This is a genomic window from Arthrobacter sp. MA-N2, from assembly GCF_000517125.1.
GTDB lineage: Bacteria > Actinomycetota > Actinomycetes > Actinomycetales > Micrococcaceae > Arthrobacter > Arthrobacter methylotrophus.
The window spans coordinates 1173895-1285410 of sequence record NZ_KI912155.1 but is presented as its reverse complement, the minus strand read 5'-3'; the positions used below and the strand labels follow the sequence as shown (position 1 = coordinate 1285410).

The window sequence follows — 111516 nt, the reverse complement described above, 5'->3', positions numbered from 1 at the left end:
ATTGCGGTCGACAAGGCCGTGGCGAATCCGCACCAGAGCGCGTAAGGGGCCAGAGACACGCCGGCACTGCGGTTCAGATTGTAAGTTCGCCGCACCAAGTCGGCGCTGCTCGCTGTCAGCACGGCACACTCCGCCGCAGCCAGCCAAGGCCGGCGGGCACGCCAGAAGAGCCAACTCCAGGAGGCATTGAGAACGAGGTTCACCGCCAAGGCACCGCGGTAGGCGGCTGCTTCCTTTTGCCGGGCTTTGCTGCCGAGGGAACCGGGCGCAAAACCACTGTTCAACGCTACGGCGGAACTCGCTGCGAGATCGGCGTAGAGTGCCGTCCACACGAGGGGAAAAGCGATGGGGGGCGGCTGCCAGCTTGGTTTGTGCAGCCGTCGGTACCAGTAACCATCCGGATCGGCCGCCAGAGACCCGGCCGCGGCCGTGACTATAGTCGATCCCGCCGTCCACACCAGTGTGGTCAGTTTCATCACGGCTCCTTTGGCTCTGCCGCAGTCCTACCCGGAGGCGGGCTGTCACCTGTATCCCTGATTGTACGGCGAAGCGCTAAGACACCCGCTGGCCGAAGTTGTGGCGCCGAATCCAAGCGTGCATCGCTATTGCCGCAGCCGACGCCGCGTTCATGGACCGCGTGGAACCATACTGCTCGATCGACAGGGTGGCGACGGCGGCGTCGTGCACCTCGGGAGTCAGCCCGGGGCCTTCCTGCCCGAACACCAGCACGCAGTTGCGCGGCAGCTCGTAGGTTTCCAAGGGCACGGAATCGGGGAAGATATCGATGCCGATGATCGCGAGGCCCTCCCCTTGCGCCCACGTCACGAAGTCTTCCACGGTGGGGTGGTGGCGGACGTGCTGGTAGCGGTCGGTGACCATGGCTCCGCGACGGTTCCACCGGCGTCGTCCGATGATGTGGACTTCCTTGGCCAGGAACGCGTTGGCGGTGCGCACCACAGTGCCGATGTTGAGGTCGTGCTGCCAGTTCTCTATGGCGATGTGGAAATCGTGCCGGTGGGCATCCAGGTCAGCCACGATCGCGTCGTGCTTCCAGTATCGGTACTTGTCGACCACGTTGCGGCGGTCGCCGTCGGCTAGCAGGTCCGGGTCCCAATGCTCGCCTTCCGGCCACTCGCCTTCCCAGGGCCCGACGCCGACCTCAGGTTTCGCTTCGAACCCACCCTCAGTGGAGGAGACAGGAGACGAGACGGTAGCGGAGTACGGGGCGGAGTCGGCAGGGGCTGGGTTCTGGGGCCGGTCAGTCACCACTCAACCCTAGCCCGGGGCGCCGTAACGTAGGGCACGCGAGTGTCGCGGGAAGCGAAAGATGAAAGACTTGGAACCAGAACAAAACAATACGCGGAGGAAAAGTATGGAGAACGCAACCGAGGCCCCCAAGAGCTCACCCCTTTACCGCAACGGACACGAAATCGAATGCTGGCTCACGGACATGGACGGTGTCCTGGTCCACGAGAACCAGGCGGTTCCCGGAGCGGCTGAACTGATCCAGCGCTGGGTGGATACCTCCAAGCGATTCCTCGTACTCACCAACAACTCCATCTTCACGCCGCGGGACTTGGCAGCGAGGCTGAGCTCCTCGGGCCTGGAAATTCCGGAGGAAAACATCTGGACCTCGGCCCTGGCCACGGCACAGTTCCTCAAGGACCAAGTAGGCGGCTCGGACTCCGGCAACCGCGCCTACACCATCGGTGAGGCAGGGCTCACGACGGCGCTGCACGAGGCTGGCTTCATCCTCACCGACCAGAACCCGGACTTCGTCGTGCTGGGCGAAACCCGCACGTACTCTTTCGAAGCGATCACCATGGCTATTCGGCTGATCCTCGCCGGGGCGCGTTTCATCGCCACCAACCCGGATGCCACCGGCCCGTCGAAGGATGGCCCCATGCCAGCCACGGGCGCCATCGCCGCACTGATTTCCAAGGCGACCGGCCGCGAGCCATACATTGTGGGCAAGCCGAACCCCATGATGTTCCGTTCCGCGATGAACCAGATCGACGCACATTCAGAAACCACGGCGATGATCGGTGACCGCATGGACACCGACATCATCGCGGGCATGGAAGCCGGACTGCACACCGTCCTGGTGCTCAGCGGAATCACCCAGCGCGAGGACATCGCGGCCTTCCCGTTCCGTCCGAACCAGGTCCTGAACTCTGTCGCGGATCTCAAGAACCAGATCTGAGAAGAAGGGGCCGTGCCATGGCTGTTCTGAACCTGCGATCCTTGCCCGGTGGGCGCATTCTCAGGGGTAGTCAGCCGTTTGGCATGGACACTGTGGCGACGGCTGCGTTCCTTGAACTGCATGGCATCCAGACGGTGGTGGATCTGCGCAGCGGGTACGAACGCACCATCGTGCCCTGGCAACTGACCAACGGCGCAGTGGAGCTTGTGGAGAACCCCCTCGACCCGCGGATCGCCTCGGCCGGTCTGGAATCGATCCACACAGCCGAAGATCTCGGGGAGCTTTACGTGGGCTGGGTACGCGCCCGTCCCGACTGGGTGACGGAGTCGCTGCGTCCCGCGGCCCAAGGCAAGCGGACGCTCATCCACTGCTCGCTCGGTAAGGACCGCACCGGCGTCGTATCCGCTTTGGCACTCCTCGCCACGGGCACCGATCCTGCGGCGGTTGTGGCCGACTACTCCGCAAGCACTGCCGCCCTTCCCGCGATGCTTGAGACCATGGCAGCGGCGTGGCGGTTAGCCGTCCCGGAGATTCCGGAGGACGCGTTCAGTCCCTCGCTCATGCTTCTGCAATCCCCCGAAGCAGCAATGGAATACTTCCTGGGCGTGTTCAGCCACGAGTTCGGCAGCGCAGCGGACTACCTCCACGACGCCGGCCTCACGGGTGCCGAGCTGGATGGGCTGCGGCGCAGCTAGCTGTACTGAGTCAGGACGTTGGTTACATCGTGAATAGGTGAAGACCTCTTAGGTTGGTGGTTACCACACACAGCCAACGACTAAGAGGTCTTCATGTCCCACCGTAATGCCCGCCTGACTCCCAACGGTAGGCGGATCATCATCGAGCGCGTCCTCGCCGGCCGTCCAGTGGCCCATGTGGCCAAGGAAATGGGCATCTCGAGGACCTGCGCGCACCGTTGGATCAGCAGGTACCGGACCCACGGCTGGGACGGACTCGAGGACCGCAGCTCTCGTCCCAGGTCGTGCCCCCACGCCACCTCAGCGAAAGTCGTTGCCGATGTCCTTATCCAGCGCGTGGAACGCCGTGAAGGGCCAACGGGCCTGGCCTTGCGCTGCGGCACGAGCGCCAGGACGGTCTCCCGGATTTTGGCCAGGGCGGCCATGCCCAGGTTGTGGGACCTGGACCCGGTGACCGGGGAACGGATTCGGGCTTCCCGGGCCACCGACCGCCGCTACGAACGAGACGCTCCCGGCGACATGATCCACATCGACGTCAAGAAACTAGGCAGGATCCCGGACGGCGGGGGCTGGCGGGCCGACCCGTCCCAAAGCCCGGCCAACCACCGCTCCTCAGACCAGAAGCTTGGTTTTGACTACGTCCATGTCGCCGTGGATGACTACACCCGCTTCGCCTACGCCGAGGTCCTGCCGGATGAGAAAGGCCCTACCTGCGCCGGATTCCTCACCCGGGCCGCGACGGCCATGGCAGCCCAGGGAGCACCGGTGAAACGGGTCATGACTGACAACGCATTTGCCTACCGGCTCTCCCGCGACTTCCAGGAGGCGCTGGCCGCACTGGGGGCGAAGCACATCCTGATCAAACCCCGCCACCCCTGGCAAAACGGCAAAGCCGAACGCTTCAACCGAACCCTGCAGGAAGGCTGGGCCTACCGGCAACCCTTCACGTCCAACCAAGCGCGCACGGATGCTCTGCAGCCATGGCTAAACTTCTACAACAACCACCGGCCACACGGCAGCCTCGGAGGCAAACCACCCATCAGCAGGTGCAACCAACCTACTGGCTGAGTACAGCTAGCGGCGTTCTTTTGGGGAGCGGCGGTCAGTAGAACACCACGCGCGGGCCGGCCCGGGGTGGTGGAAATAGCTCGTTCTCAAGGTCCTCGATAATCGGGTTGTAGATGAAGGGATTCCACTGGGGACTCGCATGGGTAGGGCGGGCGCCATCGGTCCTAAGGCCCGTGGAAGCTACGTTGAGCGGGAAAGTTTTGGCCCACGCAGCCCGGGCAGTCTCGTAGTTCACCGTGTCATCGAGGGGGTTTCCGATAAAAGCAATGCGGGTATCCCCCAGCCTGTCGGTAAACCGCGTGCCGTCGAAGTGGTAAATGTAGTCCGATTCGCTCTGGATCAGGACGCTCGAAGGTGCGATCGGCGAAAGTTGCTCGAGGGTCTGGTCCCAGATCTGCCCCCACGTGCGTTCGTGCTTGTTCACCACGCGCTCGCCCAGTTCGTAGCCGCCCCGCAGGACCGACGGAACCTGGAAGCCGCTCTCGTACAAGAACACAACGCCGTCGAACCAGCTTTGGTCGAGGATGTCGTACTTGCTGAACGGCGACGAATCCAACAAGATCAGCTTCACGCCGATCCCGTTCCGTTCACGCAGGAGCGCCGCCACTTCAGTGGCCAGCATCCCACCGAAACTGTGGCCGTAGAAATAGAGCGTGTTCAGCTTCCGCTCATTGATGTAGTCGGCGACGGTGTCGACTACATCGGACACGTCCAACCCCAGGTTGGAATACCCGACGGCGGCCAACTGACCCCGCTGATGGAGCGAACCCCGAAGTGAGTTGAGGATCCATTGGGCCTCTTCCCAGCTGGTCTTGTAACCGGGGAAGAGAATCCAGCTCGAATTGGGGTAGGAGGAATCAGCGAAGTCGTCATCTACCGGAAGAATCTTGGTGACGCGACGCTCTGCCTGGACCTGGCGGGTAAACAGCATGTCCGCCGCGAGGGCCGTGGAAGCACCCGCACCAATCAGGAAGGAGCGGCGGGAAAGACTCTTGAGCTCGGCAGCATGCCGGAGGACCTGGGCAAGGGAGCCCGGGTCCTGCGTACGCCGCTGCTTCCGAGGGAATTTCCCGGCCCGAAGGTTCACGCAGCCAGCTTAAGCTTTTCAGTCAACGGGCACACGGTCCCGTTCGAAGCGGCCTTGGCTGGGAGTTTGGGGTCAGTCGAGTCCCAGCTCGTCCTTGCCGAAAGCGAAGAGGTACGGCACGCCGGTTTCGGCTTCGATCTTTTCCTTGGCACCGGTGTTGCGGTCCACGATGACTGCCACGGCCACCACGTTGCCACTGGCCTTGCGCACGCCTTCGACGGCGGTCAACGCCGAGCCACCGGTGGTGGAGGTGTCTTCGAGAACGACGACGTTGCGGCCTTCCACCGAAGGACCTTCTACCTGCCGTCCCATGCCGTAAGACTTCTGTGCCTTGCGTACGACGAAGGCGTCAACGGCACGGCCGGCGTCGGCGGCGGCATGCATCACGGCGGTACCGACCGGGTCCGCACCCATGGTCAGGCCACCGGCGCACTCAACGTCGATTCCGGCGTCGTCGATCATGGAGAGCATGACCTGGCCAACCAGCTTCGAGGCCTCGTGGTGGAGGGTGATGCGCCGCAAGTCAATGTAGTAGTCCGCCTCTGCCCCGCTGGACAGGATCACCTTGCCGCGGACAACCGCCAGTTCTTTGATTAATTCAAGGAGGCGGGCACGGGCAGCGGAGGTGGCGGTGGCAGCATCAGAGGCGACAGTCATGGTGTCTATTCTACGTAAAGCCGTTGGGCGCAAGGGAAAGGCCCATGTCATGAAAAGTCCGGCGACGCGCAGAGTGCCCTTTGACACAATTAGAGCCTCACGACACCGGAATTCGGGTGTCGTGAGGCTCTTTCTGTGGCGCAAAGGAAATTCCGCGTCGCCAGCCCGCGTCGCCAGCCCAGGTCGCTCACCGTAACCTGGGAAATATCTGCGCGGGAGGCGGTGTTCCCGCACATATGACAACAATCGGAATCATCGGTGCAGGACACATTGGCAGCCAAGTCGCTCGCAAAGCGGTCGAGCTCGGCTATGACGTAGTGATCAGCAACTCGCGGGGGCCGGAAACCCTGGCGGAACTGGTGACGGAACTGGGCCCACATGCCCAGGCCGCAACACCGGCCGAGGCAGCAGCGGCCGGCGATTTCGCCGTCGTCACCGTCCCTCTCAAGAGCTACCAAGACATCCCGGTGGAGCCCCTCGCGGACAAGATCGTGATCGACACGAACAATTACTACTTCGAGCGGGACGGCCACATTCCGGAACTGGACAAGGGTGAAGCCACCACGTCCGGTCTGCTGCAAGAGCATCTGCCCACCTCAAAGGTAGCCAAGGGATTCAACCACATCTATGCGGCGCAGATCACGAGCGACGGCACCCCACCGGGAACCGAAAACCGCCGCGCACTGGCCACTTCGAGCGACTTCCCGGAGGCCGCCGAACTCGTGACGAAGCTCTACGACGAGTTCGGTTTCGACACCGTCAACATCGGACCGCTCAATGAGAGTTGGCGCGTGGAGCGTGACCGCCCGGCCTACGCGGTACGGCAGAACGCGGCCGAGCTCAAGGACAACCTCGCCAAGGCCCCGCGCACCATCTAGCCCTCAGCGCGCCTTAGCAGGATCGACGACGCCGAGCCCCGGGAACTCAGGGGTGGACACCGCAAAGATTCGAAAACTTCATGCGGAAACCTCTTTGCGGTCGGCCCCGGGCTGGGAGGGGGCGTTGCCGGTATGGACCTCCACGTCGTTGTAGTTGCCGGCCACGACGTCAGCGATCAGCACAGGATGGCCCAAGGTGGCCGAGACATACAAGGCACGCACGGTGGCCAAAGCGTTCAGGGCATCCTGAACCGTGACGCCCGCGGGACGTCCTGCCCGGATCGCCGCGATGATGTCGCGGTACTGCCGGACATGTCCGGCCGGGTACACCGTGGGATCCAGCGCTTCGACAGTATGGCCGGGGTACTTGGCGAGTTCGACGGCGGCCTGGTTCCCGCCGCCGAGAATGCCCATGGCGCTGCTTTGCGAGGGGTCGGCCGCATCGGACGCGTGGAAGTACGCGAGGTCGTCGTTGTCGATCACCGCCGAGCCCTTGCTGCCCATGACCTGGAGGCGCACCGTCAAACCGGGGTACGCCGCCGTCGTCGCATGCAGCACGGCAAGGGCGCCGGACTCGAAGGTGACGGTGGCTACGGCAGTGTCCTCCACCTCAACGCCTTCATGGGCGAGCAGGGCAGTTTTGGCGCTGATCTCAACCGGCCGGCCGAGGAACCACAGGAGAAGATCGACGGTGTGGACGCCTTGGTTCATAATGGCTCCGCCGCCGTCCATGGCCCACGTTCCGCGCCAGGCACCCGAATCGTAGTAACCCTGGCTCCGCCACCAGCTGACAGAGGCGACGGCGGAGGTCAGCGTGCCGAAGCGTCCGGCCCGGCGGGCCTCGTCCACCACCCGGCTGGCCGGATCGAAGCGGTGCTGGCTGATCACGGTGGCCACCAAGCCCTTGGCCTCGGCAGCCTTGGCGGCAGCCAGGATTTCCTCCGCCCGGCTCAAGTCGACGTCAAGGGGCTTTTCGATCACGACGTGCTTGCCGGCGTCGAGCGCTTCCAGCGCTTGCTGGATATGGAGCCCGCTGGGCGTCGCGATGATGACCAGGTCCACGGGGGCGGCGGCGAGCGCCTCGGCGAGTGTCAGGAAGACTGCTGGCTTCGGGTCGCCTTGGGCTTCGATTTTGGCGGCAAGCGCCTCGGCGGCCTCGACAATCTCATCCACAAGCGCGGTGATGACGACTTCCGGAAACTCACGGATCGCGGCCGAGTGGGTCCGGCCGATGACGCCACACCCGACGATGGCGGCGTTGATCGGCACTGTGCCATGGGGGTCCACGTTCGCCTGGCTCATTTGGTTGCCACCCCTGCTTCATTGAGAACTTTCGCGAACGCCCTCGCGGCGATGCCGAACGCCGTCGGGCCGGAGAAACCGCCCAGCCCATGGGCACCGGCCAGGTGCGGCTCGAGGCTCGCGAATCCGGCGTACCCGTCGGCCTTCAGGGCCTCGACCGTCCGGAGTAGGTCGCCGTCGCCTTCGCCCGCGGGGACCACCGTGGCGTCCGAGAACAGGGCGTCCTTTACTTGCAGGTATTCAAGGTGCGGGCGGAGCTTGGCGTAGGCGTCGTCAAAAGGCTTGACGCCCACCTGGACGAAGTTGGCGGCATCCCAAGCCACTTTGAGCGCAGGAGAGGAGACGGTTTCGATGATGTCCAGCACCCGTTCGGGGATGTCGCCGTAGATGTCCTTCTCGTTTTCGTGCAGAAGTACGACGCCGGACTGTTCCGCCACGTGAGCGAGGGCCCGCATGCGTTCGATCACCGCATCCCGGATGCTCTCTACCGCGACGTCCTCGCCATAGTAAAAGGAAAAGATCCGGATGTAGCGGGATTCCAGGAGCTGCGCGGCGTTGACTGCGCGGCGCAACCGTTCCACCTCGTGCTCCACTGGGAGGGAAACATCCACTTTCCCGATCGGCGAGGCAATCGCGGAAACTTTCATCTCCGCGGCATCCAACAAGGATTTCAACTCACTAAGCTGCGCGTCATCCAGATCCACGATGTTGGTTCCCCAGGCGCTGCGGACTTCGATGTGCTTGGCTCCCAACGCCTGCATCACGGCAATCTGGATCTTGGGGTCGTCGTCGATCTCGTCGCCGAAGCCCGAGAGTTCCCATTCAACAGCTGGCGTGCCCATAAGCTACTTAACTCCTCCGGCGGTCAGTCCGCCCACTAGGTAACGCTGGAAAATCAGGTACAGGATGACCACCGGGGCAGCACACACGAGGGAAGTCGCCATCATCTGGCCGTAGAAGGGAATCGCGCCGCCTTCTTGCGCGGCACCGAAGACCTGGAGCGCGACGGCGGCCGTTTGGCTTTCGGGCCGCGTCATGACTGAGGCGAACAGGACGTCGTTCCAGCCGAGCAGGAAGGCGAAAATGCCGGAAACGACGACGCCGGGCCAGCTCAGCGGGAGGATGATCCGCACCAGGACGCCCAGGTTGCTGGCGCCGTCGATCCTTGCTGCTTCCTCGAGTTCGCGCGGGAGGCCGCGCAGGTAGGTGACCATCACCCAGGTGGAGAACGGCATCGCGAAGGTCAGGTAGGTCACGAACAGGCCCCACTGTGTCCCGATGACCTGGATGCCCAGGTAGCTGGCCGCCGAAGAGAACAGCACGAATACCGGCAGGACCATGAGGGTGCCTGGCACCGATTGCAGTGCCAGCAGCCCGCGAAGGATCGTGAGGCGGCCGCGGAACTGGTAGCGGACCAGGACGTAGGCAGTGGCAATGGACATCAGTGCGGAGACCACGGCAGTGGAACCGGCAACGAGCACGCTATTGGCCAGGCCCGTGGCCAAGCCGACGCTCGACCAGATCGTGGAGTAATTCTCAAAGGAGAAGCTGGAGGGGAAGAACTCGCCCCGGGCCACCCCGATGTCCGAATTCACCGACGCCAGGAAGATGTAGAGCACCGGGACAAGTACCAAGGCACACAACACCGTCAAGATGATGGCGAGCATGGGACCTGGCAAGAGCTTGGTGACTTCGTGCTGGCGTTTGGAGCCCGGGCGGAAGTTTTCGCTCGATCGGCGCCCGACGGCGGTAGTTGCGGTGCTCACTTTTTGCCTCCGGGGGTTTCGGCATCGTCGAGTTTGACGGCCCGCAGATAGACGAACAGGGGAATCGCGATCAGGATCAGTGAAATGAACGCCATGGCCGCGCTGAGCCCGAACCGGAAGCTCTGGAAGCTGGTGACGTAGGTGAGGATCGGGAGGAGCTCCACGTCGGAGGGAGCCGGCACCCCGAACAGGACGAACGGCAAGGTGAAGTTGTTGATGTGGTGCAGCATGCCGATCAGGAACGCCAAGGCGAGCGGACCCTTGAGGTAAGGGAAGACCACGTAGCGGAGCTTGTTCCACCACAGCGCCCCGTCCAGGGCCGAAGCCTCGTGGACCTCATGGTCCACGGACTGCAGGCCGGACAATGCCAGCAGGTAAACGAACGGCCATGATGCCCAGATCTGGACCAGGATCAGCGTCCAGTAGGACTGGGGCCCGTTGAGCCAAAGCCCGGGGTCAATACCCACCGAATGCAGCGCAGAGTCGATCACGCTGCCCGGCTGGAACATGGTCCGCCACACCGTGGCCACCACGAAAGACGGAAGCACGTAAGGGATGAGGAAGATGGAACGGATTACCGCGCGGCCCTTGAACGCGTTCTGGGTCGCAATGGCACCGGCAATGCCTAGCGGGATAGTGACCACCATGGCGAGCAGCGAGTAGCTGACGCTGAGCCAGATGGCGTGCAGCAAAGGCGACGCGGTCAGTGCTTCGACGAAGTTCTGTACCCCGATGAACGGAGCGCTGACCCACTGGCGCAGCGAATACTGGTCCAGGTCCAGTCCCGACATGAAGATGCCGAGAAGCAGCGGCACCACGATGATGATCACCATCAGCAGGCCGCCTGGAATCAGCATCCACAAGGGACGGTTGCGCTCGCTCAGCCCCTTGCGGCGCCGAGGCGTTTCATTCGGCGACTGCGGGCCCGGCTTGGCAGCATGGGACGATTTGCGGCGCGTGGGCTTGCCCGCAGTCAATGAATCGGTGGACATGTCCGTTTCCTACTTACTTCGAAGCCCGGTCAAGTGAGGCCTGGCCTTTGGTTTGGGCGTCCTTGAGGCGGGCCTGCAAGGTCGAGTCGTCCACGGAACCCCTGGAGAGATCAGGGATCGATTGGACCACTACGTTGACGAGGGCCAGCTGAATGTCGCCCCACGCGCCGGTGAAGGGAGTGGCCTTGGACTTGGCAGCAGTATCGGCAACCGGTTGGAGTATAGGGTTGTTCAGGGACTTCAGTGCCTCCGCGTTGGCCGGCAGGTCTCCGAAGATCTTCTGGTAGTTCAACTGCTCGTCCTTGGACGTGATGAGGTTGACGTAGGCGAAGGCCAGGTCCTTTTGCTTCGAGTAATCGGCAACAACCACGTTGTCACCGGACAGGATGCTGGCTGCATTCGCGGAATCGCCCTGGGGAGAGGTCTGGCCCGGGGCCGTCGTCGGCATGGTTGCATAGGCATACTTGCCGGCAACGGCCGACTTCTCGAGCGTGGGGACGGAACTCGACGTCGTCATCATCAGGTAGCCGGCCTTGCCGGAGGCAAAGGCCGCCAGGGCATTGCTGTTGCTCCACCCGACCGAGGCCGGATCGACAACCTTGTCCTTGGTGAGCCATCCGAAGTAGGTTTCGTAGGCAGTCTTGACTGTCGGATCGTCGAGCTTGAGTGTCTTGCCGTCCACCAGCGGGTTGCCTGCCTGGACCGACATGGCCCAGATGAATTTCCACGGATCAAAGTTGTCCTTGTACCCCGTGGCCAGGCCAAAGGTTCCGGTGGCAGGATTGGTCATCTTCTTGGCCTGGGCTTCGAGTTCGTCCCAGCTGGTGGCGGGCTTGTCGATCCCGGCTGCCTTCAGCAGGTCCTTGTTGTAGGCCATGACGAAGGGTCGGCTGACAAAGGGAATGCCCGCTTGGTGCTGGGCGTCCGGGCCGGAGATGCCCAAGGCCGCTGGGTTGAAACGGTCCTTTCCACCCACCTTCTTCCAATCGTCATCGGACAGGGTCACAAAGGCCTTCGTTGCATAGGCCGTGGGCGTGAAGGTGGTACCGAGGCTGTAGACATCAGGACCCTGGCCCGACACCACAGAGGTCTGGATCCGCGTGAGTTCGTCATTTCCCGACGCGAAAGTTTCGAATTGGACGTCGGCGCCGGTCTGCGCCTTGAACTTGGCCGCAATGTCGGTGAACCACTGCTTTTGCTGGGCGGGATAAGCGGCGCTGGAGTTAACCAGGACGCTCAGCGTCTTGCCCTTTCCGTCAACGGGTCCGGCACTCCCCCCGGAACTGCTGTTCCCGCCTCCGCAGGCGGTCAAAGCAAGAGCCGCTGTTACTGCTACAGCGGCAAATTTGGCGGACGATGCAAACTTCATTGTTTCCTCCCTGGAAACCCGATGACCTCAATGGAGTGGTGCGCGTCACATCGGGCGATTGCTCCGAGTCTAGGCACGCCCAAGTGCGATGACAAGCGATTGCCAAAAATTGTCATCGGTGCTGCAATTGTGGAACAGGTCACTCATTGTTGAGCGACTGCGGCAGATGAGGAATACCCAGATCATGGCAGAACTCCAGCTCCAGTCACCGGGCAGGCAGCCTACCATCCGCGACGTCGCGGAGCTTGCGGGAGTGGCCACATCCACTGTCTCGCGCGCTCTGTCCAATCCACTGCGGGTGAACCATGTGACACGCGAGCGGATCGAAGAAGCAGCCGCGCAATTGAACTACGTGCCAAGTTCCCAGGCCCGCGGACTCAGCTCGGGACGCACGCAGACGGTCGCAGTCCTCGTCCCGGACATCACCAACCCGTTCTACTTCGACATCATCCGTGGAGCCCAGCACCAACTGAAGGCCGCGGGCTACACCCAATTGCTGGTGGACACCGAGGAATCGGCCGAAATGGAGGCCGATGCCCTGCAGAAGATGCGCCGCTCGGCCGACGGTTTCATCCTTGCCGCGTCCCGGCTGACGGACGCCCAACTTACCGAAGCAGCGGCACAACAACCCTTGGTCACGATCAATAGGGCCCCGGCCATTGCACCCACCGTGGTGATCGACACGCCGTCGGCCATCATCCAGGCACTTGAGCACCTGGTCTCTCTTGGCCACTCCCGGATCTGTTTCGTTGGAGGCCCGTCCACGTCTTGGTCCAACGCCAAGCGGTGGAAGGCGTTCCAGGACGAGACCGAGGAACGGAAATTGACCACTTTCAGCGTGGGGCCATTCGCACCCAAGACGACGTCAGGCGCAGCTGCTGCCGACGCAGCCGCGCACACGGGAGCCACGGCATGCATTGTCTTCAATGACCTGTTGGCGATCGGCATGCTCCAACGGCTGCGCGAACGTGGAATCCGGGTGCCCGAAGACATGAGCATTGTTGGTTGCGACGATATTTTCGGAGCGGATTTCTGCAACCCGCCACTGACCACCATGGCATCGCCCATTGAGCAGGCCGGGCGAGTGGCCGTCTCCATGCTCCTTTCCCGGCTGAATCCCCAGTACGGCGGAACCAGCCGGAGCCTGGCCGTCATGCCCACGCACCTCACGGTCCGGGCGTCGACGGGAGTCGCCCCCGCCCATTAAGAGGCCTGCCCCCAACTAACTCGCAATAGTTGTCGCTATTCGCCCCGAAAACGACAACGAATGCGAGCTAGTTGGGTGGGGAGGACGCGCGCGGCGAGGCATGACACCCTGAGTGATGAAATTGCGTGTTCCAAGCACCAATTTTTACTAGTGTTGGGGACATGCGCACACTCCAGGCCACGATCATTGCGGAAATGGGCGTCCAGCCCCGGATCGATCCTGCCGGGGAGGTCCGCAAACGCGTCACGTTCCTCAAGGAATATCTCAAGGCCACGCATACCAAGGGCTTCGTCCTCGGCATTTCCGGCGGACTGGATTCCTCGCTCGCCGGGCGCCTTGCCCAGTTGGCCGTCCAGGAGCTTGAGGCAGAGGGCATCGACGCAAACTTCGTCGCCGTTCGCCTGCCGTACGGCACCCAGCACGATGAGGACGACGCCCAGGCTGCCCTGGATTTCATTCAGGCCAAGACCGAATGGACGTTCAACATCTCGCGCGCGGTGGATGGCTTCGAGGACGAGTTCGAAAAGACCACCGGCGCACGGATCTCGGATTTCCATAAGGGCAACACAAAGGCCCGGGCCCGCATGACCGCCCAGTACGCCCTGGCCGGCGAGTACAACTACCTGGTGATCGGCACGGACCACGGAGCCGAATCCGTGACCGGGTTCTTCACAAAGTTCGGCGACGGCGGCGCCGACATCCTGCCGCTCTTCGGCCTAAACAAGCGGCAGAACCGTGCACTCCTCGCGGAACTGGGCGCTCCGGCGCGGGTTTGGGAGAAGATTCCGACGGCGGACCTCTTGGACGGTAAGCCCGGGCGCACCGACGAGGACGAACTTGGTGTCAGCTACGAGCAAATCGACGATTACCTTGAAGGCCGGGAGGTCTCCGACGAGGTGGCAGAGGCCATCGAGCAGAAGTACCTGCGTACCAAGCACAAGCGCACTGTTCCAGTCACGATTTTCGACACGTGGTGGAAGTAGCAGTCGCCTGAACCGGGGCGCCGTCACGCTGAGCGACTTTTTGGAGCGTACGACGGCGGTCTGCCGCGCCGTGGCGGGGGCTCCGCCGTCGTGATCCCGCAAAAGTGTGCCCGGCGTGACGCGAGGCTACAGACGCCCCTACCCTCTTCCAAACCCTTGGATGTCCTAGTATATTGCAGGTGAAGCGGATCACACGGCCAGTCTGTTTTGGTCCGCACTGATCTGATCCACGCAGGGCGAAAGGCAGACAATGACAGTCACCGACGACTTCCGCGCAGCCCGCGACCGGCTCCTGGAGTTACGCACCGACTACTCCCAGGCGCACAGGGAGTTCCAATGGCCCCGCTTCACCGAGTTCAACTTTGCCATCGACTGGTTCGACCAGACCGCAGCCAACCCCGCCACGGCCGATAACCCCGCGTTGGTCATCGTCGAGCAGGATGGCAGTTCCACCCGCCGCAGCTTCGCCGAACTCTCCGCACGGTCCTCGCAGATTGCCAACTGGCTCCGCACGAAAGGCGTCCACCGCGGCGACCGCATGATCATCATGCTTGGCAACCAGGTGGAGTTGTGGGAACTCATGCTCGCCGGGATCAAACTGGGTCTGGTCCTGATCCCCACCACCACACTCATGGGCCCGCGCGACATCGCGGATCGCGTGGAGCGCGGCGGCGCCCGCTGGGCCGCCGTCGGGAGCGCCAACATCGCCAAATTCGCCGAGGTGCCGGGCGACTATACGCTCATTGAAGTGCGCGACGGCGGCCCGGCGGCCGGCCACGAAACCACCGGCGGAGGGCGCCCGGCTGCCCTCCAATACACCGAAGCAGATTCCGCCGGGACCGAATTCGCCCCGGATGCACCCACGCTCGCGGATGAAACGATGCTCCTCTACTTCACCTCGGGCACCACGTCGCGTGCGAAGCTAGTGGAGCACACCCACACCTCGTACCCGGTGGGACACCTATCCACCATGTATTGGATCGGCCTGGAACCCGGGGATGTCCACCTCAATGTGGCCTCGCCCGGCTGGGCCAAGCACGCGTGGTCCAACGTTTTCACTCCGTGGATCGCCGAGGCCTGCGTGTTCGTCTACAACTACGAGCGCTTCGACGCGAAGGCCCTCATGGAACAGATGGAGCGCGAAAAGGTCACCAGTTTCTGCGCCCCGCCCACCGTATGGCGCATGCTGATCCAAGCGGATCTCACCTTGCTGAAGACCCCGCCCACCAAGGTGGTTTCGGCCGGGGAACCGCTCAACGCCGAGGTCATCGGGCAGGTAGAGAGGGCCTGGGGCCAGACCATCCGCGACGGTTTCGGGCAGACGGAATCAACCGTCCAGGTTGCGAATACTCCGGGGCAACCGGTCAAGACCGGCTCCATGGGACGGCCGCTGCCCGGTTACGACGTCGTCCTTGTTGACCCTGCCACTGGCGAAGAGGCCGACGACGGCGAGCTGTGCTTGCGCTTGGATCCTCGCCCCGTGGGACTCATGAAGTCCTATTTCGGCGATCCGGATAAGACGGCCGAAGCCTTCCGCGACGGTTATTACCACACGGGCGACATGGCCAGCCGCGACCAGAACGGGATCATCACCTATGTGGGCCGCGGGGACGATGTCTTCAAGTCCTCCGACTACAGATTGTCCCCTTTCGAACTCGAAAGCGTCCTGATCGAACACCCCGCTGTGGCCGAAGCCGCCGTCGTACCCTCTCCGGACCCGGTCAAGCTTTCGGTGCCTAAGGCATTCGTGGTGCTGGCCAGTGGACATGTCCCCTCGCCCGAGCTCGCCGAGGACATCCTGCGCTATTGCCGGAACAATCTGGCCCCGTTCAAGCGCATCCGCCGGATCGAATTTCGCGAGCTGCCCAAGACCATCTCGGGCAAGATCCGCCGCGTGGAGCTTCGGGCGAGCGAGGAGATCCGGCATGGCGGAGGCGTGGTCCCGGAAGGGACCGGGATCGAGTACTCCGAATCGGACTTCCCGAGTCTGAAAGAATAGGCAGCCACCAACCAATGTCAGGAGGCACCGTGGGCAGCCCGCTCCCCCGCGACCCCATCGCCGATGCCCAGCGAAACTGGGAACGTCACGGCTGGGGCGAAGTCGCCGCTCCCATGGCGGCCATCACCGCGATCATGCGCACGCAGCAGATCCTGCTCGCCCGGATCGAGAGCGTGCTGAAGCCGTTCGGCCTGACCTTTGCCCGCTATGAGCTCCTGGCGCTGCTCAGCTTCGCCCGTAGCGGGGCGCTGCCCATGAACAAAGCCAGCGCGCTGCTCCAGGTGCATCCGACGTCGGTGACCAACGCCGTCGACCGCCTCGAAAAGGCTGCCCTGGTGGTGCGGTCCCCGCACCCCACCGACGGGCGCACCACGTTGATCGAGCTCACTTCGGAGGGGCGCACCCTCGCGAAGCGCGCGACGACGGCGCTCAACACCGAAGTGTTCGGCCAGTCCGGATTCGGTGACGAAGACGTCGAGCACCTCATCCGCGTCCTGGGAGACTTCCGCAAGGCGGCCGGAGACTTCACCGACTGATCCCCCGCCTCACGGTTTGTCCATATTTCGAGATCTACATATCAAATAATGAGACCATGCGTAGCATTGGGGCCATGCAGAGTTCAGCGATAGGCCCCTTTGTCGATCTCGAATGGTGGTCCCAAAACCGCCACCGCGTGGTGCTCGCCGATGTGCGCTGGTACCTCGACGGGCGCTCCGGGCGGGAGGCGTACGACGGAGGGCACATCCCCGGGGCGGTCTTTGTTGACCTGGATCGATGGCTCTCGGCTGAGGGATCGCCACTCGAAGGAAGAAACCCGCTCCCCGCTCCGCATGACTTTGCCCTTGGGATGCGGGAAGTGGGAATCAGCGACGACGGCATCGTGGTGGCGTACGACGACGCCGGCGGGGTCATCGCCGCACGCCTGGTCTGGATGCTGCGCGCCACAGGCCACAGTTCAGCCATTCTGGATGGCGGGCTCGCCAGCTACGAAGGTCCCTTGGAAACCGAACCTCCTTCGAGGGCCGCCGGTGATTTCACCGCACAACCGTGGCCCGGAAACCGTCTGGCGGAGATCCACGAACTCTCAATCGAAGCAAATCTCGCGGTGGACGCACGCAACCGCGACCGCTTCGAAGGCAAGCAGGACCCCATCGATCCAAGGCCCGGGCATGTGCCCGGCGCGAGGAACGTCCCGTGCAGGGAGAACCTGGACCCCTCCGGGAAACTGCGCAGCAAGGCCGAGTTGCTGAGCATCTTCGCCGCGGCAGGCATCTCGTCTGCAGAGAACGTGATCAGCTATTGCGGCTCCGGAGTAACGGCTTGCCACAATCTCCTGGCCTTGGAATATGCCGGCCTTGGGCACGGCCGGCTCTTCACGGGCGGGTGGTCCCAATACGGCCACGCCCTCGAATTCCCGGTGGAACTCGGACCCGCGTAGCAGGCCCGGGACTCAGCGGTTCTTGAACTCCGGCTGGCGCTTCTCGGTGAACGCGGACATGCCTTCCTTCTGGTCCTCGGTGGCAAACAATGAGTGGAAGATTCGACGCTCAAACAACACGCCCTGGGACAGCCCGGTTTCAAACGCGGCGTTGACGGCCTCCTTGGCCACCATGGCAACCGGCTTGGACTTGGAGGCGATGACCTCAGCGGCCCCGAGGGCTTCTTCCACGACGGCATCTGCCGGCACTACGCGGGAAACGAGTCCTGCGCGCTCGGCCTCATCGGCATCCATGAACCGCCCAGTGAGGACCATGTCCATTGCTTTGGCCTTGCCCACGGCGCGGGTCAGCCGCTGCGAGCCACCCATGCCGGGAATGACACCGAGGTTGATCTCCGGCTGGCCGAACTTGGCGTTGTCCCCGGCAATGATGAGATCGCACATCATAGCCAGTTCGCAGCCACCGCCCAGGGCGAAACCCGACACCGCGGCAATCACCGGAATTCGCAAGCGCGTGAAGTCTTCCCAGCCGCGGAACCAGTCGTCGGCGTACATGTCCATGTACCCCTTGGATGCCATCTCCTTGATGTCGGCGCCGGCCGCGAAGGCCTTCCCGGAGCCAGTGATCACCACAGCGCCCACCCCTGGATCCGTATCCATGGCGGTTACGGCGGCGACGAGCTCCTCCATGGTCGCCTTGTTCAATGCATTGAGTGCCTTGGGCCGGTTCAGGGTCACCAAGCCCACCCGTCCACGGAGTTCCACCAGGATGTTTTCGTACTGCTGCGCCAAGCCGTGCCCCTTTTGTCAGTTGTTCAGGATAGTCGCTTGTTCAAGGTTGCATCGGAAAGTCCGCAAAGGCTACTTGGCGGACTTGTCCCGAATGTCCGTGATGATGCCGGAGAAGTCGCGCCCGGCGCCACCCTCGGCTGCGAAAGCGTCAAAAATCTGCGATGCCAAGTGCCCCATCTGTCCGTCTACTCCGGTGCTCTCGAGCGCGTTGACCGCGAGCCGGAGGTCCTTCGCCATGAGGGCTCCGGCGAATCCCGGTTGGTAGTCGCGATTGGCCGGGCTGGTGGGGACCGGTCCTGGAACGGGGCAGTTGGTGGTCAGCGCCCAGCATTGTCCCGAGGCGTTGGAGGCGACGTCGAACAGGGCCTGGTGCGTGAGACCCAGCTTCTCGCCGAGCACGAATGCCTCGCTGACGGCGATCATGGAAATGCCCAGGATCATGTTGTTGCAGACCTTGGCGGCCTGCCCGGCACCGTGGTCCCCGCAGTGCACAATCCTCCGGCCCATGAGCTCCAGGATCGGTTTCACGGTGTCGAAGTCCTCGGGCAAGGCCCCCACCATGAAGGTCAGGGTTCCGGCCTCGGCACCCACCACACCGCCGGACACGGGCGCGTCCACGGAACGGTGGCCGGCTTCCAAAGCAATGGCCGCGGCCTCCCGGGCTTCGTCGACATTGATGGTGGAGCAGTCCAGGAACAGCGTGTCCGGCGCCGCAAGCGAGAGCAGGCCCGGCGCTCCGTCCACTCCCCGGTAAGCGTCCAACACGTGCTTGCCGCTTGGCAGCATGGTCAGGACCACAGAGGCGCCGGCAACGGCTTCTCCGGCAGATTCCACCGTGGCAATGCCGTGTTCACGAGCCGCCTCCAGCGCTGCCGGAACCGGATCGTATGCAACCACTTGATGACCCGCTTTGACAAGGTTCACAGCCATGGGGCCGCCCATGTGGCCGAGGCCGAGGAAAGCGATGGTGCCGGAAGCTGCGTTTTCAGACATGGTCGGACTCCTTTGAATGAAGTTTGAGTTCACGGTCGCCGAGCGGCGCGAAGAAGCCCTCGACGGCGGCCGGCGACACCTCGGCCAGGGAAGCAGGCTTCCATTGCGGGTTGCGGTCCTTGTCCACCACTTGGGCGCGGATCCCCTCCCGGAAGTCAGCCCCGGTCAGGCACCGCAGGCCAACACGGTACTCCTGTTCCAAGGCCTCCTCGAGGGAGAGTCCCCGGACACGCCGCAACGATTCCAGCGTGACTTTCACGGCCGTGGGCGACTTTGCCACGATGGTTTCCGCGGCTGCGGCGGCTTCTCCACCGGCGGCGCGCAACCTGCCGACGATTTCCTCGGCGTCGTCGGCAGCATAGGCGTCATCGATCCACTCGCGCTGGGCTTCCAAACCCGAGGCCCGCGGTTCCTGCACAAAGCGCTCGACGGCGGCCTCCGCCGTCGAACTTTCCAGCGCTTCCGCCAGCGCGGGGAGGCTTTCGGACGGTACGAAGTGGTCCGCGAGCCCCAGGAACAAGGCATCGGCCCCGCTCAGATGGGCTCCGGTGAGCGCCGCGTGGGTTCCCGACTCGCCCGGTGAGCGGGAGAGCAGCAGCGTCCCGCCGACGTCGGGCACAAAGCCAATAGTGGTTTCCGGCATGCCGGTACGGGTCCGCTCGGTGACCACGCGGACGGAGCCGTGGGCGGAGATCCCGACGCCGCCGCCGAGGACCAGCCCGTCCATGAAAGCCACGTAGGGCTTCGGGTACCGGGAAATGAGCGAGTTCAATCGGTACTCCGCGGCCCAGAAGTGGGCGGTCTGGTCCCCGTGGCGCAGCATGTCGTCGTAGATCGCCACGATGTCTCCACCTGCGCACAGTCCGCGGTCTCCGGCGCCGCGCACCAAAACGGTCTTGACGGCGTCGTCGTCCGCCCAGGCGGTGAGTTGCTCCAGCATGGCGTGCACCATGCCGGAGGTGAGGGCGTTGACGGCCTGGGGCCGGTTCAGGGTGACGACGCCGAGGTGGCCGCGTTTCTCGAAAAGGACCTCGGCCATTAGCTGCCGGCCGGCATCACGAAGCTGGCGCCCTGGCGAATGCCCGAGGGCCAACGGGTGGTGACGGTCTTGGTCTTGGTGTAGAAGCGGAAGGCGTCCGCGCCGTGCTGGTTGAGGTCGCCAAAGCCCGAGGCCTTCCAGCCGCCGAAGGTGTAATAGGCGATGGGCACGGGGATGGGGACGTTGATGCCCACCATGCCTACTTCGACGCGGCTCGCGAAGTCGCGGGCGGCGTCACCGTCACGGGTGAAGATCGCGACGCCGTTGCCGAATTCGTGCTCGGAGCAGAGGCGCAGCGCTTCTTCGTAGTCGGAGGCGCGGAGGACGCTCAGGACCGGGCCGAAGATCTCCTCCTTGTAGATGGACATGTCCTTCGTGACGTTGTCGAACAGCGTCGGGCCAACCCAGAAACCGCCCTCGTAGCCGTCAACCTTGAGTCCGCGCCCGTCGGTGACAAGCGTGGCGCCTTGGTCAACGCCCGCCTGGATGTAACCCTCGATCCGATGTTTCGCGGAGGCTGCCACCACAGGGCCGAAGTCCGAGTCGCTGGCAAGGCTCGGCCCCACCTTCAGGTCCTTGATGCGGTCGTGCAGCTTGGCGACGAGCTGGTCGGCCGTCTCCTGGCCAACCGGCACGGCCACCGAGATGGCCATGCAACGTTCGCCGGCGGAACCGAAGCCGGCGCCGATGAGCGCGTCCGCGGCCATGTCGAGATCGGCGTCGGGCATGATCACCATGTGGTTCTTGGCGCCGCCGAAGCACTGGGCGCGCTTGCCGTGAGCCGCAGCCGTGGCGTAAATGTACTGGGCGATCGGTGTAGATCCGACAAAGCCGATGGCCTTCACGCGCGGGTCCTCGAGGAGGGTGTCCACGGCTTCCTTGTCGCCGTTGATGACGTTGAAGACGCCGTTCGGCAATCCCGCCTCGGTGAAGAGCTCGGCCAGGCGCAGTGGCACCGAAGGGTCGCGCTCCGAAGGCTTGAGGATGAAGGCGTTCCCGGCAGCGAGCGCGGGTCCGGACTTCCAGAGGGGAATCATGGCCGGGAAGTTGAAAGGCGTGATGCCCGCGACGACGCCGAGCGGCTGGCGCAGCGAGTGAACGTCGATTCCGGTTCCCGCGCTGTCCGAGAATTCGCCCTTCAGGAGGTGCGGTGCACCGGCGGCGAACTCCACCACTTCAATGCCTCGTTGGATATCGCCCTTGGCATCGGGGAAGGTCTTGCCGTGCTCCGAGGAGAGGAGCGTGGCGAGTTCGTCCATGTGCTCGTTGACCAGGTCCACGAACTTCAGCAGGATCCGGCCGCGGCGTTGCGGGTTCATGGCGGCCCATTCGAGCTGGCCTTTTTCCGCGTTGGCAATGGCGGTCCGCACCTCATCAGCGCTGGCCAAAGGAAGCCTGGCCTGCACCTCGCCCGTGCAGGGATTGTAGACATCGCTGAATCGTGGAGAGGTCCCGTCGACCCTTTGGCCGTCAATGTAGTGGGAAAGTTCGCGCACCATGGAATGCTCCTTTGCATAGGGGGAATACCCGCCATCAGCCTCGAAGGCACATGTCCAACTGCGCCCCGGGGTCTTTGCACCGAATATACTCGGACTTCCTACTAATTTCTAGGGGTCTGGCGTGACCTCCACAACCGACCACATACGGGAACGCCCGACGCCGGAACCCGCGTTCTGTGCGGACGTTCCGGTCTGTGCCGGCGGCAAAGGTGGTAGATCCTGGTGGTTGGTTTCAGTGCGCCAGGGTGCTGTATGCGTCCAGAGCCTCCCGGCGCGAGGCCTTGAGGTCCACCACCGGCTCGGGATAGTCCGGAGTGCCCAGTTCCGTTATCCACTGGCCAACATAGCTGCCGTGGGGATCGAATTTCGCCGCCTGGGTCTCCGGGTTGAAGATCCTGAAGAACGGCGAGGCGTCCGCACCGGAACCGGCTACCCACTGCCAGTTCGCAGGATTCGAGGCAGGATCGGCGTCAACCAGCGTGTCCCAGAACCATTGCTCGCCCAGTTGCCAGTGGATGCCGAGGTTCTTCACCAGAAGGCTCGCGGATACCATCCGGACCCGGTTGTGCATCCATCCCGTGTGCCACAATTGCCGCTGGCCGGCGTCCACCAGGGGGAACCCGGTGCGGCCTTCCTGCCATGCGTGCAGGAGCGTGGTGGCAGCTTCGTGCGCGCCTGCGCCCTGACCACCCGGCGAGGCCCAAGGATAGTGGTCGAACCCAGGCCGCAAATTGGCCGTCGCCAGATCGGGGTGATGAAAATATTGGTGCCAGCAGAATTCACGCCAACCCAGTTCCGCGGCGAAAACGGCGGAGCCCGGTTCCCGGGGCCGCGCCCGCCGTGCGTGCCACACCTCGAAGGGGCTGAGTTGCCCCCAGCGCAAGAAGGGTGACAAACGGCTGCTGCCGGGCAGGTCCGGACGGTCCCGGTTCACCGAATAGTCCGCCAATCCGTGCTCCACGAAGTCGCCGAGGAACTCGTGAGCCTGCGCCGAACCCGGTCGCCAGCTTTCCGCAAGTCCGGCAGACCAATCGGGGTTCCGCGGCAACAATCCCCAAGTGTCCAACTCCTCGGAATCAGGGAGCCGCGCGGAGAAGCCCTGGCCCGGTTCCGGAGAATCCAACGGCTCCCGGAAATCCAGTCCGGACACGGTTCGCCAGAAGGGCGTGAAGACCTTGAAAGGTCCGCCTTGCTTCGTTGTGACGGCCCACGGTTCGTGCAGCAACGAGGCTTGAAAACTCTCCGAATGCATCCCGGACCCGCGAGCCGAAGTCTTGATGCCGGCGTCGAGCATTCGCTCTGCCTCGCCGTACCGCCGGTTCCAATACAACGCGCCCGCAGCGAGCGCCGTCGCGGTTTCCTGCACGACGACGGCGGCCGGCCCGCGGCGCAGCAAGAGGGGCACGCCCAGCGTGGCGAGTTCTTCGCGAAGGGAAAGGAGGGAATGGTGCAGCCACCAGCGGGCGGCGCCGCCAAGTGGCCTGATGCCCGGGGATTCCTCGTCAAGGACATAGAGTGCGACGGCGGCTCCGTCGTCCACCGCTGCCCGCAGCGCTGGGTTGTCGGTGACGCGTAAGTCGTCCCGAAACCACACGATTGACGGCTTCACATCTTTCCCTTCAAGATTTTGCGCACGGCTCTTGCCCCTTACGACGAATCCTAAGGGGCAAGAGCCGTGCACAAAGGCCGGAGATTTACTTGGGCATCAGGACGCTGTCAACCAAGTACACCGTCGCGTTGGCAGTGTGGACGCCACCGCAGATCACGGCGGACCCTCCGTCAACCTTGAGCGCGTCTTTGGTTCCGGTGACCGTCACCGAGTCTCCCTCAACCGTCTTGTGGGTACCGACGATCTGGTCCGGGGTCAGCTGGCCGGGAATGACGTGGTAGGTGAGGATCTTGCTGAGGAGCGCGTCGTCGGTCTTGAGGCTGTCGATGGTCGCGGCGGGGATCTTGGCGAACGCGCTGTCCACTGGGGCAAAGACAGTGAACTGGCTGCCGTTGAGCGTGTCCACGAGGTTCACCTTCGGGTTCAACTTGCCGGACACGGCGGCGGTGAGAGTCTTGAGTAGCGGGTTGTTGGACGCGGCGACGGCCACCGGGTCGGCGGCCATTCCGGTAACCGAACCCGCACCGCTGGGAACCTGGGCGGCGTAGCCTGCGCAACCAGGTCCCACCAGGTCGCGGGCCGGGTCCATTGCCGCACTGGCCGACGGCGTCGCAGCCATGGTGGTGGCAGCGGGAGCCGAGGACTGCGAGGAGCTGGCCGAACCGCCACAAGCAGTGAGGCCCAGCAGGGCGGAAGCGGCGAGGCCGGCGATCGCAAAAGACGTGCGCTTTGTAGAAAGCATGACATTTCTCCTTCAAACGGACTGACATTCGGTGCCGGTCGTTTCCGGCGTGAAAGCACTTCGCCCTTGTGGGGTAAGTCCTTATGCCAGCTATTCGGAGGTGCGGGCTACAGGGATGGGTCCATTCCAAAAATTAATTTGGGAAGCCCTCAAGAAGCGACCACTTTTGGAAGCCCCCGACGCCGGATGACGGCATGGGTGCCAAGGTTGCGGCTCAAAGGTGGTCGGTTCTTGCGGAGCTCATCCGGTGGGCTTCTTCCATCAGCAGCTTGCCGAGGAATTCCTGGCGCTCGGGACGGAATCGCGGTTCGATGCCGGTGAGGGACAACGCGCCGATGGGCCTTCCCAGTGGGTCGAAAACGGCGGCCCCCATCCCCCAACTGCCTTCAAGAACCAAGCCGGGATTCACCGAGTACCCGGCCAAGCGGGTCTGCTCAAGGTTCCGGCGAACCACACTCTCGGTGTGGCCGTTAGCGAAATCGCCGGCATGCCGTTCCCAAATCGACAGGATCGTTTCCTGCTCATCTTCCGGAAGGAACGCCATGATCGCCGTGCCGGCCGACGCCACTCCGAGGGGGAACCTGACACCTTCATGCAACACGAAAGAGCGCACCGGAAAGCTGCCTTCTTCCCGGAGCACGCAGACAGTTTCGTGGCCCCGCCGGATGGAATAGAACGCGCTTTCCCCGCTTTCCTCGGCCAAGCGACGCAGGCTGGGCCGGGCCAAGTCTTCCAACGGGAACCGGGCCGCAGCCACGGACCCCAGCAGGAAGATCTCCGGTCCCAGGATCCAGTTGCCGGTCCGCTGATCGTGGTCCAGCAGGCCTTCGGCCGCGAGGGATGCGAGCAAGCGGTGCACCGTGGGGCGCGTCAGTCCTGACTCGCGGACCAGGCCAGCAATGGACATGCCCTCCGTTTTACGCCCCACGAGCCGCAGCAGCGCGGCAACCCGGCCCACCACCTGGGCACCCTGGACGGGCGTGCGTTGTGGCTGCTGAATCGGTGACATGATTCCCCCTTCGAAGAATTCCTCCACAATGTGGACACTTCAAAGACTACCGTCCACACTGTGCAATGGCAGCCCCTGCTGCCCCAACAGTCCGTTGACCGACCGGACTGGACCGCCATAAGCTCCATTCTCAGACGACTTACCAGACGATGCACCCGGCAGCCTGTCCACAAAGTGGATTGCTCCGCATCCCCAAACCACTCAAAGACGAGGACAAGCCATGGCCAAAATCCAACCCGGCGCAGCCGAGGCCCTGCGGGACGTGCTGCGTGACGGCCAGACGATCGCCGTCGGAGGTTTCGGGCTCAGCGGTATCCCCGCGGACCTGATCGACGCCGTCCGCGATGCGGGCGTGAAAGACCTGACGGTGGTCTCCAACAACATGGGCATCGACGGCAAGGGCCTGGGCGTCCTCATCGAAGCCGGCCAGGTCCGCAAGGTCATCGCCTCGTACGTGGGCGAAAACAAGCTCTTCGCCGAGCAGTACCTTTCCGGCCGGCTCGAGGTCGAGTTCGCACCCCAGGGCACCCTCGCCGAGCGGCTCCGCGCCGGCGGTGCCGGCATCCCGGCGTTCTACACCCGGACCGGCGTCGGGACCCTGGTTGCCGAAGGCAAGCCGTTGGAAGAGTTCGACGGCGTCACGTACGTCCAGGAGCGCGGGATCGTGGCCGACGTCGCACTGGTCCACGCGCACACCGCGGACACGGACGGGAACCTGATCTACCGCTACACGGCCAGGAACTTCAACCCGGTGGTGGCAACGGCAGGAATCGTGACCATCGCCGAAGCCGAAGTGATCGTGCAGCCCGGCGAACTGGACCCCAACCACATCATCACCCCGGGCGTCTACGTCCAGCGGCTCCTCCAGGCGAGCAAGCGCACCAAGGACATCGAGCAGCGCACCGTTAGGCCCCGCCCGGAAGCCCTGGCCGTCTAAGCACCCACCAGCAAAGGAGCAACACCATGGCATGGACCCGCGACGAAATGGCCGCCATCGCAGCCGAAGAACTCCACGATGGCGACTACGTCAACCTCGGCATCGGCATCCCGACCCTCGTGGCCAACAACCTGCCCGAGGGCGTGCGGGTTGTCCTCCAAAGCGAGAACGGCCTGCTGGGCATGGGCCCGTTCCCCTATGAAGGCGAGGAAGACGCCGACCTCATCAATGCCGGCAAGCAGACCGTCACGGTCCTGCCCGGCGGCAGCATCTTCGACTCCGCCACGTCTTTCGGCATGATCCGCGGCGGACACGTCAAGGTCGCGATCCTGGGCGCCATGCAGGTCGCCGGCAACGGCGACCTTGCCAACTGGACCATCCCCGGCAAGATGGTCAAGGGCATGGGCGGAGCCATGGATCTGGTCGCCGGGACACCGCGCGTGGTGGTCCTCACCGAACACAACGCCAAGGACGGGACACCGAAAATCGTCACCGAATGCACCCTGCCGCTGACCGGCCTGGGCGTGGTGGACCGGATCATCAGCGACCTCGCGGTGTTCGATCTGGTTCGGAACGATCAACGAACAGACGGCGGGCGGCAGCTCAACCTCACCCGCCTCGCCCCCGGCGTCACCGTCGAGGAAGTCCGGGAAAAAACCGCGGCAGCATTCGAGCTCGCGTTGGAAACCACCCCGGCTTTGGAAGAAACTGCTTTGGAAGGAACCCTGGCATGAGCCTGCGAGACCAGTTCGGCAAAGATGTCCTCCTCACCGGATGGGGACACAGCAAGTTCGGCAAACTCACGGACGAGACATTGGAATCCCTGATCGTCCAGGTATCCGCCGAAGCCATCCGGAACTCCGGCCTTGAGCCGCGGGACATCGACGAGATCTACCTCGGCCAGTTCAACTCCGGCATGCAAGCCCTCGGCTTCCCGTCCTCCCTGGCCCTGCAGTTGTCCGGGGAACTGGCCAACGTGCCGGCAACGAGAACCGAAAACGCCTGTGCCTCGGGCTCGGCCGCGTTCCAGCAGGGCGTGAAAGCCGTGCTCGCCGGGACCGCTCGCAACGTGTTGGTGATCGGCGCCGAAAAGATGACCGACGCCGGCGCCGACGTCGTCGGGGCAGCACTGCTCGGTGCCTCCTACGAAATGGCCGGCAAGGCCTCCACCACCGGCTTCACCGGGCTGTTCGCCGAGGTAGCCAAGCACTACCACAAGCGCTACGGCGCCAGCATCGAAGCCACAGGCTATGCCGGAGGCCTGGGCGACGTCTTGGGTTCCATCGCCGCCAAGAACCACCACAACGGCATGGACAACCCTTACGCCCAGATGCACCGGGACTTCGGCGAGGAGTTCTGCCGGACCGTTTCCGAGAAAAATCCCATGGTCGCCGAACCGCTCCGCCGCACCGACTGCTCCCCCGTGTCCGACGGCGCCGCCGCCCTCGTGCTTACTACAGGCCCGGCGTCGGGCGCTGCCACTGAACCCGTGCGTCTGGCGGGATTCGGGCACGCGAACGACTTCTTCCCGGTCGAGCGCCGCGACCCCACGGAGTTCGCCGCCACGCGGGTCTCCTGGGAACGCGCGCTGGGGATGGCCGGCGTCGGGATCGACGGACTGGACTTCGCCGAAGTGCACGACTGCTTCACCATCGCCGAACTCATCATGTACGAAGCCATGGGACTGACGCCGCGCGGCGAAGGCTCCCGGGCCGTGCACGAAGGCTGGGTCTACAAGGACGGGAAGCTGCCCATCAACGTCTCCGGCGGCCTCAAAGCCAAAGGCCACCCCGTCGGCGCCACCGGCGTCTCCCAACACGTCATCGCCGCCATGCAGCTCACGGGCACCGCCGGCGCCATGCAACTGCCCAACGCCCGCCGCGGCGCCGTGCAGAACATGGGCGGCGTGGGCATCGCCAACTACGTCTCCGTTTTGGAATCTGTCTAGCGGGTGCCCGCTGAAACTCCCCGCTTTTGAAGCCCGACGGCGGGACCGCCCGCTAAGTGCCGCGGTCCGCCGTCGGGGTCCAAGTCCAAAGGTGGGGAGTTTCAGCGGCCACTTCTCCAGCCACGGGCACGGGTCTACACTGACCCTATGTCCGACACTGCAGGACGCAAGTTGTTTCAGCATTCCGGAACGGCCCTCATCTTCCGGGGAGCCTTGGCCTTGCTCTTGAGCTTCCTGGTTGCTTCTTTGCCGGTCGCCACGGTCTTTGCCCTTGTCTACGTGTTCGGCGTCTACGTCATCACCGACGGGCTCACCAACATGGCCCACTATTTCTACGATCCTGCGCGTCATTCCCGCTGGAGCATGATCGGCGGCGTCATTTCCGTAGCGGTTGGCCTCGTGGCAGTTTCGTGGCCGGGCATCACGGCCGCGGCGCTCGGGGTCCTCATCGGAGCATGGGCCTTGATTCTGGGCGTATCGCAAATCATCCTTGCGATGGACGTCAGGACCACTGTCAGGGCCTGGTTGGTCTGGTTGTTGACCGGGCTGATCACCACCGTGTTTGGGCTTTTTGTGCTGGTCAATCCAGGCGCCGGGTTCCTGGGCGTGGTGGCGCTTCTCGCGACATACGCTGCGGTCAGCGGGGTGCTCTTGATCGCCTCTGGCATCAAGCTGCGCAGGCTGGGCACGTCGTCCATGGTTCCTGCCCACTAGCCCTTCCGGGAGCAATCCACTGCGAGGGGATGCGCTGGGTCCCAAGTTCGGTAAGTTAGTGGCTGTGAAGATAGCTACTTGGAATGTGAACTCGCTCCGCGCACGTGCCGATCGCGTAGAGGCTTGGCTGCAGCGCAGTGATTGCGACGTCCTCGCCATGCAGGAAACCAAGTGCAAGGACCAAAACTTCCCTTGGGAGCTCTTCGAGCGCATGGGCTACGAGGTTGCCCACTTCGGCCTAAGCCAATGGAACGGCGTGGCGATCGCTTCCCGTGTAGGGCTCGACGACGTCGAACGCACCTTTGTCGACCAGCCCGCCTTCGGAAAAGCCGGCAAGGATCCTATCCAGGAAGCCCGCGCAATCGGCGCGACGTGCGGCGGCCTCAGAGTATGGAGCCTGTACGTTCCCAACGGCCGCGCCCTGGACGACGAGCACATGCCGTACAAGCTGAAATGGCTCGACACCCTGAAGGGCCATGCCGCCAGCTGGGTCATCGAGAATCCCGATGCGCAGGTGGCCCTCATGGGCGACTGGAATATCGCGCCGTTGGATGACGATGTCTGGGACATGGACTTCTTCCGGGCGAACGCGCTCACGCACGTCAGCGAACCCGAGCGCGAAGCATTCCGCGCTTTCGAAGCGGCCGGTTTCACCGACGTCGTCCGCCCTTATACTCCGGGCCCAGGTGTCTACACCTATTGGGACTACACGCAGCTGCGCTTCCCCAAGAAGGAGGGCATGCGGATCGACTTCGTCATGGCCTCCCCCGCACTGGCCGCCCGCGTCACTGGCGCCTCGATTGACCGCGAGGAGCGCAAGGGCAAAGGTGCTTCGGACCACGCTCCCGTGATCGTGGAGCTTTCGGACTGAGCAATAGCAATCAATGGAGGAGGCGGCCGCAATGAGTGGAAAGCTGTATGGGAGTCAGGCTGGGCTGCCCTTCTCTTCAGCCCTGCGCGTCTACGAACCGCTCGAAGCCTTCCCGGAGGACCAACGGAAGCAACTCGTGGCGAGCGGTACCCGCAGCGGTTCGCGTGCCGCCGTCGAAAACGCCGAGCTGCTCGCATCGCTTGGACGTGTCACCCGCAAGGGCGGGGATCCCTTCCCTACCGGCAGCACCGATCTGGTCCGCATCACGCGGGTTCCTTCCGGAGACCCGAACGATCCCGACGCCGGGCGGCTGCTTTACTGCCCCAGCCAACTGGTCATCCGGGCGGGCTTAGCGGCCAACGCCCTCATGGAGGGTATCCACGGACCGCTCGCGAACCTGCTCATCCCCGTGGACCAGCGCGACCGACATCAGGCTCGAATCGACCGCATCAACGCCAGTCACGACGCGAAACGCGTGCACACAAGGGCCTCCACGTGGGGCATTCCCTTCAGCTGGTTCTCGCTCTTCCAGGAGTCAGACCGCAAGGACGTCGTGGAATCCGGTGGCCGTATCCTCACGGTCAGGGTCTGGGCCTCACTCACGGATGCCTTGGACCGGGCACGCTTCGCAGTAGCCAACCTCGCCCTCGCCGCCCCGGACCTGGACATGTTGGACGACCTCACCCAGCTCACTGAATGGCTCGAATCGTTCCATGTCCAGTCAATGGTCGAGCTGGATTACGGCGCCGTGGCGGACAAGGTTTACCCGGATGAGTCGCCCATGGATGTCCGGCTCGGCATCGAATGCTTGGCCGAGGGGGACATGACGGGAGCGGCCGCGGCTTACCGCAGGCTGGCTTCCCGTTGGATCCCCATCAGGCAGCTGGCCAGGGCATCCTAGCTTTTGGCCTCGGCCGCCGCTCCGCACTCCTCGCACGGAGCGCGGGGCGGCGCCGTGGATTCGCGGATGATCAGCCGGTGGGGGGCTTTCATGGACCGTACGGAGCCTGTGGCGCCGGCCAATTCGTCAAGCAACATACGGGTGCCCAGCTGGGCTTGTTCCACAGGGTCCTGGGCCACTGTGGTGAGGCCCATGGCTTCGGAGAATTCATGGTTGTCGATGCCGATGATGGACAACTCCTCCGGTACGCGGACACCGCGGCGCCGGGCCTGCAACATGGCCCCCATGGCCATTTCATCAGAAGCGCAGAAGATTGCCGTCGGCTTGCGTCCGGGTTTGGCCCAGAGCTCCTCGAAGGCTTCCTGGCCGCTACCCACCGTGAAGTTTCCGAAAATGTCCCATTCGGGCGGCATGGAGCAGCCTGCGCTCGTCATCGCGTCGGTGAAGCCGTCAATGCGCAACCGCGGCACGGTGAAGTTCAAGTCCGAGTCGTCTTGGCCGTGGAGCAACGCGATCTCCCGGTGACCGAGGTTCAGCAGATGCATCGTGGCCTCTACGGAGGCGGCGTAGTCGTCGATGCCGATGCTTGGGCAGTCCTCCACCGGGCCACCGACGATCACCAAAGGGATGTCGATCCTTTGAAGATCGGCGATTTCCTCGGGTGTCAGCGACATGCAGAGGACCAGGAGCGCATCGATCTGCTTGTAGACCATCGTCTTGCTGAAGAGCCGTTCCCGTGCTCCCCGCTGCCCACCCAAGTTGAAAAGGGAGAGGTTGTAGCCGCGGGCGTGAAGCTCGCGGTCTACTCCCTCGATGGCCTTGAAGAAGAACCAACGGTCCACGTAAGGGGCCAAGACGCCGATGGTCTTGGTGCGGCCGGTGGCCAATCCCGAAGCGGACAGCGACGCCACATACCCAAGTTCCTCGGCGACCCGCAGGATCTTTTCCCGCGTAGCAGGTGATACGCGGGGAAGGCCCCGCACTGCCCGCGAAACCGTCGCCGTGGAAACGCCCGCGGCCTGCGCGACGTCCTCAATGCTGACTCCTGTGTGGCCGCCACGCTGGGACCGCTCACTCGTTTTTGCCACTCGAGCCCCCTCAAAGAATCCGTGCGGAAGCCGGGGATTGCTTCCCAGACGGCAGATAGCCAGCGTATTCCGCTGAGGGGTCCCCCGCCGATTCCGCACTATTTATTTCGGATCGCAGCTCAGTCGATGCGTCTTGTGGTCCTCGCGGGGAGCCGCCGGCGGAGCCGAAGCATCCCCCACAGCGCAAGCAATATTGCCAGCAGGCCCAGGGCCCATCCCAGTGCGGGCTGGGCCGTGAGTTCGGCGGCCACGGTGATGACCAGGAGGACCAAGGCCCAAAAGCCGAGGAAACCGATCACGAGGTCGAAATCCTCCGCAGATTTCACTCGGGTCTGCTGCTCCTTGGCCGGGCCGTGGAGGGACGGCCCGGCCGAGTCCGGAGTCTGCGTCATTTGACCGCGCCCGCTGTCAGGCCTGCCACGATCTTGCGCTGGAAGATCAGCACGAGGATCACGAGTGGAATTGTCACGACGGTTCCAGCTGCCATGACGGCGGTGTACGGCTCTTGGTGGGCCTGGGCGCCGGCGAAATAGGCGATGGCCACCGTGACGGTCTTGGTTTGGTCATTGGACAGCTGGCTCGCAATAAGGAACTCGTTCCAGGAAGCGATAAACGCCAGGATTGCTGTGGTGAACACGGCCGGTGCGGCAAGCGGCATGATGACCTTGCGGAATGCTTGCCCCTGGGTGCAACCATCAATTCGGGCTGATTCCTCCAGTTCCCACGGCATTTCCCGGAAGAAGGACGTCAGGGTGTAGACAGTCAACGGCAGCACAAAGGAGATGTTGGGAATGATCAGTGCCTGGTACGTGCCGTACCAGCCGATGTTGGTGAACAGCTGGAACAACGGCGTCACCAAGGCCACACCCGGAAACATCGAAGCCCCGAGGACGAAACCGAGGACGAGGAACTTGAAGCGGAATTCGAGCCTGGACAGCGCATATGCCGCGAACACCCCGAAGAGCAGGGCAATGACGGTGGTCACCCCGGCCACGAAGAGCGAGTTAAGGAGGTTCCGGCCGAAGTGGTTCCCCAGGTTCTCGGAAAAGACCGTGGTGAAGTTGTCCCACGTGACATGGGTGAAGAAAGGCGTCGAATCGAAGGTGTATCCCACGTCTCGGAACGCGGTCACGATCATCCAGTAGAACGGAATCAAGCACCAGATGAAGATCAAGATGGCGCTGATGTAGGTGCGTCCGTTCGCCCAGCGTTCCCGCCGTCGGGCAGCTGTCTTGGGCGCGGTGTCAAAGCTCACGGCGGTCATTTGTCTTGCCCCTTGGTCTTGGGTGTTGCTGAGGCGACTGCGTTAGCTCCCAGGAAACGAACGAAGATGAACGCCACAAGGAAGATGATCAAGAAGGTGATGGTGGACAAGGCCGCCGCCGAGTTGAATCCCTGACGGATCTGATCAACCACCAGAATCGACAACGTCGTTGTGCCATTCGAGCCCTGGGTCATGATGGCCGGAAGGTCGTACATGCGCAGTGCATCAAGAACCCGGAACAGCACGGCCACCATGAGCGCCGGCTTCACCAGCGGCAAGGTGATCTGGGTGAAGCGCTGCCATGCCGAGGCTCCATCGACCTTCGCGGCTTCATACACCTCGGCCGGGATGATCTGGAGGCCCGCCAAAATCAGCAGGGCCATGAAGGGCGTCGTCTTCCATACGTCGGAAATGATGATCGCCCAACGCGCTGGCCATTCGCTGCCCGTCCAGAGGATTGCCGTTCCGAACAGTTTGTTTGCGATTCCGTCGAAAGCGAAGATGAAGAACCACAGCTTCGCGGTCACGGCCGTAGGAATGGCCCACGGCACCAAGACCGCTGCGCGAAGGGCGCTGCGTCCGCGGAAGCTCCGCGCCATGATGACGGCCATCCAGAACCCGAGGACGGTCTCAAGCACCACGGTGACAACAGTGAAGAAGAATGTTGTACCAACGGCGCTCCAGAATTGGGAGCCAAGGGTGCCGGGGGCACAGGCTGCGGAGCCACATTGCTGGGCCAGCCAGTGGACGAAGTTATCAAGACCGGCGGGCCCGCCCTGGACGAAAACCTTGGTCACCGGGTCCAGGCCCTGGTCCTTCTGGAACGCCATGATGATCGCGTTGACCACGGGGTACACGATGACGACGGCGAGCAACACCAAGGCGGGGGAAATCAACCAGAACGCCCACCGGCCTTGAGACGTGGCCGCCCGGTCCTGTCCTACTTCTTTTTGAACTTTCTTGGTTTTGGGGCTTGGTGTCTCTGGCGCCTTCTTGGGCTGCGCAAGGGTGGACATTTCCCCTCCTTCCGGAATAAATAGCGTGTGCCTCGGGCGGCCGGTCGCGAAAAGCGCCGGCCGCCCGGGGTGCACTGGGGGTGTCGCTACTGACTGGCCGAGTTGATGGCCGTGTCCATATCCGTCATTGCCTGATCGACGGATTTGTCACCCTTGATGGCAGCGTAGGCATTGTCCTGGATAGCCTTGGTGACTGCTGGGTAGAACGGCGTGACCGGACGGGGCACGGCATTCTGAATCGAGGTCTTCAGCACCGGAAGGTACGGCAGCTGCTGGACCAGGGTGGGATCGTCGTACAGGGAACCCAGCACCGGGGCAAGCGAACCCTGCGTGGCGTAGAATTTTTCAGTTTCTTCGCTGGTCATGAAGGTCAGGAAGTCCTTCGCCGTTGCTTTGTGCTGCGAGTAGACGCTGACTGCGAGGTTGTGTCCACCGAGGGACGAGGCGCCGGGGCCGTCCTTGCCCGGGAGCGGAGCCATACCGAAGGTGTCCTTCACCTTGGACGAGCCGTCCGTCTTGGCGAGGTTATAGACGTAAGGCCAGTTGCGCAGGAAGAGGAGCTTGCCGTCCTCGAAGGATTGCCGGCCCTGTTCTTCCTGGTAGGTAACGCCCTGCGTGGGGATGTTTCCGTTCTTGTAGGCCGTGACCAGGTTGTTAAGGCCCGCCTTGGCTGCAGCAGAGGTCACCGTCGATTTGCCGTCGTCTCCAACGATCGTTCCGCCGGCAGAGTTGATGGCTTCAGCCGCATTCACGGTGAGGCCTTCATACTTGGCGAACTGCCCCGCGTAGCAGTCGATGTTGTTCTGCTTGGCGATAGAGCACATGTTCATCATCTCGTCCCAGGTCTTGGGCGGGGTTGGCACCAAATCCTTGCGGTAATAGAGGATGCCGCCGTCCGAGGTCTGGGGTGCCGCGAAGAGCGTGTTGTTGTAGGTTGCCGTCTTGACCGTGGCGGGCAGCATCTTGGACGTATCGATGCTCATCTTGTCGGTGAGCGGCTGCAGCCAGCCCTTCGCTGCAAACTCGGCGGTCCAGATGACATCCACATCTACGACGTCGTAATTTGCGTTCTTGGCCTGGAAGTTCTGCACCAAATCGTCGTGCTGCTGGTCAGCCTGGTCGGACTGTTCCTTGAAGGTGACCTTCTGGTCCGGGTGCGCGGCATTCCATTTATCGACGAGCGGGCGGACGACGTTGCTGTTGTCCTTGCCTTGGACGTAGGTGATGGGACCCCGTCCGTCGAGGTTTGCTGCGGCATCTCCGCCGCTTGAGGCTGTGCTGCCACCCCCGCCGCCACCACAGGCGGACAAGGAAAGGGCGAGCACGCCGGCGACAGCAGCCGGCAAAAGGTACTTGCGTGTGTTCATGCTGGGAACTCCTCAATGAGTGGACCAGGTATTTCCGCAGTGCGGTTGATGTGGTGAGCCTCACATTAGTAAGCTTCCTGCTAGTTATGCAAGCGTTTACATAAAAAATGTCTCCGAGAGGAATCCAGTGCCGCACTCGCCAGTCCCAACCCCCGGTTCCAGCAACTCAGCATGGTGGGCCAGCGCCGTCGTTTACCAGATTTATCCCCGTTCTTTCGCCGATGCCAACGGCGACGGAATGGGCGATCTTGCTGGAATCACGGCGAAATTGCCATATTTGCAAGGGCTCGGGATCGATGCGGTGTGGCTTTCTCCTTTCTACAAGTCACCCCAAGCCGATGCCGGGTACGACGTGGCGGACTACCGGGCCGTGGATCCCCTCTTCGGCACTTTGGATGACTTTGACTCCATGTTGGAGAAGGCGCACAGCCTGGGAATCAAGGTGATCGTCGACCTCGTCCCCAACCACACCTCGGACGAGCACGCCTGGTTCCGCGAAGCCCTCGACGCCGCTCCCGGCTCCCCTGAACGTGAGCGCTATATGTTCCACCCGGGCAAGGACTCAGCGCCCGGCTCCGGCGACGGCGCCCTGCCGCCCAACAATTGGAAGTCGATCTTCGGCGGCCCGGCCTGGACTCGCCTGAGGAACGACGACGGGACCCCCGGCCAGTGGTACCTGCACCTGTTCGATACGAAACAACCGGACCTCAATTGGGAGAACCCGGAGGTTCACGAAGAGATGCGATCGGTACTCCGCTTCTGGCTCGACCGCGGCGTCGACGGCTTCCGGGTGGATGTTGCTCACGGCCTGGTTAAAGAAGCCGGCCTGCCCGACTGGGAGGGCGCTACCGCCATGGTCGAGGGTGGTGTGGCCACCCCCGGCGCCCACAGCGAAGCCGTCGAACCGCACACGGCCCACCCGCATTTCGCCACTGGGGCAGAGCCCGCTACGGGAGCTGTCGCCACCGCCGTCGAACACCACGTCAAGCCGCCCCTGGACCCGCCGTCGCCCTTCTTCGACCAGGAAGGCGTCCACGAGATCTACCGGGAGTGGCACCGGGTCCTCGCCGAGTACGACGGCGACCGCATGCTGGTTGCCGAAGCCTGGGTTGAGCCCGCTGAGCGGTTGGCCCGGTACGTCCGCAAGGACGAAATGCACCAGGCTTTCAACTTCGATTTCCTGCTGGCCGGCTGGGACGCCACGCGCATGGCTGAGGCAATCGAGTCTTCGCTGGATGCCGCGGGCTCCGTCGAGGCGCCCTCCACCTGGGTCCTGAGCAACCATGACACCGTCCGGCACCCCAGCCGGTTCGGGCTGGCCGATCCCACCACCTTCCCCAAGGGCATCGCGGCAGAAGACGAGCAGCCCGACGCTTCCCTTGGGCTGGCTCGGGCTCGCGCCGCTTCCATGGTGTCTTTCGCCCTGCCAGGCTCGGCCTACTTGTACCAAGGTGAGGAACTTGGACTGCCGGAGCACACATCCTTGCCGGCCGAGGCGCGCCAAGACCCCGCGTTCTTCCGGACCAAGGGCGTGGAGAGAGGCCGCGATGGATGCAGGGTCCCGCTGCCTTGGAAATCCGCTGAGCCTGGCTTCGGGTTTTCGGAGACGGCCGGGACCGAAACGCCCGCGGCACCTTGGCTCCCCCAGCCTGAAGCGTTCGGCGAGGTGGCCGCGGACCTCCAGACCGGCGTCGAGGGCTCCACCCTGGAGCTCTACCGCTCGGTCCTTGCATTTCGCCGGGCCCACCGGCTGGGCTCAGGCACCTTTCAATGGGCTGAAGAGCACGATCCCGCCCACGGAGTTCTGGCCTTCCACAACCGGGACGTATTGGTGCTGGTCAATATGGGTACGGCGCCTATCGCCATACCGGCTGGTCTTCGCGTCGAACTCTCCAGCGACGGCGGCTCAGGCGGGGCTTCGCTTCCCCCGAATGGCGCGGCATACCTCGTCGCGCAGTAAAGACCGCCCTTCGGTTGCGTGTCAGTTCAACGGACACGCTCGGCTCTGCTGAACCGGGCCCGCGCGCCAGCCGCGATATGAATCAACACCGGGATCTTGCGTCCCACCACCACATCCAGCGCCTCCACCAAACGGGAGATGTCCACGGCCAATGCATGCGGTGAGGCGCCGAGACGGGGTTGGACCCTGATCCTGAGTCCCGGACGGCCCCTGACTTCATAGGTGGCCACGGTTGCGCCTGCGAGATCCGGGCGTTCCGCGAGAGCCGCCTTGAGCGCCTGCTCAGCAAGGCTCCCGCCGATGTGGACGTCGCCTGGGGTTCTGGCGTCGTCATACTCGGACACAATCAGGTTGGCGCGCCCTTTGCCCTGCTGGGACACCCAAGCCACCATCAGCACAATCAGCACCACAAGCGCCGCTGCCGCCGCCACCCAAAGCCAGCTTTCCGCACGGCCGGGAATCCGGGTTTGCTCCGCGATGAACTTGAGGTGCTCCCAGAGGCCGGCGGACCAGTTGCGCCACCAATTTCCCACCGCGGGAACGGTTGCCAGCAGCACCAGGAGAATGCCGATGGCCAGCAACTTGAGCCCAAGGATTCCGATCAGGATCCGGTTAAGGATGTGCGGGGTCCCGTTCATGCGCCGATCACCCCGGACGTGGCCACGTTTACTCGGACCGCCGGCATGGGCGAAGGCCGCATCTCCTGAAGTTCGTTCTCGACGGCGGCCAGGATCCGTCCCTCGCTCAAGGGCACGCCCGAGGTGGGCCGGACGTTCACCACCACTTGGCGCTGCGAAACCACCACCATGACTTGCTCCTGGGTGACGTTCCCGGCCGTCCGGGCTGCCCGGGCAAGGGCCGAAGCAATGACCTCATCGTCCACCACCACTCCGGCCCGGGGATCGGGGAGCAAATGCCGGGACTTCCTCCCGGGGAGGACCGCGTTCAGGAAGAAGATCAGCCCCACCATGGCTATCACGCCACCAAGGGCGCCGAGCAGCAGCGGCGAGGTACCTTCCGGCAGGACGGTTAGGCGTTCAGCAGCAGCTTGCGGGTCAATGAGCCATGGTGGTTGGCCAAGAGCGCGCAGGGCGGATTCGAGGAGCGCGTAAACGCAGGCCACGATCACCAGGGCCGCGGCTAGTCCGGCCATTCCCGCACGGGAGGACCTGGTCTCGCGCTTGAGGATGCGTTGGAGTTCGGCATCGATCGGCGCGTCGCCGTCGGTGTTCCCCTGCATCTGCGTGGCGCTTGCGTGCCCGTCGCTTACGTGCGCGTGGTTGCTTCGTGCGTGCGGGGCCTGGGCGTGGCTCATTGGACCCGAACTCCTTCACTGATGTGTGCGCCGCTGATCCGGATATCCACGCGACTCAGGGTAGAACCACTGAGTTGGGTGACACGTTCAAGGATGACCGTTTTGGCAGCTACGGCGCGGTCCCATACCGTTCCACCGAATGCCGCTACCCGGAGGGGATCCCTGTGGACTTCCATCAGCGAGGGCACACGGATCGGGGCGGCAATCGAGAGTGCCAGGAGTCCGCCGTCGTCCGACCACTCGGCTCGCACATCGTGCGGCGGGACACCGAGCGCCTCGGCAGCGGCCGCCTGCGCCAAAGTGGTGAGTGCCTGAGTGCTGATCCGATTGTGGCCAGCCATCGTCACGGCGGGCTGCACCGCCTCAGCCGCGGAGCTCATGACGACGAGCGGCGGCCGGTGAGGGCGTCCAGCACGCTTCGCAGATCAAGCTTTCCGTCTGCAGCACGCCCCAGGAGGGCGCCGATTCCCATGAAGAGAAGGGCAATAACAAAGCCCCATAGTCCGAATTGGAAGGCCATGAACGCCACGAAGGCGCCGATCCCGATTCCGACAACGGTCATGTTCACTGGAGTGGCTCCCTTTCCGATAGTGCGCCCTTTGTTCCGGCTTTGACGGGTGGGGCAACGTAGACATCGTTGATCTCGACATTGACCTCGATGACCTCCAGGCCAACCAACGATTCAACCGCATGGTAGACCGCCGCGCGGACCTGGTTGGCGACATCATGCAGAGGGTATCCATAGACGGCCACAAGGTTGATGTCCACGGCCACCTGGGTTTCGCCAACCTCGGCGCGGACGCCCGCAGCATGGTCTTGGCTGCCGACAGCGTCGCGGATGGCTCCGAGCGCGCGTGAAGGGGCCGAGCCGAGCGAGTAGACGCCCGGGACTGCGCGCGCGGCGATACCGGCAACCTTGGCGACAGCAGAATCCGAGATCACTGTGCGGCCGCTACCTGCCACTGTTTGCCTGTCTTCGGACACCGGAGCCCCAACGGCTTCCGGTTCAGGTGCGGTATGGCTTTCCTGCTGTTCCATGTAGCCCTCCCCTTCTTGTGAGTACCACCCTAGCGCTTGCTTGTGAGAAGGCGGAGACAAAGGGGAATACAAAGAGGAAGACCGCAATTCGGGCGGGATTTCTGGTTGCCGTGGGTCAGCCGATATTCCCAAATCCGCGCAGGCACGGATTGTTCGGGATTGTTGCGTCATTCGTATCGCGGTCCTGGCTATTAAGTAGTGGAAACTTCTGGCCGAAAGACGGCCGAAAGACGAATGTGGAGAATCTATGCCGACTACACCCCCGGCCCTGGACTGGTCTGGCGATCGGGCAGCCCTCGTCGCGCCCCCCATGGCGGCCTCGCCCATCCCGACCTTCCGCCGGAAGTGGCCGGTAGCCGTAGCCGTCCTGATCCTGGGCATCGTTTTCGCGAATCTATATATGCTCAATGTAGGTGTCTTTCCCCCCGTGGACTTCCTGGTCTATCGCTATGGTTCGGCTTCCTTCTGGTCCGGGGACGACGTCTATGCCGGCAACGTCTTCGGGGAGTACTTACCTGACGGGCTACCCTTCGTCTATACGCCGTTCGCGGCAGCACTCCTCACGTTCACGAGCGCTTTTCCCACCCATATTGCTTTCACAGTGTGGACGATCGCTTGTGTGGCAACCGTGCCCTGGATCATCGGACTTTGCCTGCCACGATCCCTGTCTAAGCGGCTTGGGATATGGATTGGCCTCGTTGTCCTTAGTTGCTGCACCTCGATCATTTCCCAACACCTGGTGTGGGGCCAGATCAACCTGTTCTTGGCGGTTCTCTGTCTTGCAGATTTCTTCCGTCACGCCAATAGTCGTTGGACCCGCTTCGTCCCTCAAGGAATGCTGATCGGGGTTGCTGCCGGCATCAAGCTAACCCCGGGGATCTTCATTCCCTACCTTTTGATTACCCGGCAATGGCGAATGGCCTTCTCCGCTGTTGCAGGTTTTGCCGGAACGGTCGCGATAGGGGCGATCTTGTTTCCGGCTATGTCCGGGACCTACTGGCTCTCCTGCGTCTGGCACCTTAGCTCAAAGGTGGACCTGGGCACCCAATTTGCCAGTGCCGGAAATAGTTCCATCCAAGGGGCTGCCGCAGCGCTCGGGGAGTGGGCGATACCAGCATCAAAGGTGCTCGTGGTAATAGTGGCCATTCTCTGCCTGATGTCCGCCGCAGCGGTCTTCCGCTCCGGACAGCCGATGGCAGCCGTTCTGACTGTCGGCCTCACCGCTACCCTTATCTCGCCTGTGAGCTGGGTGCACCACTGGGTTTATCTGATTCCGGCCCTCATCGTGCTTTGGTTCCGCGGAAAGACGAAGACCCGCATCTTCGTGGCTGTCGCCGTTCTAGTACTGGTTCTGCAAGGAACATTCTTGGGCGAATACATCCTGCGATCCGGTTCGGTCTGGCTTGCTCCCTTGGGGATTCTCCTCCGCGAGTCCCTCATTCTCACATCGGTTGCAGCGATCGGAATGTTCTTCGCGCAACGCCGGGCAGACCCCCGCCTACTTTTGTTCCCCGCAGAAGAAGCGTTGGAATCCGGTTACTCGCCCCCATCAATCCGTGGAGGATATGCCTGAATTGACCGCGTCATAATTTAAGGTTCTGCAGATAATGCGCGTAGGACCATGTCTTCGGAATCCTGAACATCGCCCCAAATCATTGCGGGGGTTCAGGGATTTCAAAATCATCAGCAAAGGAAGGTCCGCTTTGGACGAATCTTCACTGACCATCAGTGTTGTAATACCCGTGTACAACGAAGCTCGACACATTAATGCCTGCCTCTCCGCAATTCAAAACCAGACGCATCCAGTGGACGAAATCATCGTCGTGGATAACAACTGCACTGATGACACGATCCGCCGAGCGAAGCAGCACACGGGCGTCTCAATCGTCGCCGAATCACGGCAGGGCATCACATTCGCCCGAACTGCAGGTTTTGATTCAGCAAAAAGTGAAATTATTGCAAGAATCGACGCTGACACTATCGTCTCGCCCGATTGGGCTGAAATAATCCGGCGTGAATTCTCCGTGCGTACCGGGAATCCGGTAGCAGCAATCGCGGGGGGAGCATCGATTCAGGAAATATCTCCGAAGGAAAAGTTCTGGATGTCCTGCTACTACCGTGCTTTCCGGTTCTGGCACGAACGAAGTATCGGAGTTTCGCCCATGCTTTACGGGTTCAATTCCGCACTGAAACGCGAAGCCTGGCAGGAAATCCGGGAACAGGTCCACCTTGGTGACAACAGATTCAGCGAAGACGTAGATCTGACGATTGCCCTACTCAAGACAGGGGCCCGGATCCGCCGAAGCGAAAAATTGATGGTCAAATGCCACCTGTTTCGCTCGTTCGATTCCAAGAAACTGAAACAGTACTACCAAACGGACGGCCACACACTAAACGCCCACAGGTACGGCAACACCAAGAGATGGGCAACCCTGGATTGAAATCCTTCCGGACTTGGATGCTGGTCTTTACGCTGGTCATGGTCGTCATCCTGGTCGTTTCCGCCTGGCACGAAGTGCAGGGCGTCGCCGAGTACCTGGCCCACGCGAACTATTGGATCCTGGCCCTATTGATCCCGGTTCAATGCATCAGCTACCTGTCCACTGGAGAATCAATGTTCTCCTACCTTCGAAGCCGCGGGCAGCTCAAAGGCGTCCGAACAACCAGCGCCATGCGGATGTCCCTGGAATTCAACTTCCTGAATCACATCGTTCCAAGCGGTGGCGCCGCAGGGCTTTCATTCCTCAGTTGGAAGCTTGGGTTTTTCAAAGTCAGCCCAGGCGATTCAATCTTGGCTCAATTGGTAAGATTCGTGGCCAGTTTTTCTTCATATATCCTTTTGCTGCTCGTCGTCATTACCTGGAAGGTATTCAGCGACACGCTCGCTCCGTCCGAGCTGACCATATCAGTGGCTCTCACGCTTATCTCCGGTGCAGCGATTACCCTGATCACTCTCACGATCCGAAATGAAAAACTGGTCCTAGCTGTGACGGACAGAGCTGTGCGCGGTATAAACGCACTGTTTCGACGAATTCCTCGCGTACGGAAGAATGTTCTGAAAGTCGATCAAGCTCACCGATTCGCCCGCGATATGGGAGGTGCATATGTCGAGTTGCGGGCAAACCCCAAAGCCCTGATACTCCCCTTTGCATGGTCCTTAATTTTCAACCTCGCGGACGTTGCCCTTTTCTACATCACGTTCTGCTCTATCGGTGCAGAAGTGAATTTTGGAACCCTGCTCATCGCCTACGGCATCTCCACGATCTGCAGCATTATCGTGATCACCCCGGGAGGCACGGGCCTCTACGAATTACTAATGGTTGCAATCCTCACGCTCGGAGGGGTAACCGCAGCTGAAGCCATTGCGGGAACAATTATCACCCGGGCAATCCTGCTGCTGGGCACGGTCCTCTTCGGATACGCCTTTTACCACCACACCATCCTCAAGTTCGGCAAGAATACCCACCACGAGAACATCTCCACCGCGGTCATCCAAACCAAACCCAGCCGAGCAACTCCCCCACCGCCGACTAGACCGGAGTAGACCTGCCGAGCCAGGCGACGGCGTTCCTTGACTTGCTTGTTCTGCGCCAGTTCCCGGTAGATAGTGGAGATCGGCGCCAGATACGCGCCTTCGTCCAGCAGGACTGCGTAGATCTGGATCGGCAGCCGGCGCGGCTTCCGTGTCGCGGTAGCCCGTGCCACCCCGGCAATCCGGGCTGAGGTCCGGCTCCAACTCCGGCGGCCGTGAGGTCGCGGTAGGCGGACATCAGTGCTTCGTATGCGGTGGTTCGTCCCGCGAGCTCTTCGAGAGTTCTGCCAAGAGCTCGTGCGTTTTGACATGATCTCCAACGCCACCTCCGTCGTGGCCAGGTGCCGCTTCGAGTCCTCGATCTCGCGCCGCAGCCGCGCGGTCTCGACCTGCTACGGGCTCAACCGGCGAATCCGTTCACAAGGCTTCTTTCCCTCAAGGACGCCGGCATCACGGAGTTTGCGCAACTCGGTAATCTGCGAGGAATAGATCTCCTGCTCCCGCAAATACGCGCCACCCTCGTTCCGCAAAATAGCGTCTTCATAGGCGGCCAAGTAATCAAGTTTCTGGGCCGGGGTGATCGATCGCTTCGGCGTCGGACCCCCGGAACGGGATCCCGGGCTCCTGCTCTTCATCAAACTATCGTCGCCCACGGCGATTAAAGATTGGCTGGACATCGTGAATCAATTCCTGGTTCTCGCCCTGCATCACATGGGAACCTTGCTCTGAGCCACTGGCATCACCCAACCCTGAGACGTGGGATCGTCATCTCGTCCGACACATCTCTAAGCATTCGGGCGAGAAATCGAGTCACTCTTCCGGAGAATACCGCTACTAGCTGTTGTGCACAGAGAGTACCCCAATAAGGTCGAACCGAGGAGACTAGGCATGTCGAGTATATTAGTGGTGTTTTTTATCATCGCGGGAGTATTCGCGATATTAGCGGCGCTGGTCTACGTCTACATATGGGTCGGAGCTGCCGAGAGAACGTGTGGCGCGCTTCGACGCCGAAGCGGATAGCCTAGCCGATGCCACTTGCCCACGCGCCAATGATGGAGCAGTAACGGAACGCTGGCCAAATCCAGGCACCGGGAAGTGCATGGACCTTCCGCATCCACCAGAGGTTCTCGTCTATGTCTGCCACACCGACGACGCCAACCAGTAATGTGCAGTACTAAAAGCCGCATGGATGGGTCTTTTCGCTCCCGATTGTCCGGTGTCTGAAAGTGAAGTCCACCGAGCCCTGCGCGAGGGCGCCCCGCTTCAGCCGCTCAGATGCCTAATCAAACACCAGTGAATCATTGGTGTCGTTTCAGAAACACTTCGAGACCTGCATTCAAAGTCCCTTGTCACCCCTGACACCCGTCCGGATCCAGAAGCAACTGCCTCTTTTAGGTTCACAATGCACATTCTGATTTTCCTCGACCAACACCCGTTGTCTCTGGGAGGTGCGCAGTCCTCCGTTTGCCTTCAAAAGAAGTATTTGGAACTCCGCGGCCATCGCGTGACCCTCTGTAGCCCCGGTAGAATCGGTACGCCGCAGCAGGCCGATATCATCACGACCCCGTCATTTCCCATGACCCTAGATCGCAGCTATTCCTTGGGTTTCGTCGGGGAAAGATCGCTCCGCCAAATCCAAACCAAACTTAAGGACCTTCCACCTGTAGATATCGTTCATATCCAGGCAGACTTTTGGGCCGGTCTCTTAGGAAAGGCGATCTCTCAGATATATGACGTCCCGTTCTTAATCACACACCACACGAATCTCGTGGTGGGACTTGCCGCCACAACTCCAATACCGAGATCGATCGCAAGGCTTCTGGAACACATCCACAGGAAGCAGTTTCCGTTAGAGTCCGGCGCCCCTGGAATCCCAGAACCGGCGTATCGCTATCTTTCGCTTTTGGGCAATGGAGCAAGCGCACGGATAACGCCCTCGCATCATTTTGCAAACTCTCTTATCCGAGCTGGATTTTCGCAAAGGCCGTTAGTACTACCGACGGGAATCGACGATGATCTTGTCAACTGGCTCCGGAAAGCATCCGCCCCGAAGACGTCCATGCAACCACTGAGAATCCTCTGGGCTGGACGTTTTAGCCCAGAGAAACGGCTCCTCACCTTCTTGGATGCAGTCACCCAGACCGGGCTTGCCTGCGAGATCAGCCTCTGCGGGGATGGAGCTGAAATGAGGACCGCCCGGACTTTCATTCGCAAACACGGCAGTCCTCACCAGTCTGTGATATTTCGCGGGCATCTCAGCCAGCAGAAACTTTTCAGTGAGATCGCCGCCTCAGACCTGGTGGTCCATTCTTCGATGGGGTTCGAAACGCAAGGGTTGATCGTTACGGAGGCAATCGCTCTAGGAACCCCCGTCGTGCTATGCGACCCAAACGTAGCCAGTGAACTGCCCGAAGGCACGTATCAACTTGCGTCAGGACACGAGGCGCCGAGCCTAGCCATCGCGCTTTCAGCGCTTATGCAGAACCCGCGCCGCCGCGAAACCGCCGCTCAGGCCTGCTCAGCCCAGCAGCAATTCCGACAGTCAAAATTATCGGAAAAGGCAGAAGAGATATATTTGGAAGCACTCAGCCCTAGGCCAACTCTCTGAACAAAGAAGGCGGCCCAGGTCCTGTTCAGAATAATCGCGGGTTACAAGAGGAACGGACCGTTTTGATATTTCTGCTGTGACACACCAAGAACGTCATATGTGTGGTTATGTAATTCAACGTGCTCCATCATATTGCCGTTTTCCTCGGTCTGCTACCCGCAACCTTTCGTATGAGCGACGGCTTGGAAAGTGTACGGCGTTCCAAAGAACTGAGATTGAGCCTAACTTATCCCTGACTTCGGTCATTCGGTTTAGTGCCTGGCCCGCGGGTTCCGGATTGCGTTGAGGACTGCTTGTTTGTCGTCGGGGATGGCTGGTGGGAATGTCTGCTCGGTGCCGTTGATCGCGATGGTGGCTGAACGAAGCGGCCTTAGTTAGCGGATCAGCTTGCGGATCGTGAGCCCGGTCCGGTTCTGTGCTTCGCGGCTGAGTGCCAGCGCGGTGAACACAATGATCAGGTGGGCTTCGATCGCGTCCGAGGTGCGGTGGAACATGGGCCGGGCTCGTAGCTCGGCCTTGGACATCCGGAAGGACTGCTCCACATCCCACAGTTCGTGGTAGTTGGCGATCACGTCCACGGCGCCTCTTCCCTTTGCATCCTTAACCCGGCGGCTGAACTTACTTCCTGACGGAACGGTTTTGGCTTCAGGCGTATCTGAAGCGTCATTGACCTCAGGAGGGCAAGACACGCTACTGGGCACCTTGCTCTACGTGCCGCTCGGTAAGTAGCAAGCTGGAAGAGACCACGAAGCCCGGCCTCGAATCCGCTCGGCTAGAACTTGGAATGAGACCCTAAAGCGCGCTTGAAACCCTCCAAAGAATCGGAACATGAAGCTCTACAGAGGGAAAACGACGGTCACGCCCTTACCACTGTGGCTCCGAGGGTCAGGATCAGGCAGATCGCTTTGAGACGGTTCGGCGGTGGGGCTGGGTTCATCAAAACGGATAGTCAAAGGCCCGATCCTTCTTTTTGTGGCGCGGATCGCCTCCAGGTCGGTCGCGGCTCGACCGCATTGCACTTATACCGAGGGAATACCAGAGGTCCGTCCCAGAATTTTAGTTATAAGACAAAATGTGTGTATGGGAGGGGCTTGCTTCCCAGCGTTGGCGGGCGAATTTCGGGGGCAGCTAAGCTTTGGAAGCCTAAGGTGGCCGGGGTGCTTGCATACCTCCGGACTGTCTGGTTGGTGGTTCGGCCTGGTTAGCAGTCCGGGGCTGGTGCGGAACGGAAGGCGGCCGCGGGTGAGCAGCACTGCCGGTGTCTGGGATTTACCCACGTTTTGTCCTATAACCCTGAATCTTCGGGTTCGAAGAGCAAAGAAAAAACCCCCGCAATTCCCATAAACACTGGGAACTACGGGGACTTTCAGGTGGTGGCTCCGACCGGCGTCGATCCGGTGACCTTTCGATTTTCAGTCGAACGCTCTACCAACTGAGCTACAGAGCCTTAGGTGACAATGTCACCATGATTGCCGGAATTTCTTCCGGCAATCAGAGCGACCCTGACGGGACTTGAACCCGCGACCTCCGCCGTGACAGGGCGGCGCGCTAACCAACTGCGCTACAGGGCCTTGCAGTGTAGTATCTCTACTACGTTCGCAGTATCTACCGCGATTTTTTCAAGGATCCCAGCCTACCAGACTTTTCAGTCCGACTTGACCAGTTCCTTGCGTACCCCCAACGGGATTCGAACCCGTGCCGCCGCCGTGAAAGGGCGGTGTCCTAGGCCGCTAGACGATGGGGGCCTGGAACAATCCGAATTCGCGACGGCCAACAACGCTATGCGATTTCCCGCTTGCGTCCCGCTTCTCGCTCGTCCGAACTGGACTCTAAAACTTTAGAGCATAGTCAGCGATATTCCCAAATCGCGCGCTGCAGAACGCAAACGGGCCTCAAATCCACTCCGACAAATCCACTCCGGCAGAGTTGGCGGTTTCTTGTTGAAAGACGTCCGAAAACCGCCAGTCCGTCCTGCAATTGGCGGGCTAGATTGGCATCATGGCCACAAGCACCCCAAGCTCTCCGGCGACCACCAACTCCCGGACCATCAGCAAGCTCGGCATCGCCGCCGTCGTCGTCACCGTTGTCCTTTGGGCGTCCGCCTTCGTAGGCATCCGCGCCGTGGGACCCAGCTTCTCCCCCGGTTCCTTGACACTCGGACGGTTGGTGGTTGCCGCCGTCGCTCTCGGTATTGTCGCGTTACCCAAACTCAAGCGCTGGCCGACAGGGCGCGAATGGCTACCCATCCTGGCCTATGGCGTCATGTGGTTTGCGGGTTACAACGTCGCCCTGAATGCCGCCGAGCACATGCTCGATGCCGGAACCAGCGCGATGCTCATCAACGTCTCGCCCATCCTGGTCGCGGTCCTCGCCGGCATCACCCTGAAAGAGGGATTTCCGCGCTGGCTGATCATCGGCAGCCTCGTGGCATTCGGCGGGGTTGCGCTGATCGCGCTCGGTTCGGGGCAACGCTCGACGGCGGACGTCACCGGAGTGCTGTTATGCCTGCTTGCCGCTGTGCTCGCCGCCGTGAGCATGACTGTCCAGAAGCCTGTGATGCGCAGGTTCTCAGCAGTGCAAGCCACCTGGTTCGGCATCCTGGTGGGCGCCGTGTGCTGCCTGCCGTGGACCGGCCAGCTGGTGGCCGAAGTGCAGGCCGCGCCCCTTCCGGCAACGCTGGGCTTGGTGTATTTGGGGATCTTCCCCACGGCTATCGCTTTCACCACGTGGGCCTACGCCCTGTCCCTCATCCAGGCCGGGAAACTCGCCGCCACGACGTATCTGGTCCCGGGCACCACGATCCTGATTTCCTGGGCGGTGCTCCAGGAGATCCCCACCATCTGGGGCTTGGTAGGCGGCGCGATCTGCCTGCTCGGCGTCGGGCTGACGCGGCGCAGGTCCCGCTAGGGGCCGCTCCTACCTTGCCATCCCCGCGAGGAGCTCGCGGTGGGTGGGCGGGTTGGCCCCCGGGCGCCCGACCGTAATTGCGGCAGCCATGGAGGCGGTCTGTCCGATGCGTTCGAGGACCGTGGGGGCAAGTCCTTGGCTACCGCGCAGCAGGAGTCCGAGGATCAGCGCCGACATGTAGGAATCGCCGGCGCCGATCGTGTCCGCAACCATCGACGTGACGGCCGGGACCGTGATCCGGGTGTGCGGCGTCGCCATGAGGGAGCCTTGCGCACCCCGGGTGAGAACCACCAGTCCGGCGCCGAGGCCCAGGATGTGTTCGGCGCTCTCTTCCAAGGACTTGCCGGGGTGGAGCCAGAATGCGTCGTCATCGCTGAGCTTCACGACGGTAGTCAGCGGGACGAGCTCTTCGAAAATGCGGAGCGCCTCGCTGTGGCTGCCGAGGAGGTCCGTGCGGATGTTGGGATCGTAGGTGACGATGGACCCGCCTTGTGCCTGCTCCATCAGGTTCCGGACGACAGCAGCACCAGGCTCAAGGAACGTGGCGATCGATCCCGTGTGCAGCACTTTCGGGGCGTAGGGGAGGGCTGCGGGGGCCAGCGTCCACTCGATGTCGAAGGTGTACTCGGCCGAACCGTCCGCGGCGATCTCCGCCGTCGCCGTCGCGGTCTTCGCGAGCGATTGCGAGCCCGGAAGCACCACCACGCCGGCGCTTGCAAGGTGCGCCGCGATGGCCTCGCCCCGCGGATCACGCCCGACGGCGGTCAGCAGCCCGGCCTTCACGTCGAGCCTTCCGAGGCCGTAGGCGACGTTTGCCGGCGAACCGCCAGGATATTCGGTCTGCCCTTCGGGCGAGTTGACGATGTCGATGAGCGCTTCGCCGACGACGACGACGTCGAGCGGCTCGGGCGCAAGGGGCGCGGAGCGGTTCATGCGGTTCCTGTTCCTTGGTTGGGGAGTTTCAGTGGCTACTGGTGGATTTAGGGGGCGCTACGGAATGGCGTTCGACGAGGGGGCATTCAAAATATTCTGTGCTGCCGTCGCGATCCGCACCGGTCAAAATCAGTTCGACGGCTCGCCTGCCCATCTCCAGGAAAGGCAGCTCGAGGGTGGTCAACCCGGGCCGCAAGTGCGGTGCGAGCGTTTCCTGGTTGTCGAAACCCACTAGGGACACATCGTGAGGGATGGACACCCCGAGCCGGGCGAGCGCCTGGTAGGCACCCCAGGCCGTACGGTCGCTGGCGCAGAAGATGGCCGTGGGTGGCTGTGGTCCGGCCATGAGTGCAAGGGCGTTGGTGAAACCGCTCGATTCATGGCCGCCACCACTGCGGTGAAGCCCGGGATCGGCACGGATGCCGGCCTCCTCGAGCGCGCGGAGGTGGCCCGCATAGCGTCCGACGACGGCGGGAAGCTCACTGTCCACCGCACCGATGTTGATCATCGCGATGCGGCGATGGCCGGCGTCGAGCAGGCGTTTGGTGGCGGTGTAGCCGCCCAGCTCCTCTTGCGGGACAAAGCTGGGGAAGCGTCCGGAACGGTCGCGCGAATTGAGCACGACGGCGGGCACTTCCGCGAGGACGTCGGGCACGTCAAGGACGCGGTGTTCCATGGCGGCATAGACCACTCCGGCCACCTTGTACGACAGCATTGTCTCCAGCGAAGCGGCTTCTAACGCTTTGTCCCCACCGGTGTTGACGGTCAGGAGCAGCAGTCCGGCCTCCCAAGCCCGGGCCTGGGCTCCCTCGATGATGGTGCCCGCGAAGGGCGCGGTGGCCACGAAGTCGCCCACGAAGCCGATCATTCCGGCCACGCCGTCCCGCAGAACTTTGGCGTGGGCGTTGGTCCGGTACCCCAATTGATGGGCGGCAGCATGGACCCTGTGCCGGGTTTCCTCCGAGAATCTGGTTCCCGCTGCATCGTTGAGCACCAGGGAAACCGTGGCCTGGGAAACGCCCGCAGCGGCAGCGACGTCGTTCATCGTCGTGCCGGGTCTACTCCCGGGGCGGGTCATGTGCGGGCCTGTCTGTTGGAGCGTTTGGGTGCTGGTCACAGGATCTGCACGAGCGGCTGGGCTTAATCTAGGGCGTGGTTATACGAATTACCAGCCCGGGAAACTGTAGCTGCCAGCAGATCGGGCGTCAACGACCGGGCCGCGGACTAGAGTCAGAACATGCCCGCGAATTTACCTCCCGGCTTGCCGATCGTTCCCGACGGCGAAGCCCCCGGCGGCCAGCATATGTCCTCGTCATTCCCCGGAACCGGGCCGGCGCCGCTTGGTGTGGTTTCGTTCAGTATGTCGCCGGAAGACTTCGAGGCTGCAGTCAGTGACGCCCTGCTCCTGATCCCCGACAAAGCGGCCCGTGCCATGGACAATGTGGCCATCTTCATCGAGGACGACTACACACCACAGCCCGGTGACGATCCTGGCACGGTGCTGCTTGGCCTGTACGAGGGTGTGCCTCTGACGGAACGGGACTCGTGGTGGGATGCCGGCTCCCTCCCGGACCGGATCACCATCTTCCGGCAACCGATCCTGGATATCTGCGGATCGCGTCAGGAAGTGATCGACGAAGTCGCCATTACCGTGATCCACGAGATCGCCCACCACTTCGGAATAGGCGACGACCGTTTGCACGAGCTCGGCTGGGGATAGCCTTATAGGCATGGGGCACGATCACAACCACTCACACGGCGTCACCGCAACCGGCAAACACCGGAAGCGGCTCATCGCTGTCCTGGGCATCACCCTCGCGGTGGTGGTCATCCAAGTGGCGGGCGCCGTCGTCTCCGGTTCATTGGCGCTGCTGGCCGACGCAGGCCACATGCTCTCCGATGCCGCAGGCGTGTTCATTGCGTTGCTTGCCGCCTGGATAGCCACCCGGCCCGCAAGTGATCAACGCACTTACGGGTACCAGCGTGCCGAGGTCCTGGCAGCGCTGGCCAATGCCCTCATTTTGATCGTGATCTCCGTGGTGATCTTCATCGAGGCGCTCCGCCGTTTCGGGGAGACGCCGGAGATCCACACCGACGTCATGCTCTTTGCTGCCATTCTGGGCGCGGTCGCCAACCTGGCCTCACTCCTCATCCTGCGAGGGGCCCAGAAGGAGAGCCTGAACGTCCGCGGCGCCTACCTCGAAGTCCTGGGCGATCTGTTGGGTTCGTTCGCCGTCATCGCGGCCGCGATTGTCATCATGGTCACTGATTTCCGGGCCGCCGACCCCATCGCCTCCATCCTGATCTCGCTCATGATCCTGCCCAGGGCCTGGCATTTGCTGCGCGATGTGGTCGACGTACTGCTGGAGGCCACACCCAAGGGTGTCGAGGTCAAAATGATCCGCGAGCACATCCTCTCGGTCGAAGGCGTGGTGGCCGTTCACGACATCCACATCTGGACCATCACCTCGGGCGTTCCGGTCTTCTCGGCCCACGTAGTGGTGGAGGACCGGATACTGGACGCCACAGGCGCGGACCGGCTCCTGGACCAACTCGGGTCCTGCCTCGGCTCGCACTTCGACACCGAGCACTGCACCTTCCAGCTGGAACCCGCTGGCCACTCGGCACACGAAACGCACCAACACGCCTAGCTCGGCATTGAAATCGAGCTAGGTGGCCACCGTCCCCGTGGCGCCGTCCACCGTGATCCTCTGGCCTGAACTGATCCGGGACGTGGCATCCGGGACCCCCACGACTGCGGGAATCCCGTACTCACGGGCCACGACGGCGCCATGGGAGTTGGGCCCACCCATCTCCATGACAAGGCCCCCGGCAGTCAGGAACAGGGGCGTCCAGCCGGGATCCGTGGAGGGTGCCACCAGGATCTCCCCGGGTTCAAGATGCGCGCCCTCAGGGTCCATGATCACCCTGGCCGCAGCGGTCACCGTTCCCGCCGAAGCCGGGGTTCCCAGCAGCATTCCGTCCGGAGCCATGCTGTCCGGAGCCATGCTCTGCACCGGGCGAACTCCCGTCCCCCGGTGCAGCCCGGAGGGCAGGGCTTCCGGTTCCGTGCCGTCCGAGAGCAGCACGCGGGGCACGTGCCGGCGTCTGAGTTCAAGCTCATAGGCCTGACGCCGCTCCGCTACCAAGGCACGGAGATCCGCGCCCTCCAGGCCACGGTGGGCGTCATCGAAATCCAGGAAAAAGACATCCCCGGCGTCGTCGACTCTTCCCTCGTCCGCCAGGATCTCCCCGACGGAGGCCAGGTGCGCGCGGACCGCGGCGAAGCCCAGGACCAGGTTGTACTTGGGAAGCTCGCGGAGACCCACGAACATCCGCGTCCGCTCAAGTGCCATTTTCACGATTTTGGCGTGGAGCGGACTCCTGGACCGCGCACGGGCCACCAGCACCGCAAGCTGTTCCTCGGCGTCGTGGGCCGCTTTCTCGAACTGTTTGTCCGGCGGCAGACGGGTATTGTCCAGGCGGAGGTAGTTGGCCAGAACTCCGACGATGTGGGTGGGGTCCTCGGACCAGCGGGGCACGCCCAGGTCGATCTCCGCGATGGCCCGGTGCCCGTAGTCGCGGAGGAACGCTGCCAAACCCGATTGCGCGACGGCGGGTAACCCGCCGTCGCGGTAGCTCTCCGCGAGGGCACTGGGTTCGCCGCAGCTAAAGGCCTCGGCGGAAGCGTCGTCGAGACGGATACGGCTTGCGAGCCGCCACAACTCAAGGTCCATTTCTGCAGTGACGTTGTTGGGCAAGCCGCGGATGACAGTCTGGAGCTCACCCCAGGAGGCCTGCTCGCCAAGCAGTTTGCGGACCAGCCCCATCATTGCGAAGCCCAGTGCCACGGGGGGCAACATGGCGGGGAGCATGGGGAACAATTCCTCGCCCAAGATCCGCTCTGCATGGTCCAGCCTTTCACGGGCTGTGGCATCGGCGGAGATTTCGAGCGCAACCTTCAGCTCCCCGCCCACCCGTTCCACCTTCTCCAGGGCGGCGTTCGGCCGGAAGAGAGCGCGAAGGAAGGTTTCAGGGACGCGGAAACGGAGCAGAATCGGGGCGACGTGCCGGATCAGTTTGAACGGCGTCCTACTGGTGACGGCGAAAAGCGGGTCCTCGAACAAGGAGCGCATGATCGCCGCCGAACGCGCCTCCATGACGTCGAAGATCCTGGGCACGAGGGTCCGGCCGATCTCGCTCCGCAGCACCGAAGAGAAATCAAAGTAGATCCGCTGCCCTGCCTCGTAATAGGGCGAAGGGCCTTTCCGTGGTTCGGGAACCCGGAATCCCGCCGCACCAGCTACCGAGGACGCCATGAGCCTGATGCTTGCAAGGCCCATGGGAGTCAGGGGACGGGTCAGGCCTTGGGCGAGGCTGAAGCAAAGGTACGCGTGCGGACCGGAGACCGCGGGCTGGCGGGTCATTTGCGGGTAGAGAGTGGTGATCGGCCGGGCTTGGGTAAGCCACAGCTTGCGGTCGCCATCGATGGCCCATTCGGTGTCCTGCGGTGCCCCGTAGTGCTCCTCGACTCGCTGGCCGAGGACTGCGAGCGCCCTGATTTGCGAATCATCAAGGCAGGCAAATCCGGCGCCCCCGGCTGCGTTCCGGGATTCGGGAGCCTCGATCCGTTCGGTGCCCCCTCCGGGGATGGGGCGGATCAGCAGCTTCCGGTCCCCGATCCTTCGTTCCGTGATCCTGCCCGTCAGCGAGTCCACCACGAAGTGGTCCGGATTCACGGCGCCCGAGACCACGGCCTCGCCAAGCCCGGGACTGGCGTCAATGACCGCCTCGCGGCGCCGCCCGGTCACCGGATTGGCGGTGAACAACACCCCCGCGGTCTCAGCGTCCACCATTCGTTGAACCACGACGGCGAGGCTCACCGCGGCGTGGTCGATTCCGTTGCGTGACCGGTAGCTGACCGCCCGGTCCGTCCACAGGGAGGCCCAGCACTTGCGGACGGCTTCCAGCACGGCGTCCGCACCCACGACATTCAGGTAGGTGTCCTGCTGCCCGGCAAAACTCGCGAAGGGCAGGTCTTCGGCCGTGGCGGAGGATCTGACGGCCACCGCGGTTTCCGCGTCCAGCGCGGAGTAGGCCAAGCGAAGGGCGCCCTCGACGGCGGCGGGGATCCCGGCGTCGAGCACTGCTTGCCTTGCCCCGGCCGCAAGGGAAGTGAGCCCCTGGAGGTCTCCGGGATCTGCTGCCCTAAGACCACGGAGAATATCCCCGAGCCCTCCCGTTCCTGGGCTTGCTCCGGGCTGAAGTGCGTGCCGATACGCCTCGGTGGTCAGGCAAAATCCGGGCGGGACCGGAAGGCCCGCCCGGATCAGCTCGCCCAGGTTGGCCGCCTTGCCGCCGACCCTTGGCAGCATGTTTGCCCGGATCCGGAACAGTTCGATGATGTAGCCAGGGTCTGTGTAATCCGCCATCTTCGCCTGCCCGCGTCCCCCGGTCCTTGGCCGCTTGAAAGCTATACGGCGCCGAGCATGGGACCGAAGTTGACGCGGTCTGCCAGCCTGGGATCCTCGCGGTCAGGAACAACCAGCACGGGGCCTTTGGCGTGGTGCAGGACTCCGTCGGACGTCGATCCCAGGAGCATCCCTGCGAAGCCTCCCCGTCCTCGGGTGCCGAGCACGACGAGTTCGACGCCGCGGCTCACTTCCACGAGGACTTCAACGGGCGAACCGTCCAGCAGTTGCGTCTCCACGGGAAGCTTGGGGAAGTGGCTCTTAATCCATGCCAAGCCTGCTTCGAGTTGAACCTGGATGTCCTTGAAGAGCGCTTCCCGGTCCAAGGGGGCCGGAACCCAGGCCAAGGAGCCGCTGTACTCAGGTACGGCGCAAATGACACGCAGCTTTGCACCCATGCGTTGGGCTTGTTCGGCGGCTTCCAATACAGCTACACGAGCCTGTTCCGAACCGTCCACACCCACTGCCACCACATTCTCGATCATGTGGGGACCGGCCTTTGCCCGCTCGGCCTTGATGTGCTTGTCCTCCGTGGTTTCGCCCAAGCGGTCCGCACAGAAGAGCGGGACAGTCACAGTGGGGCACTTGGAGTGCGCCGGAAGGGCGCTGCTCACGGAGCCCAGGAGCCTGCCCACGAATCCGCCGCGTCCCCGGGTACCGAAGACCAGGAGCTCTGCCGTTTCGGACAGATCAAGCAGCACACCGGAGGCATCTCCGTTCTCCACCGATCCATCGACGTCGATGGCATAGCCGGAAACCTTCTCAAGGGCCTGCTTGACGATTGCCTCGGCACCGTCCCGGATAACGGAGTCATCCACGGTTGCATAGCCCCCGTCCAAGCCGGAAGCCGCGAAGATAGGCACGGAGTAGGCCGTGACTACATGCAGCGGAAGCTGCCTGCGTTCGGCCTCGCGTGCAGCCCAAATAAGGGCGCATTGACCGTGTTCACTACCGTCAACGCCCACCACGATCCCGCCGGGGGCAATCGATGGTTCCACTCTGCTGTCTTCCGTCTCTGCATGATGACTTTCAGAGTGTTTGCCGTGCTGGTCCATGGGCCCTGCTTCCTCGCACTGCTGCTGGCTGATGTTGCGGCTATTCTGCCAGAGGCCGCGCCAACAACGTGTTTCTTGCTTGACTGCCGTGAGTTGCGGTCTCCAATGCTCACTATTCTCGTTTGCAAGGGCCGAATCAAGCGGGAAGAATCGCCGGTGGAAACCCGCCCGAGCGGCTTGGATTCGGCAGGATCGCCGCGTAAGAAACGCTTTGGCAGACATGCCGATGACGGGGCTATCCACCACGCGATTTCTTCTGTAATGTTCGAGGCACTGGTGACCGGGGATAGTGTTTTTCAACACGTCAACGGCTATCAGTTGCGACCGCTTGGGGGACCCGGACGCCGCCCGTGTTGCCTTCGGCAACGCATCTTTCAAGGAGGAGCCAAGCTGTGTCAACCATGCCTGCTGCGAGTACGGAACGCACCACCACCGTGGTCATCGGTACCGGCATGTCCGGCTTGGCCGTAGCTAGTGAACTCAGCCGCTACGGAGTGGACGCGATCGTGGTAGACGGGATGTATGTCCCCCGTACTTCGCAGCCGCTCAACACCGGCATCCTCCAGCGCTGCGACGCCGCTGACGCCGCCTGCCTCCAGGAGCGCAGCGAAATCCTGAGGCACCTGCGCAACTATGCAGCCAGCCACAGCCTCGATGTACGGAGCACGACGCGAGCTGTCCGCCTGGATCGTTTGGACGAGACCCCCGCCGGCGCGGTCTCGCCGGGCTTGGCCTCTCCAGAAGCGCCTTCCCGCCAATGGGCCATCCACACGGCCAACGGAGTACTTCTGGCCGACCACGTTGTTGTCACTCGCTGCGGGCAGAGCCAGTTGCGGAGGATGCTCGCCGAACTCGGCATCGCCATCGGACAGAATCTCGTCGCCGCCATGCGCGCGATGGGAATGTATCTGGTGGGCGTTGGTGAGCTCGCCACGCCCACGCCCAAGGAAGTCCTGCGCCAAGCCAAGGTAGTGGGCCAGGCGATTTCCGCCAAGGTGCACCCGGGCAGCGTCCATGGGGCCCTTACCGGCACCTTCGCAGCAGTTTCGGCCCTGGCCTAGCTACGGTTCCTTTGACTCATCGTCGCTGGACTCCTCGGAGTCCCCTGCCAGCCGGCGTCGTGCAGTGACACCCAGGAACACCAAGAGCCCCGCGGCCACTACTGCGAAGGCCACGATGCTCCAAGGGAAGGGCTGGGAAGCATCGGTGGTGTTTTCCGGCGTCGTGGTGGACCCCGGAGCCGCAGTGCCGGCGGTGGGAACCTCGACCGAAGGCGCGGGTCCCACCGCGCCGCCGCCCGCCGTCGTACTTCCTGACTTCGCGGTGAAAGTGAACGTGCCCTCAATGGGGTGCGAATCCGAACTGACCACACGCCACACCACCGTGAAGACCCCGGCAGGTGCCCCGGACCGCAACTTCTGCGATACCACGGTGTCCACAATGTCCACGGAACCGTCTGCCCAGTCCTGCCCGGACGCGTCTTTGACCTGCACCTGCGAGCCGAGCAAGAGCGGCCGGTTGTTGAAGGTGATCGACACGGCATCGGGGACGTTGGCAACGGTTGATCCGTTGGCGGGCGAGGTTGACTCGGCGACGTCGTGCGCGAAGGCAGGTGCCGCCGAGAACAGGGCGGCCGAAAAAAGGGCCGCGGTGAAAGCGAGGACGACGGCAAGCAACTGGCGGATGGGGCGCATGAGCGATGGACTCCCTTAGTGTTGGATTCCTTACAGACTAGGCGAATTCGCGAGTGCACCGAAGCTGCGGGCATAGGATTTGAGAGCACATTTCCCCGATTCCCGGAGACCTCCATGCTCAAACAGGGCTCAGCCATCGATCGCTACTTCAAGATTTCGGAACGCGGATCCAACTACTCGCGGGAAATCCGAGGCGGCTTCGCCACCTTCTTTGCCATGAGCTACATCGTGGTCCTCAACCCCTTGATCCTTTCCGGGGCGGACTCCCATGGCGCCTCGCTAGGGTTCGCCGCCGTCGCCGCCACCACTGCCTTCGTGGCAGGCATCATGACCATCATTATGGGAGCTTGGGCAAAGCACCCCTTCGCCGTGGCTACCGGACTGGGCGTCAATGCCTTCGTGGCCGTCACGATTGCCTCGCATCCCGGCCTGACGTGGCCGGACATGATGGGCCTCGTCATGCTCTCGGGGTTGACCATGCTCATCCTGGTGCTCACCGGTTTCCGGACCGCGGTGTTCAAGGCCGTACCCGAGGCACTGAAGACCGCGATCGTGGTGGGCATCGGCCTCTTCATCGCCCTGATCGGCCTGGTCAATGCCGGCTTCGTACGCCGCATCCCGGACGCCGCCGGTACCTCCGTCCCCCTTGGCCTGGGCGTCGACGGGAAGCTGCTTGGCTGGCCCACCCTGGTGTTCGTCGTGGGCCTTGTCCTGACCATCGCCTTGGTGGTCCGCAAGGTGCGTGGCGCCATCTTGATCGGCATCATCGTCTCCACGGCCCTGGCAGCCATCCTGGAATTCACCCTGCACATCGGTCCGAGTTTCGACGGTAAGAACTACAACCCCCGCGGCTGGTCCCTGGTTGCCCCGAAGTTCACCGAGTGGGCCGCCCCGGACCTGTCCCTCATCGGCAAGGCCAACCCCCTCGGCGCCTTCCAACACCTCGGCATCATCGCCGCCACCCTCTTGGCTTTCGTGATCCTCCTCAGCATCTTCTTCGATGCCATGGGCACCATGGTGGGCCTGGCGAGGGAAGCCGGAAACATCGACAAGCACGGGAACATCCCCAATGTGGACCGTGTCCTCCAAGTGGACGCCCTCAGCGCGATCGTGGGCGGCGGGGCCTCCGTGTCCTCCAACCAGATCTTCGTGGAGTCGGGTGCGGGCATCGGCGAGGGCGCCCGCACCGGACTGGCTTCGATCGTGACGGGCCTGCTGTTCCTGGTGGCCATGTTCTTCACCCCGCTCATCAACTTGGTCCCGTTCGAGGCCGTGGCTCCCGCCCTGGTGGTGGTGGGCTTCATGATGGTGTCCCAGGTGGGCAAGATCCACTGGCAGGACTGGGGTGTGGGCATTCCTGCGTTCCTGACCATGTCCCTCATGCCGTTCACCTACTCGATCGCCAACGGCCTGGGTGCGGGGTTCATTTCCTTCGCACTCATCCGCACGTTCCAAGGCCGGGCCCGCGAAGTCCATCCGCTCATGTGGGCCGTGGCCGCGGCATTCCTGCTGTTCTTCGGGATCGGTCCCGTCGAGGAAATCCTGGGCGTCAAATAGGCCTTTCCGGAATACCGGACACCCTTCGGCCGCCGGAGGTGTTTTTCGGCGTCGCCATGAGCTGAGCTTGGATCATGGAGATTTCCCCGGCTGTTGCCGACATACGCCCGACGCCGTGGACCGGCCGTTTCGACGGCGACGGCGAGCAGCACCGGCGCTGGTGGCAAGTGGTGACGCCTTACACTCCATGCGTAGAATCCCCTTGCGCGGAATCCCCCGGCGCGAGCGAAGCGGGTCCCCGGCCCGCCGTCGTCGTGGGGTTTCGCAGTGATGAAGGGGTGCGGCGCAACAAAGGCCGCACCGGCGCGGCGGCCGCGCCGGTGGCTATCCGGCAAGCCTTGGCTCCGCTGGCTTTCCATCTGGACCGGGACGTCTTCGACGCCGGCGACGTCCTTGTGGAGGACGGCTCGCTGGAGGCGGGGCAGGAGCGTGCGGGACGGGTCATTTCGGAGTTGCTCGACGCCGGCAACCTCACCGTGTTGTTTGGCGGCGGGCATGAAACCGCCTTCGCGAGCTACCTGGGAGTGGCCGGCTCGGATGCTGTACGAAGGGGCAAACGGCTGGGTGTGCTGAACCTGGATGCGCATTTCGACCTGCGTGACGAGCCGGTGCCGAGCTCGGGCACGCCGTTCCTGCAGATGGCTCGAGCGGAAGCCGCCGCCAGCCGCGAACTGAAATACGCCGTCGTCGGAATTTCCGAACCCAACAACACCCGTGCGCTCTTCGACACGGCGCATCGCTTGGGCGTGAAGTACTTGCTGGATGAGGACTGCTCCGTGGAAGCCGTCCGGGAGTTCGTGGGGCAGTTCCTGGACACGGTGGACGTGCTGTACCTGACGATTGACCTGGACGTGCTGCCGGCGTCGGTGGCTCCTGGCGTGAGCGCTCCTGCGGCGTATGGCGTTCCGCTGCCCGTCATCAGCGCTGTGTGCCGGCAGCTCGCAGCCAGCGGAAAACTCCTGCACTTGGACGTCGCCGAACTCAACCCCGGATTCGACATCGACTCGCGGACCGCCAAGGTAGCCGCGCGCTTGGTGAACACGCTGCTGGGCTAGCGGTCTGGTCGCCCACCCAACTGACTCGCATTTGTTGTCGTTCTGAGGCGTCATAACGACATCTACTGCGAGTCAGTTGGGCGCCTGCCTGTTGGATGACAGCCGGTGATCCAGCTCCCAGAATGAAGGACATCCCACGACTCTTTGCTATCTTTTGATGCAGGAATTGCCGCTCCCCCCTGCGGCACCCTGCAGAAGGAGCCCCCCCAATGAACACCGCAACAATTGAACACAACGAAATCCGCTTGTCCTTTTCGTCCGTCGATGAGGTCCACGCCGGGCTGAACCGTGCTGTCGGCACCCTCATCGAGGCCGCAGCAGACAACGGCCGCTGCGGGATCCTCGTGACCCGCCACGAGCCGGGAAACTACACGGTGGCCCTTGACGAGTCCGTGCCGTTCGGCCAGACCCGCGAAGTCATCGCCGCCTAGTTTCACATGCCAAGGAGCGGACCTCCCGCGTCATCGGGAGGTCCGCTCCTTGGCATCGGAATTCACTTGTTCGACTAGCTACGCCCGGCGCAGCACCACGCCGTCGGACTTCATGAAAAGCTGCTTGGCGGCTTCGTCAGCACCAGGTCCGGCCGGTTCAAGCCACACAACATTGCCGCTGCCCGAGACTTCCTGCACCTCCCCCGCCGCGACCACGTGTGCATGCCTTACGACTTCGATCCGCTCCCCCACCTTCAAGCTTCCCCAATTGGAAACGACGGCGGACTGTGCGATTCGCCTGGACAGGACTGTCCCGCGTGCCTTCATTGAACTTCTACCCCTTTGTGGATGTTCGTTGTTTCAGTTGTGAACGGATATTCCCCCGGCAGGCCCACGACATCGTCGGCGTGGACATGCCGTACCCCATAAGTTCTACTACACAGAAAGCGCCCCGTGGCACGTATTGCCAAACATTTCCGGGGCGCTTCCGTTTTTTCACCCGAACGATATTTTGTTCGGCCTCAGGCGAGAATTCCGACGGCGGATTCGGCGGCCGCCCGCACCTCGCCAGCAGCTACCAAGCGGTCCGCCGCTTCCAGTTCCGGTGAGAGGAAACGGTCAGTTCCGGGGCCGTCGACGACGCCGCGCAGCACCTCGATCACGGCGGCGCCAGCGGGTCCCGGAGTAAGTTCGCCACCGGACAGTTTCGTGCGGATGTCCAGTGCGCGTGCGCTAGTCACGAGTTCCACGGCCAAGACGCGGCGCAGGTTCTCGATGGCCTTGCGTAGCTTGCGGGCGGCATGCCAACCCATGGAGACGTGGTCTTCCTGCATGGCGGAGCTCGGGATGGAGTCCACCGACGCCGGCACGGCCAAGCGCTTGTTGTCCGAGACAAGACCGGCCTGGGTGTACTGGGCGATCATGAGGCCTGAGTCCACGCCGGGATCGTCGGCAAGGAAGGCCGGGAGTCCGTGTGAGCGGGCCGGGTCCAGCATGCGGTCCGTGCGGCGCTCTGCGATGGAGGACAGGTCCGCGACGGCGATGGCCAGGAAGTCCAGCACGTAGGCCACGGGGGCGCCGTGGAAATTTCCGTTGGAGGACACGCGGCCATCCGGAAGCACCACGGGGTTGTCGATAGCGGCTGCCAACTCCCGGGAGGCGACGAGCTCAGCGTGCGTCACCGTGTCGCGGACTGCGCCGGCCACCTGGGGCGCGCAACGGAGCGAGTATGCGTCCTGGACCTTCGTGTCATTCACACGGTGCGAAGCAACGATCGGTGAGTTGGAGAGCACCCGCAGCATGTTGTCCGCGCTGGCTGCCTGGCCCGGGTGGGGACGCAAAGCTGCGTGCAGCTCAGGCAGGAAAACCTGGTCCGTACCGAGCAGCGCCTCGACGCTGAGCGCAGCGGTGATATCCGCCGTCGTGAGTAGCAGGTGCAGGTCGGCGATGGCCATGAGGAGCATGCCGAGCATGCCCTCGGTGCCGTTGACCAGCGCCAGGCCTTCCTTTTCCGCAAGGACGACCGGCTCGATGCCGTGTTCGGCGAGCAGCATGGCGACAGGCCTCGTGCCCGCAGCGCCATAGAGTTCGCCGTCGGGACCGATCGCTTCGCCTTCGCCCATCAGGACCAGGGCGCAGTGGGACAGCGGAGCAAGGTCCCCGGAGCAACCGAGGGAGCCGAATTCACGGACAACGGGGGTGATGCCGGCGTTGAGGACGTCCACCATGGTCTGCAGGACCACGGGACGAACGCCCGTGCGGCCCGACGCCAGGGTCTTGGCGCGAAGGAACATGATGCCGCGGACCACTTCGCGTTCCACTGCCGGGCCCATGCCGGCGGCATGGCTGCGGATGAGCGACTTCTGCAGCTGGGTGCGGAGTTCGTTGGGGATGTGGCGGTTGGCCAGGGCGCCGAAGCCCGTAGAGACACCGTACGCGGGGACCTCGCTGTGGGCGAGGTCGTCGATGTGGGCGCGGACCTTCGCCACCGTGTCCAGGGCTTCCTGGGAAATGGTCACCTTGGCGTCGTGGCGTGCGACGGCGACGACGTCCTCCGGTGTGACTCCGCTGGAGCCGAGGGTGACGGTCAGCGGTTCGTGTGTTGGAGCCACGCGAACAGGGTTCCCTGGCCGAGCGTGCGAGGTTAGGGAGTTTGTGGGGAGTGTCATGGTGTTCCTTTCTCGCCCAACTAGCTGGCAGTTAATGTCGTTTTGAGCGCTCAAAACGACATCTAGTGCGAGCTAGTTGGGGTGGCTTCGTTCATGGGGATGCGGACGCCGCGTTCCTTTGCGACTTCGACGGCGCGCGGGTAGCCGGCGTCGACGTGGCGGATGACCCCCATGCCGGGGTCGTTGGTGAGGAGGCGTTCGAGCTTCTCGGCAGCGAGCTCGGTGCCGTCGGCAACAGAAACCTGCCCGGCGTGCAGGGAGCGGCCGATACCGACGCCGCCGCCATGGTGGATCGAGACCCAGGTGGCGCCGGAGGAGGTGTTGAGCAGGGCGTTCAGCAAGGGCCAGTCGGCAATCGCGTCGGAGCCGTCGGCCATGGACTCGGTTTCCCGGTACGGGGAGGCGACCGAGCCGGAGTCCAGGTGGTCGCGGCCGATCACGATGGGAGCCTTGACCTTGCCCTCCTTCACGAGCTGGTTGAAGAGCAGTCCTGCCTTGGCACGTTCGCCGTAACCGAGCCAGCAAATGCGGGCCGGCAAGCCTTCGAACTCGACCCGCTCGGCAGCAGCATCCAGCCACTTGTGCAGGTGGGTGTTCTCCGGGAACAGTTCCTTGATCGCCGCATCGGTCACGGCGATATCTTCGGGGTCACCGGACAGCGCGACCCAGCGGAACGGACCAAGGCCCTCGCAGAACAGCGGACGGATGTAGGCCGGGACGAAACCGGGGAACTCGAACGCCCGTCCGTAGCCGCCCTTGCGGGCCTCGTCGCGGATCGAGTTGCCGTAGTCGAAGACCTCGGCGCCGGCGTCCTGAAATTCCACCATGGCCTGCACGTGCCGGGCCATGGAAGCCTGGGCCTTTTTCGTGAAGCCTTCCGGGTCCGCCTCTGCCTCGGCGTGCCAGTCCTCAACGGTGATGCCCTCCGGCAAGTAGGACAGCGGGTCATGCGCGGACGTCTGATCGGTGACGACGTCAATGGTCAGCTCGCCGGCCTTGTGGCGGCGCAGCAGTTCCGGGAACACCTCGGCCGCGTTTCCGACGTAGCCCACGGACCAGCCGCGGCGCTCTTCCTTGGCCTTCACGACCTTGGCAATCGCGGCGTCGAGATCGGTTTCGACCTCGTCCAGGTAGCGCTTGCCGGCACGGCGGCGCAGGCGGCTCTCGTCGACGTCGACGATCAGGCACGCGCCGTCGTTCAGGGTGACAGCCAAGGGCTGGGCGCCGCCCATGCCGCCGCAACCGCCGGTCAGGGTCAGGGTCCCGGCCAGCGGGCCTTCCGTGGAGCCTTCGGCGACGGCGGCCAGGCGACCGGCAGCGTCATGCCTTGCGGCCCCGAGTTTGTTCCCGACGGCGGCAAACGTCTCGTACGTGCCCTGCAGGATCCCCTGGGTGCCGATGTAAATCCAGGACCCGGCGGTCATCTGCCCGTACATCATCAGGCCTTCGGCCTCAAGGCGCCGGAACTCGGGCCACGTTGCCCAATCGCCCACGAGGTTGGAGTTGGCCAAAAGCACCCGGGGTGCCCATTCGTGGGTGCGGAAGACGCCGACGGGCTTGCCGGACTGGACCAGCAGGGTCTCGTCCTTCTCCATGGTTTCCAGGGTGCGGGTGATCGCGTCGAACGCGGCCCATGAACGGACGGCACGGCCTGTGCCGCCATAGACGACCAGGTCATCCGGGTGTTCGGCGACCTCCGGGTCCAGGTTGTTCATCAGCATGCGCAAAGGCGCCTCGGTCTGCCAGGACTTGGCAGTGAGCTTGGTGCCGCGGGCGGCCTTGACCGGACGGGCTCCGGTGGTGAAATCGGCGGGTGCCATGATGACTCCTTCGTCTCTGGAGGTTGCTGGATGTAAGTCCTTCTGTATCCAGTAGAGCCCCTCCGCATCCTTCTTGGAACGGCTTTATGAAGGGTGCTGTCCGGGATTACAGACCCAACTAGCTCGCATTTAATGTCGTTTTGAGGGCTCATAACGACGCTTACTGCGAGTCAGTTGGGCGGGGTTACAGAGGGCTGCTGGGAGGCTAGGCGGGGCGGCCGTGGATGCGCGCCGACAGCTCGTCCGCCGTCTTTTGGATTCGCGCGGCGAGGGCGGGCCAATCCTCGGCCGGCACCCGGTCCTCGAGGAAGGTCACGGCGACTGCCGCCGTCGGCCATCCCAAATGGTCGGTGACGGCGGCAGCCACCGAGCCGAATCCGGGGGTGACTTCGCCGTGTTCGGTGGCGTAGCCGCGCTGACGGACTTGGTCCAGGTGCGAGGACAGGGCCGAGTACTTCATGATGGGCGATTCCGTCTCGTGCCGGGCCGTGAATGCCGCCGCATTCGGATACAGGGCCCTCACCTGCGATTTCGGCAAGGCGGCCAGGATGGCGCGGCCGCTGGCAGTGAGGTGGCTGGGAAGCCGGACCCCGACGTCGGTCACCAGGGACGGACGGTTCTTGGCGCGCTCCTCCACGATGTAAAGCACATCGCGGCCATGGAGCACCGCCAGATGCGCGCTCTCGCCGATTGAATCGACAAGGGCGGCCAGTACGGGGCGGCCGAGCCGGGACAACGGCTCTTGCCGCGAGTACGCCGAACTGAGTTCAAAGGCACTGATGCCCAGCCCATAACGCTGCTCTTCATGAAGGTGTAAGACGAAGCCGTTGGCTTCCATGACGCCAAGAAGGTGATAGACGCTGGATCGGGGCAGGTCCAGCGCAGTGGCTATGTGGGACGCCGCCATCGGGCCGCGTCGGGAAGCGAGCAGCTTCAGGATGCGCAAGGTGTTCTCGGCGGCGGGAACCTTGGAAGCGGCCCGGCGTTGGGTGGACGACTGTATGGTCATAGCTCCTCTTCGAGTCCACGGAAGTATCCGGACGCCCGGCTGGCGCAGGCCATCAGGCGGGCGTCCGTGATCCCGTACTTAAGCGTGCGCCCCCTACGAAGGGTCGCAAGGCCAATCACATACCCAATTGTCTGGAATACCAGACAATTGCGATCCTAGTGGATCAGACTTGCTTTAGCCGGTCCCGTCATGTCCCCACAGACCCGGCAACCCCGTTGGCTGCCGCCTTGGCGGCAATGTGGATGTCAAACAACCTCCCGGAGGTACGCGGGTCCCCGCCCAAGAGTTCCTGGATCTTGTTCAGGCGCTTGTGCATGGTCTGCCGTTCAATGTTTAACGTCGTGGCGGAAGCCGTCGTGTTGCATCCCAATCCAAGCCAGCAAACCAGCGTTGCCAGCAGGTCCGTGCCATGCTTCCGGTCCCACTCCAGCAACTCCCCCAGACTTGAGCGCACATATAAGTCCAAAAATGCAGGATCGGGCACCGCGCCGAATACCCGCCGGCCCAGGAACTCCATGGCGTCAAGCACCTGGCCCTGGGCCGGCATGTCGAGTCCCAGGATTTCCCGTGCCTCCACATAAGACTCATGCGCATTGAGGCCGTCAACCACGTTCGGCCCGAAGGACGCGCAGACGTCAGAGCCGCCCACAGCCTCCCGCGCCGCCATAAGCAGCGCTTCGCGCGCCGCCCGTGCATTATTCGGTCCCAGGGCGAAAAGCACCACCAGCTCCCCGTCCCGCAGGTGGGATTTCACGTTCGCTCCCCCAGCACGCAGGGCACGTTCGACGGAGGAGAAGTTGACTCCCCCCCTGCCGGGCGTTCGGAATACGGCCACAACCGCTCCATGGCCGGGCTGCAGCCCGGCCTGCAGCCACATCCGCTGGATGTCGGCCGGGTCTCCACCCTCGATCACCGACTCCAGCAGGCGCGCCTCGGCCACTTGGGCCGGCGTGGGGCGGAAGGCCTGCGCCAAAGCCAGGGCCAGGATGCCGGATAGTCGATCGGCCGCCAGCTCCAACAGGAAGGGATCCGGCGACGGGGACCGCAGCGTGAGCCGGGCAGCAAGCTGCCCGCCGACCACAATGTCGGCCACGGCCATTGACTCCTGCTGTTCAACGGCGCTGCCCGCATGGCCCAGCGGCAGTCCATCGACAGCGGCCAGCGACACCTGTGCTGCCAGCCCCGTCGCCACCAGTCCAAGTATGGTGGGCAGGTGGGGGCCCCTGTCGGTGATCTGGCGTGCAATCCGGCGGGAGATGTCGTCAACCACGAGGTGGGCATCCGCCTGTTCATTGACCACTCTGCGGTTCACCGCCTCGGCAATGTCAACGAACGGCGCCACCGCGCGCAGTTCGATCAACGGCAGCCCGCTCTCATTGGCGGCGGCAATCAGCCCGTCCGGCAGCGGGGCCACCCGGCCGGCCGTCTGCACGGCCAGGGCCGCGACGTTCCGCCCCGCCAGGCTGCGGACATAATCATGCTGCTCGCCCGAAGGAAGGGCCAGTAGCGTCTCGCCACCCGAGAGCAGCAGCTCCCCTCCGCGCAGGAGCGGGGCAATTTCGAGCACCTCGCTTGAATGCACCCAGCGGACGACTCGCGCCAGCGTACCCGGGACATTGCTGCACAGCCGCGGGTCCGCGGCGGACATGGGCGCCGAGGCAAGGACTTCAGCAAGGGTGATCATGGACGTCCGAAGATTGGAGGGCGACATTTAGTCATCTGATAATGAATAAGTGTACTCATTATGTCTCTATATTGTGGGCCAAGTCACCAATAAGCTGGAGCAAGATTGCATTCCCCTCACAATGTAGTGAATCGAGTACGGCATGAACCGCACCAAACAACGGTCGAACGAATCGGCGACCATCGAGGTCGAAGATGTTCTGCAGCCCATCCCTGAATCGGCACGAACCACCAAACTCTCAGGCCAGTTCTGGATCTGGGCGGGAGCCAATGTCGCCCCCATCAACTGGATTCTCGGGGCCCTCGGCATCCAGCTTGGCCTGGGCCTCCGGGACACCCTCATCGTGTTGATCGCAGGAAATGCCATTGGCATGGCCGGCTTTGGATTCTTCGTCATCCTTGGCCAGCGGACGGGCGCCACAGGCATGCTCCTGGCACGCGGGGCCTTCGGCCGGCGCGGCGCCTACCTCCCGGCCGCCATCCAGGCGACCATCGCCATTGGCTGGTCCGCGGTGAACACCTGGGTCATCCTGGACCTGGTCATGGCCCTGTTCGGCATGATCGGCTGGGTGGACCCCAGCCAGCGCAACCTCTTGGTGCGCATCGCCGTTGCGGCCGTCATCATGAGCATTCAAGTGGCCATCTGCTATCGCGGATACCGGGCCATCGCCAAGTTTGAACGCCTCACAATGCCACCAACCATCATCGTCCTGGTTGCGATGTCCATCATCGCCTGGACACACCTTGACATTAATTGGGGCTACGCGGGTCCCGCCGGAGCAGTTTTGGAGGGCATGCCGCGAATCGCCGCTATGTCCGCCATCATGACCGTCATCGGCATCGGGTGGGGAATCGGTTGGTTCACCTACGCCCCGGACTACTCCCGCTTCGTTAGCCGCAAGGTCAAGCCGGCCAAGCTGTTCACGGTCAGCGTCCTGGGCCAGTTCCTGCCTGTAGTCTGGCTGGGCATCCTTGGCGCCAGCCTCGCAACAAAGAACGGCTCGGCCGATCCAGGGGAACTGATCGTGTCCAACTTCGGTACCATGGCCATCCCGGTGATCCTGCTGGTGATCCACGGCCCTATCGCCACCAACATCATCAACCTGTACACCTTCGGCGTCGCTTTCCAGGCACTGGATGTAAAGATCTCCCGACGCAAGCTATCGATCCTCGTCGGCATCTTGTCCATGGTTGCCGTCATAGCCTTCATGTTTGCCGAGGACTTTGCGACGATACTCGATACTTGGCTCGGGACCATTGTGGCTTGGGTGGCCACCTGGGGTGGCATCATGGCCGTCCACTACTTCATTTTTGAGCGCCACCACAAGGACTATTCCTACCTGTTCCTGGATTCAAAGTCCACGGCCCTGAAATCCGTCAATCCCATAGCATTCATCGCCTTCTTCGCAGGCATCATCATGACCTGGATGTTCATGTACGGCGGGATCCCGGCCCTCCAAGGCCCCATCGCCACGGCCATGGGCGGCATCGATCTGTCCTGGCTGGCCGGCAGCCTCACCGCATCGGTCGTCTACTTTGCACTCGGCTACCCCCGCTTCCGCAAGCGCATCAAGGCGGGAGTGCCACTCGGCATCCGGGTTGGACTGGATGAGGATGCCGTGCTGGCTGAGCACGGTGACGCCTGCGAGGAAAAGGTTCCGGCTCCCGAGCCGGCGCTCACGGCCTAAGACCTTCCCCACCACCCACCCGGCCGCCGCAGCACCTGCCATTGGCCAGCGGCCTTTACTGAGGAGCACCCCCGTTATGAACAAGTCAGTATTTCTGGAAGACCTGGATGCCTTTACCTACCGCGAAGCCCTGGCGTCCGGGGAGGCGATCGTCCTTATCCCGGTCGGTTCGTTGGAGCAGCACGGACCGCACCTGCCGTTGGGAACGGACACCATCCTGTCTTCGCATTTCGCAGAGGGTGTCGCCAAACGCCTCGGGGCACTCGTTGCCCAGCCCATCGTCTATGGGTACAAGTCACAGCAGAAGTCCGGAGGCGGCAATCACCTCCCCGGAACCACCAGCCTGGACGGCACCACACTCATCGGTGTGGCGCGCAATCTGGTCAAGTCCTTCCTTAACCAAGGCGTCCGGCACGTGGTCTTTATCAACGGGCACTTCGAGAACTACCAGTTCCTCTACGAAGGGATCGACCTGGCCTTGGAGGAGCTCGGAATCGGCCCGGGAGCGGAACAGAGCGTGCTGCTGCTTTCCTACTGGGACTTTGTCAGCCAGGACACCCTGTCCCGGGTCTACCCCGACGGCTTCCCGGGTTGGGAGATCGAGCACGGCGGTGTCCTGGAGACCTCGCTCATGCTCCACCTTGAGCCGGCTCGTGTGGCCATGGACCGGCTGGTCGATGGCCCTGCCGCCGTTCTCCCGCGCTTCGACCGGCTCCCCGTAGTGCCGGAGCGGACGCCGGCCACCGGCTGCCTTTCATCGGCAGCCGGGTCAAGCGCGGACAAGGGCGTGCTGCTCTACGGCCAAGTTACGGACCACCTCTCCCTGGAACTGGCCGGCGAGCTGCTTGGCCAGCCCGCAGTCATACCGGTCTAGGCTGCGTTCCCCTTAAAGGCGTTGATAGGAAGGCAGGCTGCAATCGACGAGGCCTGCCGACTTCACGCTCCATGGCCCCTGCATCGCGCGGCAGCGTCTGAGAACCGAGACAACAATGTGCCGTGAGACCCATCACAACCCGCCGCGAAATGGTCTGCTGGATACCAGTCCCCTCCCAATGACGAGAAGGTATTCGTATGCAGCAGGCACCAACAGCCGTCAGGACACCAGCGGTCCAAGCCGTCGAAGGCGTGGTAAGCACTGTTCTCAGCCGCGGCCTCAACGTCCGCCACATCCGCTTTATGGCCCTCGGATCGGCCATTGGAACAGGGCTCTTCTACGGCTCCGCTTCCGCCATCCAAAAGGCAGGCCCGGCCGTCCTGTTCGCGTACATCATCGGTGGCGCCGCCGTCTTCATGGTGATGCGGGCCCTCGGCGAAATGGCTGTCCGCCATCCAGTCTCCGGCTCATTCGGCCAGTACGCCAGCCGCTACCTCGGACCGCTCGCCGGGTTCATCACCGGCTGGACCTATGTCTTCGAAATGGCCATCGTGGCGATCGCGGACGTGACCGCCTTCAGCATCTACATGGGCTTCTGGTTCCCACAGGTGGACCGATGGATCTGGGTCCTGGCGATTATCCTGCTCCTTGGCGCCATGAACCTCCTGAGCGTCAAGGTCTTCGGGGAGCTTGAGTTCTGGTTCTCCCTCATCAAGGTGGTGGCGATCATCGCGATGATTGCGGGCGGGGCGGGGATCATCGTGTTCGGCTTTCACTCGGGCGACGGCGGTGTGGCACCAGGGATGGCGAACCTCGTTGAGCACGGAGGCCTGTTCCCGAACGGCTTCGAAGGGCTCCTGGCCTCGTTCGCCGTCGTCATGTTCGCCTTTGGCGGGATCGAAACGATCGGCATCACCGCAGGCGAAGCCGCCGACCCCAAGAAAGTCATTCCGCAGGCCGTCAACACGGTGCCGGTGCGCGTCCTGCTGTTCTACGTCCTCACCCTCGGCGTGCTCATGAGCCTGTTCCCTTGGAACGAAATAGGAAACAACGGCAGCCCGTTCGTGCAGATCTTCAGTGGCCTCGGCATCCCCGCCGCTCCCCACATCCTCAATGCGGTGGTCATCACCTCGGCGCTGTCCGCCATTAATAGCGATATTTTCGGCGCCGGACGCATCCTCTTCGGGCTCTCCCAGCAGGGACATGCTCCGAAGAGCTTCGGCAAGATCTCGCGCCACGGGGTTCCATGGATGACCGTGGTCCTGATGGGCGGCATCCTCCTGGTGGGCGTGGTGCTCAACGCCGTGATCCCCGAAAACGTGTTCCTGGTGATTGCCTCCATCGCAACCTTCGCGACGGTGTGGGTGTGGGTCATGATCCTCGCATCGCACGTCGCCATGAAGCGGGAGATCAAGCTCAGGGGCTTGCCGGCGTCGGAATTCGCATCTCCCTGGTGGCCGGCCGCGTCGGTGTTGACCATCGCCTTCATGGCCTTGGTAATCGTGATTCTTGGCGTCTTCGAGGACACCCGCGTTGCCTTATATGTGGGCGCAGTATGGCTCGGGCTGCTGGTGCTCGCCTACAGGCTGTGGGTCCGCGGTGGCGGGCTTATGCGGGCGGAACTGGTCGATGAAACTTCTCAGCCGGCCGGAATCCAATCCACGCGCGAATCTGAATCATAGACCCGGCAGACACGCACTCCATCCTGGGAAGGACCATCGACAAGCTTCGTGGTGATCTTCATCAGCACGTCGTACGACGCCCGTCCGGAGGCCGCCGTTGACCGTGTCGGGGTTCCGGAGAAGGCGACGGAAACAATGGTGAATGGCCGGGGCACCACCGTTCCGGTCACGATTGAAGAGTGGCTGGCATCGCTTTGCAGCCGGGCTGTGCAAGCATTCTCGATGCGCTGGACCCCCGAGGCGTCGAGCCCCGCTGCTGCCGGAGCCGGCGCGGCGGGAACAGGCGCAGCCGACGGTGGTGTAACCGGGACGTCGGGCTTTGCGCTGCCCGGAGCGGACGCCGCCGGGGTCGCGGCCTGGCTTGAGGGCGCAGCGCTGGCGGAAGCGCTGCCGGCAGCGCTGGCGCTCGGTGCCTTGGCGGAGCCCGTTGCCGATGGCGCCGCGCTTGCGGTGGCCGACGGCGGGGCGCCGGCATCTGCGTGTGATGCTGTCTGGGTAGCGTTGAAGGTGATCGCGCCGGCCAATCCCACCGCAACCACGCCCGCAACCACGATTCCTGCTTTTGCCGATTGTTTCATTGTTCCCAGCTCATTTCCCTGACCTTTGCGCGGCCAACGGCCGTGCCTTCCCCTGCGTGAAGCGCCCGATGTTTCACATTGCCGGCGCCCCGACCGTGTCGTACATGGCGTAGTCGTCAGTAGTCAGCGTGCCGTTGCTGAAAAGGTTCAGGCCGAAGCTCACGGCTGTGGCACCGTCCGGCAGCACGGGAGTGGTGAAGCTGGCTTGGGTATAGGTATCCGACGCCGCCAGCCAGGGACTCGAGGTCCAATAGACCCAAGTGCCCGTGGCGTCCCGGTAGTACACCGTGAACTGGGTCACCGCCGTCGACGTGTACCAGGTCCTGAGCGAATAGCTGTGGCCGGCGATGGCCGGCGGAGCGCAGCTGCCGTTGTCCATTGTCTGGAGCAGCTTGGCATCGCCGTCGGTGTAACCACTGACAGTGAGTTGGACCGCCGTCGTGCCGCTGTGCGCAGCTGGCACGGTGCTGAATCCCGGGGTATTCGTTCCATAGCCCCCGGTCTGCCAGCATTGCGGTGCCCAGCCGATTCCCGCCGTCTCAAGGCCGGCGTTCTGCACCAGGTTGGTGCCGGGAGCCGGTGGTGTCGGGGCAGGCGCTGTGGCGGTGTCAAACATTTCATAGTCATCGGTGATGAGAGTGCCGTTGCTGAAGAGGTTCAAGCCGAAGCTGATTCCATTTGCTCCCGCCGGGAGTGCGGGCGTGGTCCACGCAGCCTTTTGGTAGCTCGTCGCCGCAGCAAACCATGGGCTGGATGTCCAGTACTTCCAGGAGCCCAAGCCAGTTCTGTAGTACAGGGTGAATTGCGTGGGCACGGTGGAGGTGTACCAGGCTCCGATGTTGTATTGATGCCCCTCAGTTGCGGTGGGCGAGCACCCGCCCAGGTCCAGGGCCGGCAGCAATTTCGCGTCGCCGTCCACGTAACCGGTCATCACGAGCTTCTCGGCGACCGCGCCCGTCCGGCCAGGGCTGACCACGGAGTAGCTGGGCGTATTGGTGCCATAGCCACCGGCGAACCAGCATTGCGGCATTCCGCTCACCAGGGTCTCCAGCCCAGGGTTCTGCACAAGGTTGCCACTAGGCGCTTGGGGAGGCACCGCCGGGCCGGCGACCAGCGGCTTGACCGCTCCGCCGATCACTTGGTTGACGGTCTTCACCGTGGTCGTTGCGGGACGTGCCTTGAGCCATGTCAAGAATTGGTCGAAGAGGGCTGGTTGGATGTTCAAGGGGTCCGTGCTGTTCGCATCAATGTGGTGGAAGGTCAGCTGGACCCAGCCGCCCGCCGCCTCGGCTTGGGTGACCGAGGTCTGCAGATCAGCCAGCGTCCACGTGGAATCCACCTCATCGGGCGCCGCGGTGTTGTAGGGATTGGCCGGCGGCATCGTCTCAGCCAAGGCGCAGGTGGAACAACTGAAGCGCGTCTTGATATCACCCAGGCCACGGGCGCTGTTGTAGCCGCAACCCTGCGCGATGGTCTCGGCCGCTGCGTTCTCCGAAGCAAAGGGGTAGGCGAAGTCGGTGACCGAGAACCCCCAGTTGCTCAGGTTCACCCTGTCGTTGCAGATCTGTCGCTTGGCTTCGTCCGCAGGCAAGGTGATCAAGTCGGGATGGGTTACCGTGTGACCGCCGATCTCGTTGCCGTCCGCCACAAGTCCGTGGAGGTCCGCGACGGACAGGTAGCCGGGATTGTCCGTGAATCCGGAGGTGATGAAGAACGTCCCTGCCATGCCTTGGGCCTTCATCATTTGGGCCGCGTTCAGCTGGTCCGCATTCCCGTCGTCGAACGTCAAAGAAACCACGGTGGGATTAGCAGCTTGCGCGGCCGGGGCCGCCACTACCAGCCCAACGCCGGCCAAGGCGATGGCGGCAACAGCAGCGATCGCACGGGAACGACGACGGCGGGAGCCCGCCGTCGGAATGACCCGCGGCTTGGGCTTCTCTCGAGTGGACGGATTGGACAAGTTCATAGACAGACCCCATCTGGCTGCGGCTCAAGGAACCGTAACGGCACGCAGAACGGGGATACCGAACAGCCCCCGGAACTGACGGAACATTTGCCTTGAGCCTAGGGACCGTTCGCCCGGCCTGGCATGCGTAGCGCCTACCCGTCTTTTGCCGTCACTACTCGGCTCACCACTTGCCGGAGGCCGGGGATCCATCCGAGTAGTTGACTAAGTGCCGTGAGTGGCCTGTGTGGCAAAACGGGTGAAAGTCACTCCTGCGTCGCGAGTGTTAGGCGCCTACCGTGGGCACACCGGGCTGGAAGGAGTGGTTCTCATGTTTGATCCCCGATCAAGAGACACCCTAGGGGTGTTGGTGCCTGTTTTGCAGTGGCGCCGATTCGTGCTGAGCCCACGACTGCGCCAAGCACTTTCCCGGGCCGCGGAGCTGGCCAAAGCGGCGTCGTCCCCTTTCAAAGTTGGCGACTACGTGTCCGGTGACGATCCTTTCAACGGCCGCCAAGAAGGCGTCATAACCACCATCAACGGCTCATCGATCGGGTTGCGGACAACCGCCCCCATGGCCGGGGCTGTTGTTTACTACGACTACCGCCAGTTGCGGAAGCCGTGGTGAACATGTCCGCCGCCGGCTTTCCAGCCAACCGTTTCATGACAATCGCAGAGGTCGCCGAGGCCCTGCGGGTATCCAGGATGACTGTTTACCGGCTCGTGAATTCGCACGCCATCCATGCAGTCCGGTTCGGGCGGTCCTACCGTGTTCCGGAATCGGCGGTGGAGTCCTACATTGAACATGCTGCCGTGGACGAGGCCGAGCAAAATGCGCGCGACGACGGCCGCCAGCACGATTGACAGGCGCGGCCGTTAGGACGTTGCACAGACCGTGCGGTTCCGCCCAAGGGACTTGGCTTGGTAAAGGGCTTTATCAGCGGCGGCGATCATGTGCGTCACCTCGGCGTCGCTCGCCGTGCTGGGAGCGATGCCGTAACTCACAGTAGGGAATGTGATGCCCTCCGGGGACTCTGCCGCGGCCAAACGTCGGCTGATTTCGCTCGCAACGATCTCGGCGCTCTCCACGTTGGCTCCTGGAAGCAGGATGGTGAATTCCTCTCCCCCATACCGTCCAACGAGGTCCGTGTTGCGGACCGAAGCCCGGCACGCGGCGGCAAATGCCTGAATGGCCGTGTCGCCCGCGGCGTGGCCATGGCTGTCATTAAGGGCCTTGAAATGGTCGAGGTCGGCAAGGATCAAAGTGGAAACAGAGCCTGCAGAGTGCAATCTGTTGATTTCCTGCGTGGCCAACTCCATGAAGGCCGTGCGGTTGAGGAGCCCCGTCAGGTCGTCGTGGGTTGCGCGTTCGTTTAGCCCATTAATCAGCTGCTCGTTGCTTAGCGCCGTCATGCTGAAGGACACCGAGACCAGCAGCACCATGGTGACGAGGCTGGTGGCGGACGAGCTGAGATAGGTGCCGAAGTCCGGGCCGTCCGGTCCTTCCACGACGTACGCGATCCCTTGACAGAGAAAGAATGCGGCGAGGACTCCCGCGGCCACTGCCAGGGACCGGTGGGCGCGTGAAACACTGGGCTTCAAACGCCACAGCTCAACAGCTGCCAAGCCCATGCCGGTGGACATCATGGCCAGATACACGAGTCCGCCGGACCATACATTCGTGGCCGGGTTCTCGAGCGCCGCGGCCACCGCGGCGACGATGGGTCCCGCGAGGAGCTGCCACCACGGCATCGGGAGCAAACGCAACGAACGCGAACCAGCCCACACGCTGAAGGCTCCCGCCACCAGCAAAGTGTTGCCGAGGAGGGGCGCCCAGATCTGCAGTGACGTCCCGCTGAGCAAGTACGCCACGTTCCCCGAAAGCAGGAAAACCAAGGCGAGGCACCACCAGCCGCTATACGGGGAGCGGGTCCGGCGGAACGAAGTGAAAAACAGCAGGCAGAGGGTAAACGCGACAACACCCAGAGCTATCTTCAGACTGACCGGATCGAGACCCATATTCGCTTCCCCTCGTGCGATATAAGCCTACGACACCACAGATGATTCGGCCCGGTAACCACCGTCGAACCTTTGCCGAGCCGAGCCGGCGTCAGCGGGCGGACCAGCCCCCATCCATGGTGTAGCTTGCCCCGGTGACCATGCCGGCGTCGTCGGACGCTATCCATGCGGCCAGCGACGCTACTTCCTCCGGCTCCACGAGTCGCTTCACGGCGGACTCGGTCAGCATGACCTTCGCGAGGACCTCGGACTCCGGGATGCCGTGCAGCAGGGCCTGGTCAGCGATCTGCTTCTCGACAAGGGGCGTCCGCACGTACCCCGGATTGATGCAGTTGGACGTGACCCCGTGCTGGCCGCCTTCGAGGGCGGTCACTTTGCTGAGCCCCTCGAGCCCGTGTTTGGCCGAGACATATGCGCTCTTGAACGGCGATGCCCGCAATCCGTGGACCGAAGAAATGTTGATGATCCGGCCGAAGCCGTTGGCGTACATGTGCGGAAGTGCGGCCCGGATGAGCAGGAAGGGCGCCTCGAGCATGAGGGTCATGATGCGGCGGAAGTCTGCCGGTTCAAACTCCTCGATGGGAGCGACCTTCTGGATGCCGGCATTGTTGACGAGGATGTCGCAATCGAGGCTGAGGCCCGCCAACGCTTCCGTGTCGAGCAAGTCGACGGCCCAGGCGGTGCCGCCCAGCGTGTCGGCGAGCGCCGCGGCTCCGGCTGCATCGACGTCGGCCACTACAACCTTCGCGCCGCGGGCGGCGAGGGCTGTGGCACATGCTGCCCCGATGCCGCTCGCCCCGCCGGTGACCAGGGCCTTGCGGCCTTCCAGGGTCATGCTCGGACACCCGCGGGAAGGCCGTGGCGGACGGCATCGGCATTGTCGACGTCTTCAAGCGCGACGCCGCGGGTCTCCTTGAGCGTCAGCACGACGACGGCGGTAATGGCGCAGGAGATCACCAGGTAGATGGCGGTGGGAAGCCATGACCCGGTGTCCTTGAGCCACTCGGTCGCGAGGAGCGGGGCCAGCGAACCAGCGAAGATCGACGTGACCTGCGAGCCCAGCGAGACGCCCGAGTAGCGCATGCGGGTGGGAAAGAGCTCGGTCATGATGGCCGGCTGTCCTGCGTACATGAAGGCGTGCAGGCACAGGCCGATCGTCACGGCGGCAACGATCACCACGGGGTTCTTGGTGTCGAACATGGGGAAGGCGAAGAACGGCCACGTGGCGCCGCTAATGGCGCCGATCAGGTAGACCGGCTTGCGCCCCCAAGTGTCTGCCAGCCTTCCTAGCTGGGGAATGATCACGAAGTGGGCCACGTGTGCAATGAGGAGCGCGAGCAGCAAGGACGAGGTGTCGTACTTGTCCACGGCCTTGAGGTAGACGATGGAGAAGCTCACCACGAGGTAGTACATGATGTTCTCCGCGAGCCTCAGTCCCATGGCCTGCAGGATGCCCTTGGGGTACTTGCGGATGACCTCGCCGACGCCGTAGCTGACGGCTTGTTCTTTCTCCACCTGGGCCTTTGCCTCAAGGAAGATCGGTGCTTCGGTCACGTGGGTGCGGATGTAGTAGCCCACGAAGACGATCACGGCGGAGAGCCAGAAGGCCACACGCCATCCCCAGCCGAGGAAGGCTGCGCTGCTGAGGGTGGTGGACATGATGAACAGGACCAGCGTGGCGAGGAGGTTGCCAACCGGCACGGCGGCCTGCGGCCAGCTCGACCAGAATCCGCGGGACTCCTTAGGGCTGTGTTCTGCCACCAGGAGCACGGCGCCACCCCATTCGCCACCCAGTGCAAAGCCCTGGATGAAACGGAGTGCCACGAGCATGGCCGGCGCCCAGTAGCCGAGGTCGGCGAAACCGGGCAGGCAGCCCATGAGGAAGGTGGATACGCCGACAATCACGATGGTGAGCTGCAGTGTGGGTTTGCGGCCGAGCCTGTCGCCGATCTGGCCGAAGACGATGCCGCCGAGGGGCCGGGCCACGAAGCCCACCGCATAGGTCAGGAATGCTTGGATGATGCCGTCGAGATCGTTGCCGGTGGGCGGGAAGAAGTACTTGCCGAATACCAAGGTCGCCGCGGTGGCGTAGAGGAAGAATTCGTACCATTCCACCACGGTGCCCACCATCGACGCGGCAACGATCTTCTTGAGGCCTGCGCCTTTGCTTGAGGCCGTGGCGCCTGCATTGGAGCGTTGTCCTACGCTCATCTCCATCTCCTTAGTGTCTGCGCTGACACGCGTTGTGATCCACAACACGAAATGCTCCACTGAGTATTGCCGCACATTCCTAGTGCATCAATAGTCAAAATGGCACCATACATGTGCAGAATTGCAGATATGAACCCGAATCCCGACGACCTGCTGGTCCTCCTCGCCGTATCACGCTCAGGAAAATTCACGACGGCGGCCCAAGCCCTGGGGCTGAACCACACCACCGTTTCCCGAAGGATCGCCGCGCTCGAGAAGGCACTCGGCGGCCAGGTCCTCGCGCGGGCGGCAGGCGGCTGGGAAGTCACCGAGCTCGGGGCCGAGGCAGTGGGCGTAGCCGAGCGGATCGAAGCTGCGGTGGGCACGCTGGGACCGGAGGACCGCGCACCTGACCCCATTGCCGGCGTCGTACGCATGACCGCAACCGACGGTTTCAGCGCGTATATCGCGGCACCTGCCGTGGCCCGCCTGCGGCGATTGCATCCCGGGCTCACGGTCGAGATCATCACGGTAACCCGCCGGGCCCTCCAGCAGCGTTCCGGCCTGGACGTGGAGGTTGTGGTGGGCGAGCCCCAAGTGCACCGGGCCGAGGCGTTGCTGTTGGGCGAGTACATGCTGGGGATGTACGCCTCGCGTGAGTACTTGGCTTTTCACGGGGTACCCGGCACCGTGGAGGAGTTGACGCAACATCAACTGGTGTACTTCGTGGACTCCATGCTGCAAGTGGACGATCTCGACGCCCCTCGCCGCTTGGTTCCCTCCATGCGCGACGGCTTGAGCTCCACCAACGTCTTCGTCCACGTGGAGGCGACGCGCGCCGGGGCCGGAATCGGTTTCCTGCCTTGCTTCATGGCGGACCGGCACCCGGACCTTGTGCGGCTGCTGCCCTCGGACTTCGCGGAGCTGCTCCCTTACTGGATGGTCCTCCGGCCCGACTCCATGCGCCGCCCGGCCGTCGCCGCCGTCGTGCAGGCCCTGCGAGAGGAGACGGCCGCGCACCGCGAGCTAAACCCGGCGCGAACTGGCAGTTAATGCCCTCAAATTCGCGTTTTAAGGGCATCAACTGCCAGTTCGCCCCTGGGTTTCGGAAGGGGGATCGTGCCGGATCTGGGCCCCGACGGCGAACGCCCGGACCTTGGCATCGTTCCAGATGTGCGCGGGAACCGCTCCACCGAGTAGTTTGCGGGCCAGTTGCGGATCGTTCCCGAAGGGTTCCTGGCTCCCGGCCATGATCATGTTGCCGTACCGGCGCCCCTTGAGCATGGCCGGATCGGCGATGATCATCGTGTGCGCAAAGGTGTCCGCGATGGTAGCGGCGTCCTCGCGGGCGTTCTTGAGATCGGGGGCATCGCCGGAATTCACCACATAAAGCCCACCCGGAGTCAGCACCCTCTGCGCGTGATCGTTGAATTCGCGGGTTGTCAGTGCCCTGGGAGTGAAGGCGCCAGCAAAGACGTCCCGGATGATGAGGTCCCGGGTGTCCGGAGTGAGGCCCTCGGTGACCTCCCTGGCTTCGCCCGCCCGGATTCGAAGCAACGGGGCCTTAGGGAGATCGAACCAGCCACGGACGTATTCGGCCAGCTTGCCATCGAGCTCCACCACCACTTGGCGCGCGTCCGGGTAGGCGGCATGAAAGTACCTGGCGAGTGAGCATGCTCCCCCGCCAAGATGCAAGGCGCGCAACTTCGGCGGCGACTCGGGCGGCCACTTGGATTCGACCAAAGCCGCAATCCAACGCATGTACTCGAAGTCCAGGAACAACGGCTCTGCGACATCGATGTGCGAACTCATCACACCGTTGATCCTCAAGAGCCAACCGTTGGAGTTATCCGGGTCAGCAACGAGTTCGCAGTCGCCGGTGTCGATGTAGTACACGCCCTCCACCGGACCATTGGGCTTCGTGCCGGCGGGTACCTCAATGACCCCGGCGACTTGCCCGGCGGTCCTGCCTTTGCCACGCTTTGCCACTACAGCCGCCCTCTTCCGGTCATGCTTCAACCCTAATTGACGCCGGGGTCAGGGATTCAACACTGTTAGCCTCAGACCACCCGGGCAATCGCGAAGCCGTCCCACCCCTTGGATCCAACCGTTTGGATGGCCGTTGCATCGAGGCGCGGATCCTTGCCCATCATTTCCAAGGCGCTCACGATGCCCGGAGCGTTCACCTCGTCCATGGAAGGATCCAGAATGGCGCCCTCCCAGATGACGTTGTCCATGACAATCACCGTTCCCGGCCTCCCGAGCCGGATGGCCCAGTCCAGGTAGCTGGAATCGTTCTCCTTGTCGGCATCGATGAAGACAAAGTCGAATGGGCCGTCCCGGGCGGGATCCTCGGCCAGCGCGGCGAGGGTCTCCAACGCCGGCCCGATCCGGATGTCCACCTTGTGGCCGATCCCCGCCATGTCCACGTTCGCTCGGGCAACCTCAGCGTGCTTTGGCAGGTATTCGCACGTGACCAGGCGTCCGTCGTCGGGCAGTCCCTGCGCCATCCAGATCGCGCTGAACCCGGCCAAGGTTCCGATTTCCAGCACGCGCCGCGCACCGCACAACTGCACCAGCATCTTGAGCAGCTTTCCGGCGTTGGGCGCCACTTCGATGGGCGGCATCCCGGCGTCAAAGGCTGACTCCACCGCGTGCCTTAGCGCCGCATTCGGTCGAACGACGGCGGCGGACAGGTATTCCTCGACGGCCGCCCAGGTGGGCTGGACCTTGTGTTCAAAACTGGGGTGTTCAAGCATGGCCCCAGTCTGGCATCGGGCACAGGGCCGAGGGAAGGACCGGCTATTCGCCTTTCGCGATCGCGTTCTCCAGTCGCTCCACTTTGCCGGTGAGCTCTCCCGTGTACCCAGGCCGGATATCCGCCTTGATCACCAGGGAAACCCTGTTTCCATATTTTCCGACCGCCTCGGTGGCGCGCTTGACGACGTCGAACACCTCATCCCATTCGCCCTCAATGGTGGTGAACATCGAGTCCGTCTGGTTCGGGAGCCCCGATTCGCGGACGATCTTCACGGCCTCGGCAACGGCGTCGTGCACCGAGCCATCGACGGATACGGCGCCAGCAGCGGGCTGGCCGGAAGGGGCAACTGAGAAGGCAAGCAACATGAAACCAGTCTTTCACGCGCAAGAATGTCACAAAAGTGACGGACGCCCCTCCGTTGCTACTGTGAGCAGCATGGACCGGCCCGTAGAACGCAAGCCCCTCAGGGCTGATGCTGCACGCAATGTGGACAAGATCATCACAGCCGCACGCCAGTGCTTCCGCGAGCTGGGGCCCGAGGTTCCGCTTCAAACGATCGCGGCCACCGCTGGTGTCGGCCCGGCTACCCTGTTCCGCAACTTCGCTGACAAAGAACAACTCGTCCTCGCCGCACTGTCGCGGGAGCTCAGGCTCCATGTGGACCCGGTCGTGGAAGAGTCCCTCGCGGGCATGGATGCCGCCGTCGGGCTCATCAACGTGATCGACGCCGTGGTGCAGGTTGCCAGCGAAGACGCGAACCTGCTTGGCGCCGTCGCCGGCCGCCGCGGGCTGCTGGTTGGCATCACCGGCGGCTTGATCGACTCCATGGCTGAACTGCTGACGCGCGGCCAAGGCCAGGGTTCGCTGCGCAAGGATATTTCGATCGAGGACATGGTGCGACTTGTTGCCATGCTGATCGGTGCCGTTGACACCATGGAGCAGGGATCCCGCGCATGGGAGCGGCCGGTTGCCCTGCTTGAAGACGCCATCCGCAGCGAACGTCCGTCGCGCCCCCTGCCGCAGCAAACCCCCATCCCAGGGATGGCGTTCGAGTAGATCGATTGTCAGTCAGTGCCAACCAAGCAGGCGAAGGCAAGCGGCCGCCGCTGATCCGACGATGACCACTACGAGGAAAGGTGCCCGCAGCCACAAGGCGATGGCCCCCGCAGCCAGTGCTCCGAGGCGGGCGTCGAAGGCGAGGGCCTGCCCCGACGCCACCGCGTTGACCACGGTCAGGGATGCCAGCAGGCCGATGGTCATGGTGCCGGCCACGCGCATCATCCGGGGACTCCGCAGCAGCTTCGCGGGCACGAAATAGCCCGAAAGCTTGGTGAAGTACGCAAGTCCACAGGCGACAAGGATCCAAAGCCAGAGGTTCATTCGACGCTACTTTCCCGGCTCCCGTGGCCACCCTGGCCGTGCGCGTAAGGGTCGACGTCGGGCTCCATGCCTTCATCGCTCCGTCCGTGACTGAACCAGCCGATGGCTCCGGCGACTACGGCAGCTACGAGGATGGGGACGCCGGCCGGGACAAACGGTACCGCAATGACGGTTGCCAAGGCAGCAGCTGCGGCAATCGCCCAGGGCTCCCGGCCCTTGAGTCGCGGCCACAGCAAACCCAGGAACGCCGCAACTGCGGCCCCGTCGAGCCCCCATTGCTTGGGATCGCCCAAAGCATCGCCAGCCAAGGCGCCCACTGCCGTGAAGATGTTCCACAGCAAGAAAATGCCGATACCCGCTGTCCAGAAGCCGCGGCGCCGTTCATCCTGAGAGCTTTGGCCCGATGCGGTGGCCGTGGATTCGTCGATGGTGATGTGGGCTTGAGGATATTTGAGCCAGCCTTTGGGGCGTAACAGCGCGTTCATCTGCATTCCGTAAATGCCGTTGCGCAGTCCCAGCAGGGCGGCAGCGGTCATGGCGGCAACCCCGGATCCGCCACCGGCCACCACACCAATGAACGCGAATTGCGAGCCACCACTGAACATGAAAAGGCTGAAGGTCATGGTCTGCCAGAAAGTGAATCCGGACGCCGAGGCCAACGCCCCGAACGAGATGCCGTAGAGGCCTGTTGCGATGCTGATGGACAGGCCGACCTTCACAGCCGGGGATTCACGGAGTTTCATACGGGTGTTTCGCTCCGGCCAAGCTCCATGCCCACAGGATCAGGGGCAGCTGCAACGGGAGCCGCAACGTATGGATCCGCCGCTCGGACGCGGTTCCGCCAGCACCGTATGCGCGGCGGAGCGCATCCACGTGGCCGGCCAGGAATGCCGTGAACATCAATGCGGTGCCGCGTGCTGCGGCCTTGCGCGTGGCAGGAATCAAGAGCCCGACGGCGGCAGTCGCCTCGAGCAGCCCGCTCAGCGCGATCCACTCCTCCCGCGACATGACCGCCAAGGCGCTATTCCGCGGGTTGGTCGGGCTGTGTTTGTTTTCGAGGTCGACGGACCCGGTCCCGTCGTCTTCACGGCAAAGGTAGTCCGGGACCACCGAGGTGAAGAACTTTGGCTGCTGGAAGTGCTTCTTGGCGCTGACAAGCAACAGTGCACCCATGGCCGCCGCGGAAATTGTCTGGGTTGTCCGGGCGGACCATGAAAAAGGCATGTCTTCATGCAACCACAGGCCCGCCCGGCGCGGTAACCGGCGAGTTGCGTCACGCCGTCGTCGCAGCCCAACTGACTCGCAGTTGTTGTCGTTATGACGCCTCAGAACGACAACAATTGCGAGCTAGTTGGGAACCTCTAACTGGGCGATGACCTGGGCCGGCTTGTTGGTGGTGATCTCGTGAATGCCCAATCCTTGGCACAGGGCAACATCGTTCTCCGTATCGACGGTCCACACCCGGAAGCGCCGGCCGGATTCCAACCAGCGCTGAACGGTGCGGGCATGCTTGCGAACGTAGTCGATACCCGGGCCGGCGAGCCCAACCTCACAGTCATCCAGGATCCGTTCGCCCTCCTGCTGGGCTGCCTTCATGAGGTTTGCCACGGCTCCCCCGGTGATGACGCCCAGTCCAAGTTCATCGCGGACTTCCTCCACGGTGACGTCGTCCACCAGTTGGCAAATGTGCTCCGCAGGAACGGACTGGAGCAGGTGCTTGACCGAATCCGGGCTGAAGCTCATGAAGGAAACCCGGACGTTGTCCAACGTGGACGTCTCCGCGTTCCAGCCTTCGCTGCCCAGAAGCTCCAGTACACGGTCTTCGAGCTTGAGCTGGTAAGGGCTGGGGTGCTTGAGTTCAATGGCCAAGCCGATCTCCCTACCGGCACCGCGCAGGATCTCCAACAGCTCAGGGAGCGTCAGGAACTGGTCCGATTTCGCGCCATATTGCTCTGGAATCCGGGCGCCCTTCCAAGAAGAGAAATCCAGCTGACGCAGCTCCTCGAGTGTCTTATCGGCCACTGGACCTGTCCCGTCCGAGGTGCGGTCCAGATTTGCGTCGTGAAGCAGGACGACGTGCTGGTCCCGGGTCAGGTGGACATCGCCCTCGACGCCGTCGGCGCCGTCGGCGATTGCCTTCAAGTATGCGGCACGCGTGTGCTCCGCGAATGCCGCACTGGCTCCGCGGTGGGCGTAGACCATAGGCCTGGGGTTTTGCTCTGGGCTTTGCTCTGGGCTGTACTCTGTGCGAGCGAGCTTGTCATTCTTCATGGAGACACGGTAGCCCACGCCCATGGCAGCCACGGGGCTACGCTGGGCACATGCAGGTGAACTCTGAACAAACCACGGTGACGGACAGCGACAGTGGCCTCCCGGGAGGGGCTCCGCGGCACGGAGGCTACGGCAAGGCCTCCACGGTTGCGGCCGACGTCGGGCAGCGGAACGGTGACGCCGAAAAGGCGGCTGCCCTGCGCCGGATGAAATCAGTGGCCTTGGCACTCCTGATCGTCATGGCGGTAGTTTTCACCGCCGCTTTCGCCTTGCAAAAGCAGTATCCGTGGCTGGAATACGTGCGGGCCGCAGCAGAGGGTGGCATGGTGGGAGCGCTGGCCGACTGGTTCGCGGTGACCGCACTGTTCAAGTACCCCATGGGGCTGAAAATCCCTCACACAGCCATCATCCCGCGGCGCAAGGACCAGATCGGCGCCTCGCTCGGGGAATTCGTGGAGACCAATTTCCTGTCCGAACAGGTGGTCCAGGAAAAGCTTGCGAGCCTTGACGTCGCCCGGAAAGCCGGAAAATGGCTCGGGTCTGCCGCGGGCGCCGAGCGCGTCGCAAAGGAAGGGTCAGCGCTGATCCGAGGTGCGTTCACGGTGCTGAACGACGACGACATCCAAGCAGTGATCGAGGGCATGGTCCGCAAGCATTTGCTCGCACCGCCGTGGGGGCCACCGGTGGGACGGATGGCCGAGCGGCTCTTCGCCGAAGGCCACCACCACAAGCTTGTGGATCTCCTGGTGGATCGCGCGGCCGACTGGGTGGAGGCGAACCACTCCACGGTGAACCGGGTCGTGTCCGACCGTTCTCCCCTCTGGGTTCCGTCCTTCGTGGACGACCTGGTGGGCGACAGGGTCTACAACGAGATTGCCAAGTTTGTCCGGGCGGTGCAGCGGGACCCCGATCACCAGGTGCGCCAGTCAATCGACACGTATCTCGGGGACCTCGCCCAGGACCTTCAGCACGATCCCGCAATGATTGCCCGGGCCGAGGGAATTAAGACCCAGATCCTTGGTGATCCCGAGGTCCGCGAACTGGCTTCCCGCACGTGGGGCACCATCAAGAACGCGCTGCTCACCGCCGTCGACGATCCCGACAGCGAGCTGACTCAGCGTTTCAAGAGCGCCATGCGGGACTTCGGCACCCGGCTTGTCAACGATGACGAGTTGGCAGGCAAGGTGAACGCTTGGATCGGCGACGCTGCCGGCTACCTCGTCAAAACGTACCGCTCCGACATCGCCGGGGTCATCACGGACACCGTTGCCCGCTGGGATGCCCAGGAAACCTCGGAAAAAATCGAACTCCAGGTTGGCAAGGACCTGCAATACATCCGCATCAACGGAACCGTGGTGGGGTCGCTGGCAGGGCTGGCAATCTTCGCCGTGGCGCACTTGGTGTTCGGCTGACTCCCCCCCGCACAACCGGCACCAATGGACATGCCCACCTTTGAGTAGCTCGGAGGGACATGCCCCACGTGGTCATCCAGAACCGGAAATGGACATGCTCACCCCTTGCCGCAAGCAGTGGACATAATCCCAATATGTCCACTGCTCACACCCAGCAAGGGACATGTCCCACGCGGTGTGCGCGCGAAGAAGGGACATGTCCACTCCTTGCAGCGAAGAAGGCGCATGTCCGGTGGAGCGGAACCTCAGCCGAGGAAGCGGATCCGCTGGCCAGGGCGCGCCTGGCCCAGCAGGTCCAGATCCGCGCGGCGGACCACCGCGATGACCGGATAGCCACCTGTCACGGGATGATCAGCCAGGAATATCGTGGGGAGGCCCGACGGCGGCACTTGCAGCGCCCCGAGCACCATGCCTTCGCTGGGCAGTTCCTCGTTCCGGGTCTGGGTCAGCGGGCGGCCCACCAGCCGGGCGCCAATCCTGTTGGAATCAGGCGACAGGGTCCATTCCTGGCTCACAAGCCGGCGCCAGGAATCATCGTCGAACCAGTCTGATCGGGGGCCGCGGTCCACGCGGGCGGTGATGGCTCGCCCGGGATCAGGGGCGCGGCGGATAGCAGGCCCCGTGCCCGCGCCAGGCCGCGCGCCCCCATCAACGCCAGGCCCCGACACCAAACCGGTGCCCACGAAAACACGCCCAATCGCCAATTGCTCGCCCGATTTCAACGGAGCAGGGCCTTCACCGGAGAGCATGTCCGTACTGCTGGACCCGAGGAGCCGGGGCGCATCGATTCCGCCCTGCACGCCCAGGTAATACCTCAGTCCGAACAGCGGAACGCCGAAGTCCAGCACCGCACCAGGGGCCACCCGGACGGATTGGTTGAGCGGAATCCCGGCGCCGTTGAGTGTCACGATTCCCTCTGCGCCCGCCACCGCAATGGTCGACGCGGTGATGAACCTCAAGCGCAGGCCGCCTAACAGGATCTCAAGCCCAGCCGCCTCAGCGGGGTTCCCTACCAGCAAGTTGGCAAGACGCAGGGATTGTCGGTCCAGGGCACCGGAAGGGCTCAGCCCCAATGATGCCCAGCCCTGTCTGCCAAGGTCTTCCACCAAAGTGAGCGGCCCTGGGTTCAGCACCACAATCCCCATCAGAGCTCCACGAAGCGCACCAGGTCACCCGGCCTGATCAGCGCGGGCTCGGCTTTGGACGCGTCCCAAAGTGCCGCCGTCGTGGTTCCAATCAATTGCCAACCGCCCGGCGAGGATCGCGGGTAGACGCCGGTGAACTCGCCCGCGAGCCCAACAGAGCCAGCCGGCACCGCTGTCCGGGGAGTGTTGCGTCGCGGGACACGGAGCCGTTCGTGGCTGGTGACCAGGTATACGAATCCAGGCGCAAAACCGGAAAACGCGGCCGTCCATTCGGAGCTCGTGTGGAGCTTGACCACGTCCGCCTCGCTCATCCTGAGGAACTGCGCCGTTTCTGCAAGGTCGGGGCCGCCATAGGACACCTCGATGGTCACTTCGCGCCCGGAACTGACGACGTCGTGTGCCGGTTCGGCGGATTCCAGCCAGTCGCGGACTTCGGTGGGGCGGATCGTCCCCGGGTCAAAGGTGACCAGAACAGTCCGGGCAGCGGGCACGACGTCGATGATCCCCTGGGGTGCTGAAACGCCGCCCGACGCGCCGGCCCCGGTCAGCCCGCGGTAGTAAGCCACGACGGCAGTCAGCTCGGGCAGTTCCACCAAGAACGCGCTGTCCCCGCAGGGCAAAAGAATCCGGGCGCCGGAGTCACGCGAACCAACGTCAGGCGAAGGATGCAATCTCCACACCGGCTTCCTCAAGGCCGGCGCGCACCGCCGCGGCCAGATCGACGGCGCCCGGGGTATCGCCATGGATGCACAGCGAGTCGGGCTTGACCTGCACCACGGTGCCGTCCACGGCCAGCACCTCGCCCCGGACGGCAAAGCGCACGGCCCGCTCGACGACGGCCGCGGCGTCGTGCACTACGGCGCCTTCCTGCGAGCGCGGCACCAGCGTGCCGTCCGGCAAATAGCCGCGATCGACGAAAGCCTCCCGGAACACCGGGTGACCGGATTCTTCGGCAAGACGCAGCAACTCGGAACCAGGCAGCCCAAGGACGGGAAGCCCGGGATCGTAGGCGTGAATTGCCGCAACTACGGCTTCGGCCTGATCGACGTCGTGGACGATCCTGTTGTAGAGGGCACCGTGCGGCTTCACGTAGTCCACGGATGCGCCCACGGCATGAGCCACTCCGTCCAGTGCACCTAGCTGGTAGAGGACGTCGCCGAAGAGCTCATCGAAGGACATGTCCATCGATCGTCGCCCGAAGCCGTGCAGGTCCCGGTAACCCACGTGGGCGCCGACCCGGACGTCGAGCTCAAAGGCCGCGCGGCAACTGTCCAGCATGGTGACGGGGTCCCCGGCGTGAAAGCCGCACGCGACGTTGGCGCTGCTGACAATCCGGAACATCGCCGCGTCGTTCCCCATGGTCCAGGAGCCGAACGACTCCCCCGAATCAGCGTTGAGATCCACTATGTCCGCCTTCCAGCGCGTTCTGGCGGGCGGCTGGAAGCAGCTCGCCCGGAATGATGTCCGGCATAGGACCAAATGCCTCCCGCGCCGAGGCGGCCACTGCGCGCCCCATGACGCGATTCCCGACGCCACCCACCACAGCCCCCACGCCGAAAGGCAGGGCACGGCCAAGGAACGCAGCACCTTGGCGCCTGAGCAACTTCTTGAGGAAGGCGCGCTGGATCGCGTCGCGAACCACGCCGAATCCTCCGCCAGGCAGCTTCCTGACGAGGGTTCTGCCCCAGGCCTGCGTCACGCCGTTGCCCTTGCCGAGCGATTGTCCACTGAGCGCACCCAACAGGGTGGTGCCCTCCTCGCCGAGCATGATCGCCATGACCATAGTGCGTGCACGGTCCGGATCGGTCAGGCGGATGCCGTGGAGCTCGGCCAGGGAAGCGGCATAAAGCGCCGTTCCTTCCAGGAAGCCGATGGTCGCCACCGCGGACAGGCCCAGCGAGGCTGCGGTGCCGATGCCAGGCACGACGGCGGTTGCCCCGACGGCGGCCCCTCCACCAGTGACGGCGGCGAGGTAGTCGCGCTCCAGCTTGGCGGCCAGCTGTGCCGCCGTGGCCTGCGGGTGTTTGCGCTGCAGTCGACGCAGGTTCGCCAGGACAAGGGGACGCTGGACGTCGACGGCGCGAAGCAGCACGTGGTGGACACCGGGCTTGGCTTTGCCGTTGGCGTCGAACATGGCGTTGTGGGCGGTTTCCTGCGCAATCTTAACTGCCGGGTTGGGCCGTCTGGCCATTCTTCACCTCTGCATTCAGCCGTTGGATTCGTGCGATAGTTCCTTTGCCTAGCCTAGGCCACATGTCCCCTTCCCGGCGTAGACTTGAGTGCATTCACGGGAACAGTCCAACGAAGGACGGGGAGTATCCGGAATGAACAAAGCAGCAGAGCCCAACGACGTCCGGCACCACAGTGACGCGCCTGCCGAAGGGGAAACCGACGGCTGGGTCCTTCACGAGACCGGGCTACACAGCCAGGAACCCGCCGAGGGGCCGGACACCGACGACGCCCCCGCGTAGCAGCCCGCGCAGGCCTAGGCGTAAAAGTGACTTCGCATGGAGTGCTCGTCTCTCCGGGGGATACCCAACCGGGGGAATTGTTGGCGCGCGTCCTCGACGAATTGCGCGCTTTGGAGAAGCACGACGCCGCGAGCTTCCGTGCCGTCCGTCGCCGCGTCTCCGCGGAGATCGCCCCGATGGAGGCCGCCGTGGTCTTCAGGCTCGCCGACGGGCTGGCCGAAGCCGGGTTCAGGTGGGAGGGATGGGAGTTCATCAACGCCCACCGCGCGGCTTTTGCTGCCCTCACGCCGGCACGGCTGGAACATCTGGGGCGAGCGATCGCTTCTTGGAGTCATGCCGATGCCTTTGCCACCATCCTGCTGGGGCCAGCGTGGCGCGAAGGGCTCATCTCGGACGCTGACATCGACGCCTGGGCACGGAGTGCGGATCACTGGTGGCGGCGCATGGCACTTGTCTCCACTACCGTTCTCAACACGAGGTCCCGATGGGGAACGGGGGACACGCAACGGACGCTCGCCGTCGTCGGGATCCTGATCCACGATCGCGACGAGACTGTAGTCAAAGCGGTGAGCTGGGCGTTGCGGTCCTTGGTGCCGTGGGATCCGCGAGCCGTCCGGGAGTTCTTGGAAATGCATGAGACCGAGCTTGCCGCGCGAGTGAAACGCGAGGTACGGACCAAGCTGGAGACGGGACTGAAATCACGCAGGCGCAGCGTTCACGGCACTCACCTTTCCATATGAAGCGCCCGGCCATGCATATCGCTTTCGTCTGTTTACCTGCAGCTGGCCATGTGAACCCCACCTTGCCGGTTGTTGCGGAGTTGGTGCGCCGGGGCCACCGCGTTACTTATGCCACGTCGGCAAAGTATGCCAAGGCGGTTGAATCTGCTGGCGCCTCGTTCTTTCCCAGCGGGGAGGATCTGGCCAGCTTCCTGCCCCGGCGCGCCGCTTCCCCTGAGGGGGGTCCGGCGTCGTCCCCGATGGCGGGGATGTTTGCCGGAATGGGGGCCGGGATGATGCCGGGACTGCTGGAGCGGATTCTTGAGAGCGCCAGGGCCGAATTCCCGGCGCTGCTGGTCCGTCTGGAGCAGGACCCGCCGGACGGACTCTGCTACGACGCCATGACTTTATCCGGAAAGATGGCAGCTGCGAAGCTCGCGTTGCCCGATATTGCGTTGCTTCCGAGCTATGCCGCCAATGAACATTTCTCGATGCGCGATCTTATGCCGGGCCCGCCCCCGGCTGCCATGATTGAAGCCTGGAAACAGATCGGTCGGCTGATCAACGATTTCGCCGCCGAGCACGGTGTGGGCCATCTGCAATTCATGGGAGGGCCTCCCGCGTCGTTGAACATCTCCTTCATCCCGCGGGAGTTCCAGCCCGCGGGAGAGACGTTCGACGCCAGATTCCATTTCGTGGGACCGTGTCTCGGCGTGCGGGGAAACGAGGAGGGTTGGCAGCCCCCGGCGATGGACATGCCCCTTTTGTTCATCTCCTTGGGCACTACCCCGTTGAACGACCGACCGGATTTCTTCAGGATGTGCCTGGCAGGATTTGCGGACACCGGCTGGCAGCTTGCCATGGCAATCGGAGAGCGCGCGGAACCGTCCGAGCTCGGGAAGATCCCCGGAAACGTCGACGTACGCCCCTTCTTTCCGCAGCTGGAAGTCCTGCGGCACGCACGTGCCTTCCTCTCCCACACCGGGATGAATTCGACCATGGAAGCGCTGTATTTCGGGGTGCCGCTGGTGGCCTACCCGCTACAGCCCGAACAGCAGGCCAACGCACGCCGGGTCGAGGACCTGGGACTCGGCCGCCGCCTCCCCGTGGACGGGCTCTCTCCCGAGCTGATCCGGGAAACCGTCATTGAGGTCAGCGGCGACCCAGTGATCCGGGGCAACCTAGACGCCATGAAGGCGCGCGTCCGTGCTTCCGGCGGAGCCCCCGCCGCGGCCGACGCCATCGAGGACTTCCTGCTGGAGCAGGTTCCGCGGGACGAGGAGGCCCGTCCTCGCCCCGCGTAATGAGCCGTTGGGGATCAGATGCGCACGTTGCCGATGACTGGGAGTCCCGCCGTCGGGAAGAGGCTCGGGAAGACCGACGATTCGGGGACCGGCACCTCGTCGAGCTGCACGGTAAGCGTCTCGACGCCGACGAGGATCCGTTCCCCGCGCACGCTGAGCTCCAAAGGCGCCGTGCCCTCCAAAGGCTGCGCATCGGCGTCGGGCGCTGAATCCGCAACCAACGCAAGGCTGATGGACCCTGGCCGTAGTTCGACGGACAACAGCCGCCCGCGGATCGTGAGCCGGAAGGACAGGCTGTCCCACTCTGCCGGCAGCCGCGGGTCGAAGTGGAGGACCTGGCCTTGGTCCCGCATGCCCGCGAAACCGCACACCAGGGAACTCCAGATGCCGCCCGTGGACGCGATGTGCACACCGTCAACGGTGTTGTTGTGCGTGTTGTCCAGGTCGATGAACAGGGCTTCGGTGAAGTGCTTGAGCGCGACGTCGGAGTAGCCCACCTCGGCCGCCATGATGCCCTGCACGCATGCGGACAAGGTGGAGTCGCCGGTGGTGATGGGATCGTAGAAGTCGAAGGCGCGCTGCTTTTCCTCGGCCGTGAAGTCCTGCCACTGAAGGAACATCGCCAGCACCGTGTCCGCCTGCTTGAGGACTTGGTGCCGGTAGATCACCAGCGGGTGGAAATGAAGCAGGAGCGGGTACTTGGACCGCGGCGTGGACCAGTCCCACGGCTCCAAGGTCATGAAGTCGTTGTCCTGGCTGTAGATCTCCATGTCCGGATCGTAGGGAAGGGACATGCGCGCGGCGGCCTGTTGCCACACCATCCGCTCGGTTTCCGGGACGTCCGGATGTTCCAGGGCCGCGGCGGCGCGCAGATTAAAGCGCGCCATGACGTTGGTGTAGAGGTTGTCGTTGACCACGGCCGTGTATTCGTCCGGGCCGGTGACGCCGTGGATGTGGAACATCCCGTCTTTGCCGAAGAAGCCCAGCGAGGCCCACATGCGCGCCGTCTCAATCAGCAGGTCCGCGCCCACCTCGGAACGGAAGCTGCCATCGCCGCTGGCCCACTGGTAGCGGTTGGCGGCGAAGGAGATGGCGGCAGCTATGTGGAACTGCGCGGTGCCGGCGGCGTAGTACGCACTGGCCTCAAGCCCGTTGATGGTGCGCCACGGGAACAGCGCACCGTCCACGCTCAGCTCCTTGGCCCGGATCCGGGCATCGGGAAGCATGGCGTGGCGGGATTCCAGCACCTGGCGGGCGGCGGCCGGGTTGGTGTACGTCAGGTACGGCAGCAGGTACACCTCCTGGTCCCAGAAGTAGTGGCCCTCGTAGCCGGAGCCGCTGACCCCCTTGGCCGGGATGCCCGCGACGCCGGCACGCGAGGTGGCCTGGGCTAGCTGGAACAGGCTCCAACGCACGGCCTGTTGCTGTTCGGGCTGGCCGCCAATAGTGATATCCGCGGATGACCAGTAATCGCGGTAGTGGGCTGCGCCTTCGGCCAGGAGTGCGTCGAACGGCACGAGTCCAAGTTCAGCGTGTGATGCCAGAATTTCGCCGGGGTCCGTCGCGTTCACGTCGGCGCTGTTGACGACGTAGCTGACGTTCTTTTCCAGGCGGAACGTCTCGCCCTCATTGACCGCCATGACGTAGCGGACCGTGGACTCGTCCTCCCCCACTACGGTCTCGAAGGGTTGGCCTGCAGCGGAAATCCAGTGGTCCACGGCCATGCCGATGCGCTGCCGGGATTCCGCGGTTTCCCAGGCCATGCGCAGGGATCCGTCGGAACCCTGGAGGTGGAGCGGGAGCAGCACCCTGCCGGCGTGGCGGCCCGAACGGCGAGGATCGTGGGCCGAGTGGTCCTCCACAGGCTGGTCCTGCCTGTTGATCACCAGGGACGTGATGTCCACAGACACCAGCCGATCGGCTGTGAGGCTCAGTTCGATGCCAAGGGAACCCCTGGATTCGATCCCGACGGCGCGGCGCTCCACCGTCGTGACGGTGGCACCCGAGCGGCATTCCCAGGTGATCGCGCATTCGTACACGCCCGTGGCGAAGTCAATGCTGCGGCGATAGTTCTGCACCGCAGACTCGGCGAGGCTCAACGGCTCGCCGTCGATGACTACATTGAAGTTGTTGGCATCGGGGATGTAGACGATTCTCTGTCCGGTGCGTGCAAAGCCATAAGCGTTCTCGGCGTGCTTGATGTCCCACGTTTCGTGGAAACCGTTGATGAACGTACCGGGAAGTTCGGCGTCCGCCCCCGCCCAGTGGGCGCCGCGGATGCCCAAATGGCCGTTGCCAAGGCTGAAGAGGGTTTCGAGCGTACCGGCGTCACCGGGAACGTGGATGCTCTCCACGAGCTTCCACGGTTCACACGGGAAGCGCAGCCGGTCGGAGCTGATAAGTGCCATGGAATGTCGGGTTCCTTCTGTTTCTGGTGAAACGGCGTAGTTAGAGAAGATCGTCGAGGTCGTCGACCACGAAGGTTGCGCCCGCATCGAGCAGGGTCTGGTGGCCAGCCCCGCGGTCCACCCCGATGACCGCGCGGAAGTTCCCGGCACTGCCGGCCTGCACGCCGGACACTGCGTCCTCGACGACGACGCATCCCGCGGCGGGAACGTCGAGCAACTCGGCGGCATAGCGGAACGTGGCGGGATCCGGCTTACCGGGAAGCCCGACGGCGGCGGCCACCTGGCCATCCACTACTACCGGGAAGTAGCCATCCAGTCCGGCCGCTTTCAGGACTGCGGGTGCGTTGCGGGAAGAGGATACGACGGCGAGCTTCAGCCCCAGCTCCAAGGCAGCGTGGATGAAGCGGAGGGAACCGGCGTAGGGCTCGACGCCGCGCGAATCCACGATCTCGTTGAAGATCAGGTTCTTTCGGTTGCCCAGGCCCTGCACGCTCGCGTTGGCTGGATCGTCGTCGGTGGGTCCTTCCGGCAGCGTGATTCCACGGGAAGTGAGGAAATCCCGCACACCGTCGAAGCGCGGCTTGCCGTCGATATGGTCGAAGTAGTCGCTTTCCCGGTAGCCGTCCGGATGGCCGGATTCAGCCAGGTAGCCGTCGAACAGCTCCTGCCAGGCTTGTTCGTGCACGACGGCGGTGGGCGTCAGCACGCCGTCGAGGTCGAAAAGGAGCGCGGTAGCGCCCGTCCAGGCAGTTTTCTGGATTGTTCGGGTGTCAGTCATGGTGTGCAGCGGTCCGTTCAGCGCTGGCGGCGCGTCGTTTTGCGTTCAATGAGCTTGGTGTCGAGGAAGTGGTTGGAGGGTTCGTTGGGGGCATCAGCGTTCTGGAGCCGGTCAACCAGAAGGTTGGCGGCGAAGGCACCCTGGTCCGCCACTGGCTGTGCCACCGTGCTCAGGCCAAGGAACCAACTCATGGGGTGGTCATCGATTCCAATCACGGAGACATTTTTTGGGGCCGCCAAACCATGCTCGCGCATGGCCATCAAGGCTCCGAAGGCCGCCTCGTCACAGTCGGCGAAGACAGCTGTCGGGAGGCTCCTGTGGGCAATGAGTTCGTTCATGGCTTTACTGCCGCCGTCGATGGTGGAATCCGAGCTGATGACAAGGTCCGGATGCACGGTCAAGTGATGGTCTTTCAATGCCCGGCCGAATCCTTTGAGGCGGTCGCTGGAGGTCAGCACGGAATTCTCCTGGGTTTCGCGGCCGGAAAGCACGGCCAAATCCCAATGGCCCAGCCCCAAGAGGTGGGAGGTGGCCTGCCACGCCGCGAGTTCGTCGTCAATCCCTACGTTATCCCACGGTACGGAAGTCATCCCCACGCTCGCAACTGCAAGACCGGACGCAGCCAGAAGGGAGACCTCGGATTCGCTCAAATCGACGTTGAGAAGCAGTACGCCATCCACGCGTTGGGATAAGCCGAGGAGGTCGCCGAAGATCTTCCGTTTGACGCTCGCCTTGCCGCGCAGGCTGATCAAAACAGTGTCGAAACCGCTGTCTCCGAAGACCTCCTCGGCTGCTTCAACAGCCTGGGCAAAGAACCACGCCGTGGCGGTGGGGGCGATGATCGCGATGGAACCGGTACTTCCGCCGGCCAAGCGGGCTGCGGCTGACGATGCTTTGTAACCAAGCTTTGCGGCGGCGTCGGCCACTTTCACTTGCGCTTTCTCGGACACGTTCGGCAGGTTCCGCAGTGCGCGGGAAACTGTGCATATCGACAAGCCCGAGAGGACTGCAACGTCCTGGATTGTCGCGCGGTGAGCCTTAACCATTCAACACAGCCTCAACCCTTTCATCTTCTGGATTTGACGACACTTCCTTGCACCGCCGAAGAAGAGTGTAAGCGCTTACAATTTCGGCAATCAAGAGTTGTATTCCAGTACCGTCGAATGTGACATGCGCCGCACCCTAGCGGAGGACGTAAAACCGCAAAAAAGCGCTGACATCGGCCAGTTCCCGGGCCTCGATCCGGTGGCCCATGCCAGGATACGTTCGCGCAGTGAGGGCCGTATTCGCGTTGAGCCATTCGCCGGTGTGATCAATGGCATCCCTGAAGATCACGGGATCGGCTTTGTCCCTGCCCCAGAAGAACGGCGGTGGCGAATCGAAGGATTCGCTAAGCGTCAACAGCTCGTTTTCCAGGACGAACCCGGAAAGGCCCGCGGTCGCTTTGAAGGCTTCGGGTCGGAGCCGCAAGAGGGTGCTGGCCATGGCCATGCCCTGGGAGTAGCCCAGGAGGCTCACACTGCTGTGGTTGCGTTTGACCGAGTCAATCCAGGCAAAGACCTTGTTGGTGGCCGTGATGACGTCAGCAAAATCGTTAGCGAGGAAGTAGTCCAGCAGGAACCAACCGTAGTGGTCACCGATCGTCATCGGCCCCCGGAGGGCGGCACACGTGAATTCCTGTGGAAGCCGGGGAAAGAGATCCACCATTCGTTGCTCGTCCGTGCCATATCCGTGCATCATTACCAGGAGCGGTGTCCCGGCGCGCTCATTTTCCGGTTTGGACCAGACCACAGTTTCCATGGGAAGAGCCTATGCGCCGCATCCGAGGACACGCCTATGCTTATGAAATGCAAAGTGTTGGTGCGGACGAAGGGGCGGCCAAATCGGTGGACCACCGGGCCTTGGCAGTCTCGATGATCGACATTTCCTCCGACGTCCGCCGGAAATCCCACAACGAGACGGGCGTCAGGCCGCTCCCGAACGGCGTCCTGGAAATCCTGAGGATCATCGAAAGCCACCCGGGAATCACTGTCGCGGAAATCGCCTCGCGCCTCGGGCGGCAGTTCAGCAACGTCAGCGTCCAGCTCCGTGAGCTCGTGGCCGCGGGCCTCGTTACCCGGGCCCGTGACGCCGCAGACAAGCGCTACGTGGCCCTCCATCCCACAGCGGAATCCCAGCGGATCAAGGCACTTCTTGAGGGTTCCTGGGCGGAGGTCCTCGCCTCGGCAAGTTCCCGGCTACTGCCCGAGGAACGCAAGCAAATTGCCGCAAGCCTCCCAGCCCTGCAACGCCTCGCCTCCATCCTCGCGGAGCCCGAGTAAGCAATATCACGCCCAATGGCGCTCTTGAGCAACCAGATCATGCACTTATACTTTCGTAAGTATTATTACTTTGAGGAGCGGGTGCGGCCATGGCAACACAGTTGGCAATTGCAAGGACGGAACAAAGAAGAGGGCAGCACGGCTGGTGGGCGTTGGTGTTCTTGGCCCTCGCACAGTTCATGGTGGTTTTGGACGGCACAATCGTGAATCTGGCACTGCCGCGCCTCCAGATAGAGATGGGTATCAGCGACGCGACACGTTCCTGGGTGATCACGGCTTACGCGCTGGCCTTCGGCGCCTTCCTGCTGCTCGGTGGTCGCATCGCCGATTTCTGGGGCCGCAAGCGGACATTCAGCCTGGCCGCAGTGGGCTTTTCCCTCGCATCCCTACTCGGCGGCATCGCTCAGCAACCGTGGGAGCTGATCGGCGCCCGAGCCCTACAGGGCCTGTTCGCGGCGCTCCTGGCTCCGGCAGCACTGGCCTTACTGACGGTGGCCTTTCCTAGCGGAAAAGACCGCGGCACCGCGTTCGCGATCTTCGGCTCCATCACCGGCGTCGGGGCCGCTGTCGGCGTTCTTCTGGGTGGTTTCCTGACGGAACACGTGACCTGGCGCTGGTGCTTCTTTGTCAACGTGCCCATCGCGATTATCGCCCTCATTGGCGTGTGGTCCCTCGTGCGGGAGAGCAAAGCCCACGGCTCCACCAAATATGACTGGCCCGGCGTCGTTCTCGCTGCCCTTGGACTTGGTTCCCTTGTCTATGGATTCACCAACGCAGAGGACGGCTGGGGAGCCCCCGAGGCCTGGGGCTTCATCGCAGCGGGCGTCGCGCTGATGGTGCTCTTCGTCGTCGTCGAGCGGAAGGTCAAGCACCCTCTGCTGCCGTTGCGCGTCGCCACCGAACAGAACCGCGGAGCCGCCTTCCTGGCCTCCTTCCTGTCCGGCGCGGTGCTCATAGGCGGCATCCTCTTCATCAACTTCTACATCCAGATTGTCCTTGGCTTCGCACCCTTCCTCGCCGGCCTTGCTTCCCTGCCCATGACGGTGGTCTTGATCATCACCGCAGGTCTCGTCGCGAAGAACCTGCCGAAACTCGGCGCGAAAATCCCGACGGCGGCGGGGCCGGTCTTCATTGCGGCTGCAATGCTGTGGCTCACGCAGGTCAGCGCCGCCGGCAGCTACCTCGTCAACGTACTGCCTGCCCTGCTTCTCCTGGGTGCCGGGCTGGGCATGGTCTTCGTGCCGATGCAAAACCTTGCCCTGTTCGGTGTGAACAAGGACGATTCCGGCGTCGCGAGCGCCCTGGTCAATGCCTCGCAGCAAATCGGCGGTTCCCTAGGAATCGCCTTATTCAGCACCATCGCCGTCGCCACGGGCGGCGGAGGCTCGCTGGCCGCCCTCTCCACAGGCTACGCGGCCGTCTTCCTCTGGGCCGCGGGCATCGCGATCCTGATCACCCCGATCGCCCTTCTTCTCATCACCATCGACCGCAAGAAATTCACGGGGTCCGACGGCGACACGCCCATCGTTCACCTGGGATGAAGCCGCCTCAGCGCTCCTGAACCCTCGCGCCAGCCCGCGCCCTCACCCCAGGCGTAGACTCTGTTGCCGGTTCAGGGCGCAGGGCAGCAGACAAAGGGGAAGAGCATGGCAGGCAAGCGCCGATCGGGTGTGGTCAGTACTCACCGATCCCCAGGCCATCAAGAGTTCATGTTCGGAACCGAGGTTGTCACCGACTGGACGGTTGGCGGGTCCATCGCTTGGCGCGGTACCTGGCAACGCCAGCTCCGAAGAGGCGGCACACTCGAAAGGCATGTGGGACGGCTTGGTGGAAAGCGTCAAAAGAATCGCGGAGCGCAGCTAGCGCAGCTAGCGCAGTCGCTTAAGCCTGGAAGTGCGAGACCGGCTCCTCGTTGGTCAAGGATCGGAGCAGGGATTCCGCGACATCCCGGAGCTTCTGGTTCCTGCCGTTGGAGGCCTTGGTCAGAATCCTGATTGCTTCCTCCTGGCTGCACCTGTTCTGCCCCATGATGACGCCGGTCGCCAGATCAATGGCAGTCCGGGAACGCATAGCCTGCTCGAGGTCTTCTGCGCGTTGTCGCGTGGTACCGATCCGCACCGCCAGCCTCAAGGCTTTTTCCGCTTGACTCGCGAATTGCTCGCAGCTACGGATGGAGGCCTCATCGAAAGCATCCCGCTGCGGGGCAAACAGGTTGATCGCCCCCGTCGCACCCTCCTCCAGGCTCAGGGGCACGCAGAGCACGGCCAGGTGCCCGCGTTCGGCGATAGTGGAGCAGTATTCAAGCCACCGCGAGTCCGCCGACGTGTCAGAAACCAGGACCGGCTTCCCGCTCCTCATGGCCTCCAAGCACGGTCCGTCTCCGTACGCTTGCTGCACCTCGTCGATGAGGCGGGCTTCGTGGCTGCTTCCGGCAACCGTCATTGATCTGCGACGCCTGCTCAACGTGACCCCGCACAGGACGTCCTGCCCGCGCGAAGCTGACAGCGACGACGCCGTGAACACCGCAAGGTCTTCGAGGAAGCCGCTTACGTCCTCGCTGTCGATAACCAAATCTTGGAGTTGCTCCACTACCGAGGCGTTTTGGCTCATTTCGTCCATGGCTCAGTCTACGAGCACCGGGGCCGTAATGGAGGAAAAGGCTTCCCAATACCGCGTCCGCCACGTGGACACACCCTCGTCGCGGGGTTGCGCACGGGGAAGGTGCGGTGGACAATTCTTCTACGGTCCGCGCAGGCCGGACCACGGCCGGATCTTCGGCCTTTTCGCTCAAGCAGCCGGGCGCCATCACTCAAGGTGAAGGTGCTGCCCCGTGAGCAATTGCCCGATAGCAGTTCGGATCTAGTCGATGTCGGCCGTCTCCGAATCGCATGAACCCCGTGCCATTCCTCTGTGGTGTAGCAGTTGCGGCACAGATGAGCATCTGGTCATCGAATCCATCCAGGCCACGGCTCCGCGTCCTTCGCAGCAACTCGCCGTGTTCTACACATGTACCTCCTGCGGGCGTTCCTACAGCCACCCAGCTACCGTCCAGCAGGCGGGGGCCATCCTGAATCGTCGGGGGATTCAGGATGGCCTCTGGGAATTCGGAACCCACTATTTCCACTGCAGCGAACCCCTCAGGGAGGTGGAAACCGCACTGCGAAGCGTCGAAATACCGCAGTCCGGCCGGCCGCGATCGCGCAACTCTCCCCAGGAAGCCTTCCTACACACCAGGACCTTGAGATGCAGTTGTGGGTTCGAGTTGGAATTACCTGCCTAGCCACGCCTTGCAGGACTACCCAAAGGAAGCAACATGAAGCTCGAAAGTGCACACAAACACCACCCCGAAGAAGGCCGTCGGCACGAGCCCGATGAGCTAAGCGAACGCAACAACATGCATCGGAAGGAAGCGGATTCGACGCGGCCGTCCCGATTGCCCGATCCTCCCGACCCGGACAACCTCCCCATCGAGTACCCTCCTCCGCGGGAAATCGAATGGCCGTAGGGCACCTTCCGGTCCGGCGAAGGACATCCAGCCCCTTCTTCGACTACCCCCATCGGGGCTAACCCGCCCTCCGTCGGACCGGTCCATCATCGCCGGCGCAACGTCGCGCTGGTCATACACGATAGATTCTGCTGGATCATTCCGCCCCCCAGGCCCGTCTGCCCAGTCATTCCGGGGCCGGCGCAAAGCCACTGTCGAATGATCCAGCAGAATCCGCCTAACCTCGACCCCGCCCCGCCGCAAACGCAGGCTCCAAACACCCCTCAAACCCATCACACCCAAATCTTTGTTTATGTTGTTTTCTGTTGACAGACCAACATGAACAAAGATAGAGTCAAGCAATTCCACATCATGTGACCACAGTCACTGATGCACCTATAGCTTGTACGCAATGGAGGGTATGTGTTTGCTGAGGAGCGCCAACAACTGATCTCCGAGCTCGTCGCCGAGCTCGGAAGGGTCAATGTCACAGACCTCGCGGACCGGTTCAGCATCACCACGGAGACTGTCCGCCGTGACCTCGCTGCCCTCGAATCCGCCGGCAGCCTACGCCGCGTGCACGGCGGGGCCGTCCCCTCCGACCGCCTCAGCACCCGCGAGGAAAGCGTGGTCGAACGTGCTATCCAGCGCCAACCGGAAAAGCTCCGCATCGCCGAGGCAGCCCTTGCCCTCATCCCCGCGAACGCAGCCGGCAGCATCCTAATCGACGCCGGCTCCACCACCGAGGCACTCGCCCGCCTACTGGACCAGCGCACGGCCCAAAACGCGGCGTCCTCCAACGGGAATGGCCCGCGTGAAGAACTAGTGGTCATTACCCACGCCATACCCATCGCCGGGCGGCTCTCCGGCAACCCGAACATCGCCCTCCAGATCCTGGGCGGACGCGTCCGCGGGCTAACCCAAGCCGCCGTCGGGCAATCCACGGTCGACGCCGCGTCCCGGCTCCGCCCGGACGTTGCCTTCGTCGGCGCCAACGGTATCCACGCCACGTTCGGGCTCAGCACTCCTGACCCCGAAGAAGCCGCCGTCAAGGCCGCCTTCGTCACGTCCGCACGGCGCGTCGTCGTCCTCGTGGACTCTTCCAAACTGGACGCGGAAACCCTCGTCCAGTTCGCTGCCCTGAAAGATGTGGACACCGTGATTACTGACCACGAACCCTCTGAGGAGCTCTCCGCCGCTTTGGCCGAGGCCGGCGTGGATGTGGTGGTCGCATGATCGTCACCCTGACCGCCAACCCGAGCCTGGACCGCACCGTGGAACTCCCGGCCCCCTTGGCCCGCGGCGAGGTGCAACGCGCCGTCGCTGTCCACCAACACTCCGGCGGCAAGGGCGTCAATGTCTCCCGGGCACTGGTCGCCTCGGGCTTGGACACCGTCGCCGTCCTGCCGGGCGGGGATTCCGATCCCGTCCTCTCAGGACTGCTCGACGACGGCGTCCCCTACGCAGCGCTTCCCATCAGTGAGCCGTTGCGCAGCAATGTGACGCTCACCGAACCTGATGGCGTCACCACCAAGATCAACGAACCCGGTCCGGAGTTGAGCCTGGACGAGCAGGAAGCCCTGATCGGGCTGTTGCTGGACCGCTCCCGTGGCGCGAGCTGGGTGGTTCTTGCCGGTTCTCTCCCACCCGGAGTCCCGGCAGATTTCTACGCCACGATCGCCCGCCGGCTCCGTTCCAAGAACAACAATCCAGCAAACGGCAGACCGCCACTTATCGCGATCGACTCCTCCGGCGCCCCACTGGCTGCCGCCATCCGTGGCGATTCCAACGGCATCAGCGGCAAGCCCGATCTCCTGAAGCCGAACGCGGAAGAACTGGCCGAACTGGCCGCCGCAGCCGGCTTCACAGACGTCCACACGGCTGACGAACTGGAAGCGGACCCGGTCCTTGCCGCCCAGGCAGCCGCCGCCGTCGTCGGCAGCGGTGTGGGTGCAGTACTTGCAACACTCGGTTCCAAAGGCGCCGTCCTGGTAACCGCCGACGGCGCGTGGTTCGCCACGCATCCGCCGATCCAAGCCGTCAGCACCGTTGGTGCCGGCGATTCGTCCCTTGCTGGCTATCTGCTGGCCGCCACCAACGGCGGATCCGCGCAGGACTGCCTTCGTCAGGCTGTGGCACATGGTGCCGCCGCTGCTTCGCTGCCGGGCTCCACTGTCCCGGCGGTATCCCAAACAACTCCCGACGCCGTGACCATCACGGCCCTTCAGAAGGACTAACAGTGACCCAGCTCATCACCCCCCAACTGGTCACCCTTGACCAGAACCTCGGCGATTCTCCCGCCGATGTCATCCGCTTCCTGGCAGGCAAAGTTGCCGCAGCCGGTCGCGCCTCCGAGGTTGAAGGGCTCTTCGCGGACGCCTTCGCCCGCGAGCAGAAGACTGCCACCGGCGTGCCCGGCGGGATTGCCATCCCGCACTGCCGCTCCGCTGCCGTGATCGAGCCGACCCTGGCAATGGCCCGGCTTTCGCACAAAGTGGACTTCGGCGCCAAGGACGGGCCCGCAGACATCATCTTCTTCATTGCAGCCCCGGAAGGAGCGGACCAGGAGCACCTGAAACTGCTCTCCAAGCTGGCCCGTTCCCTCATCAAGAAGGACTTCACTGCAGGGCTGCGCGCTGCCGCTACCGAGCAGGACATCGTCGACTTGGTCGACGGCGCACTGGCCGACAAGCCGGCTGCGCACGCCTCGGCAGCAGCGCCCGCCGCCGAGGCCGCGCCGGTTTCGGTGGCGGGCGCTGCTGCCACGCCGAAGCGTATTGTCGCCGTCACGGCCTGCCCCACCGGCATTGCCCACACGTACATGGCGGCCGATTCACTCGTGGCTGCGGGCAAGGAAGCCGGGGTCGACCTGCAGGTGGAAACCCAGGGCTCGGGAGGCTTCACCGCACTGGACCCTGCAGTCATCGCGGCTGCTGATGCCGTGATCTTCGCGGTAGACGTCGACGTCCGTGGCAAGGAGCGCTTCGCCGGCAAGCCCGTCATCAACGCACCCGTGAAGCGCGGCATCGACGAGCCGGCCAAGATGGTCCAGGAAGCGATCGCTGCCGCCTCCGACCCGCACGCCCACCGGGTTCCGCACTTCGGCGCCGAAGAGAGCGCCGAACAGGCGTCAGAGGCTGCCAGCGAGCACCTTGGCACGAAGGTCAAGAAGGTCCTCCTGACCGGCGTCAGCTACATGATCCCGTTCGTCGCCGGCGGGGGCCTCCTCATCGCCTTGGGCTTCCTGCTGGCCGGTTATGACATTGCTCTAGGGACAAAGGCCAATGACATCTTGGCCCACAACACGCTACTCAACCTTCCCGACGGCAACCTCGCCCTGTACTTGGGTACCGTTGCCTTCAAGATCGGCGGCCTCTCGCTTGGCTTCCTGGTCCCTGCCCTGGCCGGTTACATTGCCTTCGGCATCGCGGACCGGCCCGGCATTGCCCCCGGCTTCGTGGCCGGTGCTGTTGCCGGATTCATGGGCGCAGGCTTCCTGGGCGGCCTGGTGGGCGGCCTGCTGGCCGGTCTCACGGCACACTGGATCGGTACGTTCAGCGTTCCGCGCTGGTTGCGTGGACTCATGCCGGTGGTAATCATCCCGCTTTTGGCTTCGATCGTTGCTTCGGGCCTCATGTTCATGGTTCTCGGCGGCCCCATCGCATGGGTGACCACCCAGCTCAACACTTGGCTCACCGGCATGACGGGCGCGTCCGCCGTCGTTCTCGGCATCATCCTGGGGCTCATGATGTGCTTCGACCTGGGCGGCCCGGTCAACAAAGTTGCGTACTCCTTCGCCGTTGCCGGCCTGGGCGCCGGCAGCTTGGCCAACCCGGCACCGCTTCAGATCATGGCTGCCGTCATGGCAGCAGGCATGGTCCCGCCGCTGGCAATGGCTCTCGCCACTACCCTGAACAAGAAGGTCTTCAGCTTGGCTGAGCGCGAAAACGGCAAGGCTGCATGGTTGCTGGGCGCCTCATTCATCTCCGAAGGTGCCATTCCGTTCGCGGCCGCCGACCCGTTCCGGGTCATCCCCGCGAGCATGGTCGGTGGTGCCGTGACCGGCGCACTGTGCATGGCTGCAGGCGTGACCTCTCAGGCCCCGCACGGCGGCATCTTCGTCTTCTTCGCCATCGGAAACCTGGCGATGTTCATCATCTCGATCGCGGTCGGCGCCGTGATTACCGCACTGGTCCTGCTCGCCCTCAAGCGCTGGGCAGTCCGGAAGCCCGTCGAGGCAGAACGCGTTCCGGCCGTCGTCGCGGCCTGACGCCACCGCCAACGGGACGGCGCGCCTCTAGACTTTTCCCAAGCCCACAATCGAAGGAGCAAAAATGTCCGAACGTACCGCCACCATCGCCAGCCGCGTCGGCCTGCACGCCCGCCCTGCAGCCATCTTCGCCGAGGCCGCCGGCGAGCTTGACCTTGAGGTCACCATCGCCCGCGAAGGCGAGCCCATCGACGACGCCATGGACGCCGCCAGCATTCTCTCCCTCATGAGCCTGGGAGCTTCATTCGGCGACGTCGTTGTGCTCCGTGCCGAGGGCGCCGGCGCCGACGAAGCACTGGACCGTCTCGTGAAGATCCTCGAGACAGACCACGACGCCGAATAACCCACCGAGCATGCCCCCTCCTGGCTGCGAGGGATGGACATATTCCTACTATGTCCATCCCTCGCAGCCTACGGGGAGCATGCTCCTTGCTTTTCAGGGCAAAGACGCCCAGTAGGCCGCGATATCCCGCTCCGTCGACCTGAGCTGAGCGAGATCGCCGGCCAGGAACCCGTCGACGAGGCGCGGATCAATATAGGCGGCCCTCGCCACCGTTGGGGTGTTGCCAAGCAGTTCGGCAGTTTGCTTGATGGCTTCAAGGATTCGACGGCGGGCAGGCACTTCGGATTCGCCTGCCAACGCCATGCCGGCAGCCACTGTGCCTTTCCACGTCCGGAAGTCCTTGGCCGTGTAGTTGCCGCCCGTGATGTGACGAAGATATTCGTTGACCATCGTGGCGTTCAAGGAGACCCGGTTGCCACGTTCATGAAAGACCAGCAGCGGCTCCTTTGCAGCCCTGCTGGCCACGGGTTCGAGGAATCGGGCCAGCGCAGCGTCCTCGATGCTTGATTCCCATGTTTGGCCGCTCTTTCCCGGGAAATCCAAGGACACCACGTCTCCGCTGACCTGCACGTGCTTACACCTCAACGTGGTGAGGCCGTACGAGCCGTTGCGGCGCGTGTAGCCATCTGATCCAACGCGCAACGCCCCGAGATCCATGAGCCGCACTGCCGCGGCCAGGGCCCTGGTCTTTTCCGAGGGTGACTCTCTCAAGTGTCGTGATGCCAAGCGGCGCGCCTTGGGCAGGACAGTGCCGAGCCGCGCAGCCCGGGCGAACTTTTCAGTGTCCTGACGGGCCCGCCACTCCGGGTGGTAGATATATTGGCTCCGGCCAGCGTCGTCCACTCCCATTGCCTGGATATGCCCGTTCGCGAACGGACATATCCAGACATCCGTCCACGCCGGAGGGATCGCTAACGCGTCAAGGCGCTTGCGCTCCGCACCGGTGATAAGGTATCCGTCCGGGCGGTGGTAGGTGAATCCGCGGCCCGACCTTGTCCGGGAAATGCCGGGCATCCCGGGTTTGCTGCGGCGGAGCCGTGGCATGCCCTGACACTTTGTCTAGATAGCGGGCCGCTGGGTTTCCAGGCCCTTAGGCTTCCTGTGGATCGGCCACGGGTTCGCTGGAGGGCATGATCTCGGCACTGATCATCCAGGCGAGTTGTTCCAAACGGGTGATGAACGCATGCAGCAGATCCGCCGTCGTGGGATCTTCCTCATCCACCTCATCGTGGACATCGCGCATAGTCTTGACCGTCCTCTCCAGTCGGTCAGTGATCAGCTTCACGGCGTCCTTGGTCTTGGTTAGTCCCGCCGGGAACTGTTCCAGCCTGGTGGAGCCAGCGATCGTGCTGCTCCGGCCGTCGGGCAGGGCATGAAGCGCCCGCATCCTTTCGGCTGTTTCGTCGGCGAACTCCCGAGCTGCTGCCACGAGTTCGTCGAGCTGGAGGTGCAGGTCCCGGAAATTGGCGCCCACGATGTTCCAATGGGCCTGTTTTCCCTGGAGCTGGAGTTCTATGAGATCCGTCAGGACAAGCTGAAGATTATCTGCAAGAGTTTGCGATGCTTTCACGGTTTCCCCTCCAAGACGACTGCTGACAATAGGGTCTGATGCATTTCAGGAACGAGCGCGAGACCTTCCATCTACCCTACGACGATACCTAAAAAATTTGCTAAGTGTGCTTAGCACTTGATTTGATAAGTGACCTTAGTAGTACGATGGAGGAAGCCGGGGCAGCCCGTACCGGATGAAAATTCCGGAAGACGAGGCGGCATCCGCTACAGCAGGACCTCGTATGCGGTCCGGGGGCCTGGTGAGGAACAACGGTTCGCAAGCGAACTGACAACCGAATACATCGCATGGGATCCGGGCGCTTGCCAGCGGTCCCACTGAAGTAAGGAATGTGTGACTGTGAACACTCTTCTGATCATTGCAGGCGTTGTGGCAATCGTCCTTCTGCTCGTTGGCGGCTTCTCGCAGGCCGTCAGCTGGCTCCTCTGGGTCGGCTTGGTCCTCCTGATCGTCGCGGCCATCGGCTGGCTTCTCAGCTTTATGTCCGGCCGGCGGACACACGGCGTCTAAGCAACGGCACGTAGTCGACGAGGACGGCTGGCCGCACATCGGCCAAGCCCCACGCCGCTTGGCGTAATGAAGTAATCCATTACCAGCAAAAGGAGTACGTCCATGGGTGCAGATGACAAGATCCAGAACGCCGGAGAAAAGCTTGCGGGCAAATCCAAGGAAACGGCTGGAAAGCTGACGGATGACCGGAAGCTGGAAGCCGAAGGCAAGATGGATCAGACCAAGGCCGACCTGAAAGCGGCCGGGGAAAAGGTAAAGGACGCTTTCAAGAAGGACTAAATCCGCTCGAAGTGCGGCTCCCGCCCTGCGCGGGGGCCGCACTTCTCGGTTCAAGGAGTAATGTCAATGCCGACTATCTCTGACCCGATTGTTCCCAGCGGCGCACCGCGCCCAGGAGCGGAACGAATCTGGTGCGGCAAATGCGGTACCAACGAGCACGTGATTCTAGATTCAATTGAGCCCCTGGAACCGCCGTCCGCAGAGCTCGTGGATATCGCCTACACGTGCGTTGAATGCGATACGTTTTATGCCCATGCCGCGACTTTCAAGGACGTGGCGGAGATCCTGAACCAACGCGGCACGGTGTCAGGGGTGCTTCAATTCGGGGGTGAATACATCCATTGCGGGGAACCCATGAAGATCACAGGAACCGGATTCCACAGCGTCTATGCACCAATGTCCACGGAAGACCCCGCAGTGGATCTCCTCGACGTGTACCTGGCGACGAAGGTGCTGCGGTGCCGCTGCGGGTTCCGGATGGAACTTCCGTCATAGCCGGGACTGGACCGCAGGAGGAAGTCATGCCAAACAAGAAGAACCCCAGCCTAAAAGATCCGGAACTTTACGAAAGCCTCCGGGAGGACGGCGCCTCGAAGGAAAAGGCCGCCCGGATCTCCAATGCCGCTGCCAAGGAGGGCCGCAGGGAAATCGGCCGCCGCGGGGGCACCTCGGGAGACTACGAGCACTGGACCGTGGCCCAACTGAAGTCCCGCGCCAAGGAGCTAGGCCTCACAGGATACTCAAGCAAGAAGAAGGCCGAGCTGATCTCGGCGTTGCGGAACCACTGAACCACCACTGGACATGCCCTCCGCTCAAACCAAGGAACGGACATATTCCCTTCATGTCCACTCCTGCCTCCGCACGCTGGGCATGTCCAGTGGTGTCGCGCTGGGGAGACCGGGGGACATGTCCAGTGGTGTCGCGCTGGGGAGACCGGGGGACATGTCCAGTGGTGTCGCGCTGGGGAGACCGGGGGACATGTTCAGTGTTCGTGCCAAGGAACGGACATATTCCCTTCATGTCCACTCCTGCCTCCGCACGCTGGGCATGTCCGGTCTTCGCGGGGCGGACGACGGCGGCGCGTCAGGCTTTCTTGACCCTCGCCCTGGGCTTGCTGGCCGCCTTGGCGGTAGCGGCGTCGTCGGACTCCTCAGTGAGCGACTCGATAGACGCCTTGCCGCGCTTCTTGTCGAGGCTGCGTTTGAGCGCTTCCATGAGGTCGATGACTTCTCCACCTCCGCCTTCGCTCGCAGAAACGCCGAACGTCTCCTCAGTGTCCAGGGAATCGCCCTTTTCGAGTTTGGCCGCGATGAGTTGGCGCAACTGCACCTGGTAGTTATCGGTGTATTGCTCGGGCTCGAAGTCGCGCGCCATGGAGTCCACGAGGGCCGAGGACATCTCCAGCTCCTTGTCCGAGATTTTGACGTCGGTGTCCAGCGAGGGGAAGTTGGCCTCGCGGACCTCGTCGTCCCAGAGCAGGGATTGCAGCATCAGCACGTCACCACGCACCCGCAGCGCGCCCAATCTGGTCTTCTGCCGGAGGGCGTACTGCACAATGGCGACGCGCTCGGTGTCCTGCAGGGTGCGCAGAAGCAGCATGTAGGCCTTGGGAGACTTGGAGTCCGGTTCCAGGTAGTAGGGACGCTCGTACATGATGGGGTCCAACTGCTCGGCGGGGACGAACTCCACCACTTCGATTTCGCGGCTGTTCTCCGCGGGCAGCGACTTCAAGTCCGCCGCGGACAGCACCACGGTGCGGCCTTCCTCTTCGTAGGCCTTGTCGATATCCTCATAATCCACAACAGAGGCACAGATTTCGCACTTCCGTTGGTAGCGGATGCGGCCTCCGTCCTTGTTGTGGACTTGGTGGAGACTGACGTCGTGGTCCTCGGTGGCACTGTAGAGCTTGACGGGTACGTTGACCAGCCCAAACGCGATAGAACCCTTCCATATGGCCCTCATGCACTAAGTGAACATCACAAGAAGGCGGAGGTGAAGAGGTGGCAACCAGTCAAAAGGAACGCGTCAATGTTGAAGGTCATGAACTGACGCTCACCAATCTAGGCAAAATCATGTACCCGGAGACTGGCACCACCAAGGCAGAAGTGCTCGAATACTATGCCGCAGTGGCCCCGTCCCTCATCCCCGCCGCAGCCAACCGACCGGCCACCCGCAAACGCTGGGTGCACGGGGTGGGGACCACGGAGAACCCCGGGAAGATGTTCTTCCAAAAGAACCTGGACGACTCCACACCGTCGTGGGTTCCCCGGGTGACCATTCAGCACAGGGACCACAGCAACGTTTACCCCCTGGTCAACGACTTGGCCACCCTGACGTGGCTAGCCCAGATCGCCGCCTTGGAAATTCACGTGCCGCAATGGCAAGTGGACGCCGACGGAACCATGCTGCCACCGGACCGCCTCGTCCTGGACCTTGATCCGGGTCCGGGAACGGGCCTTCCTGAGTGCGTGGAGGTCGCCAAGCTGGCGCGCAGCATCTTGCAGGACATTGGGCTGGATCCCGTTCCCGTGACGAGCGGCAGCAAGGGGATCCACCTTTACGCCGGGCTCGACGGTACCCGGAAATGGGAACAGGTTTCCGCGTTCGCCCATGAACTGGCGCGCTCGCTCGAGGCTGACCACCCGGACCTTGTGGTCAGCGACATGAAGAAGACCCTGCGCAACGGCAAGGTCTTGGTGGACTGGAGCCAGAACAGCGGGAACAAGACCACCATCGTCCCCTATTCCCTTCGAGGACGCGCCCACCCGATGGTCGCCGCACCGAGAACCTGGCGGGAACTCGCTTCCCCCAAGCTTGAGCATCTGGACTTCACTGCCGTCATGAAGCGCGTCAAAGAGGGGAAAGACCCCTTCGCCGTGGTGGCTGCCGCGCGGTCGGGGCATGCGCCCGCGGGCAACGGTTCCAGGCGCTCTGCCGGGTCCGGAAACAAGAACGACGACGGCGGCTCACCCGGCGCGGCCCGCGCCAGCACCGCCGTCGTGGCCACCGCCGTCGGGGCCACCGCCGTCGTGAACCCGCGGCTGGCCAGCTATGTGGACAAGCGGGACCCCCGGAGGACGCCCGAGCCGTTTCCCGCCGTCGAACACCGTAAATCGCGTCCGCTCCAGGCTGACGCAGAGCCCCACCCTCCGGGCGGGATCTTCGTGATCCAGGAGCATCACGCCCGCCGTTTCCACCTGGATTTCCGCTTGGAGCACAATGGCGTCCTGGCGTCCTGGGCCTTGCCGCGGGGCGTTCCGGACACTCCGGCCAAAAACCACCTGGCCGTACGGACCGAAGACCACCCGATGGAGTATGCGCAGTTCGCGGGCATCATTCCCAAGGGCGAATACGGCGCCGGAACGGTCAGCATTTGGGACAGCGGCGAGTTCGAGTGCGAAAAATGGCGCGACGGCAAGGAAGTCATCGCGACCCTCACCGGCAA

The 111516-nt window shown here is 63.3% G+C and carries 111 protein-coding genes, 3 tRNA genes and 1 pseudogene (2 of these 115 cut by a window edge); 51 read left to right on the top strand and 64 right to left on the bottom strand.

Annotated elements, in window-relative coordinates; translation table 11 throughout:
• Nucleotides 1–476, bottom strand: partial view of a TspO/MBR family protein gene (locus A3M3_RS0106605; protein ID WP_028265688.1) — the 5' portion only. The gene continues 37 nt to the left of window position 1, outside the view; the window shows 476 of its 513 coding nt (coding positions 1–476); it begins with the start codon at nucleotides 474–476; the stop codon falls past the left edge of the window.
• Between the two features lie 76 nt (nucleotides 477–552).
• Entirely contained in the window at nucleotides 553–1266 is a 714-nt protein-coding gene (locus A3M3_RS24005) for a TrmH family RNA methyltransferase (protein WP_051422974.1), read from the bottom strand.
• Between the two features lie 106 nt (nucleotides 1267–1372).
• Here A3M3_RS24005 and A3M3_RS0106595 point away from each other — a divergent pair, with 106 nt between their 5' ends.
• The 3 genes from A3M3_RS0106595 (at nucleotide 1373) to A3M3_RS0106585 (ending at nucleotide 3966) form a co-directional block, all read left to right on the top strand.
• Complete coding sequence (locus A3M3_RS0106595) at nucleotides 1373–2203, top strand: HAD-IIA family hydrolase (protein ID WP_028265687.1); 831 nt, start codon at nucleotides 1373–1375, stop codon at nucleotides 2201–2203.
• Nucleotides 2204–2220: 17 nt separating this feature from the next.
• Nucleotides 2221–2898, top strand: coding sequence for a tyrosine-protein phosphatase (locus tag A3M3_RS0106590; RefSeq protein WP_028265686.1), 678 nt, complete (start codon nucleotides 2221–2223; stop codon nucleotides 2896–2898).
• A gap of 93 nt (nucleotides 2899–2991) precedes the next feature.
• Nucleotides 2992–3966 carry an IS481 family transposase gene (locus A3M3_RS0106585; RefSeq protein WP_028264771.1) on the top strand — a complete coding sequence of 325 codons (975 nt, stop codon included), beginning with the start codon at nucleotides 2992–2994 and terminating at the stop codon, nucleotides 3964–3966.
• 34 nt (nucleotides 3967–4000) lie between these two features.
• Here A3M3_RS0106585 and A3M3_RS24000 read toward each other — a convergent pair whose 3' ends face one another.
• Both A3M3_RS24000 and pyrE read right to left on the bottom strand, forming a co-directional pair.
• Complete coding sequence (locus A3M3_RS24000; protein ID WP_035741444.1) at nucleotides 4001–5053, bottom strand: alpha/beta fold hydrolase; 1053 nt, start codon at nucleotides 5051–5053, stop codon at nucleotides 4001–4003.
• A 72-nt stretch (nucleotides 5054–5125) separates the two neighbouring features.
• Nucleotides 5126–5710, bottom strand: a complete 585-nt coding sequence (pyrE, locus tag A3M3_RS0106575) for an orotate phosphoribosyltransferase (RefSeq protein WP_028265685.1) — start codon at nucleotides 5708–5710, stop codon at nucleotides 5126–5128.
• 236 nt (nucleotides 5711–5946) lie between these two features.
• Here pyrE and A3M3_RS0106570 point away from each other — a divergent pair, with 236 nt between their 5' ends.
• Nucleotides 5947–6588, top strand: a complete 642-nt coding sequence (locus A3M3_RS0106570; protein ID WP_028265684.1) for an NADPH-dependent F420 reductase — start codon at nucleotides 5947–5949, stop codon at nucleotides 6586–6588.
• Nucleotides 6589–6666: 78 nt separating this feature from the next.
• Here the strand turns inward: A3M3_RS0106570 and A3M3_RS23995 are convergent, their stop codons facing one another.
• The 5 genes from A3M3_RS23995 to A3M3_RS0106545 all read right to left on the bottom strand — a co-directional run bounded on the left by A3M3_RS23995 (nucleotide 6667) and on the right by A3M3_RS0106545 (nucleotide 12017).
• A complete protein-coding gene (locus A3M3_RS23995; RefSeq protein WP_051422970.1) occupies nucleotides 6667–7890 on the bottom strand; it encodes a Gfo/Idh/MocA family protein in 1224 nt (407 codons plus the stop codon).
• A complete protein-coding gene (locus A3M3_RS0106560; RefSeq protein ID WP_028265683.1) occupies nucleotides 7887–8732 on the bottom strand; it encodes a sugar phosphate isomerase/epimerase family protein in 846 nt (281 codons plus the stop codon). Before A3M3_RS0106560 ends, A3M3_RS23995 begins: the two co-directional genes overlap by 4 nt.
• Before the next feature lie 3 nt (nucleotides 8733–8735).
• Nucleotides 8736–9557 carry a carbohydrate ABC transporter permease gene (locus tag A3M3_RS0106555; RefSeq protein ID WP_442853113.1) on the bottom strand — a complete coding sequence of 274 codons (822 nt, stop codon included), beginning with the start codon at nucleotides 9555–9557 and terminating at the stop codon, nucleotides 8736–8738.
• Nucleotides 9558–9652: 95 nt separating this feature from the next.
• Nucleotides 9653–10648, bottom strand: a complete 996-nt coding sequence (locus A3M3_RS0106550) for a carbohydrate ABC transporter permease (RefSeq protein WP_028265681.1) — start codon at nucleotides 10646–10648, stop codon at nucleotides 9653–9655.
• 13 nt (nucleotides 10649–10661) lie between these two features.
• Nucleotides 10662–12017, bottom strand: coding sequence for an ABC transporter substrate-binding protein (locus tag A3M3_RS0106545; RefSeq protein WP_028265680.1), 1356 nt, complete (start codon nucleotides 12015–12017; stop codon nucleotides 10662–10664).
• Nucleotides 12018–12201: 184 nt separating this feature from the next.
• Between A3M3_RS0106545 and A3M3_RS0106540 the strand changes: the two genes are divergently transcribed.
• From A3M3_RS0106540 to A3M3_RS0106520, 5 genes are all read left to right on the top strand, one after another.
• Nucleotides 12202–13224 (top strand): LacI family DNA-binding transcriptional regulator, encoded by a 1023-nt coding sequence (locus tag A3M3_RS0106540; RefSeq protein WP_028265679.1) that lies wholly within the window; start codon nucleotides 12202–12204, stop codon nucleotides 13222–13224.
• A gap of 161 nt (nucleotides 13225–13385) precedes the next feature.
• Nucleotides 13386–14207, top strand: a complete 822-nt coding sequence (gene nadE / locus A3M3_RS0106535) for an ammonia-dependent NAD(+) synthetase (RefSeq protein WP_028265678.1) — start codon at nucleotides 13386–13388, stop codon at nucleotides 14205–14207.
• A gap of 250 nt (nucleotides 14208–14457) precedes the next feature.
• Entirely contained in the window at nucleotides 14458–16206 is a 1749-nt protein-coding gene (locus tag A3M3_RS0106530) for an AMP-binding protein (RefSeq protein WP_028265677.1), read from the top strand.
• 29 nt (nucleotides 16207–16235) lie between these two features.
• The gene (locus A3M3_RS0106525) at nucleotides 16236–16742 is read left to right on the top strand and encodes a MarR family winged helix-turn-helix transcriptional regulator (RefSeq protein WP_028265676.1); all 507 of its coding nucleotides are present in this window, start codon (nucleotides 16236–16238) and stop codon (nucleotides 16740–16742) included.
• A gap of 74 nt (nucleotides 16743–16816) precedes the next feature.
• Entirely contained in the window at nucleotides 16817–17644 is an 828-nt protein-coding gene (locus A3M3_RS0106520) for a sulfurtransferase (protein WP_035741439.1), read from the top strand.
• A gap of 12 nt (nucleotides 17645–17656) precedes the next feature.
• Here A3M3_RS0106520 and A3M3_RS0106515 read toward each other — a convergent pair whose 3' ends face one another.
• From A3M3_RS0106515 to A3M3_RS0106485, 7 genes are all read right to left on the bottom strand, one after another.
• Nucleotides 17657–18436 (bottom strand): enoyl-CoA hydratase, encoded by a 780-nt coding sequence (locus A3M3_RS0106515; RefSeq protein WP_028265674.1) that lies wholly within the window; start codon nucleotides 18434–18436, stop codon nucleotides 17657–17659.
• 69 nt (nucleotides 18437–18505) lie between these two features.
• On the bottom strand, nucleotides 18506–19429 hold the full coding sequence (gene mmsB / locus A3M3_RS0106510; RefSeq protein ID WP_028265673.1) for a 3-hydroxyisobutyrate dehydrogenase: 924 nt from the start codon (nucleotides 19427–19429) through the stop codon (nucleotides 18506–18508).
• The gene (locus A3M3_RS23990) at nucleotides 19422–20468 is read right to left on the bottom strand and encodes an enoyl-CoA hydratase/isomerase family protein (RefSeq protein ID WP_035741435.1); all 1047 of its coding nucleotides are present in this window, start codon (nucleotides 20466–20468) and stop codon (nucleotides 19422–19424) included. The genes mmsB and A3M3_RS23990 overlap by 8 nt, the downstream gene beginning before the upstream one ends.
• Nucleotides 20468–21967, bottom strand: coding sequence for a CoA-acylating methylmalonate-semialdehyde dehydrogenase (locus A3M3_RS0106500; protein WP_028265672.1), 1500 nt, complete (start codon nucleotides 21965–21967; stop codon nucleotides 20468–20470). The genes A3M3_RS23990 and A3M3_RS0106500 overlap by 1 nt, the downstream gene beginning before the upstream one ends.
• A gap of 232 nt (nucleotides 21968–22199) precedes the next feature.
• Complete coding sequence (locus A3M3_RS0106495) at nucleotides 22200–23576, bottom strand: cryptochrome/photolyase family protein (RefSeq protein WP_028265671.1); 1377 nt, start codon at nucleotides 23574–23576, stop codon at nucleotides 22200–22202.
• Between the two features lie 85 nt (nucleotides 23577–23661).
• Nucleotides 23662–24318, bottom strand: a complete 657-nt coding sequence (locus tag A3M3_RS0106490; RefSeq protein ID WP_028265670.1) for a fasciclin domain-containing protein — start codon at nucleotides 24316–24318, stop codon at nucleotides 23662–23664.
• Between the two features lie 214 nt (nucleotides 24319–24532).
• Nucleotides 24533–25327, bottom strand: a complete 795-nt coding sequence (locus A3M3_RS0106485) for an IclR family transcriptional regulator (RefSeq protein WP_035742320.1) — start codon at nucleotides 25325–25327, stop codon at nucleotides 24533–24535.
• Nucleotides 25328–25547: 220 nt separating this feature from the next.
• Here A3M3_RS0106485 and A3M3_RS0106480 point away from each other — a divergent pair, with 220 nt between their 5' ends.
• From A3M3_RS0106480 to A3M3_RS0106455, 6 genes are all read left to right on the top strand, one after another.
• The gene (locus tag A3M3_RS0106480) at nucleotides 25548–26264 is read left to right on the top strand and encodes a CoA transferase subunit A (protein ID WP_028265668.1); all 717 of its coding nucleotides are present in this window, start codon (nucleotides 25548–25550) and stop codon (nucleotides 26262–26264) included.
• Nucleotides 26265–26290: 26 nt separating this feature from the next.
• Complete coding sequence (locus A3M3_RS0106475; protein ID WP_028265667.1) at nucleotides 26291–26998, top strand: CoA transferase subunit B; 708 nt, start codon at nucleotides 26291–26293, stop codon at nucleotides 26996–26998.
• On the top strand, nucleotides 26995–28212 hold the full coding sequence (locus tag A3M3_RS0106470) for an acetyl-CoA acetyltransferase (RefSeq protein WP_028265666.1): 1218 nt from the start codon (nucleotides 26995–26997) through the stop codon (nucleotides 28210–28212). The genes A3M3_RS0106475 and A3M3_RS0106470 overlap by 4 nt, the downstream gene beginning before the upstream one ends.
• A gap of 147 nt (nucleotides 28213–28359) precedes the next feature.
• The gene (locus A3M3_RS0106465) at nucleotides 28360–28926 is read left to right on the top strand and encodes an HdeD family acid-resistance protein (RefSeq protein ID WP_028265665.1); all 567 of its coding nucleotides are present in this window, start codon (nucleotides 28360–28362) and stop codon (nucleotides 28924–28926) included.
• A 64-nt stretch (nucleotides 28927–28990) separates the two neighbouring features.
• On the top strand, nucleotides 28991–29797 hold the full coding sequence (locus A3M3_RS0106460; protein ID WP_028265664.1) for an exodeoxyribonuclease III: 807 nt from the start codon (nucleotides 28991–28993) through the stop codon (nucleotides 29795–29797).
• A 31-nt stretch (nucleotides 29798–29828) separates the two neighbouring features.
• A complete protein-coding gene (locus A3M3_RS0106455) occupies nucleotides 29829–30698 on the top strand; it encodes a hypothetical protein (RefSeq protein WP_028265663.1) in 870 nt (289 codons plus the stop codon).
• Here A3M3_RS0106455 and A3M3_RS0106450 read toward each other — a convergent pair.
• The 5 genes from A3M3_RS0106450 to A3M3_RS0106430 all read right to left on the bottom strand — a co-directional run bounded on the left by A3M3_RS0106450 (nucleotide 30695) and on the right by A3M3_RS0106430 (nucleotide 35433).
• Entirely contained in the window at nucleotides 30695–31786 is a 1092-nt protein-coding gene (locus A3M3_RS0106450; RefSeq protein ID WP_028265662.1) for a LacI family DNA-binding transcriptional regulator, read from the bottom strand. The two genes, A3M3_RS0106455 and A3M3_RS0106450, sit on opposite strands and share 4 nt — an antisense overlap.
• A gap of 119 nt (nucleotides 31787–31905) precedes the next feature.
• The gene (locus A3M3_RS23985; protein WP_028265661.1) at nucleotides 31906–32178 is read right to left on the bottom strand and encodes a hypothetical protein; all 273 of its coding nucleotides are present in this window, start codon (nucleotides 32176–32178) and stop codon (nucleotides 31906–31908) included.
• Nucleotides 32175–33050 carry a carbohydrate ABC transporter permease gene (locus tag A3M3_RS0106440; protein WP_028265660.1) on the bottom strand — a complete coding sequence of 292 codons (876 nt, stop codon included), beginning with the start codon at nucleotides 33048–33050 and terminating at the stop codon, nucleotides 32175–32177. Before A3M3_RS0106440 ends, A3M3_RS23985 begins: the two co-directional genes overlap by 4 nt.
• Nucleotides 33047–34066, bottom strand: coding sequence for a carbohydrate ABC transporter permease (locus A3M3_RS0106435; protein WP_028265659.1), 1020 nt, complete (start codon nucleotides 34064–34066; stop codon nucleotides 33047–33049). The genes A3M3_RS0106440 and A3M3_RS0106435 overlap by 4 nt, the downstream gene beginning before the upstream one ends.
• A gap of 86 nt (nucleotides 34067–34152) precedes the next feature.
• A complete protein-coding gene (locus A3M3_RS0106430) occupies nucleotides 34153–35433 on the bottom strand; it encodes an ABC transporter substrate-binding protein (protein WP_028265658.1) in 1281 nt (426 codons plus the stop codon).
• A 238-nt stretch (nucleotides 35434–35671) separates the two neighbouring features.
• On the opposite strand from A3M3_RS0106430, the gene A3M3_RS0106425 reads away from it, so the two are divergent.
• A complete protein-coding gene (locus A3M3_RS0106425; RefSeq protein WP_197023301.1) occupies nucleotides 35672–37393 on the top strand; it encodes a glycoside hydrolase family 13 protein in 1722 nt (573 codons plus the stop codon).
• A gap of 26 nt (nucleotides 37394–37419) precedes the next feature.
• Here A3M3_RS0106425 and A3M3_RS0106420 read toward each other — a convergent pair whose 3' ends face one another.
• The 5 genes from A3M3_RS0106420 to A3M3_RS0106400 form a co-directional block, all read right to left on the bottom strand.
• Nucleotides 37420–38031, bottom strand: a complete 612-nt coding sequence (locus A3M3_RS0106420; protein ID WP_028265656.1) for a hypothetical protein — start codon at nucleotides 38029–38031, stop codon at nucleotides 37420–37422.
• Nucleotides 38028–38633 carry a DUF6286 domain-containing protein gene (locus tag A3M3_RS0106415; protein WP_028265655.1) on the bottom strand — a complete coding sequence of 202 codons (606 nt, stop codon included), beginning with the start codon at nucleotides 38631–38633 and terminating at the stop codon, nucleotides 38028–38030. The genes A3M3_RS0106420 and A3M3_RS0106415 overlap by 4 nt, the downstream gene beginning before the upstream one ends.
• A 71-nt stretch (nucleotides 38634–38704) precedes the next feature.
• Complete coding sequence (locus A3M3_RS0106410; RefSeq protein ID WP_028265654.1) at nucleotides 38705–39088, bottom strand: hypothetical protein; 384 nt, start codon at nucleotides 39086–39088, stop codon at nucleotides 38705–38707.
• Nucleotides 39085–39276, bottom strand: coding sequence for a DUF2273 domain-containing protein (locus tag A3M3_RS0106405; protein WP_028265653.1), 192 nt, complete (start codon nucleotides 39274–39276; stop codon nucleotides 39085–39087). Before A3M3_RS0106405 ends, A3M3_RS0106410 begins: the two co-directional genes overlap by 4 nt.
• A complete protein-coding gene (locus A3M3_RS0106400) occupies nucleotides 39273–39746 on the bottom strand; it encodes an Asp23/Gls24 family envelope stress response protein (RefSeq protein ID WP_081736712.1) in 474 nt (157 codons plus the stop codon). The genes A3M3_RS0106405 and A3M3_RS0106400 overlap by 4 nt, the downstream gene beginning before the upstream one ends.
• Before the next feature lie 247 nt (nucleotides 39747–39993).
• On the opposite strand from A3M3_RS0106400, the gene A3M3_RS23980 reads away from it, so the two are divergent.
• The 3 genes from A3M3_RS23980 (at nucleotide 39994) to A3M3_RS0106385 (ending at nucleotide 43290) form a co-directional block, all read left to right on the top strand.
• Nucleotides 39994–41319, top strand: a complete 1326-nt coding sequence (locus A3M3_RS23980) for a glycosyltransferase 87 family protein (RefSeq protein WP_051422968.1) — start codon at nucleotides 39994–39996, stop codon at nucleotides 41317–41319.
• A gap of 130 nt (nucleotides 41320–41449) precedes the next feature.
• The gene (locus A3M3_RS23975) at nucleotides 41450–42187 is read left to right on the top strand and encodes a glycosyltransferase family 2 protein (protein WP_051422966.1); all 738 of its coding nucleotides are present in this window, start codon (nucleotides 41450–41452) and stop codon (nucleotides 42185–42187) included.
• Complete coding sequence (locus tag A3M3_RS0106385; RefSeq protein WP_197023140.1) at nucleotides 42169–43290, top strand: lysylphosphatidylglycerol synthase transmembrane domain-containing protein; 1122 nt, start codon at nucleotides 42169–42171, stop codon at nucleotides 43288–43290. Before A3M3_RS23975 ends, A3M3_RS0106385 begins: the two co-directional genes overlap by 19 nt.
• A 380-nt stretch (nucleotides 43291–43670) precedes the next feature.
• On the opposite strand, the gene A3M3_RS27300 is transcribed toward A3M3_RS0106385, so the two are convergent.
• Nucleotides 43671–43913 carry a hypothetical protein gene (locus A3M3_RS27300; RefSeq protein ID WP_155854299.1) on the bottom strand — a complete coding sequence of 81 codons (243 nt, stop codon included), beginning with the start codon at nucleotides 43911–43913 and terminating at the stop codon, nucleotides 43671–43673.
• A gap of 767 nt (nucleotides 43914–44680) precedes the next feature.
• Between A3M3_RS27300 and A3M3_RS29480 the strand changes: the two genes are divergently transcribed.
• On the top strand, nucleotides 44681–45886 hold the full coding sequence (locus tag A3M3_RS29480; RefSeq protein WP_028265650.1) for a glycosyltransferase family 4 protein: 1206 nt from the start codon (nucleotides 44681–44683) through the stop codon (nucleotides 45884–45886).
• Between the two features lie 251 nt (nucleotides 45887–46137).
• Here the strand turns inward: A3M3_RS29480 and A3M3_RS28755 are convergent.
• From A3M3_RS28755 to A3M3_RS0106355, 4 genes and pseudogenes are all read right to left on the bottom strand, one after another.
• Nucleotides 46138–46467 (bottom strand): annotated as a pseudogene (locus A3M3_RS28755) (IS1634 family transposase); the annotation flags it as partial.
• Nucleotides 46468–47257: 790 nt separating this feature from the next.
• Nucleotides 47258–47333 (bottom strand) — tRNA-Phe (locus A3M3_RS0106365).
• A 50-nt stretch (nucleotides 47334–47383) separates the two neighbouring features.
• Nucleotides 47384–47457: transfer RNA gene (locus tag A3M3_RS0106360), tRNA-Asp, on the bottom strand.
• 101 nt (nucleotides 47458–47558) lie between these two features.
• A tRNA-Glu gene (locus A3M3_RS0106355) sits at nucleotides 47559–47631 on the bottom strand.
• Nucleotides 47632–47884: 253 nt separating this feature from the next.
• Between A3M3_RS0106355 and A3M3_RS0106350 the strand changes: the two genes are divergently transcribed.
• Nucleotides 47885–48793: a DMT family transporter gene (locus A3M3_RS0106350; protein ID WP_028265648.1), complete on the top strand. Its 909-nt coding sequence runs from the start codon at nucleotides 47885–47887 to the stop codon at nucleotides 48791–48793.
• A 9-nt stretch (nucleotides 48794–48802) separates the two neighbouring features.
• Here the strand turns inward: A3M3_RS0106350 and A3M3_RS0106345 are convergent, their stop codons facing one another.
• Nucleotides 48803–49726, bottom strand: coding sequence for a carbohydrate kinase family protein (locus A3M3_RS0106345; RefSeq protein ID WP_028265647.1), 924 nt, complete (start codon nucleotides 49724–49726; stop codon nucleotides 48803–48805).
• A gap of 28 nt (nucleotides 49727–49754) precedes the next feature.
• Nucleotides 49755–50771: a LacI family DNA-binding transcriptional regulator gene (locus tag A3M3_RS0106340; RefSeq protein WP_028265646.1), complete on the bottom strand. Its 1017-nt coding sequence runs from the start codon at nucleotides 50769–50771 to the stop codon at nucleotides 49755–49757.
• Nucleotides 50772–50963: 192 nt separating this feature from the next.
• Here A3M3_RS0106340 and A3M3_RS0106335 point away from each other — a divergent pair, with 192 nt between their 5' ends.
• The gene (locus A3M3_RS0106335) at nucleotides 50964–51446 is read left to right on the top strand and encodes a metallopeptidase family protein (RefSeq protein WP_028265645.1); all 483 of its coding nucleotides are present in this window, start codon (nucleotides 50964–50966) and stop codon (nucleotides 51444–51446) included.
• Nucleotides 51447–51456: 10 nt separating this feature from the next.
• Nucleotides 51457–52377: a cation diffusion facilitator family transporter gene (locus A3M3_RS0106330; RefSeq protein WP_028265644.1), complete on the top strand. Its 921-nt coding sequence runs from the start codon at nucleotides 51457–51459 to the stop codon at nucleotides 52375–52377.
• 18 nt (nucleotides 52378–52395) lie between these two features.
• Here A3M3_RS0106330 and A3M3_RS0106325 read toward each other — a convergent pair whose 3' ends face one another.
• Together A3M3_RS0106325 and A3M3_RS0106320 are read right to left on the bottom strand one after the other, a co-directional pair.
• Nucleotides 52396–55158 carry a PEP/pyruvate-binding domain-containing protein gene (locus A3M3_RS0106325; protein WP_028265643.1) on the bottom strand — a complete coding sequence of 921 codons (2763 nt, stop codon included), beginning with the start codon at nucleotides 55156–55158 and terminating at the stop codon, nucleotides 52396–52398.
• Nucleotides 55159–55199: 41 nt separating this feature from the next.
• Nucleotides 55200–56252, bottom strand: coding sequence for a universal stress protein (locus A3M3_RS0106320; protein ID WP_028265642.1), 1053 nt, complete (start codon nucleotides 56250–56252; stop codon nucleotides 55200–55202).
• A gap of 401 nt (nucleotides 56253–56653) precedes the next feature.
• Between A3M3_RS0106320 and A3M3_RS0106315 the strand changes: the two genes are divergently transcribed.
• Nucleotides 56654–57313 carry an FAD-binding protein gene (locus tag A3M3_RS0106315; protein ID WP_035741431.1) on the top strand — a complete coding sequence of 220 codons (660 nt, stop codon included), beginning with the start codon at nucleotides 56654–56656 and terminating at the stop codon, nucleotides 57311–57313.
• On the opposite strand, the gene A3M3_RS0106310 is transcribed toward A3M3_RS0106315, so the two are convergent.
• Nucleotides 57314–57946, bottom strand: a complete 633-nt coding sequence (locus A3M3_RS0106310; protein WP_028265640.1) for a copper resistance CopC family protein — start codon at nucleotides 57944–57946, stop codon at nucleotides 57314–57316.
• A 114-nt stretch (nucleotides 57947–58060) separates the two neighbouring features.
• Here A3M3_RS0106310 and A3M3_RS0106305 point away from each other — a divergent pair, with 114 nt between their 5' ends.
• The 3 genes from A3M3_RS0106305 (at nucleotide 58061) to A3M3_RS0106295 (ending at nucleotide 60989) form a co-directional block, all read left to right on the top strand.
• A complete protein-coding gene (locus A3M3_RS0106305; RefSeq protein ID WP_028265639.1) occupies nucleotides 58061–59503 on the top strand; it encodes an NCS2 family permease in 1443 nt (480 codons plus the stop codon).
• Nucleotides 59504–59577: 74 nt separating this feature from the next.
• Nucleotides 59578–60558 carry a formimidoylglutamase gene (gene hutG / locus A3M3_RS0106300; protein WP_028265638.1) on the top strand — a complete coding sequence of 327 codons (981 nt, stop codon included), beginning with the start codon at nucleotides 59578–59580 and terminating at the stop codon, nucleotides 60556–60558.
• A 209-nt stretch (nucleotides 60559–60767) separates the two neighbouring features.
• Nucleotides 60768–60989 (top strand): hypothetical protein, encoded by a 222-nt coding sequence (locus tag A3M3_RS0106295; RefSeq protein ID WP_028265637.1) that lies wholly within the window; start codon nucleotides 60768–60770, stop codon nucleotides 60987–60989.
• A 78-nt stretch (nucleotides 60990–61067) separates the two neighbouring features.
• Here the strand turns inward: A3M3_RS0106295 and A3M3_RS0106290 are convergent, their stop codons facing one another.
• The 5 genes from A3M3_RS0106290 to A3M3_RS0106270 form a co-directional block, all read right to left on the bottom strand.
• Nucleotides 61068–61316 (bottom strand): hypothetical protein, encoded by a 249-nt coding sequence (locus tag A3M3_RS0106290; RefSeq protein ID WP_028265636.1) that lies wholly within the window; start codon nucleotides 61314–61316, stop codon nucleotides 61068–61070.
• 194 nt (nucleotides 61317–61510) lie between these two features.
• Entirely contained in the window at nucleotides 61511–63157 is a 1647-nt protein-coding gene (gene hutH / locus A3M3_RS0106285; protein ID WP_442853095.1) for a histidine ammonia-lyase, read from the bottom strand.
• Between the two features lie 62 nt (nucleotides 63158–63219).
• Entirely contained in the window at nucleotides 63220–64977 is a 1758-nt protein-coding gene (locus tag A3M3_RS0106280; RefSeq protein WP_028265634.1) for a urocanate hydratase, read from the bottom strand.
• Between the two features lie 205 nt (nucleotides 64978–65182).
• Nucleotides 65183–65986 carry an IclR family transcriptional regulator gene (locus A3M3_RS0106275; RefSeq protein ID WP_028265633.1) on the bottom strand — a complete coding sequence of 268 codons (804 nt, stop codon included), beginning with the start codon at nucleotides 65984–65986 and terminating at the stop codon, nucleotides 65183–65185.
• A gap of 187 nt (nucleotides 65987–66173) precedes the next feature.
• Nucleotides 66174–67697 carry a PucR family transcriptional regulator gene (locus A3M3_RS0106270; RefSeq protein WP_028265632.1) on the bottom strand — a complete coding sequence of 508 codons (1524 nt, stop codon included), beginning with the start codon at nucleotides 67695–67697 and terminating at the stop codon, nucleotides 66174–66176.
• Between the two features lie 115 nt (nucleotides 67698–67812).
• On the opposite strand from A3M3_RS0106270, the gene A3M3_RS23965 reads away from it, so the two are divergent.
• The 4 genes from A3M3_RS23965 (at nucleotide 67813) to A3M3_RS0106250 (ending at nucleotide 72513) form a co-directional block, all read left to right on the top strand.
• A complete protein-coding gene (locus A3M3_RS23965) occupies nucleotides 67813–69357 on the top strand; it encodes a purine-cytosine permease family protein (RefSeq protein WP_051422964.1) in 1545 nt (514 codons plus the stop codon).
• Between the two features lie 76 nt (nucleotides 69358–69433).
• Complete coding sequence (locus A3M3_RS0106260; protein ID WP_035741428.1) at nucleotides 69434–70231, top strand: creatininase; 798 nt, start codon at nucleotides 69434–69436, stop codon at nucleotides 70229–70231.
• 197 nt (nucleotides 70232–70428) lie between these two features.
• Nucleotides 70429–71913, top strand: a complete 1485-nt coding sequence (locus tag A3M3_RS0106255) for an amino acid permease (RefSeq protein WP_028265630.1) — start codon at nucleotides 70429–70431, stop codon at nucleotides 71911–71913.
• Nucleotides 71914–71961: 48 nt separating this feature from the next.
• Nucleotides 71962–72513 carry a hypothetical protein gene (locus A3M3_RS0106250; protein ID WP_028265629.1) on the top strand — a complete coding sequence of 184 codons (552 nt, stop codon included), beginning with the start codon at nucleotides 71962–71964 and terminating at the stop codon, nucleotides 72511–72513.
• Between the two features lie 51 nt (nucleotides 72514–72564).
• Here the strand turns inward: A3M3_RS0106250 and A3M3_RS0106245 are convergent, their stop codons facing one another.
• Nucleotides 72565–74457: a polysaccharide deacetylase family protein gene (locus tag A3M3_RS0106245; RefSeq protein ID WP_035741426.1), complete on the bottom strand. Its 1893-nt coding sequence runs from the start codon at nucleotides 74455–74457 to the stop codon at nucleotides 72565–72567.
• Nucleotides 74458–74767: 310 nt separating this feature from the next.
• Between A3M3_RS0106245 and A3M3_RS23960 the strand changes: the two genes are divergently transcribed.
• On the top strand, nucleotides 74768–75064 hold the full coding sequence (locus A3M3_RS23960; protein ID WP_155854298.1) for a hypothetical protein: 297 nt from the start codon (nucleotides 74768–74770) through the stop codon (nucleotides 75062–75064).
• 35 nt (nucleotides 75065–75099) lie between these two features.
• On the top strand, nucleotides 75100–75300 hold the full coding sequence (locus A3M3_RS0106235) for a helix-turn-helix domain-containing protein (RefSeq protein ID WP_231497194.1): 201 nt from the start codon (nucleotides 75100–75102) through the stop codon (nucleotides 75298–75300).
• 12 nt (nucleotides 75301–75312) lie between these two features.
• Here A3M3_RS0106235 and A3M3_RS0106230 read toward each other — a convergent pair whose 3' ends face one another.
• The 3 genes from A3M3_RS0106230 to A3M3_RS0106220 all read right to left on the bottom strand — a co-directional run bounded on the left by A3M3_RS0106230 (nucleotide 75313) and on the right by A3M3_RS0106220 (nucleotide 78666).
• A complete protein-coding gene (locus A3M3_RS0106230; protein ID WP_035741421.1) occupies nucleotides 75313–76455 on the bottom strand; it encodes a GGDEF domain-containing protein in 1143 nt (380 codons plus the stop codon).
• Nucleotides 76456–76546: 91 nt separating this feature from the next.
• On the bottom strand, nucleotides 76547–77290 hold the full coding sequence (locus tag A3M3_RS0106225) for a 3-hydroxybutyrate dehydrogenase (RefSeq protein WP_028265625.1): 744 nt from the start codon (nucleotides 77288–77290) through the stop codon (nucleotides 76547–76549).
• A complete protein-coding gene (locus tag A3M3_RS0106220) occupies nucleotides 77287–78666 on the bottom strand; it encodes an MFS transporter (protein WP_028265624.1) in 1380 nt (459 codons plus the stop codon). The genes A3M3_RS0106225 and A3M3_RS0106220 overlap by 4 nt, the downstream gene beginning before the upstream one ends.
• Before the next feature lie 129 nt (nucleotides 78667–78795).
• On the opposite strand from A3M3_RS0106220, the gene A3M3_RS0106215 reads away from it, so the two are divergent.
• Nucleotides 78796–79698 (top strand): LysR family transcriptional regulator, encoded by a 903-nt coding sequence (locus tag A3M3_RS0106215; RefSeq protein ID WP_035741416.1) that lies wholly within the window; start codon nucleotides 78796–78798, stop codon nucleotides 79696–79698.
• Between the two features lie 27 nt (nucleotides 79699–79725).
• Here the strand turns inward: A3M3_RS0106215 and A3M3_RS0106210 are convergent, their stop codons facing one another.
• The 3 genes from A3M3_RS0106210 to A3M3_RS0106200 form a co-directional block, all read right to left on the bottom strand.
• Nucleotides 79726–80634, bottom strand: coding sequence for a spermidine synthase (locus tag A3M3_RS0106210; RefSeq protein ID WP_028265622.1), 909 nt, complete (start codon nucleotides 80632–80634; stop codon nucleotides 79726–79728).
• A 71-nt stretch (nucleotides 80635–80705) separates the two neighbouring features.
• Entirely contained in the window at nucleotides 80706–81404 is a 699-nt protein-coding gene (locus tag A3M3_RS0106205; RefSeq protein ID WP_028265621.1) for an O-methyltransferase, read from the bottom strand.
• A 43-nt stretch (nucleotides 81405–81447) separates the two neighbouring features.
• Nucleotides 81448–81771, bottom strand: coding sequence for a thiamine-binding protein (locus A3M3_RS0106200; protein ID WP_028265620.1), 324 nt, complete (start codon nucleotides 81769–81771; stop codon nucleotides 81448–81450).
• A 70-nt stretch (nucleotides 81772–81841) separates the two neighbouring features.
• Between A3M3_RS0106200 and A3M3_RS0106195 the strand changes: the two genes are divergently transcribed.
• Nucleotides 81842–82462 carry a TetR/AcrR family transcriptional regulator gene (locus tag A3M3_RS0106195; RefSeq protein WP_028265619.1) on the top strand — a complete coding sequence of 207 codons (621 nt, stop codon included), beginning with the start codon at nucleotides 81842–81844 and terminating at the stop codon, nucleotides 82460–82462.
• Nucleotides 82463–82474: 12 nt separating this feature from the next.
• Here the strand turns inward: A3M3_RS0106195 and A3M3_RS0106190 are convergent, their stop codons facing one another.
• From A3M3_RS0106190 to A3M3_RS0106175, 4 genes are all read right to left on the bottom strand, one after another.
• Nucleotides 82475–82786, bottom strand: a complete 312-nt coding sequence (locus A3M3_RS0106190) for an AzlD domain-containing protein (RefSeq protein ID WP_028265618.1) — start codon at nucleotides 82784–82786, stop codon at nucleotides 82475–82477.
• Nucleotides 82783–83529 carry an AzlC family ABC transporter permease gene (locus A3M3_RS0106185; protein ID WP_028265617.1) on the bottom strand — a complete coding sequence of 249 codons (747 nt, stop codon included), beginning with the start codon at nucleotides 83527–83529 and terminating at the stop codon, nucleotides 82783–82785. The genes A3M3_RS0106190 and A3M3_RS0106185 overlap by 4 nt, the downstream gene beginning before the upstream one ends.
• Nucleotides 83516–84010: a DoxX family protein gene (locus tag A3M3_RS0106180; RefSeq protein WP_028265616.1), complete on the bottom strand. Its 495-nt coding sequence runs from the start codon at nucleotides 84008–84010 to the stop codon at nucleotides 83516–83518. The genes A3M3_RS0106185 and A3M3_RS0106180 overlap by 14 nt, the downstream gene beginning before the upstream one ends.
• A 123-nt stretch (nucleotides 84011–84133) precedes the next feature.
• Entirely contained in the window at nucleotides 84134–84988 is an 855-nt protein-coding gene (locus A3M3_RS0106175; protein WP_028265615.1) for a glycerophosphodiester phosphodiesterase, read from the bottom strand.
• 119 nt (nucleotides 84989–85107) lie between these two features.
• Between A3M3_RS0106175 and A3M3_RS0106170 the strand changes: the two genes are divergently transcribed.
• Nucleotides 85108–86469: a DUF445 family protein gene (locus A3M3_RS0106170; RefSeq protein ID WP_028265614.1), complete on the top strand. Its 1362-nt coding sequence runs from the start codon at nucleotides 85108–85110 to the stop codon at nucleotides 86467–86469.
• A gap of 245 nt (nucleotides 86470–86714) precedes the next feature.
• Here the strand turns inward: A3M3_RS0106170 and A3M3_RS0106165 are convergent, their stop codons facing one another.
• The 4 genes from A3M3_RS0106165 to A3M3_RS0106150 all read right to left on the bottom strand — a co-directional run bounded on the left by A3M3_RS0106165 (nucleotide 86715) and on the right by A3M3_RS0106150 (nucleotide 89805).
• Nucleotides 86715–87614 carry a biotin-dependent carboxyltransferase family protein gene (locus A3M3_RS0106165; RefSeq protein ID WP_035741413.1) on the bottom strand — a complete coding sequence of 300 codons (900 nt, stop codon included), beginning with the start codon at nucleotides 87612–87614 and terminating at the stop codon, nucleotides 86715–86717.
• Nucleotides 87614–88207: a 5-oxoprolinase subunit PxpB gene (gene pxpB, locus A3M3_RS0106160; RefSeq protein ID WP_231497193.1), complete on the bottom strand. Its 594-nt coding sequence runs from the start codon at nucleotides 88205–88207 to the stop codon at nucleotides 87614–87616. Before pxpB ends, A3M3_RS0106165 begins: the two co-directional genes overlap by 1 nt.
• A 61-nt stretch (nucleotides 88208–88268) precedes the next feature.
• Nucleotides 88269–89018, bottom strand: coding sequence for a LamB/YcsF family protein (locus A3M3_RS0106155; protein ID WP_028265611.1), 750 nt, complete (start codon nucleotides 89016–89018; stop codon nucleotides 88269–88271).
• Nucleotides 89002–89805: a hypothetical protein gene (locus A3M3_RS0106150; RefSeq protein WP_028265610.1), complete on the bottom strand. Its 804-nt coding sequence runs from the start codon at nucleotides 89803–89805 to the stop codon at nucleotides 89002–89004. The genes A3M3_RS0106155 and A3M3_RS0106150 overlap by 17 nt, the downstream gene beginning before the upstream one ends.
• Nucleotides 89806–89938: 133 nt before the next feature.
• Between A3M3_RS0106150 and A3M3_RS28435 the strand changes: the two genes are divergently transcribed.
• From A3M3_RS28435 to A3M3_RS23955, 3 genes are read left to right on the top strand one after another with little or no spacing between them, the layout of a single operon-like run.
• On the top strand, nucleotides 89939–90085 hold the full coding sequence (locus A3M3_RS28435) for a hypothetical protein (RefSeq protein WP_197023137.1): 147 nt from the start codon (nucleotides 89939–89941) through the stop codon (nucleotides 90083–90085).
• A gap of 26 nt (nucleotides 90086–90111) precedes the next feature.
• On the top strand, nucleotides 90112–90825 hold the full coding sequence (locus A3M3_RS0106140) for a DNA alkylation repair protein (protein WP_028265609.1): 714 nt from the start codon (nucleotides 90112–90114) through the stop codon (nucleotides 90823–90825).
• Nucleotides 90822–92108 (top strand): macrolide family glycosyltransferase, encoded by a 1287-nt coding sequence (locus A3M3_RS23955; RefSeq protein WP_081736707.1) that lies wholly within the window; start codon nucleotides 90822–90824, stop codon nucleotides 92106–92108. Before A3M3_RS0106140 ends, A3M3_RS23955 begins: the two co-directional genes overlap by 4 nt.
• Nucleotides 92109–92122: 14 nt before the next feature.
• Here A3M3_RS23955 and A3M3_RS0106130 read toward each other — a convergent pair whose 3' ends face one another.
• The 4 genes from A3M3_RS0106130 to A3M3_RS0106115 form a co-directional block, all read right to left on the bottom strand.
• The gene (locus A3M3_RS0106130; protein ID WP_028265608.1) at nucleotides 92123–94516 is read right to left on the bottom strand and encodes a glycoside hydrolase family 65 protein; all 2394 of its coding nucleotides are present in this window, start codon (nucleotides 94514–94516) and stop codon (nucleotides 92123–92125) included.
• Nucleotides 94517–94556: 40 nt separating this feature from the next.
• Nucleotides 94557–95294: an HAD family hydrolase gene (locus A3M3_RS0106125; protein ID WP_028265607.1), complete on the bottom strand. Its 738-nt coding sequence runs from the start codon at nucleotides 95292–95294 to the stop codon at nucleotides 94557–94559.
• A 17-nt stretch (nucleotides 95295–95311) separates the two neighbouring features.
• Complete coding sequence (locus A3M3_RS0106120; RefSeq protein WP_028265606.1) at nucleotides 95312–96340, bottom strand: LacI family DNA-binding transcriptional regulator; 1029 nt, start codon at nucleotides 96338–96340, stop codon at nucleotides 95312–95314.
• A 136-nt stretch (nucleotides 96341–96476) separates the two neighbouring features.
• Nucleotides 96477–97094, bottom strand: a complete 618-nt coding sequence (locus A3M3_RS0106115) for an alpha/beta hydrolase (RefSeq protein ID WP_028265605.1) — start codon at nucleotides 97092–97094, stop codon at nucleotides 96477–96479.
• Between the two features lie 47 nt (nucleotides 97095–97141).
• On the opposite strand from A3M3_RS0106115, the gene A3M3_RS0106110 reads away from it, so the two are divergent.
• Together A3M3_RS0106110 and A3M3_RS0106105 are read left to right on the top strand one after the other, a co-directional pair.
• Entirely contained in the window at nucleotides 97142–97615 is a 474-nt protein-coding gene (locus tag A3M3_RS0106110) for a MarR family winged helix-turn-helix transcriptional regulator (protein WP_028265604.1), read from the top strand.
• A gap of 89 nt (nucleotides 97616–97704) precedes the next feature.
• Entirely contained in the window at nucleotides 97705–99156 is a 1452-nt protein-coding gene (locus A3M3_RS0106105) for an MFS transporter (RefSeq protein WP_028265603.1), read from the top strand.
• Between the two features lie 340 nt (nucleotides 99157–99496).
• On the opposite strand, the gene A3M3_RS23950 is transcribed toward A3M3_RS0106105, so the two are convergent.
• Nucleotides 99497–100234 carry a GAF and ANTAR domain-containing protein gene (locus A3M3_RS23950; protein ID WP_035741408.1) on the bottom strand — a complete coding sequence of 246 codons (738 nt, stop codon included), beginning with the start codon at nucleotides 100232–100234 and terminating at the stop codon, nucleotides 99497–99499.
• Nucleotides 100235–100928: 694 nt separating this feature from the next.
• Here A3M3_RS23950 and A3M3_RS0106095 point away from each other — a divergent pair.
• The 5 genes from A3M3_RS0106095 (at nucleotide 100929) to A3M3_RS0106075 (ending at nucleotide 105712) form a co-directional block, all read left to right on the top strand.
• A complete protein-coding gene (locus tag A3M3_RS0106095) occupies nucleotides 100929–101120 on the top strand; it encodes a hypothetical protein (RefSeq protein ID WP_028265602.1) in 192 nt (63 codons plus the stop codon).
• A gap of 402 nt (nucleotides 101121–101522) precedes the next feature.
• Nucleotides 101523–102335: a DeoR/GlpR family DNA-binding transcription regulator gene (locus A3M3_RS0106090; protein WP_028265601.1), complete on the top strand. Its 813-nt coding sequence runs from the start codon at nucleotides 101523–101525 to the stop codon at nucleotides 102333–102335.
• Nucleotides 102332–103336 carry a 1-phosphofructokinase family hexose kinase gene (locus tag A3M3_RS0106085; protein ID WP_028265600.1) on the top strand — a complete coding sequence of 335 codons (1005 nt, stop codon included), beginning with the start codon at nucleotides 102332–102334 and terminating at the stop codon, nucleotides 103334–103336. The genes A3M3_RS0106090 and A3M3_RS0106085 overlap by 4 nt, the downstream gene beginning before the upstream one ends.
• Before the next feature lie 2 nt (nucleotides 103337–103338).
• Nucleotides 103339–105369, top strand: coding sequence for a PTS fructose transporter subunit IIABC (locus A3M3_RS0106080; protein ID WP_028265599.1), 2031 nt, complete (start codon nucleotides 103339–103341; stop codon nucleotides 105367–105369).
• A gap of 64 nt (nucleotides 105370–105433) precedes the next feature.
• Nucleotides 105434–105712: an HPr family phosphocarrier protein gene (locus tag A3M3_RS0106075; RefSeq protein ID WP_028265598.1), complete on the top strand. Its 279-nt coding sequence runs from the start codon at nucleotides 105434–105436 to the stop codon at nucleotides 105710–105712.
• 93 nt (nucleotides 105713–105805) lie between these two features.
• Here A3M3_RS0106075 and A3M3_RS0106070 read toward each other — a convergent pair whose 3' ends face one another.
• Nucleotides 105806–106756 carry a DNA topoisomerase IB gene (locus A3M3_RS0106070; RefSeq protein ID WP_028265597.1) on the bottom strand — a complete coding sequence of 317 codons (951 nt, stop codon included), beginning with the start codon at nucleotides 106754–106756 and terminating at the stop codon, nucleotides 105806–105808.
• 46 nt (nucleotides 106757–106802) lie between these two features.
• The gene (locus tag A3M3_RS0106065; RefSeq protein ID WP_028265596.1) at nucleotides 106803–107282 is read right to left on the bottom strand and encodes a Dps family protein; all 480 of its coding nucleotides are present in this window, start codon (nucleotides 107280–107282) and stop codon (nucleotides 106803–106805) included.
• A 339-nt stretch (nucleotides 107283–107621) separates the two neighbouring features.
• Between A3M3_RS0106065 and A3M3_RS28430 the strand changes: the two genes are divergently transcribed.
• From A3M3_RS28430 to A3M3_RS0106045, 4 genes are all read left to right on the top strand, one after another.
• Entirely contained in the window at nucleotides 107622–107792 is a 171-nt protein-coding gene (locus tag A3M3_RS28430; protein ID WP_197023135.1) for a hypothetical protein, read from the top strand.
• A 102-nt stretch (nucleotides 107793–107894) separates the two neighbouring features.
• Nucleotides 107895–108071, top strand: coding sequence for a CsbD family protein (locus A3M3_RS23945; RefSeq protein WP_035741405.1), 177 nt, complete (start codon nucleotides 107895–107897; stop codon nucleotides 108069–108071).
• 66 nt (nucleotides 108072–108137) lie between these two features.
• Nucleotides 108138–108566, top strand: coding sequence for a hypothetical protein (locus A3M3_RS0106050; RefSeq protein WP_028265595.1), 429 nt, complete (start codon nucleotides 108138–108140; stop codon nucleotides 108564–108566).
• A 26-nt stretch (nucleotides 108567–108592) separates the two neighbouring features.
• Nucleotides 108593–108859, top strand: coding sequence for a DUF7218 family protein (locus A3M3_RS0106045; protein WP_028265594.1), 267 nt, complete (start codon nucleotides 108593–108595; stop codon nucleotides 108857–108859).
• Between the two features lie 295 nt (nucleotides 108860–109154).
• Here A3M3_RS0106045 and ku read toward each other — a convergent pair whose 3' ends face one another.
• Complete coding sequence (gene ku / locus A3M3_RS0106040; RefSeq protein WP_028265593.1) at nucleotides 109155–110033, bottom strand: non-homologous end joining protein Ku; 879 nt, start codon at nucleotides 110031–110033, stop codon at nucleotides 109155–109157.
• Nucleotides 110034–110071: 38 nt separating this feature from the next.
• Here ku and A3M3_RS0106035 point away from each other — a divergent pair, with 38 nt between their 5' ends.
• Nucleotides 110072–111516, top strand: partial view of an ATP-dependent DNA ligase gene (locus A3M3_RS0106035; RefSeq protein WP_028265592.1) — the 5' portion only. Its footprint extends 1138 nt past the window's final position; the window shows 1445 of its 2583 coding nt (coding positions 1–1445); its start codon is at nucleotides 110072–110074; its stop codon lies off the right edge, out of view.

Coding starts and splice junctions, on each gene's coding strand:
- A3M3_RS0106465 (WP_028265665.1), top strand. CDS start 28,360: ATGTCCGACACTGCAGGACGCAAGTTGTTTCAGCATTCCGGAACGGCC.
- A3M3_RS0106185 (WP_028265617.1), bottom strand. CDS start 83,529: ATGAAACTCCGTGAATCCCCGGCTGTGAAGGTCGGCCTGTCCATCAGC.
- A3M3_RS23995 (WP_051422970.1), bottom strand. CDS start 7,890: ATGAGCCAGGCGAACGTGGACCCCCATGGCACAGTGCCGATCAACGCC.
- A3M3_RS23950 (WP_035741408.1), bottom strand. CDS start 100,234: ATGGACGAAATGAGCCAAAACGCCTCGGTAGTGGAGCAACTCCAAGAT.
- A3M3_RS0106560 (WP_028265683.1), bottom strand. CDS start 8,732: ATGGGCACGCCAGCTGTTGAATGGGAACTCTCGGGCTTCGGCGACGAG.
- A3M3_RS0106420 (WP_028265656.1), bottom strand. CDS start 38,031: ATGAACGGGACCCCGCACATCCTTAACCGGATCCTGATCGGAATCCTT.
- A3M3_RS23945 (WP_035741405.1), top strand. CDS start 107,895: ATGGGTGCAGATGACAAGATCCAGAACGCCGGAGAAAAGCTTGCGGGC.
- A3M3_RS0106150 (WP_028265610.1), bottom strand. CDS start 89,805: ATGGCCAGACGGCCCAACCCGGCAGTTAAGATTGCGCAGGAAACCGCC.
- A3M3_RS0106485 (WP_035742320.1), bottom strand. CDS start 25,327: ATGTCACCGATTCAGCAGCCACAACGCACGCCCGTCCAGGGTGCCCAG.
- A3M3_RS28435 (WP_197023137.1), top strand. CDS start 89,939: ATGAACAAAGCAGCAGAGCCCAACGACGTCCGGCACCACAGTGACGCG.
- A3M3_RS23985 (WP_028265661.1), bottom strand. CDS start 32,178: ATGACGCAGACTCCGGACTCGGCCGGGCCGTCCCTCCACGGCCCGGCC.
- A3M3_RS0106455 (WP_028265663.1), top strand. CDS start 29,829: ATGAGTGGAAAGCTGTATGGGAGTCAGGCTGGGCTGCCCTTCTCTTCA.
- A3M3_RS0106190 (WP_028265618.1), bottom strand. CDS start 82,786: ATGAACCTCTGGCTTTGGATCCTTGTCGCCTGTGGACTTGCGTACTTC.
- A3M3_RS0106335 (WP_028265645.1), top strand. CDS start 50,964: ATGCCCGCGAATTTACCTCCCGGCTTGCCGATCGTTCCCGACGGCGAA.
- A3M3_RS27300 (WP_155854299.1), bottom strand. CDS start 43,913: ATGAAGAGCAGGAGCCCGGGATCCCGTTCCGGGGGTCCGACGCCGAAG.
- A3M3_RS0106215 (WP_035741416.1), top strand. CDS start 78,796: ATGAACCCGAATCCCGACGACCTGCTGGTCCTCCTCGCCGTATCACGC.
- A3M3_RS0106315 (WP_035741431.1), top strand. CDS start 56,654: ATGCCTGCTGCGAGTACGGAACGCACCACCACCGTGGTCATCGGTACC.
- A3M3_RS0106270 (WP_028265632.1), bottom strand. CDS start 67,697: ATGTCGCCCTCCAATCTTCGGACGTCCATGATCACCCTTGCTGAAGTC.
- A3M3_RS0106470 (WP_028265666.1), top strand. CDS start 26,995: ATGAGCCTGCGAGACCAGTTCGGCAAAGATGTCCTCCTCACCGGATGG.
- A3M3_RS0106400 (WP_081736712.1), bottom strand. CDS start 39,746: ATGGAACAGCAGGAAAGCCATACCGCACCTGAACCGGAAGCCGTTGGG.
- A3M3_RS0106385 (WP_197023140.1), top strand. CDS start 42,169: ATGGGCAACCCTGGATTGAAATCCTTCCGGACTTGGATGCTGGTCTTT.
- A3M3_RS0106050 (WP_028265595.1), top strand. CDS start 108,138: ATGCCGACTATCTCTGACCCGATTGTTCCCAGCGGCGCACCGCGCCCA.
- A3M3_RS0106170 (WP_028265614.1), top strand. CDS start 85,108: ATGCAGGTGAACTCTGAACAAACCACGGTGACGGACAGCGACAGTGGC.
- A3M3_RS0106340 (WP_028265646.1), bottom strand. CDS start 50,771: ATGAACGACGTCGCTGCCGCTGCGGGCGTTTCCCAGGCCACGGTTTCC.
- A3M3_RS0106305 (WP_028265639.1), top strand. CDS start 58,061: ATGCTCAAACAGGGCTCAGCCATCGATCGCTACTTCAAGATTTCGGAA.
- A3M3_RS0106195 (WP_028265619.1), top strand. CDS start 81,842: ATGGACCGGCCCGTAGAACGCAAGCCCCTCAGGGCTGATGCTGCACGC.
- ku (WP_028265593.1), bottom strand. CDS start 110,033: ATGAGGGCCATATGGAAGGGTTCTATCGCGTTTGGGCTGGTCAACGTA.
- mmsB (WP_028265673.1), bottom strand. CDS start 19,429: ATGTCTGAAAACGCAGCTTCCGGCACCATCGCTTTCCTCGGCCTCGGC.
- A3M3_RS0106330 (WP_028265644.1), top strand. CDS start 51,457: ATGGGGCACGATCACAACCACTCACACGGCGTCACCGCAACCGGCAAA.
- A3M3_RS0106590 (WP_028265686.1), top strand. CDS start 2,221: ATGGCTGTTCTGAACCTGCGATCCTTGCCCGGTGGGCGCATTCTCAGG.
- hutH (WP_442853095.1), bottom strand. CDS start 63,157: ATGACACTCCCCACAAACTCCCTAACCTCGCACGCTCGGCCAGGGAAC.
- A3M3_RS0106490 (WP_028265670.1), bottom strand. CDS start 24,318: ATGCTTTCTACAAAGCGCACGTCTTTTGCGATCGCCGGCCTCGCCGCT.
- A3M3_RS23990 (WP_035741435.1), bottom strand. CDS start 20,468: ATGGCCGAGGTCCTTTTCGAGAAACGCGGCCACCTCGGCGTCGTCACC.
- A3M3_RS0106540 (WP_028265679.1), top strand. CDS start 12,202: ATGGCAGAACTCCAGCTCCAGTCACCGGGCAGGCAGCCTACCATCCGC.
- A3M3_RS0106075 (WP_028265598.1), top strand. CDS start 105,434: ATGTCCGAACGTACCGCCACCATCGCCAGCCGCGTCGGCCTGCACGCC.
- A3M3_RS0106085 (WP_028265600.1), top strand. CDS start 102,332: ATGATCGTCACCCTGACCGCCAACCCGAGCCTGGACCGCACCGTGGAA.
- A3M3_RS0106260 (WP_035741428.1), top strand. CDS start 69,434: ATGAACAAGTCAGTATTTCTGGAAGACCTGGATGCCTTTACCTACCGC.
- A3M3_RS0106595 (WP_028265687.1), top strand. CDS start 1,373: ATGGAGAACGCAACCGAGGCCCCCAAGAGCTCACCCCTTTACCGCAAC.
- A3M3_RS0106245 (WP_035741426.1), bottom strand. CDS start 74,457: ATGAACTTGTCCAATCCGTCCACTCGAGAGAAGCCCAAGCCGCGGGTC.
- A3M3_RS0106325 (WP_028265643.1), bottom strand. CDS start 55,158: ATGGCGGATTACACAGACCCTGGCTACATCATCGAACTGTTCCGGATC.
- A3M3_RS0106255 (WP_028265630.1), top strand. CDS start 70,429: ATGCAGCAGGCACCAACAGCCGTCAGGACACCAGCGGTCCAAGCCGTC.
- A3M3_RS0106415 (WP_028265655.1), bottom strand. CDS start 38,633: ATGCAGGGGAACACCGACGGCGACGCGCCGATCGATGCCGAACTCCAA.
- A3M3_RS0106440 (WP_028265660.1), bottom strand. CDS start 33,050: ATGACCGCCGTGAGCTTTGACACCGCGCCCAAGACAGCTGCCCGACGG.
- A3M3_RS0106095 (WP_028265602.1), top strand. CDS start 100,929: ATGAAGCTCGAAAGTGCACACAAACACCACCCCGAAGAAGGCCGTCGG.
- nadE (WP_028265678.1), top strand. CDS start 13,386: ATGCGCACACTCCAGGCCACGATCATTGCGGAAATGGGCGTCCAGCCC.
- A3M3_RS0106175 (WP_028265615.1), bottom strand. CDS start 84,988: ATGGTCTACGCCCACCGCGGAGCCAGTGCGGCATTCGCGGAGCACACG.
- A3M3_RS0106550 (WP_028265681.1), bottom strand. CDS start 10,648: ATGTCCACCGATTCATTGACTGCGGGCAAGCCCACGCGCCGCAAATCG.
- A3M3_RS0106350 (WP_028265648.1), top strand. CDS start 47,885: ATGGCCACAAGCACCCCAAGCTCTCCGGCGACCACCAACTCCCGGACC.
- A3M3_RS0106320 (WP_028265642.1), bottom strand. CDS start 56,252: ATGGACCAGCACGGCAAACACTCTGAAAGTCATCATGCAGAGACGGAA.
- A3M3_RS0106235 (WP_231497194.1), top strand. CDS start 75,100: ATGACAATCGCAGAGGTCGCCGAGGCCCTGCGGGTATCCAGGATGACT.
- A3M3_RS0106290 (WP_028265636.1), bottom strand. CDS start 61,316: ATGAAGGCACGCGGGACAGTCCTGTCCAGGCGAATCGCACAGTCCGCC.
- A3M3_RS0106225 (WP_028265625.1), bottom strand. CDS start 77,290: ATGACCCTGGAAGGCCGCAAGGCCCTGGTCACCGGCGGGGCGAGCGGC.
- A3M3_RS0106570 (WP_028265684.1), top strand. CDS start 5,947: ATGACAACAATCGGAATCATCGGTGCAGGACACATTGGCAGCCAAGTC.
- A3M3_RS29480 (WP_028265650.1), top strand. CDS start 44,681: ATGCACATTCTGATTTTCCTCGACCAACACCCGTTGTCTCTGGGAGGT.
- A3M3_RS23965 (WP_051422964.1), top strand. CDS start 67,813: ATGAACCGCACCAAACAACGGTCGAACGAATCGGCGACCATCGAGGTC.
- A3M3_RS0106585 (WP_028264771.1), top strand. CDS start 2,992: ATGTCCCACCGTAATGCCCGCCTGACTCCCAACGGTAGGCGGATCATC.
- A3M3_RS0106545 (WP_028265680.1), bottom strand. CDS start 12,017: ATGAAGTTTGCATCGTCCGCCAAATTTGCCGCTGTAGCAGTAACAGCG.
- A3M3_RS0106220 (WP_028265624.1), bottom strand. CDS start 78,666: ATGAGCGTAGGACAACGCTCCAATGCAGGCGCCACGGCCTCAAGCAAA.
- A3M3_RS0106530 (WP_028265677.1), top strand. CDS start 14,458: ATGACAGTCACCGACGACTTCCGCGCAGCCCGCGACCGGCTCCTGGAG.
- pyrE (WP_028265685.1), bottom strand. CDS start 5,710: ATGACTGTCGCCTCTGATGCTGCCACCGCCACCTCCGCTGCCCGTGCC.
- A3M3_RS0106430 (WP_028265658.1), bottom strand. CDS start 35,433: ATGAACACACGCAAGTACCTTTTGCCGGCTGCTGTCGCCGGCGTGCTC.
- A3M3_RS23960 (WP_155854298.1), top strand. CDS start 74,768: ATGTTTGATCCCCGATCAAGAGACACCCTAGGGGTGTTGGTGCCTGTT.
- A3M3_RS0106125 (WP_028265607.1), bottom strand. CDS start 95,294: ATGACTGACACCCGAACAATCCAGAAAACTGCCTGGACGGGCGCTACC.
- A3M3_RS0106345 (WP_028265647.1), bottom strand. CDS start 49,726: ATGAACCGCTCCGCGCCCCTTGCGCCCGAGCCGCTCGACGTCGTCGTC.
- A3M3_RS0106230 (WP_035741421.1), bottom strand. CDS start 76,455: ATGGGTCTCGATCCGGTCAGTCTGAAGATAGCTCTGGGTGTTGTCGCG.
- A3M3_RS0106070 (WP_028265597.1), bottom strand. CDS start 106,756: ATGCCACGGCTCCGCCGCAGCAAACCCGGGATGCCCGGCATTTCCCGG.
- A3M3_RS0106295 (WP_028265637.1), top strand. CDS start 60,768: ATGAACACCGCAACAATTGAACACAACGAAATCCGCTTGTCCTTTTCG.
- A3M3_RS0106045 (WP_028265594.1), top strand. CDS start 108,593: ATGCCAAACAAGAAGAACCCCAGCCTAAAAGATCCGGAACTTTACGAA.
- A3M3_RS0106200 (WP_028265620.1), bottom strand. CDS start 81,771: ATGTTGCTTGCCTTCTCAGTTGCCCCTTCCGGCCAGCCCGCTGCTGGC.
- A3M3_RS23980 (WP_051422968.1), top strand. CDS start 39,994: ATGCCGACTACACCCCCGGCCCTGGACTGGTCTGGCGATCGGGCAGCC.
- A3M3_RS0106110 (WP_028265604.1), top strand. CDS start 97,142: ATGCAAAGTGTTGGTGCGGACGAAGGGGCGGCCAAATCGGTGGACCAC.
- A3M3_RS0106165 (WP_035741413.1), bottom strand. CDS start 87,614: ATGGGGATTGTGGTGCTGAACCCAGGGCCGCTCACTTTGGTGGAAGAC.
- A3M3_RS0106115 (WP_028265605.1), bottom strand. CDS start 97,094: ATGGAAACTGTGGTCTGGTCCAAACCGGAAAATGAGCGCGCCGGGACA.
- A3M3_RS23955 (WP_081736707.1), top strand. CDS start 90,822: ATGAAGCGCCCGGCCATGCATATCGCTTTCGTCTGTTTACCTGCAGCT.
- A3M3_RS0106280 (WP_028265634.1), bottom strand. CDS start 64,977: ATGGCACCCGCCGATTTCACCACCGGAGCCCGTCCGGTCAAGGCCGCC.
- A3M3_RS0106480 (WP_028265668.1), top strand. CDS start 25,548: ATGGCCAAAATCCAACCCGGCGCAGCCGAGGCCCTGCGGGACGTGCTG.
- A3M3_RS0106520 (WP_035741439.1), top strand. CDS start 16,817: ATGCAGAGTTCAGCGATAGGCCCCTTTGTCGATCTCGAATGGTGGTCC.
- A3M3_RS0106275 (WP_028265633.1), bottom strand. CDS start 65,986: ATGACCATACAGTCGTCCACCCAACGCCGGGCCGCTTCCAAGGTTCCC.
- A3M3_RS0106310 (WP_028265640.1), bottom strand. CDS start 57,946: ATGCGCCCCATCCGCCAGTTGCTTGCCGTCGTCCTCGCTTTCACCGCG.
- A3M3_RS0106410 (WP_028265654.1), bottom strand. CDS start 39,088: ATGAGCTCCGCGGCTGAGGCGGTGCAGCCCGCCGTGACGATGGCTGGC.
- A3M3_RS0106180 (WP_028265616.1), bottom strand. CDS start 84,010: ATGCCTTTTTCATGGTCCGCCCGGACAACCCAGACAATTTCCGCGGCG.
- A3M3_RS0106105 (WP_028265603.1), top strand. CDS start 97,705: ATGGCAACACAGTTGGCAATTGCAAGGACGGAACAAAGAAGAGGGCAG.
- hutG (WP_028265638.1), top strand. CDS start 59,578: ATGGAGATTTCCCCGGCTGTTGCCGACATACGCCCGACGCCGTGGACC.
- A3M3_RS0106130 (WP_028265608.1), bottom strand. CDS start 94,516: ATGGCACTTATCAGCTCCGACCGGCTGCGCTTCCCGTGTGAACCGTGG.
- A3M3_RS0106120 (WP_028265606.1), bottom strand. CDS start 96,340: ATGGTTAAGGCTCACCGCGCGACAATCCAGGACGTTGCAGTCCTCTCG.
- A3M3_RS0106500 (WP_028265672.1), bottom strand. CDS start 21,967: ATGGTGCGCGAACTTTCCCACTACATTGACGGCCAAAGGGTCGACGGG.
- A3M3_RS0106425 (WP_197023301.1), top strand. CDS start 35,672: ATGGGCGATCTTGCTGGAATCACGGCGAAATTGCCATATTTGCAAGGG.
- A3M3_RS0106205 (WP_028265621.1), bottom strand. CDS start 81,404: ATGCTTGAACACCCCAGTTTTGAACACAAGGTCCAGCCCACCTGGGCG.
- A3M3_RS0106475 (WP_028265667.1), top strand. CDS start 26,291: ATGGCATGGACCCGCGACGAAATGGCCGCCATCGCAGCCGAAGAACTC.
- A3M3_RS0106555 (WP_442853113.1), bottom strand. CDS start 9,557: ATGCTCGCCATCATCTTGACGGTGTTGTGTGCCTTGGTACTTGTCCCG.
- A3M3_RS0106435 (WP_028265659.1), bottom strand. CDS start 34,066: ATGTCCACCCTTGCGCAGCCCAAGAAGGCGCCAGAGACACCAAGCCCC.